Source organism: Chondromyces crocatus, assembly GCF_001189295.1.
GTDB classification, from domain to species: Bacteria; Myxococcota_A; Polyangia; order Polyangiales; family Polyangiaceae; genus Chondromyces; species Chondromyces crocatus.
Map to the genome: position 1 here is coordinate 9,907,161 of NZ_CP012159.1, position 115,343 is coordinate 10,022,503.

Consider the following 115,343-nt stretch of genomic DNA (forward strand, 5'->3'; position numbering starts at 1 on the left):
CGTCCCATCCGCGGTGTGACGTGATCTCTCCGGGCGTCACCGGCACCAGCGTGCACTGCGTCGGCCTGCAGGTCATCACGAGGTCGAGGAACTCTTCCCGCAGATCGCCCTCGAAGTTCGTCTCCACCGTCGTGATCTGCGCCGCCACCGCCCGCGCATCGTCGGGCGTGATGTGGCGCTGATCGGCGCGCGGATGCACGGTGATGCCGTGCGCACCCCACCCCACGATGCGCCGAGCGAAATCGAGCACATCGGGGGCGTTGCCTCCCCGGGAGTTGCGGATGAGGGCGAGCTTGTTGACGTTGACGCTGAGCTTCATCGGGACCGCTCGCCGCTCTACACCCGCGGAGGGCGCCCCGCCACTCTGGCGTCAGGGGACGCGCGTCACCCGGTTCAGCGCCGGCGGCGACACCGGCGAGTGCGACGCGAAGTATGCCTCCACGGCGTCGATGTCGAGCACGCCGCCGACCCGATCCGTACCCAGCGTCAGCACGGTCAAGCCATCTCCCCCGCTCCCGTTGTAGCTGTTCACGACCACCCGGTAGGGCTGCGCCGGGACGATCGGCACCCCGTCGAGCTGCATCGACGCCGCGTTCACGTGAGTGCCTTCCGGCGCGCCGATGCTGTACGTGTACGAGAACCCCTGCGACGGGTGCAGGATGTTGAGCGCGAGCGAGCCATTCTCGTGGATGAACTGCTGCTCGAGCAGGTCCTTGAGCTGCGCGCCCGTGAGCGTCACCACCACCAGGTTGTTTCCGAACGGCTGCACCAAGAACAGCTCGCCGAAGGTCACGATCCCGTTCGTCTGTTCCCCCGGAGCCGCAGCGAACGACAGGTTCGCTCGCACGCCGCCCGGGTTCATGAAGGCCACCTGGGCGCCACCGGCCATGGGATCCTGCGTCACCGCCAGCATCGCGTCGGCGACCACGAACCCCATCGTCGTCTGACCGGCCGAGTCGGCATTCCTCGTCAGGTTGGCGGTGATCATTCCCACCTGCCGGCTGGCAACGGGCGTGACCAGCTCCTGGTAGCCGCTCACGAAGTCGTCGAGGACCACGTCGGCCTGATCACGGGTGACGATGACGTTCTCCGCGTGCGCGGCGATCACATCGCCGGTGGCGCGGTCGATGGTCAGATCGATGTCGGTGATCAGGCGCCCGAAGGAGGCAGCGCTGGTCACGATCTTCCCGCCGATGATGCAGTTGTAGGCGTGATGCGTGTGACCGGAGACGATGACGTCCACCGCCGGAGACATCGCCTCGGCGATCTGCACGATGGGGCCGGAGATGCCAGGGCAGTTGTTGAACGAACCGGTGGGCTGACCGCCCTCGTGGAGGAGAACCACGATCGTCTCGACGCCCTGGGCTTGCAGTACGGGCACCAGTGCATTCACCGTCGCGGCCTCGTTCGTGAAGGTGAGCCCCTCGATGCCGAGCGGCGAGACGATGCTCGGGGTGTCCTCGAGGGTCATCCCGATGAAGGCCACCTTGACCCCCTCGAAGTCGCGGATGGCATACGGCGGGAACAAGGTCTCGCTCATGGGCACGTCGGTGAAGACGTTCGCCGAGAGGAACTGGAAGGTCGCGCCTGCGAAGGGCGTCCCGTCGGCGCAGCCATGGACGGGATGGCAGCCCCCCGCCTGCATGCGCATGAGCTCCAGGGCGCCCTTGTCGAACTCGTGGTTGCCGACACCGTTGAAATCCAGGCCGACCAGGTTCATCGCCTCGATCGTCGGCTCGTCATGGAAGAGTGCCGAGAGGAGTGGCGAACCGCCGATCAGATCGCCAGCGGACACCACCACGGTGTTCGGGTTCTGGGCCCGGAGCGCGTCGAGGTGCGTCGCGAGGAAGGCCACGCCGCCCGCGTTGACGTTGGTCCCGTCGGGTCGGGTGATCCTGCCGTTGCTGCCCGCGGGGGGTTCCATGTGACCGTGCAGATCGTTGAACGCGAGGATCTGGACCTGGACGCTTCCACCGGCGCCGCCCTGCCCCCCCTGTCCACCGTCTCCGCCGATCCCACCGCTGCCGCCGACGCCGCCGTGTCCCCCTTGACCCCCTTCGCCGCCCTGGTTGACCCCTCCGAGCCCACCTTGCCCATGCCCCCCGTCACCGCTCGCGCTGGTCGTGGTGCTCGTCGTGGTGCTCGTCGTCGCCGCGGCCCCGTCGTCGTCTCCGCCGCATCCAGGCTGTGCAAGCAGCGCAGCAGCCAGGAAAACGCCCAGGGAAGAGAGACCGAGGCAACGAGAACGGAGAGAGAAAGCGGGGCGAGGAGGCGTCAGGGTCATGGGTCGACTCTCTGCTGACCACAGGCAGGAGGCATGCCGCTGCTCATCACCCCGCCGTGGACCGTGGGGCACCATCGAGGAAAGCCCCTTCGGCGTCAAACGGTCAGCACGAGCTTCCCGACCGTCGTCCCCGACTCGATGGCGCGGTGCGCGTCAGCAACCTGCGCCAGCGGGTAGGTCTTCAAAGGCGGCGTCGTGAGCTTTCCTTCTTCGACCCAGCCGAGGAGCTGATCCATCGCCTCTTTCAGGAGATCGGCGCGCGGGAACAGGTACGACAGGTTGAAGGCGAGCACGCTCTTGTTGTCGTTGCACAGGTCGAGAGGACTGAAACGGGGCGTGCGCACGAAATCGACCGCGAGCTTCACGTAGTCGGGTCGACCCCCGCGGCGCGGCATCATGGTGTGGAAGCCGTAGACGATCAGCCTGCCGCCCGGCCCGAGGTGCTTGTAGCTGTGCCGGAGCGTCTCGGCGCCGTTCGCGTCGAGGACGATGTCGTAGCCATCCGGCGCGTGGCGTGCGGCCGTCTCCCAGAGCGGCTCGCTGCGCTTGTCGATCACCACGTCGGCGCCGAGCTGCCGTGCCGCTTCCACCTTGTGGCTGGCGCCGACGACACCGACCACGAAGCAACCCGCGAGGCGGGCGATCTGGATGAGCGCGCTCCCCACACCCCCCGCAGCGGAGTGGATGAGGATCTTCATCCCCGGCCGAAGGCGGACCAGCTCGTGGAGCGCGTACCACGCGGTGAGGTGGACGGCGGGGAAGGCGGCTGCCTCCTCGACCTTGAGGCGAGAAGGCCGCGCGAAGACCTGGTGCCGGGGAACGACGACCTGGCTCGCGTACCCCCCGAAGCGCGTGACGGCGAGGACGCGGGCGCCCGCCTTGAGATCCTTCACGCCCTCGCCCACCGCGGCGACCGTGCCAGCGACCTCGAAGCCCGGGGTGATGGGCCAGCCGACGTACTTCTTCGCCGACTCGTAGAGACCCATGCGGACGACGCAGTCTGCGTAGTTCACGCCCGCAGCTTCGACGGCGATCTGGACCTCGCCAGGACCAGGCGTCGGATCGGGGTGCTCTTCGAGACGGAGGACGTCGTAGCTGCCAGCGCTGGGGATGACGATCTTGCGCACGGCGTCTCTCTTACTCCATCCCGTGGCGCTTGGGCGGCTCGTCGTGTCGTTGCCTCTCGACCGTCTCCATCACCACGTCGAGCGAGTCGCCCACCACGCGGTTCACCAGGCGGATGACATCGTGGGTGCTGGAGACGACGAGATCATGCACCTCGTGGATGCCCTTCACGGGCACGGCGATGGCCGGGATCTGCTCCAGCACCGCGAAGGGGCGGCGAGCCAGCTCTTTCTGCACGCGCTCCACCCGCCGCGACCCGTGCTCGACGGCATCTTGCACCAGGGACTTCAGCCCCCTCCACCGTTCCATCCTGCCTCCCTCTCGCACCACGCGCGGATCTGCGCGTACACCTCGAGATCACGGGTCAACCGCAGGTGCCCCATGCCCGGCATGACGCGCACGTGCTCTTGCGGCAGCGGCTGACAGCGATCCGCCGTCCGGGCCCGCCCCGTCGCGCTGGGGACCGGCACCAGGGCGTCGCCGAACAGGAGCTGCATGCGCGGGTCGTCCGAGAGCGTCCCGGCGACGAGGTGATGGCGCATGTGCGGCAAAAGTGGCACCGGATGTCGTCCGTTGGTCAGCAGTGCGTCGGGGTCGGCGCCTTCCCAGTCTTCCTGGCGCAGGTAGCCGTAGCGCAGGTCCTTCACCCCGCTGCTGCGCAGGTTCACGAGATCTCCGAGCAAGACCGAGACTGGATCGGGGACCTTGCGAAGCGCCCAGGCGAGCGCGTTTCCTGCTCGTTCGAGCGGGGCGCCGAGATGAGGCGATCCGAGGTAGATGGCGCGGCGCGCGAGGGGCAACCAGCGGCTCCCGCCGCGCACGCTGGCAGCGTGGGTGGCACTCCGGAGGACGAGCCCGCCCATGCTGTGTCCGAGGAGGGTCAGCTCGTCGAGCGGCGCCGGATAGGCAGCGACGAGCTGCTCCAGCAGCGAATCGAGCGCCTCACCGTTCTCGGAGATGTGCCGGCCGGTGTTGTAACGGAGGGTGAAGGGCGTGTAGCCGAGGTCCCTCGCGAGGAAGGAGCCGTAGCTCTCGCCACCGGGCATGTCCCAGCAAGCCTCCGTATCCGTCAGGCCATGGACGAGCACGACGACCCGTGACGTGGGTGCGGGGACGATCGCCTCGAGCTGGAGGAGTTCGAGCGGCAGGGGCGAGCCACCGCGAATGATCTGCATGGGGATCGCGAGCCCGTTGCCGGTTCGCGCCAGGTGGTCCCCCACGACCCCGTTGAGCACCCCGAGCAACCGATCGACGACTTGGGTCCTCGTCATGCTTCGAGCATGGTGTCATGAAACGACGTAACCTCCGACCAGCGCGAGCACCCGTGAGAACGCTTGCTTCCCAGGGAGGAGCCGCGCAGGCTGCCCGGCGGAGGTCTGCGGTCCATGCATCGCGTCCGGTTCGAGCGTCATGAAGGGAGCGGCTTCCCGCTCCGCGTGGTCTTCCCCGATGGCTCCTGGCTGGGCGTGAACCGCGACCACCAGGGACTCCACAGCGGAGACGCTCACGGGCGCATCACCCAGATCCTCGAAGCCGGAAGATTCAAAGCCGCGAACCCGCGACAGTTCGCGAGGGCGTACAGACGCGTGTTCGGACAGTCGATCCGGGCTCACGCGACGACGGCCACCGTCCCGAGAGAGAGCAGCGTGCCCCTGGATTACGTCGACAGGGGCTCCGCAGGCGGCCATGGCGCGACCCCAGCGCCACCTCGGCTCCCTGCGAACGCTGTGGAGAAGACGCTCCCCAGCGCGTCACGCCACGCCGATCCGCGCGTGCGAGAGCCCAGCCCATCGCGCCACTCCGATCCGCACGTGCGGGAACCCAGCCCATCGCGCCATTCCGAGTCAGGCGCATCAGGCACCCGCGGGCTGCGTCCCTCCGAGCCGCTCTTGCAGGATCCCTTCGCCGAGCGGCCCCTCGCGTCACCGCCACGGACAGGCGGGATCCGCGCGCTCTTCTACCCCGATCCAGCGCGCACGGGCTCGCTCGGGCTGCTGATCGTCCGTGTCGCCGCAGGCCTCGTGCTGATGCCGCACGGCATTTACAAGGCGCTCGACGCCGCACAGAGCCTCGCTCGCGGGCTCGCCGCCAAGGGCCTCCCTGCGCCGCTCACGCTCGCATGGTGCGCGACGCTGGCCGAGCTGGTGGGAGGAGCGCTGGTGGCCCTCGGCCTGCTCACCCGGCCCGCAGCGGTGACGGCGTGCATCACCATGGTGGTCGCCTGGTCGACTTCTCACCTCGGGGATGCGCGGTTCATCGGCCTGGGGAAGGGCGCGGCGTTCGAGTACCCCCTGCTCTTGTCGCTGCTGTTCCTCGCAATCGCCATCAGTGGCCCAGGGCGGTATTCGCTGGATGCGATGCTCTTCGACCTCAGACCTCACCGAAATCGACGCTGAACGCCTTCACGCACGACGCGCGGTCCAGGTCGGTGCCGTGGCGGAGGGGCGTCAGCCTCGAGGTCGAGGTGGCAAGCTGTCGAGCCACATGCGCGCAGCCCCCTCGGTAGCGAAGATCCGGGCGGGGATGCTCTCGGCCTCACCGCGGTACAGGCGCGCCACGGTGGTGGCCATGGTCACCACGGCCCGCTGGACGGTGTTCCCACCGAAAATGCCGACGGCCCGTAGGTAGTGGTGCCGAGGCCGACGAACGGCGCCCTTCCGCGTGGTCATCGGGAGCTTGTCCAGGCGCGCGATGTCGACCAGGCAGAGCACGGGACCTGCCGTGACCGCGAGCTGCTCGCAGAGGGAACAGAGGTGCTCCAGTTCTTCGATCTGGAGATCGCCGTTGTTGCGGAGAAACAAAAAATTGGGACGCTCGACGCGGAAGACGTGAACCCCCAGAGATTGCCAGGCGCAGTCGATCCCTTCGCGCGCGACGTCGCCCCGATGAACCTCGCCCAGGTTGTCCACACCCACCTCCTAGGACGCTCCACGATCTCGTCGCGCGGGTAGACGAGATGCCAGCGCTGCTCCACATCCTAGACGGCTCCGCGGCGAAGGGAACAGCTCGCTGAGAGCAAATGCCGCTTCTTTGCCCTCGTCACGCAGCGCGCCGTACGCTCTTCGCGCACGATTCACTGCACGATGCGCACACCGACCGGCGGCTGGTCCGGTGTGCGCGGGAGCCCAGTCACTCATGAAAACAACGAGCCTGACGGCCAAGGTGGCCGCCCTGCTCTCGGCCGCGGTGTGCCTGCCGAGCTGCGCCGAGATGGGCGCCGTTCAAGAAGAGATCCTCAGCGAGCGCGGTGGGTTCACCGAGTCCGAGGTGCGATTGGCCAGCATCGACGAGGTGGATTATTGCGCCGCGGAGGTGCTGCGGCTCCGCTACGACGCAGCCTTCGACCTGCTGCGGGTGGCCGATGCCCGGGCGATGTTGAACTGCTGCGGGCGCCGCACCTTGAAGGCCGAGCGCCTCGGCGGCCCCATCGGAGGCTCCGTGGAGATCACGCTCCGCGACGAACCCGAGCCGGGAGTGGGTCGCTGCGAGACCGAGTGCGCGTTCGACGCGGCCGTCGGCGTGCTGGCTGCACCGAGCAGCCCGGTCTCGGTCCGCGTGGTGCGCGACGTCGTCGACGCGCCCGGAGGCCCGCGTGTGGTGTGGCAGGGCGAGATCGATCCCGCCGCTACCCCGCAAGCCGTGGTGGTGGACAACCGACGCGCTGCGGCAACGTGCGGCGCAACCTCGCCCTGAGGTTCTGGCGCGTGCACATCGCCTCCTCGTCCCCCCTCCTCCACGTCGTTTCGACGAGGCGCAGCCCTCTCGGCAGCCGTGGGGCGCTCGCGCTCGCCCTCGGGCTCGGCGTCTGGCTCGCGCCCTCAGGCGCGGAGGCCGACGTGCTGCCTCCCCTCCGACCGGAGTGCCCTGAAGGCTCCGTGGCTCGGCAAGACCACACGGGCACCCACTGCGAACCCACCACCTGCGATCCCGATCAGGGGTGCACGAAAGGCCAGAGCTGCCGCCGGGTCGCCCTCTGCATCGAGACGGAGCGCTACCATCCTCTGAAGGCCGGCGCCGGGGAGCAGCTCCGCCAGATCGCCCGCGGCCCCTGCGAGGCCGATGGGAGCTGCGCACGCCCCGCCACCTGCGAGACGACCCCTCGGTGCGTCCCTGGAGCCGAGACCACCGGGTGGCGCTCCCGGCTCGGCTGCGCGGCCGCGCCAGGGATGCCGGGTGGGCATGGCGTCGTGCTCCTGGGCGGCCTCGTGGCAGCCCTCGCCGTCGTGTTCAGGGGACGCGCCTCTGTTCAGGGAACAAGCTCGCCGCGTCGACCTCGATGACGCGCGCGACAAGCCAGGTGACGCGGTCGGCGAGGTATGTACCCTTCCGCCCATGACGATAGTTGAGCCGGGGGACCCTCACTGGCGTCCTCCTCGGTCGGGCCACGCAGCGCGGCTGCGTGCAGAGAGGCATTGCGAAGGTCACGACGGCTTAAGGGGGGCTCATGGACACGGTTGAACTCGACGCGCTCCGCGCGGAGAACCAGGAACTGCGCACGCGGGTCGCGGAACTCGAGCGCGAGTTCGTCGACGCGCGCAAGGCCCAGGAGGAGCACACCCACCTCGCGGCCACCCTGGAAGGCATCCTGCACGCCGTGCCGGATCTGTTCTTCCAGCTGCGCTCCGACGGGACGATCGTGCGCAGCATCTCGCGGTACGCCACCGACTTCTACGTGCCCCCCGAGGAGTTCCTCGGCAAGCGCATGCAAGAGGTCCTCCCCGAGCCTCTGAACGGCGCCATCACCGAGGTCCTCCACGACGTCGGCACCTCACGAGAGATGCGGAAGCTCGAGTACGCGCTCCCGAGGAAAGACGGCAGCGACGCCTGGTACGAGGCGCGGCTCATCCCGCTCGAACAGGAGGACGTCATCGTCGTGGTCCGGGACATGACCGCGCACCGGCACGACAAGGAAGAGCTGCGCCTGCTCAACGCCGAGCTCGAAGAGCGCGTGCGGGAGCGCACCGAGGAGCTGAAGGCGGAGACCGAGCACCGCCTCGCCCTCAAGCGGCAGATCATCGAGTCGCAACAGGCCGCCCTGCGCGCCATCTCCACCCCGCTCGTCCCCATCGCGCGGAACGTGGTCGCCGTGCCACTCATCGGCGAGATCGGCCCCGAGCGGTCGGCGCAGCTCCTGGAGACGATCCTCACCGGCATCCAGGCCCGTGGCGCTGCCATCGTCCTGCTCGACGTCACCGGCGTCCCCAGCATCGACGAGAGCGCTGCCGAAGCGATGGCGCGGGTGGCCCGGGCCGTGTCCCTGCTCGGCGCGGAGCTGATCCTCACGGGCATCGGCCCTCAAGTGGCGCAGGCCCTGGTGTCGGTCGGCGTCGATCTCAGCGGCATCCGCACCACCCGGAGCCTGGAGCAAGGCATCGCCCAGGCGATTTCGCGCGACCGGACGAGACTCTCCCCTCCACGCGCCTGAGCGCCACCGCGGCCCGCAACGCCTGGGCGACGCCCCCGAGAGGGCGACGTCGCCTACCAGCGCAGCGCCGTCGGCAACGTCCTCACCAGCTTGCTCCCGTCCCCGAGCTGACCGGAAGCGTTCGACCCCCAGCACCGCACCTCTCCCTCACCCGTGAGCAGGCAAGCGTGCCCCTCACCCGCCGCGATGCGGGCAGCGCCACCTTCCTCGACCACCTCGATCCCGTCACCTCGACGGCAGCTCACCGCGCCCTCGGTCCCGCGCGCGCAGCTCCCCGCGATCTCCGCCACGCTGCTCCCTCCGGGCAGCGGCTTCGGGACGGGACCGAACTCCTGCTCCGCCAGCCGCCCCCAGCACCTCACGCGCGCATCACGCAGAAGCGCACAGGTCGACGTCGTCCCGGCGTCGACGCGAGCGACGCCCGCGAGCTTCTTCACCGCGACCGGCTTCGCCTGAGACTCCACGGAGCCATCCCCGAGCTGCCCTGCCGCGTTGTCGCCCCAGCAGGACACCTTGCCGTCGCTGCCGAGCGCGCAAGCGTGCGCCCGCCCCACCGTGACCGCGACGATGTCCGACAGCCCGCTCACCGGCATGGCCGTGCGGCTCTGCGCAACGGGTGCCGCCGGAGGCACCGCGTTCTGCCCTGGAAGCCCACCCCAGCAGATCACCGACCCGCCCGTCAGCACCGCGCACGTGGCCGTCGACCCCGCCCCCAGGGCGATGGCATCCACCACCCCCTTCACCTGGACCGGCTCGTAGCGATCCTCCGCCGTTCCGTCACCGAGCTGCCCGTTTTCGTTGCTCCCCCAGCAGCGCACGGTGCCGTCCTTCGACCGTGCGCAGGCGTGCTGCTGACCGAGCGACAGCTCCTCCACCCCCGTGAGACCCCGCACCAGCGTCGGCAGCGTGCGCGTGGGCATGTTCAACGTCGGCGCCCCCCAACCGAGCTGCCCATGATCGTTCCGGCCCCAGCACCACACCGATCCCTCCACGAGCCGCGCACAGGTGTGGTGCCCTCCGGCCGCGATCAGATCCACCAGATGGTTCTCGGGTGGAGGCGGCGTGAGCTGGTCGGCGAGCCGCTGCCCGGGCGGCGCTCCCGACGCCATTGCGGAGGGCGAAGGCACCGTCCCTGGAGCTACCGCGCCATCACCACCCCCGCACGCGGCCGTCACCAGCACGAGACCCCCGACCCACGGCCACCGAGCGTTTGCCATCCACCTCACCGACGCTGATTGAGCCCGAACCACGCCGCGTTGCAAGGAGGAAGATTCCAGCCGAGTTGCGGCGCATTTTCCGCTCGTTCGAATCCGCAGAGCCATTGATGTCTTCCGTTCTGCACGATAGCGTCGCCGTCCATGACTGCTGCCGCCGCGTTGCGCAGGAGTGTGATCAAGCCGCCGTCCCTCGCCCGTCCCCGCAAGGTCGAGAAGGTCCCGTTCGTCGAGCTGTACGCAGGTCGACTGCAGGGCGTCGTCTCCAGCGGCTCGGACATCGAGCGCGTCTACGTCTCCTTCTTCGACGGGAGCAGCGGCAACTTCAACTGCAGCACCAACAACAACCGCCCCTGTGGCGGCCTGCGCAGCTCACCCTGCAAGCACCTCCAGGCGCTCATGGGGGAGGCCGTGCTCCAGTTCGGTGCCCCCCGCGTCATCGCGTACCTCGGCCTGGGCGCCGATCCCGCGAGCGCGAAGGGCCCTGGAGACCTGCTCCGCTTCATCAAAGGAGGCCCGCAGCGGGAGGAGGCCGGCATGGTCTTCAGCCGCTTCCTCACGTACCTGCACCACGTGAGCCTCCCCTCGACGACCGCGCCCATCCCCGAAATGAACTGGTTCGTCCGATAGCGCCATGCCCCTCGCCGACCTCGCCACCCCGCCGGCCGCCGTCCTCGACACCGAGGCCCTCCTCGACAGCCTCGACCAGTCCTTCTCCGGCGGCTTCGCGCGCCTGCACGGAGAGCACCTCGACGCGCTCGCCTCTCTCGGCCGCGCCTTCACCGGCACCCCGCTCGCCGGCGCGCTCACCGAGGCGCTCGAAGGCATCGGCCGCAGCGAGTTCGTCGACCGCCATTTCCTCGTGCTCGCCGCAGCCCGCGCCGCCCTGCAAGGCGCTCAGCACGACGCCCTCGCCGCGCAGGCGGGCAGCGCGCTCGGTCGCCCCGTCGCCAGGCCCGAAGAGATCCCGGCAGGCACCGCGCAGGCACCGGCGCCCAAGATCGAGGTCTGGCTGGAGAGCGTACGCCACTGGCTGATGGAGCTGGCCCTCGCCGGCTTCACCAACCTCGAAGTGAGCGCGATCCTGCCGTTCCAGGCAACGCTCGAGCAGCTCGAGTCCGAGCCGCACCTCGCCCGCCACGCCGCGCTCCTCGGCGGTTTCCTCAACGAACTGCTCACCGTCTTCCCGGCGCGGGGCACGCCGAACATCCCCCTCGCTCGCTGGGCCGATCTCTGGTCGCGCGCCATGATCCTCGCCGCACGCCCTCCCGAGCCCGCGCGCACCCGCCCGGCGACCGGCGAGCTGCGCGTCTTCGCCGCCGACCTGCGCCAGCACGAGAACTTCGCCACCCTCGTCGCCTTCGGATCGCTCCGGGAAGCGAAGCAACCACCGCGGCTCGTCCGCGCCACGGTGAGCGCCTTCAAGGTCGACGTCATCCAGGGTGAAGAGCTGGCCCCCCTGTTCGCCGACGCCGCCGAATTGCTCCTCGACGGCCTCGCCTCGTCGAAGGCCATCGCCATCTCCGACATGCGCCTCACCGCGACCGGCGACCTCCTCTGGAACTTCAAGGCAGCGAAGCTCGGCAAGGCCTTCGACCCGCTGGCCGAAGCCTCCGACGTGCTGAAGGACGCCCCGGCTGCGCGCCCCAGCCTCGATCCCGCAGACCGTCACCCGGCGCTCCTCGAAGAGCTCGTCTACCTCACCGGCCACCAGGTGACGATCAAGGACAACGCCCTGACGCTCACCCTCGATGGTGCCGCCCTCCCCCTCGATTCAGACCGCCTCCCGGAGACCGACGACCTCTCACTCGACGACGTGAAGGGCTCCGGCGCCGTCGTCGGACTGCTCCGCTTCGATGGCGGGCGCTGGTCACTCCAGCCGCTCCTCGCCGGCGGTGGCAAGAAGAAGCTCCGTTTCATCGGCGCGAGCCTCGGCGGCGGCAGAGGCAAGAAGTCCAAGCTCGGCGCCCTCGCCACCCTCAAAGAGCGCTCCAGCAAGCTGCTCCGCAAGAAGAGCTGACCGATGAGCGACGACGCCGGAGACCCGCTCGTCCTCAAGGCCCGTCAGGCGCTCTACTGGCGCCTCCTGGGCGGCATCTTCGACCAGGGCGAGGTCGCACCCAACCTGGAAGACCTCGCCCGCGGCCTCGCCGACCAGACCGACGTCCCCACCGCCATCCTCGATCCGGAGATGAGCGTCGACATGTTCGTCCAGCGCTTCCCTGCGCTGAAACCGGACTTCGAGCGCCCGCTCCCCGGCTTCGAGACCCCCACCGACGAGGACGACGACGGCAGCGATGGGGATGACGAGGACGACGCAAAGGAAGCGACGTCGACCGACGACGAGGACGGCGACGACAGCGACGACAGCGACGACGACAGCAGCGACGACGACAGCAGCGACGACGACGACAGCGACGCGCCTGACGACACCACCTCCGCAAAGCCCGCACGCCCCGGAGCGCCGCAGCCCTCCCCCGAGCCACGCGACCTCCACGGCACGGTGAAGCGCACGCTCGTCACCTCCAAGCTCCTCCTCAACGCCTTCGGCCCGAACACCCAGAATCCCAAGGTGTCGGCCACCCAGTACAACCAGTGGACGAAGGACGTCGGCTGGCTGGAACGCTGCCTCGGCCTCACCCCGGGCTCCTTGCGCGGCCAGGCTCGCAGCGCAGGGAGCGTCGGCGCCGGCGCTGGCGAAGCCACCCGGCCCCCCATCGGGGACGACGAGCTCCGCGCCGGCCTCCAGAGCATCGAGGCCGACATGATCCACCGCATGGATCTCCGCGAAGTCCTCGCGGATCGCGCCCTCGCCGAGAAGCTCACCCCCTCGATGGCGCTCGTCGAGCAGCTCCTCTGGGACAAGGACAACCTCTCCAAGGAAGCGCTCGCCAACGCCAAGCGCCTCATCAAGAAGTACGTCGACGAGCTGGCCCAGGTCCTCAAGCTCCAGGTCCGCAAGGCCATCACCAAGACCCGCGACGACTCGGTCCCCCCGCGCCGCATCTTCCGCAACCTCGACCTCAAGCGCACGGTCTGGAAGAACCTCACCAACTGGGATCCCGAGCGCCGCAAGCTCTACGTCGACCGCCTCTACTACGTCAGCACGGCGAAGAAGAGCCTTCCCACCAAGCTCATCATCCTCGTCGACCAGTCCGGCTCCATGACGGCCGCCATGGTCCAGACGACCATCCTCGCCTCCATCTTCGCGGGCCTCCCCAACGTCATCGTCCACCTCTTCGCGTACGACACCCGCGTCATCGATCTCACCCCCTGGGTGGACGACCCGGTGGAGACCTTGCTCCGCACCAAGCTCGGCGGAGGCACCACCATGCGCGTCGCCCTCGACGCCGCCGAGCCGCTGATCGATTCCCCCGCGAACACCGCGGTCGTGGTCATCAGCGACTACTACGACTGGAGCGACTTCTTCAGCGTCCTGCGCCGCTGGAAGGAGTCCGGGGTCCGGCTCATCCCCGTCGGCTCCCTCCAGTCGAGCGGTTACTTCTCCGTGGATGCTGGCTACCGCGAGCGGTTCAAGGAGCTCGGCACCCCGATCCTGAATGGCAGCCCCAAGAAGCTGATCGAGCAGATCAAGAAATTGTTGTAGCCCCGGCACGCACCGGGACGACTCGGGAGAGACGATGGCCACCAGCAAGGTAGCGGCGAGCAGCGACGAGAAGCTGAGACTTCCAGCCGAAGAGAAATACGCCGAAGAACTCGCCTATCTGGCGTCCGTGGACAAGGGCCAGAAGCCCTTCGCCTGGCGCCTCAGCCCGCGGATGATCCGCACCTTCATCCTCGGCGCCACCCCCGCCGACAAGCTCGACCGACCCGTCGCGCAGAAGTTCTTCGGCGACCCCTCGCTCGTCGAGCGGGCCATCGTCACCCTCGCCTCCGACCGCGGCCTCCTGCTCATCGGCGACCCCGGCACCGGCAAGAGCTGGCTCGCCGAGCTACTCGCCGCCGCCCTCTGCGGCAACTCCACCCACGTCGTCCAGGGCACCGCCGGCACCACCGAGGATCACCTCAAGTACTCCTGGAACGTGGCGATGGTCATCGCCTCGGGCCAGTCGCACGACTCGATGATCCCCTCGCCGATCATGACCGCCATGGTCCGCGGCGAGATCGGCCGCTTCGAGGAGCTGACCCGCTGCGGCTCCGACGTGCAGGACGCGCTCATCTCCATCCTCTCGGAGAAGTACATCTCCATCCCCGAGCTGCGCACCGGCAACAACGTCGTCTTCGCCAAGCCCGGCTTCAGCATGATCGCCACCGCGAACAGCCGCGACCGCGGCGTGAACGACCTCTCCACCGCCCTCAAGCGCCGCTTCAACTTCGTCACCATCCCCATCGTGACCAACAAGAAGTCGGAGAAGGAGATCGTCCTCTTCCGTACCCGCGAGCTGATGGCACGCAACCAGATCCAGCTCGACGTCCCCCCGACCCTGCTCGACATCCTCCTCCAGACCTTCGCCGACCTGCGCGAGACCTCGGCCAACTCGCAGAACGAAGATCAGAAGCTCGAGTCCTCGCTCTCCACCGCCGAGCAGATCGGCGTCCTCGAAGACGCCATCCTTCACAGCCGCTTCTTCGGCACCTCCGAGCTGGGCCCCGACACCCTGGCACGCTCGATCGTGGGCACCCTCGTGCGCCGCGTCCCCGAGGACGTCTCGATCATGAACAAGTTCTGGCACGCCGTCGTCGAGCCCTCGGCCAAGAAGAAGAAGGACAAGGCCTGGGAGGCCTTCACCGACGGCGGCAAGGCCGCCCTCACGAGCTTCAAGTAACGGCTGGCGGCGTCCGATGACCAAGCGGATCGAGCAGATCACGGCGGATCCGTCGCTCACGGCGCTGCGCGAGCAGCTCCTTGCGGCGGCGGCGGCGTTCACCGATGGCGCACAGTCGGTGGGCGATCTCCTGCGGGCGATGATGGACGACGTGGAGCGCGCGGCCGCAGAGCCGCTCGAAGTCTTCCCCGTCAAACACCACTCGCCCGCCTCGGCGCTGCACATGAGCCAGCGCCTCCGCGCGCGCCCCCCGCGGGTCATCTTCATGGAGGGCTGCGAGGACCTCACGGCTGCGCTCCAGGGCCTGGAGCACTGCCAGTTCCCCGTCGCCCTCCAGGCATTCGCCCCGGAGTCCACGGAGTTCCCCCCCGACTGGACCCCGCTCAACCTCGTCATGCCGCTGACGGAGTTCTCCGCCGAGTACCAGGCCATCGCCTTCTGCCGGCAGAACCCCTCCACCCAGCTCGTCTTCGTCGACCGCTCCGCCGACCACGTCTTCCAGTGGAGCCCCCGCGACAAGGCGCCCGGGACCGCCGCTGGCGAGACCGACGGTGACGCCGACACCAGCACCGAAGAAGGCGAAGGCGAGGAAGCCAAGGACACCCACAACCTCCACGGCGGCGCCGTCGGCCTGCGCATCGGCGCCATGGAGCCGACCTTCGACGACTTCCTCGAAGTGCTCCTCAGGAACGCGCGGGTGAAGCACTACAGCGAGTGGTGGTCCCAGTACGTCGAAGGGCCGACCCTCGGCGCCGACTACGCGACCTACCGCCACGTGCTCTTCCTCGTGGCGAGCTTGCTCCGCCGCGCTGGCACCCGCCGCAAGGACCAGGGCGAGAACGAGCAGCGCGAGCGCTACATGTGGGCCCTGATGCGGAAGTGGCTCCGCGACAACGAGGTCGACCCCAGGGACGCCATCCACGTCTGCGGCGCCATCCACGCCGTGAGCCCCATCCCGGAGTTCGGCGTCCACAGCAAGATCGAGTGGACCATCACGCCACGCACCTCGACGCCCTGGCTCTACGGCATCGTCCCCTCCAGCTATGCGGCCATCGAGCACCAGTTCGGCCTGCCCGCGGGCGAACTCGCCATCGCGCGCCAGTCCTGGGAGAAGGGCCACGCCGCCCTCGGCGTCGAAGCGTTCCGCATCCAGCCCCCCGGCAAGAAGGCCGCCGCCGCAGGCGCGCTCGCCAAGAAACCGACCGCTCCACCCAAGAAGGCAGCAGCAGCAGCGGCAGCAACACGCGCCGCGACCAGCGACGACGGCGCCGCGACCACCATCGACGCGAAGGCCGTGGCGAAGCTCCACGAGCTGCTCACCCGGCCCCCGGCCTTCGTCGAGGGCGACGACGAACAGCTCACCCACTGGTGCGTCGACGTCGTGCGGCTCGCCCGCAAGAACGGCTACCTCGCGTCCACCGCCGACACCATCGCCATCCACCACACCGCGCAGCTCCTCGCTCGCCTCCGCGATCGACCGCACCCCTCTCCCTACGACTTCCGCGACGCCGCCATCACCTGCCTGGAGAAGGATCGCGTCCCTGGAAAGCGCAACATCTCGCGCATCTGCGACATCCTCCTCGGCGGCGACCGGCTCGGCAAGGTCGGCTACGAGTCGCTCCCCCCGCTCGCGCAGGACGTCTACGACCGCCTCTCCGTCCTCGGGGTGAACCTCAAGGCCAGCACCATCCAGCGCGCCCTGCTCGACATCACCGCGCGCCCCCAGCTCCTCCCCGCCTCCGACCTGCTCTGGCGCCTCCACCACCTCGGCATCCCCGTGCGCCCCATCATGGGCGAGCGCACCCTGGGCCACAAACCCAAGCAAGAGTCGTGGGACATCAGCATCGGCAAGAGCCAGCACGCCCTCATCCAGCTCGGCTACGAGGGCGGCACCGTCGAGCAGGTGCTGGAGAAGCGCCTCAAAGCGAAGGCCTTCAAGGACGGCGCCCGCACCGTGAACGCCCTCGAAGCCGCCGAGGAGAGCATCCTCTACCTGAAGAGCGGCCGCCTCGCCCGCGAGCTGGGCCTCCGCGCCGTGGAGCTGCTCCGGAACGAGACCGGCGGCGCCGACGCCCCCGAGATCTTCCAGCGCGTCCGCCGGCTCGTGCACTACTACCGCACCCTCGGCCTGCCGGACTGGATCAAGGATTTCGTCGCCACCGGCTACCAGCACTACGCCACCCTGCTGCCCGAGGCCTTCACCGATCGCGGCGTCACCCCGCAGCAGCTCGCCGCGATGCTGGCGTTCATCTTCACCCAGGAGGCCCTCGCCTTCTCGGTCGGCTGCCAGCGCAGCCAGCTCCTCATCTCCGTCAAGCAAGCCGCGCCCACGGATCCCCCGAAGCTCGCCCTCCTCTGGGCCACCCAGTGGGTGCTCACCTTGAAGAGCGAAGACGAGCTGCGCGGCGAGTTCACCCACCTGCTCTCGCAGCCGCTGCTCCTCCCCGCCTTCCCCGACTACGTCGCCGGCTTCCTGCTCGCCCTGGAGTTCACGCCACGCATCACCCGCCTGTGCGTCGAACTCGTCACCCGCAGCTTCGCCGAGCTGCCGGAGAACGTACTCGTCCCCTGGCTCCCGAAGCTCGTCGTCGCCCTCCGACCGCTCGGCCCTGGCGTCATGGGCACGCTGGTCAAGGAAGCCGGTCTCGCGTTCCCGCGCGCCATGAACCAGCTCTCCGGCTGGCAGTTCCCCTGGGAGCGCCCGAGCAAAACGAGCGCCGCCGCTGCTGCTCCGACCACCGCTTCCACCCCCTCGGCGGGCAGCCCAGGAGTTCAGGCCGTCGCGCCCGCCGCCGCCCCTCCGGCGCCGAGCGGCCCTGTCTTGTCGCCCACCGAAACGGCGCTCGCAGGGCTCCTTCGCCAGCACCCCGAACCCCTCGACGGACTCGCCGCGCGTCTTGGCGTCGCAGGCGCCTGGCAGGCGCTGGGCGCCCCGGGCGCTGCCACCGACGTGAGCGCTGCCACTGCCGCGGGTCCGGAAGGCGCAATCGACACCTCCGACCCGAACGCTGAACCTGTCGCTTCTGTCGGTCCCCACACCGCTGCGGCACCTCCAGCCGGCGCGGAGACCGCCCGCATCCTCCAGCAACACCCGGAGCCCCTCCAGGCGCTGGCCACGTGGATCGGCGCCTCCTGAGGCCTCCGCAGCCCCGCCATCACGCGACACCGGCATCGATCCAGCGCGCCTGCGCTGGTAGCATGCGGGCGCGTTCGTCGCGCCCGAACGTCCAGATTTCCAGCGATCCTCCCGGGAGCAGCAACATGCGGCCTTGGCTCGGTCTCTCCCTGGGTGCCCTGGTGGCCCTGGGAGCCTGCATGAACGACTTCGATCAGTTCGACTCCGTGCCTTCCACCGGCACCACGTCCACCTCCACGGGCGACGGCGGGAGCGCCGGGGACGCGACCTCCACGGGTGGCGGCGGTGGCGCAGGCGGCTCGGGAGGCACGCCCGTGGTCGGAGAGACGGAGTGTGCCGACGGCATCGACAACGACCTCGACGGCCTGACCGACTGCGCCGATCCGGACTGTGCCAGCCCGGCCTGCCTCGAGGTCTGCAACGACGGCATCGACAACGATGGCGACGGCGAGGTCGACTGCTTCGATCTCACCTGCGCCAGAAGCAACTTCTGCCGGGAGATCTGCGACGACGGCATCGACAACGACGGCGACGGCCAGGTCGACTGCGCCGACCTGTATTGCTACCGCAACAACGACTGCCGCGAGACCTGCTGGGACGACACCGCCGACGACAACGACAACGGCCTCTCGGGCTGCTTCGACTTCCAGTGCACCGACTTCGGTGGCTGCTTCGAGATCTGCAACGACGGCATCGACAACGACGGCGACGGCGACACCGACTGCGAGGACATGCGCTGCTGGACCCACGCACGCTGCCAGGAAGACTGCACCGACGGCCGCGACGACAACAACAACGGCCACATCGACTGCCAGGACGTCTCCTGCTTCAACCACCCCGCCTGTCGGCCCTGAAGCTCCCCGAGGGCGGCCCGCCGACGCTTCGCAGCGGGTTCGAGCCCGAAGGCGCCCGTCGAGACGACACGGGGGCCCCCTCCCCGCTCCCTGGCCCCCCCATCTCACCGCGATAGATCCGCGCGATACGGCGCCGGGACGCCACCAGCGCGCTGTCGAACCGGCCGAGCGCCCTTCCCACGAGGCCGGGCTGCTTGTCGGCCAGCCCGGCGAGCACCGCACAGTCGCGCCGGACCTCCACATCCACCAGCGCCCGCGTGAGGCGCAGGTGCAGCGCCCCCAGACCGAGCCCACGCCAGGGCGGAACCGACGCATAGGCCAGCGACACGATCTCCGTCTCCTCCGGCCCCAGCGGGTTGAAGAAGACGGCGATGCGGAGCGCGTCACCTGCGCGCTCACCCGTCACCGGATCGAGCCAGTACTGGTCGTACACGCAATGGACCGGCGAGAAGCGCGTGATCCAGGAATCCACGAAGCGCGCCTCGTCCGGGATGCCGAACAGCGCCTGGATCACACGCGGCAGCTTGCGCTGAGGGCCCTCGTTGTGGACGTGGACCGCCTCGTCGGTCATCGCCACCCGCGTCTCGACCTCGGCCATCCTGCCCGCTGGATAGCCCAGCAACAGGTGGGTCGAGGGCGTGTGCTCCACCTCGGTGAAGTTGTCGAGCACCACCTCCAGGGGCGCCTGCGCCCGGTGGCTCAGACGACCGACCTCGAACCAGCCGTCCACCTCCAGGTAAGGGAACGAAGCCGTCACCCCTGCGCGCTTCACCCAGATCATCCCGTGGCGCTCCGCCACATCGTACCGTCGCGCGCACGGCCGCATCGCCGGCGTCCCCGGGCTCTCCCCCCGCCCCTCCGCCGACCAGCGCCACCCGTGGTACGAGCACACCAGGCGCGCCCCCTCCACCCGCCCCAGGCTGAGACGCATCCCGCGGTGGGGACAGCGATCCTCGAGCGCCCCCAGGGCACCATCCTCGGCGCGGAACAGCACGATCTCGTGCCCCGCGAGCCTCACCCCCACAGGCCGCGTGCGCAGCGCATCGCTACGGAGGACGGGGTGCCAGTGATCGATCTCGCCCATGCTCAGCGCCTCCCCTCTCTCACACCGCAGACACCCGCCCCCCCACCGCCTCGCCCCCCCGAGCGCGACGAGGTCCCGGCCTCCCCGCCCCCAGAAGCTCCGCGATGTGCTCCGCAACCTGCGGTGCCTCCCGCGCAATGTCGAGGAGCGTGCCGGCTCGTGGCTTGCAGTAGCCCACGAAGAACAGCCCTGGAGCCTCCGCCGGCGCGCTCTGCCAGCGTGGCCGCCCCCCGGCGTCCGTGTAGCGCTCGGCGCCGTCGAGAAACTCGGACAGCCCTGCGCGGTAGCCAGTCGCCAGCACGACCGCATCGAAACGCAGCGCCCGACCATCGGAGAACACCACCCCCGCCTCGGTGAAGGCCTGCGGCGCAGGCACCACCTCGATGTGGCGCTGCTTGATCATCGCCGCGGTGCCGACGTCGAGGAGCGGCGCACGACCGCCCTTCTGCACATGCGTGGCCAGCCCCTCCTCGGGCACCCTCAGACCATGGGGCGAGAGATCCCCCAGCGCCTTGCGCTGGATCATCGCGGCCAGGCGGTCCGAGAGGACCAGCGGGAGGTGGCGGAAGACATACGCCGCCTGCACCTGCGCCGGAACGCTCCGGTAATCCCGAGGCATCACGTGCACCGGACCGCGCACCGCGATCGTGGGTCGCGCTCCGTGCTCGAAAAGATCGAGCGCGATCTCGCTGCCCGAGTTGCCCATGCCCACCACGAGGACACGCTGACCACGAAAAGACGCGCCCGACCGATAGATCGCGCTGTGGAGGATCCGGCCCCCGAAGCGCACCTGCCCTGGCCACGAAGGCGCCACAGGGACACGGTTGAACCCCGTGGCGACGACCAGCGCCCGGCTCCGTCGCGTCTTCCCAGGGGTGCGCACCACCCAGCGCTCACCATCGCGCAGCGCGCGGATCACGCGCTCGGAGAGGCACGGACCGAGCTGAAACCGCTCGGCGTAGCGCTCCAGGTAGCTCACCATCTGGGCGCGCGACGGGTACAGCGGCGCGTTCTCTGGCCAGGGCATCCCGGGCAGCCCCGAGAGCTGCTTCACGGTGTGCAGGTGCAGGCGATCGTAGTGTCTCCGCCAGCTCGCGCCGACCGCCTCCGCCTGGTCGAGCAGGACGAACGGTATCCGCCGCTCACGCAGGCAAGCGCCCACGGCGAGACCGGAAGGACCGGCCCCCACCACGATCGCCCCCACCTCCTCGACCATCCATCACCGTAGCGCGGGGCGACACACGAGCCACCCGAGCCGTTCGACTACGGGATGTCGTACGTCAACAGCCGACACTCGATCGCTCCGTTCCACACGGAGAGCGAGCGCGGTTCAGGCACCGGAGGCTCAGGGAGCCGCTGCGCCATCGCGTACTCGATGCCCGGCGTCCCGGAGAGAATCGCCACGCGGTGACCCCGCAGCCGACGGAACACGCGGGCCATCTCGCGGTACAGCGCCTGTCCCCCCACGAGGCGCTCGCCATACGGTGGATTGACGAGCACGTGCCCTGGCGGCGTGCTGGGCTGCAAGTCCTCGACCTTCGCCTTCCGCGTGTCGATCTGCACGCCCGCCACCTCGGCATTCCCCCGCGCCAGCGCCACCACGAAGGCGTCGATGTCGCTCGCCAGCACCGGAGGTCCCTCCGCGCGCACGCGCGCACGCGCAGCCTCTCGCAGCTCCACCATGTACTTCGCCGCCGCCTCATCGTGGCAGCCCCACCGCTCGAAGCCGAACTGACGCGCGGCATCGTCCTCCGCCGCCAGCAACCCGGGCGCGATGTTGCGCGCCCAGAGCGCCCCCTCGATGGCGATCGTACCCGCACCGCACATGGGATCGATCAGCGGCCGCTCCCGATCCCACCCCGACAACCGGAGCAACGCCGCCGCCAGCGTCTCCTTCAACGGCGCCTGACCGGCCGCGCTGCGGAACCCCCGCCGGTGCAGCGAAGCGCCGCCCAGATCGGCGTAGACCGTCGCCCGATCGCGCACGAGGTGCACGAAGATCAGCACATCGGGGTCCTCCCGATCCACACTCGGCCGCGCGCCGTGGTGGCGCCGGAGCTGATCGACCACCGCATCCTTCGTCTTCTGCGCAATGAACTGGATGTGGGTCAGCGCGCTGGAGCGGCACGCCGCCCGCACCGCCAGGGTGCGCGAGGGATCGAGGAAGCGCGTCCAGTCGATGCCACCGACCCCTTCGTACAGCGCGTCCTCGTTCGGCGCGTCGAAGCTCCCCAACTCGGCCAGCACCCGCTGAGCGCAGCGCAGCTCGAAGCAAGCCCGGAACCCCTCCTCCATGGGCCCGACGAAGTGAACCCCCCCGCGGTCGGCCCGCACACCACGGAACCGCAGCTCCCGCAGCTCGTCCCGGATCGCAGGCTCCGTCCCCTTGGCGGCGGTGGCGAAGAAGTCCATGAGGACAGCCTTCTAGACCAGGTGACCGCAAACGTCGGCCCGATTCACCACCGACCCCGGAACGCCCGTCGAAACCTTCACGCCCGGAGCCCCTCCTGCAGCGCTCGTGCTCTCGCCGGAGGGCGCGACGCGGTCACCTTCGGCCGCGCGTCGACGACGGTCGTGGTACTCGTCTCGATTCTACCTCGCCCCTCGCCTTGCGGAGCCCACGCGCCGTGTTCTGCACGGAAGCGATTGCATGTCATGCGTCGTGACGAGTCGGGATACGTCCGTCGATCAGGATGCGGGGCCCGTCTCACCGCTTCATTTCCCTGCCAGAAGATGCGGAGGGTGAAGGCTGGCCGGCGGAGCGCGAGCCGAAGCGTCTGTGGGCGCATAGCAAGGCCGGGCTGACCTACGAATACGGCGGAGAATCGTCCGGTCGGGTTCTCGCGCAGGAGGACGTGGTGCGATCGTGGCTGCTGACGCGGGCCAGCGACCGGAAACGCTCCCCGCCTCGCGCACGGTGGAGTTCACGTATGGGCCGCTGGAGACGGCGGACGTGCTCGTGCTCTACGCCCGGGGCATGGAGCTGCGTCGCTCGCTGAGCTTGCGCTCGATCCATCGGTTCGGGCCGGGACGCTGATGACGATGGATGTCAGCGGCAATGGCCTCGACGACGTGGTGACGTCGGACATGGTGGTGGAGGCTGGCGCCGAGCAGCCGCTCACCCGCTGGTCCGTCGGGATACGGGGGTCCGGCGTCACTTCACACTGGGCATGACGCCAGCAGGCCTGCGCAGTCCGGATGCGTCGGCGCACCTCGTGGACGTCGATGGCGACGGGATGGTGGACCTGCTCCAGTGCCAGGTCAGCGCGCACGAGCAGCTCTGGCACCTGCACCGCTGAACGGCGGCGGCGGGCGGCTTCACCCCGCAAGGGGATCGGGTGCACGCGCTGACGCCCTCGGCCTCGTGAACAGGAAGGGCCGCATTGACGACCCCAGGCTCGGTCCGTTCCTGGCGGACAAGCACGGCCAGATGAACAACAGGTGACATGAGGTGGGCAACCCTCCTCCGGTGCTGACCGATGCCATGGCATCACCCCCGTGCCCGTCCCATCGCATGCGCCCCGGACACAGCCCGATCGAGAAGGTGCGAATCCGTGGGCCTTTCTTGCTGCCGCCGCGCGGTGTGTGATCGCGGACAGCGGTGGGTCCAGAGGTTCCCCGACACGCGTCTGAACCTCCCGGAGGTTCCCCGACACGCGTCTGAACCTCCCGGAGGTTCCCCGACACGCGTCTGAACCTCCCAGAGGTTCCCCGACACGCGTCTGAACCTCCCAGAGGTTCCCCGACACGCGTCTGAACCTCCCGGAGGTTCCCCGACACGCGTCTGAACCTCCCGGAGGTTCCCCGACACGCGTCTGAACCTCCCAGAGGTTCCCCGACACGCGTCTGAACCTCCCGGAGGTTCCCCGAACACGCGTCTGAACCTCCCGGAGGTTCCCTGACACGTTTCCTGTGCAACAGGTTACATATGACCCCGACGGCGTTCGATCGACCGAAACGGCTCGCGCTCCCGCTCGATCTCGCGCTGGTCGATGGTGGACGTCAGGGATAGATGGGCGTGGGGTGAAAAGGCAGACGCCAAGGCTGGGTCGCCTTGGCCTGCTGGGTCGAGAGGCAGCCTCCGCGCAGGCCCGCGCACGACGACCTCACTCGGGTCCTCGCGCGCCGACCTGCTCGACCGGCCTCGTTCAGCGCGGCTCCACCGGCTTCACGATGATCTCCACGCGCCGGTTGTTCGCGCGACCCTCCGGCGAGTTGTTGTCCGCGATCGGGCGCGTCTCGCCGATACCGCTCGCGGAGATCATCTCGCTGGGCACCCCGCGGGACACCAGGTAGTCGCGCACGCTCTGCGCGCGGTTCTGCGAGAGGGTCATGTTGGACTCGTCCGACCCTTGCGAGTCGGTGTGGCCCTCGACGACCATCTTCCGGTCGCTCTGGTTCTTGAGCGCCTCGGCCACCTGGTCGAGCTTCTGCTGCGCCGCCGGCAGCAGATTGAACTTCCCGGAGGTGAAGAGCACGCTGCCGGGGATGGTGATGACCGTGCCCCGCTGCTCGTCCTTCACCGCCAGGGCCGAGGCCACCGAGAGCTTGTCCATGGCGTCACGCGCCCGCCGCTCGGCCTCCTCGCGGGCCTTCTTCTCCGTGCTCAGCTCGGCCTGAGTCCGGTTCAGCTCGCCCTGCGCGGCGGCCAGGTTCTGCTGCGCCGCCTGCATCCCCGCCTGCGCCGTGGCCAGGTTCCGGGCCTGGATGTGGCCCTGGAGCTGGGCCAGCTCACGGTGCGCTTGCTCCCGCTGTGCGGTCGCCTGCGCGGTGTTGCCCTTCGACTCGGCGAGCATGGCCTTGCGCTCGGCGATGTAGGCGAGATCGCGCGTGCGTTGCGACTCGGCATCGTCGTTGAAGGCCACCTCCGCCGCGTCGAGCGCCTGCTTGGCCTCGTGCAGCGGCACGGGCGTCAGCTGCGGCGCACGGCTCGCCTGCGCACGCTCGTAAGCTGCCCTCGCGTTCACCAGCTCCTGCGGCGGCTGCGCAGCGGCGCAACCCCCTGCGAACATCCCCAGGATCCCCAGGACCAGCGCACCTCGGCTCCACATCATGGCAGTTTCCTCCCTCGATCCTTCCAAGCTATTTCATCTGGCCGCGAAGCTGGGACACCTGCCCCATCACCTGCGCAGCCTCGTTACGGGCCTTGGTTTCGCGCGCCATCGACAGCGCCAGCTCCGCGTCTGCCTGGGCACGCCGCAGCAAGCGCTCGGCCTTCTCGTTGTCGTCTTCGGCCATGGCGGCCTTTGCCTTGGCGATGCCTTCCTCGGCGAGACGAAGCTCCAGCGAAGCCTGAGGCACGCTGGCTGCCCCGACCTCACGCGCACCCCGGACGGCAGCTTCGGAAGAAGCCAGCTGTTCCGTGGGTGCCGGGAGGCTCGCGCATCCGGCCGCGAGTGGAATGAGCAGGGTGAGTACAGAAACTGATTTCATGCTTTCCTTCCCCTTGTTAGCCAGGGACCCAACGTTCGTTGCCGCTGCACACGACGCGCGGGGGGCTCGTGTCGGAAGCCGCAATCGCTGTTGGTTAGGATGTTCGAGGCGGGCCCCCGTTGCTCGTGTCCGTGGTCATTCGCTTCCGTTTCGGGCAAGAACAGGGGGTTCGGCAGATCGAGATCGGGCGGAGCCCGAGAGACGCCTCGGTATTCGCCAGTCTCCTCGTACTGGAAGGACACTGAGGCCCATGATCCTCGTGTCCCAGCCCCCCAAGTCGATTGCTTCGAGCAGCCTGGCATGAGCCGTCACGGGGCGCGACGGGGCGTGAGGCGTAATCAGAGGAGAATCGACGACGCACTGGAACGGCCGCGTCTTCGTCGAATTCATGATGTGCGCTCGGTCGCATGACGTGCGGCGATCCGCTGCACGCTCGTTTGCCGGGCCGAGCCCTCGGTGCACGCTCGTTTGCCGGGCCGAGCCCTCGATGCACGCTCGGCCGCCCCCCTGCGGAGAATCGTCACCCATGCCTCCGTAGGAGGGCTGGACTGGCCGTCGCAGCGCCCCTACACACCAGGGTTTCGACGCGATCCAGTGCCGTGTTGCGTCGGCTCTTACGCAGTCAGCGGAGCACGAAGAGGTACACGGCCACGACGATTCCGGTGATGACCATTCCCGCCATGAAGCCAATCAGCAGCCCGATGCGGCCACTGAGCAGGCCTCCAGCGGGGCCCTGCCGGTCAGGGGATTGCGGGAAGCCCTGGACCATGGGGGGCAATCCGGTGGCGTTCGGGGGCATGGGCAGGGTGCCACCTCCGACGCGCGGCAAGGGCGTCATCTGAGGGGTGCCGGCAAAGAGCGGCTCACGCGGAGGCGCGGGGTTCGGCCCCGCACCGGCGGGTTGGTTGATCCGGATCGTCTTCAAGGCCTGCGGAGGGAGCCCCGAGGGGGACTGGGCCTGGCTGGCGAAGGCCTCGGTGGGCGCCGACATGGGGCGGTCCGAGGGATAGGTCGGTGGCGGGGCGGAGATCTGGATCTGCACCTCGGGACGCCGCTCGGGTGGCTTGAGGCCGAACTCCTCGGCAGAGCGGAGGGTGGACTTGACCTCACGCACGGCCCGTTTGCCCACGGCGTCGGTGGGATCCAGCTCGGATGCGGAGTCCATGGGAGGACGGACCAGGGTGACGGCGCGGTCCTCCACGTCGTGCTCCTCGTCGTTGCCCGACGTCGGGACCCCCGGCAGCGCGGAGGCCGTGGGCCAGGAGAGCATCGGCGTCTGGGCCGCGTGGCTGTCGGGTCGGTCGTCGGACGGGGCGTGGAGGTGACTCGTCCGCTGGGGCGCCTCGGGGGGAGCGGCGTGGCGATCGTGCTCCATCGTCGGCAGATCCTCGCTGCCCGGGATCGAGGGCCGCGAGGCGCGCTGCAAGGGATCGTTCAGCAGGACCTGGGGCGGCGCGCCGCCCAGCTCGGCGGCGGTGGAGACCAGCGTCCTCGCCGACTCGATCGACTCTTCGTCTTCGGGGTAGGGCTCGAAGGAGGAAGCCTGCGTGTCCTGCAGCGATGGCGTCGCCAGGGTGGGGGGCGGTGCGAGGACGGCAGGCGAGATCGCGACGCGCGGCGTGGACGCCATCGGGGTCGCGGGGCTCGGCTCCAGGGACGGAGGCACGCTCACGCTGTCCCGCGCCCAGCGGGTGCTCACCTGGCGCATGGAGATCGGGCCGGCGACGATGGCGACCTCCGACAGCTCGGGGATCAACCTGCGCAGCGAGGCGCCCAGGTGGCGCGCCGTCTGGTGCCGCTCTGCGGGTCGCTTGGCGAGGGCCTTCTGGATGAGTGCGTCGAGTCGCGGGTCGATGCTGGGGTTCAGCGCACGCGGGGAAGGCACGGGCGCGTGGATGTGCATCGAGGCGGTGTGGAACGGGGTCTCGCCCTCGAAGGGAAGGCGCCCGGTGAGGAGCTGATAGAGCAGGACCCCGCACGTGTAGATGTCCGAGCGGGTGTCGAGCGGGAGGAGGCCACACTGCTCGGGTGACATGTACGCGGGCGTGCCCACGATCTGTCCGACGCGGGTGATGGCGGAGGGCGGGCCGTCGGCGGAGTCGACGGGGCCGGCGTCTTCCGTCTCGTCGACGTCGAGCAGCTTGGCGATGCCGAAGTCGAGGACCTTCACCCGCTCGCCGATGGGCACCCGGATGTCGGGCAGCACCATGATGTTCTCGGGCTTCAGGTCACGGTGAATGATGCCCAGGTCGTGGGCGACCTGGAGGACGTCACAGACCTCGGCCAGGATCCGGGCGGCACGCACCTGGGGCAGGACCCCGTGCCGCTCGAGGAGCTGGTAGAGGTCCTTGCCGACGAGCAGCTCCATCACGATGTAGCTGAGCCGGCCCTCGGTCCCGTACTCGTGGATGACGACCGAGCCAGGGTGCTTCACCAGGGCAGCGGCCTTGGCCTCACGCTGGAACCGGCGCACGAACGAGCGGTCCGCCGAGAGGTCCCCGTTCATGATCTTGACCGCGACCTCACCGGGCTCGCCCTCGCGCTCCGCGACGTACACGGCGGCCATGCCGCCCTCGCCCAGGAGCCGCTTGATGGTGAAGCGTCCAGCGATCGTTCGGCCGAGGATCTCCGCGTGGTTCATGCCTCGGTCCTCGCTCCCCACGGGGTCCGACCGGCAACGCCGACGCCCAGGGTGCGGGGCGAGGTGAAGGCAAGAAGATCCACGTCGCGACCATAGCAAAGAACAGGTCGCGGCACGACAAGGGCCGAGGTCACGCGCGCCGTGAGGACGCACGCGCGCATCGTGGCACGCCGCGGTTTCTTGCTAGCATCGGACGCATGCACGCCCAGGTTGCCCCGGCGCCCATCTTGCTTGCCCGGACGGAGGACGTGCGCCCCTATGCCGCCTTCACCCTGGAGCACGCCGCCGAGTCGGGTCGCGACGGCGGGGTGCCGCATGCATTGCATGGACCACGCTCCTCGGAGGAGGTGCAGCGGCTGGCACAGGAGCGCTGGGAGAAGTCGCTGACCACGCCGCGATGGGGCCGCGCCTGGCTGCTGTGGTCTGGACCGCCGCCGGTGCGAGGCCCCGGTGGATTTCACGATCCAGGGGCCCGGGTGGTGGGAAGCGTGGAGCTTCAAGGCGGTCGGCTGGAGGCGGAGCTGCACCGGTGCACGCTGGGGATCGGGATGCTGTCGGCCTACCGTGGGCAGGGACACGGTCGGCGGCTGATGGAGACGGCCATCGCCTGGGCACGGGACGAAGCCGGGCTGGATCACGTCGACCTCGGCGTCTTCGTGGGCAACGAGCAGGCGAAGCGGCTTTACGTCAGCCTGGGCTTCAAGGAACTCACGGTGCGCCCGGACGCCTTCCGGGTGGACGGGCGCTCGCTGGACGACATCGAGATGACGCTGGCGCTCCGGGGATGAACCGCAGACAGCCGGAGTGGCTCTGCACGCTGGGGGATGGCCGACGGCCGGAGTGACGCTGCGCGCTGAGGGGTAGCCGACGGCCGGAGTGACGCCAAACGCTGTCGAGACGCCCCGCATTCGCCGTGATCAACGGTACCCGCAGGCGGTGGGCTGTACTAGACCGGTGAGAACGCCCGCGCTCCGCTTCTCCTGCGCTCCGGGCCCAGCTCGACAGGCACGATGCGTTCCCCCCTCCTCCCGATATTTCTCACCATCTTCGTCGATGTTTTCGGGATGACCATGATCATCCCGGTGCTGCCGTTCTTCGCGCAGCACCTCGGCGCATCGGAGGTGGTGACGGGCGCGCTGCTGTCGACCTACGCCGCCTGTCAGCTCGTCTCCGGGCCGATCCTGGGCAGGATCTCCGATCGGGTGGGCCGCAAGCCGACGCTGCTCGCGAGCCAGTTCGGAACGATGATCGGCTTTCTGGTGCTCGGTTCGTCGACGTCGCTGTGGATGCTGTTCCTCGCCCGCGTCATCTCCGGCGCCACCGCGGGCAACCTGACGGTGGCGCAGGCGTACATCGCCGACGTGACCAGCCCCGAGAACCGCACGCGCGCGTTCGGCATGGTGGGGGTCGCGTTCGGGACCGGGTTCCTGGTCGGGCCTGCGCTCTCCGGAGAGCTGGCGGAGCGCTACGGGTACGGGGTTCCGGGGCTGGTGGCCGCCGGTCTCTCGTTGCTTTCGATCGTGCTGACGTCGACGCTGCTGCCCGCGCGCAAGCCCCTCGAGGTGCCCCCGCAGGAGGGCCGCCTGGGTGCATTCCAGCGCATGTTCCAGCGCGCGACGCCGCGACGCCGGCTCCTGGAGTTCTTCTTCTTCAGCCTGTCGTTCGCGACGTTGACGGGCGGGCTGTCGTTCTACCTGCAGCGGCGGTTCTCGTTCACGATGAAGAACGTGGGCCATCTGTACGCCTTCTCCGGGCTCGTGGGGGGCATGGTGCAGGGCGGGTTCATCGGCAGGATGGCGAAAAAGATGGGAGAACATCGGCTCGCCCTCGGGGGGTTCGTGCTGATGATGGTGGGCTACGCCTGCCTGGGGGCGCTGTTCACGCTGCCGGCGCTGCTGGCCGTGGTGGCGGTGTCGTCGATCGGGTCGGCCGTGGTGCGGCCGGCGTTGACGACGCTGCTCACGAAGAGCGTGGGGCCGCACGAGCAAGGGGCCGTGCTGGGGGTGAGCCAGTCGCTGTCGTGCATGGCGCTGATCACCGGGCCGCTGCTGGCGAACTCGCTGATCGGGCGCGGTGAGCTCGCGGCGTACGGGATCGCGGCGGCCGTGTTCGCCGCGGCCGGGGTGCTGCTCGGGGCGCAGCCGCCGCCGGCCGAGATCACGGGGAGCTGAAGCGCAGACGAGGGCGAGCAGGGCGACCGAGGGCGTCGCCCTGGTGCTGGATCACCGTCCGCGGAAGTCGCAGCTCCCGCCGGTGCAGGACGCCGGGAGGGTGATGCGCGGCTCGCCGGCGAAGACCGACTCGATGTACTGGAACATCTGCTGGCGGGCGGCTTCGCCGCCAGGGCCGCTCTCCGCGGCGAAGCCGTGGATGGCGTAGGCGTCGTCGCCAGGGACCCAGTACTGGGTGATGGCGCTCTGCCCGACGACCTCGTTGCCAGAAGCGGACTCGACGCCATCGATGGGGACCAGGGCGGCACCGAGCATCACCGCGCCAGCAGAGATGGCCACCATCTCCGAGCCCGCGTTCGGCAGGACGGGATCGCCGATGCTCTCCTGGATGAGGACATGCGGGTCCTTGGCGCGGAGCTGCTCGATCCAGGCGGCGCCGTCGATGTCGTCCCAGTTGCTCTGGCTCATGCTCAGGGCGTGCAGGAAGCCGAGGTTGCCGCCGTAGCTGCTCTTGAGCAGGCCCTCGACGATGCCATAGACGACCGAGAGGGGGACGAAGTGGGTCCAGCCCGCGCCAGGGACGTTGAGGACCCCGGCGCGCATGGTCGGGTCGGCGCTGGTGTAGACCATGCCGAGGGAGCCGCCGAGGGAGCCACCGGCCCACACGGTGGTGCTGCCATCGGGTCGGCGCCCTTCGAGGGGGTTCGGCTGGCCGCTGAGGGTGGCGGCAGCAAGGACGTCGCCGAGGGGGCCGACCATGGCTTCCTGGATGGCGGCGCCGTCGGCGAGGGCTTGCATGAGGCGCGCGGAGGAGAGGTGGGTGCCGCGGGCCATGTTCAGGAAGCCGGTGAAGGTGGGGATGAGGTCGTCGCCCGTCCAGCCATGGAACTGGATGCTGACCTTGGCCAGGCCGCTGTTCGTGACCTCGGGATCGAAGGAGTCGTCCCGGAAGGTGCCGCCCATGCCGTGGCCGAACATGATGAAGTGGTAGTCGTCGGTGCCCGCAGGGAGGGAGACGCGGAAGGGGGCTTCGCCGGTGTCGTGCGCGAGCGGCAGGCCGTCACTGCCGAGGGTGAGGCCGTCGTCGTTCACGAAGGCGGGGAGGCCGACGAGGCGGCCCTCGACCACGGCCGCGACGGTGCCGGCCTGGGGGAGGTCGACGCGATCGAGGACGACCTGGACCTGGCCATCGTTCACGGCCTTGCGGGCCTGATCCTGCATGGCGAGGAGGCGACGGGTGGCGTCGTCGGCCGAGCGGGTCGTGAAATCCCAGACGCGGAGGACACGCGCGGGGTCGATCCCGGCGCGGTCGAGCGTCGCTCGGGTGGGAGCGTGGTAACCGCGGAGATCGGCCTCTTGCTGTGAGGCAGGGGTCTCCTGCGCGAGGGCGACGCGAGCGACGCGGCTCGGCGCGACGGCGCCCCCACCGACGGCGCGAAGGGAATCCGTGACCGCGACCACGTAGTCCGCGTTCGGCTCGAGGGGCCGCTGCGGGTAGGCAAAGACCATCGACTCTCCCGGGATGTCCGGGTTTTTCTTGATGACGATGCGCAGGGGCACGGCCTGGCCGTACGCGGGGTGATCATGCTGTGCGAGGAGGAGGCGCACGGTCCCCTCCGCGGAGATGGCCCCGGGCGTCTCGTCGAGGTCGGCCGCGAAGCCGGCGACGATGGGGGTGAGGCGGGAGAAGCCATCGGCCCGGTTGAGGGAGGTGGGGTCGTCCTCGGGGTAGTAGAGCGAGCCCGCGTCGAGGTGGACCCGGAGGCCGGTGGTCGACGTGGTGTCGACCTCGCTGAAGGCGCTGGAGGGCCAGGGCAGGAGGCAGTGCAGCTCTTCTGCTTCGCCGCACGGCGCGGTCATGGGGACGCGCTCCCCGGCGCTGCGGTCGGGAGCGTCGAACGACGGAGGATCCTCGCCACCACAGGCCGGAAAGGCCGTCATGGCGAGCGCTGCGAGGAGGGCCCGGGAGTGGAGGGGAATGCGGGGGAGCATGGAGATGATCCCGTGTATCACCCCTCCGTGAGGACGCGAAGGGGGCGCGACCCGTGCGGGTCCTGCGCACCCCGCGCGTCGTCGATGGTCAGCGGGACGAGCTGCCAGCGCCTTCGGCCCACCGGCCGTCGCCCGCGGCGATCCAGCCGAACTCGCGCCGAACCTGGTCCTCCATGCGGCCGCCGTAGCTGTGCCCTGCGCCGTCGACTTCGAGCACGCGCACGCGCAAGCCCGCGTCGTTCAGGAGGACCGCGGCCTGGTTTGCTTTGTTCGCGCAGCCCGACCCGCCGCACGCGAAGAGGACGCGCTCGCCGCCATGTTGCTTGAAGAGCCGCGCGGCCTGCGCACTCCACTCGTTGTAGCCCCCGTTCCCACCTTCGATGAGGACGACCCGCGAGAAGCGCGGCTGGTTTTCGAGGAGCAGTGGAACGCCGTGAATCGCGCCCTGAGAGTAGCCCACGAAGATGGGCGACTCGGTGTCGACGTGGTCGGGGAACCTCGCTTGCAGGGCGTCGAGGGCCGCCTTGATCTCGCGGCCGAGCTCGATGTGGTTCCGGTAGAAGTAGCCGGTCTGCGGGCCAGGCTCGCCGTTGCTCATCGGGGTGCCACGGGGGCAGAGCACGAAGCCACGGTCCTGGATGGTGTTGCGCCAGATGGTGCAGTGGGGCTCCGCCCGATCACCAGCACCGTGGGTGGCGACGATGACCGGGCGCGGCCCCACGACCCCCTGTGGCACGGAGACGACGGCAGGCTGGTGGCCCGGGACCTGCAATTCCGTGAAGGGTCCCCCGTCGAGCGTCTCGGCCTCGGAGGGCGAGCGGGGGGAGTTCACATCCTCCACGCGCGACTCGAAGGTCGGCGTGGGTTTGCGCGACTTCCCCGTCCCCCTGCCCTCCTGTTCGAAGGGCAGGAAGCCAGGCGAAGTCGACCGCGCCTTCCGCTGTCCGGAGTCCGAATCGAGCGGTGCGCCAGCGCAATGGATGCCTCCGAATGCGACGCCAGCAAGCGCCATCATGCCGAGGATCCGCCCTCTGGGTGTATGCATTCTGTTCACTCCGTGAGCCTGGAGCAATGCTGATGCCGCGCCCGATCCGGCACGGTCGGGCCAGGGAACGGTCAGGCCTGCTCGCCCGAGCGGGCTTGCGCGGAACGAGCTGCACGTCGCAGGCTGGCGGCATGGAGTTCGACGACGCGGGCTGGGTGACGGGGCACATCACGGCGCTGCGAATTCCAGAAGCGTGGTCGCTGCTGTCCCCCACCCCCGAGGCGCGCGTCGACGCGGCGCGGTGGGCGCACGTGGCCGCGAGCTTCTTCCGGATGTCGCTCGCCGTGGTGCAGGCCAAGGCCTATCCATCGGGCACCCTGCCCCTGGTCGATGCCCTGGAGGTCGACCTGGGTCCGCGGGAAGGGGCGTCGACGCGGGTCCAGGTGCTCACCTTTCCGATCGAGCGGGCGCCCGAGGTGCGCGCGGCGGCGCTCCAGGGGGTGGCCGCCATCGGTGGCGCAGGGATGGACGCGCTCGTGGCCCGGGCGCGGCGCGTGTGGCAGGTGGCGAGCGCCGTGCCCGGGCAGGGGGATGCGCGGATGCCGCTGGCGATGGCGGCGGTGCTGGCTTCCACCTTCCAGGCCCCCATCGTGCCCCCGGACGAGGTGACGATCTTCGGGGTGAAAGGAGCGCGGACCCGGCTCGAAGCGAGGGGCTTCCGGACGTGAGCGCGTGAGAGGGCGGCTGAGAGCGAGTGACGGAAGGCCTGCAGGCATTCGAAGGACGAGGGCTGCGATGAAAGGTGACGAGCGCCCGAAGCGAGGAACTCATCAAACTTCTACCGCCATGACGCAATGGCAATGAGTGACGTTGTATTGAACAAATACCGCCGTAACACCCGTATCAGACATTAATAATTCGACACAAGGGTTGCTGTTGCAATCGCTTGGAGACAAGGGTAAGCGGACATCTCATGCGCAACCCGACTCTCCTGCTCCTCACCACATTGTCCGCTCTCCTCGCCTCCGCTTGTGCCGTCGATGTCGAGGACACCGGCGTGCTCGATGATGTCGAGGTGGAAGAGGACAACGACGCAATCGTCGGAGGATCCAATCAGAACATCACCGACCATCCCTGGCAGGTCTCGATCCAGTCCTCTTCTGGAAGCCATTTCTGCGGCGGCTCCGTGCTCAATGCGAACTGGATCGTCACGGCGCAGCATTGCATCGAGGGAGCGGCCAGCTACAACGTCGCCGCCCCAGGGTCGATGCGCGTCGCGGCGGGCGCCTCGAAGCTGAGCGGCATGAACAGCAGCGGGCAGATCCGGCAGATCGAGCAGGTCATTCCGTATCCCGGCTACTCGGACGCCTCTCTCGGCAAGGACATCGCCCTCATCAAGCTCTCGTCGCCGCTCACCCTGAACGGCACCACGGTGAAGGCGATCGCGCTGGCGACGCCGGCCGACGCCTCGGCGGGGCTGACGAACGCTGGCGTGAGCGCCAACGTGAGCGGCTGGGGGACGCTGCGGTCGGGCGGCTCGTCGCCGGACACGCTCCAGGCCGTGAACGTGCCGATCGTCTCCAATGCGACCGCGAGCAGCCTGTACGGGACGACCATCAGCGCCGATCAGATCGCCGCAGGAGACACGACGAACGGTGGCAAGGATGCCTGCCAGGGTGACAGCGGCGGCCCGTTCACGGTCGCGAAGGGCTCGGACCGGATCCTCGCCGGCGTGGTGAGCTGGGGGAATGGTTGCGCCGACAGGCGGTATCCCGGTCTGTATGCGCGGGTGTCGACGTTCGAGTCGTGGTTGAACTCGACCTCCAGCAGCACGTTCAACCAGGTGACGAACCAGACCGGCCTGTCCGGTGCGTCGAACTCCTGGAAGCACTACACGGTGACGGTGCCCGCCGGCGCGAAGGGACTCAGCGTCTACACGGGCCGCGCGTCGAGCAGCAGCGGGGACGCGGATCTCTTCGTGCGCAGGACGTCGCAGCCCACCACCAGCGCGTACAACTGCAGGTCGCAGGAGTCGGGGAACAACGAGGGCTGCGTCATCCCGTCGCCGGCCTCGGGCACCTGGTACGTCTCCGTGCGCGGATACTCCAGCTACTCCGGTGTGAACCTCACCGCCTACACGTACTGACAGGCGCTCTCAGGGAGCGTCTGCGGTCTCCTGCCTTGCAGACGCTCCTGACACTCTCGTCTGGCAGCGCATCGGCAGTCCATCGACGCTCAAAAAAGACACTCCGCTGGGCTATCATCAGCGGATGCCCCACTCCCTGCTACATCTGGAGGCGCGGGAGATCCTGGACGCGCTTCCAGAGCCAGTCGCGCTGGTCGACGACAGGCAGATCATTCAGTACCTCAACGCCGCATGGCAGCGCGTCTCCCTCCCGGAGGAGCAAGGCGCCGAGGCAGCCTATGCACCTGGGCGCGCCTTCACGGCCTGCATGAGCCAGTCGCTCGGCGCCGGGGCCGAGGACGAGGCGTTGCTCACGGCCGCGCTGCAGGGGGAGCGTGTCGAGCGGCGCGGGCGGGTGCTCGATGCGTCGCTCGATGCGTCGAAGGAGCGCTGGCTCCTCACCCAGGTCGTCCCCTGGGGGCCTCACAGCGCGCGGCGCGTGCTGGTCAGCAAGCGCGACATCACCACGGAGATGGTGAGCACGCGCTCCTCGGAGCGCTACCACGAGATCCTCAAGTCGGTGGGGTTCGCCGCGTCGCAGTTCCTGGGGAGCGGCTCCTGGTCGGAGCGGGTGGCGCGGGTCCTCGAGCGCTTCGGCCAGGTCACCGACGTGAGCCGCGTCTACGTGTTCGATGCGCGGCAGTCGCCAGCAGGAGACTGGGTCTGCAGCCAGCTGTACGAGTGGTGCGCCGACGGGGTGACCGTCGAGATCGACAACCCCGACTTGCAGAACATGCCGTTCGAGGAGCTGGGCCTCGGGCGCTGGATCGAGCACCTGTCACGCGACGAGCCGATCTTCGGGCAGGTGAACACGTTCCCGGCGGGAGAGCGGGCGATCCTCGAACCCCAGTCGATCGTCTCCATCGTGGTGGTGCCCATCTTCGTCAGCGGGACGTGGTGGGGGTTCCTGGGGTTCGACGAGTGCCGGTCGGCGCGCGCATGGTCGCTGGCGGAGATCGAGGCGCTCCGGGCCGGGGCGGGGTTGCTCGGCTCCGCGTTCCACAACGAGCAGTCGCGCTCCCTGGTCCAGGAGCGGCTGGCCCAGGAGGAGGTGATCCGGGTGCAGCAGGAAGCGCTGCGAGAGCTGGAGGCGCCCTTGATCCCGGTGCACGAGCACGTCGTGGTGATGCCGCTCGTGGGGTGGCTCGACGCGGCGAGGCTTTCGCGGGTGCAGGAGGCGCTTCTCGAAGGGGTCGCCGGCGCCCAGCCACGGGTGGCGATCCTGGACATGACGGGGGTGCGGCGGCTGGACGCGGCGGCCGCCGAGGGGCTCGCGCGGGTGACGCGCGCAGCGCGGCTGGTCGGCGTCGAGGTGATGCTCACCGGGGTCAGACCCGACGCGGCACGGGCGCTGGTGGAACTCGGCACGGAGCTGTCGGGAATCGCGACGAGCCTGCACCTGCAAGCAGGAATCAGCCGAGCCTTGCGCGAACGCAGACGGTGAGGCGCCGCTTCAGAAGACGCCGCGCACGATCAGAGCGTTCGGGCTCGCGGCCACGTTGACCTGCACGGCCTGGCCGCTGGTGGACGCTCTGGTCCCGCTCCCCGGGCGGAGCACGAGGAGGGTCACGCCAGCAGCTGCGAGGACGCCGCCGGCGACGAAGCCGATGGTGGACACGGTGCCGAGCGTGCGCGCCTCGTCCGCGATGGACTTCTCGGCAGGAGAGCAGCGCTTGCTCGGGCAGCTCTGGTCGAGGTCCCCGACGCGGGAGAGGGACATGGCGCCCGTGACGGTGCCCAGCCCGAGGCCGACGGCGCCGAGACCGATGGCGATGGCTCCCGGGATGACGCCCGCCGAGTAGCGCGCAGGCTGAAGCTCGACGAGGACGCGCTGGTCGGCCCCCTCGGCGACCTCGATGTCGCGCTCGACGGGGGCCATGGTCGGGGCGGTGACCCGCACCTGGTGCGAGCCGGGGTCGACCCGGGCGCGGCTCCCGCGAGGACCGGCGTCGAGGCGGGTGCCGTCGAGGAAGACCTCGGCGGTGGCGCCCTCGGGGATGCCGAGGACGTCGACGCTGACTTCGGGGATGCGGCTGCGCAAGGAGGCGAGCTCCTCGCGGGCCGAGTCCTGGGCCGCCGTGAATGCCTTGGGCGCGCTGCGGTCGAGTTCGTCGACGAGGACCAGTTTGTAGGATTTCTCGGCCTCGAGGAGGCGCCCGAGCTTGGCCTGGGAGCGAGCGATGAGGAGCCAGTGGGTGGGGGCGTGGAAGTTCTCCTCCGCCTGCTGGAACTGGCCGATCGCGCCCTCGTAGTCACCGGCCTCGAACAGCTCGAAGCCGCGCTTTCCGAAGGTGCGCGCGACCTCACGCGCCTGCTGCTCGGCCCCCTTCGGAGGAGGAGCCGCCATCACGAGAGACGCACCGAGCGTCAGCCCGAGCACGGCCGCGACGGCGAGGAGGCCGCGAGCCAGGGATCGATCGTTCGTCATCGCCAGAGGTCGATCAATACCCCAGGTCGAAACCGCCGGACGCCTTCTTCGTGCTTCCACTCGGCCGCTTCCACTCCGGACGCGTCGAGGGCGCAGGACGCGTGGTGGAGGGTGTGCCCGTCGTCCCTTGCTCGGGAACCTCAGGGGTCTCGGTCGGGGTCTGCTCAGGCGTGGCGTCCGGCGGCTGCGGTGTCTCTTCGACAGGAGCCTGGGGTTCCGCCGTGGACCTGGCGTCACGCACGGTGCCCGAGATCACGCTGGGGTGGGGGGACGCTGCCGGAGGGTCTCCCTTCGGTTGCTCCTTCGGCGGCGTGGCGCCGCCGTCCTGAGCGGCGTCCTCGGATCCTCCGACGAGGAGCACGACGACCACGAGGAGGGAAAAGAGGACCGCGGTGGCGACAGCGCCGAGCGCGACGATGCGCCGCGCGAGGGGCGGAGGGACCTGCAGGGTGCGGGCGATGGTCTGCCAGATGTCCTCGGGGCCGGCGGGGACCGGGAACGGTGCGCCAGGGCCTTGAGCTCCACCCGCCAGCGGCTCCGTGGACGGAGGCAGAGGCGCTCCAGCCACGGGGCCGCCAAGGCCTCCAGCCAGGTAGAGGGCGACCTCGGCGTCCGCTTGGAGGAAGGCAGGCGGGGCGATCTCACCAGGCGTCACGGGGAGCACTGGCGCGCTCTCGCGGGGATTCGAGACGGGCCCAGGGTGGGGATTCGAGGGGACGCTCGATCGGGGGCTGGAAGGAACGCCTGAGCGAGGCTCGGAAGGCGAAGGCTGCGGTGTGGGGGTGGTCAGCGCGGGTTTGCTGGATCTGGGGTTCGCCGAGAGGGGGAGCGAGGCGTCGGCCAGCGGAGGCGGCGCTTCGGGCAGGCCGAGGCCGCTCAACGAGGCCGTGCGGGACACGGCGGCTTCCAGGGCGACGCGCGCCTGAAGGAAGACCTCCGCGGGCATCGGGTCGCTGGGTGAAGACGGCTCGTCTTCCACGGTCGACGCCGCTGGCGGAGGCAAGGAGGGGACGCCGAGACCCCGAGGGCTCCGGCTGGATGCAGGCCGGGCGATGGCCGAGAACTCGGCCGCCATCTCCATCGCCCCCTGGAAACGCCGATCCGGATCTTGCTGGAAGGCGCGGACGAAGAAGGCGTCGAGCTCCGGCGGCAGGCCAGGGAGGAACTGCGAGGCGAGCGGCGCAGGCTCGATGCAGACCTTGATGATCAGCTCGGCGATGGAGTCGGCGGTGAAGGGCTTCGAGCCGGTGATGGCGCGGAAGATGATGACGCCGAGCGACCAGAGATCGCTGCGGTGATCGACGGTGCGATGCCCGCGGGCCTGCTCCGGGCTCATGTAGGTCGGGGAGCCGAGCAAGGTCCCCGTCTGGGTCTCGTGTCCGAGGGAACCCCAGCGCACCTTGGCCACGCCGAAGTCGAGCAGCTTGACGATCTCCTCGTCGTCGACGTGGGCGATGAAGATGTTGGTGGGCTTCAGGTCGCGGTGAACGATGCCGCTCTCGTGGGCACGCCGCAGCCCCTTCGCAGCCTGGGTGAGGATGGGCTCGAAGTCTTCGAGCGACATCCTGCCGACACGCCGCAGCCGCCCGCCGAGGTCTTCCCCTTCGAGCAGCTCCATCACGATGTACGGCGGCGAGTCGTCGTCGACGCCGTGATCGAGGACCTGGACGACGTGGGGGGAGCGGATCTGCGCCGCAGCGCGGGCCTCCCGCTCGAAGCGCTGGCGCGCATCCGGGGCCTCACCCGCGCCCGCTTCCATGAACTTGATGGCCACCGGCATGTCGAGCCGGAGGTGGCGCCCGCTCCAGACGGTACCCATGCCACCGCGACCCACGAGCCGCTCGAGCCGGAACTTGCCGGCGACGATATCTCCCGGTGCGGTCATCCTGCCGTTTGCGATCGGCGCTGGTCGGGGCTCTCCGCCACCGGCCTCAACGCGCAGGGATCAGTCAGTCGGCTGAGCGCGTTGTGGAAGAATGGCCGGAACGTCATCTCTCGGTAGCCCATGATCAGGTGGGAGGGACATCGTAACACGACGCACGCGATACCGGCAGCCGCCCTGGTGGATGGGCTGACCCCAGGCATGGCGTCGCCCGCCTCCTGGATGACCTCGCCCTCCTGACCGCGCCTTCGGCTCGCGACCTCTCCATTTTCGGCTAACGTGCGCGCCCGTGCGCTCCAGGTTCCCGCTCGTCGCGGCTCTGTTTCTGATCTCGGGCGCAACCGGCCTCCTTTACGAGGTCGCGTTCTCCAAGCTCCTCGCTTACGTCTTCGGCGCCACCGCTTACGCGGTGAGCACGGTTCTGGCGGCTTTCATGGGAGGGCTCGCGCTCGGCGCTCACTTCGGGGGTCGCCGAGCCTCCCGACTGCGCCACCCGCTCGTGGCGTACGGGAGCCTGGAGATCTTGGTGGGAGCGGTCTGCGCCCTGTCTCCTTTCGCCTTCGAGGCCTTGACCTCCGTCTACGTGCAGGTGGCCCGCGCAGCCCCTGGCTCGCTCGCCGTCCTGACGGTGGTCCGCGCAGGGCTGACGGGCCTGGTGGTGGTCATCCCCACGATGGGGATGGGCGCCACGTTGCCCGTGCTGTCCCGCATCGTCGCGGCCGCAGCAGGGGGGTCTTCGTCGACCGGCGAAGACCCCGGGGCGGCCCGGCGCCTCGCGACGCTCTACGCGATCAACACGGCGGGCGGCGCGCTGGGTGCCTTGTCGGGGGCTTACCTGGTGCTGCCTGCGCTGGGGATCCGGGGCACGATCTGGGTGGCCGCCGTGGCGAACTTGCTGGTCGGTGCGGTGGCCATCGCAGCGGGACGTCACGTCGAGGTGCCCGCCACGACGAGCGAGCTTCCGGCCCGGGAGACCGCGGACGAGTCCTCCGGCGCGTCGACGAGCGCTGCAATGGAAGCAGCCGCGCCCGCCGAGACAGCGGCCGTGCCCTCTGCGCCGTCGACGTCTTCCTTCGGGCTCACGCCACGCTTGCTCGTCGGGCTGGCGTTCTCCTCGGGCTTCCTGGTCTTCGCAGCAGAGGTCATCCAGACGCACCTGCTCGCGCTGCTCATCGGCAACAGCGCCTACGCCTTCGGGCTGATGCTCGCGGTGTTCCTCGTCTGTCTGGCGCTCGGAGCCGCACGCGCACCCGGGTTTGCGAGGCGCCACGGAGCCGGAGCGCTCTGGCGCGGGCTGGCGGTGACCGCGCTGGCGCTCGCCTTGACCTTGCCCCTCTGGGATCAGCTTCCTCACCTGTTCACGTTCGCGGGACGGCACGTACATTCCTGGACCGGTCGCGAACTGGTACGAGCGCTCGCGGCGTTCGCGATCCTGGCGCTCCCGACGCTGTACATGGGCACCACGTTCCCGCTCCTGCTCCAGCAGGTCGCGGGACGCGCCGATGTCGCCGCGCGCGTCGGTGTGCTCACGTCGGTGAACACGCTCGGCACCATCGCCGGCTCGATCGGAACGGGCTACGTCATCCTCCCGGTGCTCGGCTCTCAGCGCGCGCTCGGCGCGGTGGCTGCGGGCTTCGGGCTGGCGGCAGCCCTCGCGGCGATGGCACTCGGCCGCGACGCACGAGCCCAGCGAGAGCGCGCCCTCGCGTTCGTCACCACGGGAGCCGCGGCACTCCTCGCGCTGCTCATGCCCCGCTGGGATCTCGCGCGCCTCACCAGCGGGGCCAACGTTTACTTCGTGATGGGTCCCCCGCCCGATGGGATCGACTTCGTGCGCGAGGACGTGCACGGCGGCGTGACCACGGTGGTCCACCGTGCCGGGATCACCACGATGTACACGAACGGCAAGTTCCAGGGCGACGATGGGCCGGAGATGGTGGCGCAGCGGCGCTTCGCTCACTTCCCTTCCCTGTTCGTCCCGGAGACCCGTCGCGCGCTGGTGATCGGCCTCGGCACGGGCACCACCCTGGGCACGCTGGCCGCCTATCCCTGGCAGCGCCTGGACGTCGCCGAGATCTCTCCTGCCATCGTCGAAGCGGCGCGCGCGTACTTCGCTGGCCCGAGCCGCAGCGCACTCGACGATCCGCGCGTGCACCTGTCGCTCAACGATGGCCGCAACGAGCTGCTGGTCGCCACCGAACCCTACGATCTGGTCACGATGGAGGTGACCAGCATCTGGTTCGCTGGCGCCGCGACGCTCTACAGCCGGGAGTTCTACGAGCTGGTGCGCGCTCGCCTGTCGGAGCGAGGCATCCTTCAGCAGTGGGTTCAGCTCCATCACATCCGGCCCCGGGAGCTCGCCACCGTGATCCGCACCTTGCGGAGCGTCTTCCCTCACGTGGCGCTGTTCGCGGGGGGCGGGCAAGGAATCCTGGTCGCCAGCGCCAGGCCGCTCGTGGCCTCGGAGGCGCACCTCGAGGAGCTGGAAAAGCGGCCAGCGTTGCGCGAGACGCTGGAGGGGCGGCGGCTCGACGAGCTGCTCGGTGAGCTCCTGTCCTCGGGCGAGGACCTCGATCGCTTCGTCGCCGATGTGGCAGCCAACGACGGAGGCCCCATCGTCTCGACCGACGACAACCTCTACCTCGAGTACGCGACCCCCAAGGGCAACGTCCTCGACTACCCGACGTCCTTGCGCGCCACCCTCGATCTGCTGGAGCGGTACCGCACCCCCGATCCGAGGGCGCGGCACCTGGGCCCTTGAAGGCCCTGGAGTTGGGGTTCGTTCAGGGGGCGGGCGGAGGCGGCTCGGGGGCCAGGTTCTCGGGGGCCGCGCTCTTCTTGAGATCCTGCTCGCGCCTCTTGCGGTCGTACTCCTTCACCTGATCGCCGGTGGGCCGGTACTGCGGCGGCGGTGGCGGCAGGCGCTTCGCCATGGCGTCAGCGGCACGCTTCTTCCGCTCCTCGGTGCTCAGCACATCGAGGGCGAAGCCGCCCGCATAGGGATCTCTGCCGAGGAAGGGACGACCGTTCACCTCGGCGACGTGGAACTCCACGCGCCGGTTGTCGCTCCGACCCGAGGCGAGCGCGTTCGGAGCGAGCGGCTTGTCCTCTCCGAAGCCCACGGCGAGGAGGCGAATGGGATCCACGCCCTGGTCGACCATCCAGTGCGCCACCGCGAGCGCTCGCTGTGCGCTGAGTTCGAGGTTCTTGTCTTCGCTGTCCCGAGCGTCGGTGTGGCCCTCGATCCGCAGCCGGCTCACCTCGGGGTGATCGCTCATGAACTGGAGCAGCGTCTTCAGGACCTTCTCGCTGCCGGGCCGGATGATGGCCTTGCCCGTATCGAAGACGATCTTTCCTTCGATGAAGATCTGGGCCTCGCCGCTGTGCTCCGACCAGGGCTTCTCCGGGTACCAGCCCGGGAGCTGGGCCTGCGTCTGCTCCTTCGGCACCTCGCGCGGCGGGAGCCGGTTGTCCCAGCACCCGATCGAAGACGACACGCCGACGAGGAAGGACACGGCAATGCCGACCTTCCTCAGAGCCCACGGGGATGGCCGATCGTCCCCGTGGAGTCTCCGGGTCTCGACGCCATCCCGCATCTTGTTCCAGTCCATGTCACGCCCAGCGTGTCAGAACCCGGCCGGCGGACGCAAGGAAGTCGCCGGGGGGCCGCACCAGATGAGGTCCAGAAACCGAACCGTCGGGACCGCGACGGGCGCGTCAGGACCCCGTAGACCACCTCGAAGCGCCTTTCTCGCCTCCCCACCTGGCCCCACCCCATGAACCGGCACGCCCAGCATGGTAGGAAGAGGCCGAACATGGTCGCGACCCACCCCGACGCGAACGCCTCCGTCGAGCCCAAGCTGAGCCGCCTCCGGGCCCGCCTGCGCGAGCTCGGCTCGGTCCTCGTCTGCTACTCCGGCGGCGTTGACAGCGCCTTCGTGCTCGCGGTAGCGCACCAGGAGCTCGGTCCGCGCGCCGTGGGCATGACCGCCGTCTCGCCCAGCCTCGCGCCCGCCGAGAAAGAGGAAGCCGCTTCGATCGCGCGCCTCATCGGCGCCGAGCATCGCCTGGTCGAGTCACACGAGATCGACGACCCCAGCTACGTCGCCAACAACCCCGACCGGTGCTTCCACTGCAAGAGCGAGCTGTACCGCCTCGCCCTCCACAAGCAGCGCGAGTGGTCCCTCTCCGCCATCGTGAACGGCACGAACGTCGATGATCTCGGCGACTACCGCCCTGGGCTCGACGCTGCCCGCGAGGCCGGCGTGGTGAGTCCGCTCGTCGAGCTGGGCTTCACCAAGGCCGACGTCCGCGCCGGCGCGGCATCGATCGATCTTCCCATCTGGGACAAACCCGCCGCCGCGTGCCTGTCCAGCCGCATCCCCTACGGGACCCACGTCACCAGGGAGCGACTCGCGCAGATCGGCGGCTTCGAAGCCGATCTGCGAAGCCTGGGGTTCCGACAGGTGCGCGTCCGCTACCATGACGAACTCGCCCGCATCGAGATCGATCTCGCCGAGCTCACCCGCGCCGCCGAGCCGGAGACCCGCGCCGCCATCGTCGACGCCGGCAAGCGCCACGGCTTCCGGTACGTCACCCTGGATCTCGGTGGTTACCGCATGGGAAGCCACAACGAGGTGCTGGTCGGCCGTGCCCTCCGGGTCGTGAGCTGAGGCGACGGTGGGACGCTTCGATCACCTCGCCACACGGCCGGCCCGCGGTCCCGCCGACATCCTCCGTTGGAAGGTGCTCGACCCCCTCACCGGCAAGCACGGCAAACCGCGCCGTGACGCCGAGCCCTTCGTCACCCCGACCCGCCCTTGGTCGCGCGATCTGGTCCTCAGCGGTGCCCCCAGCCTCACCTGGATCGGCCACGCCTCGTTTCTGCTCTCGATGGGTGGCACGCGTGCCCTCCTCGATCCCGTCTGGCGCGACGCCCCTGGCCCCCTCCGCCGCCTCGTGCCGCCCGGCATCCCGCTCGCGGACCTGCCCTCCATCGACGCGGTGCTCCTCACGCACAACCACCGCGATCACTTCGACACGTGGACCCTGGAGCGCCTCGGCGCTACCCCCGTCTACGTCGCTCCCCTCGGCCATGCCGCCCTGCTCCGGAGCGTCGGCGCCACGAAGATCGTCGAACTCGACTGGTGGCAGAGCGCCACGGTCGGGAGCCTCGAGATCACCCTCGTCCCCGCGCGGCACTGGTCCATGCGGGCCCCCTGGGATCGTAACGACGCCCTGTGGGGTGGGTATCTCGTCCGTGGCCCCGAGGGCACGGCCTACCACTCCGGGGACACAGCGTTCTTCGACGACTTCGCCCGCATCGGAGAGCGCGCCGGGACCATCGACTGGGCCATGCTCCCCATCGGGGCTTACGAGCCACGGTGGTTCATGAAGCCGCAGCACATGAACCCGGACGACGCCGTGGAGGCCTACCATCTGCTCGGCGCCCGCAATTTCGTCGCCATGCACTGGGGAACGTACCAGCTCACCGACGAGCCACCGGGCGAGCCTCCCGCACGCACACGGGCGCTCTGGGCCGAGCGGAAGCTCCCTGAGGCGTCCCTGTGGCTCCTCGATGTCGGCGAGACCCGCGCGCTCGGTCGCTGAGCACGCCTGGCCCACGCCTCACAGCACCACCCCCCTCGCGCCCCCATTCTTCCATCCGCCCCTGATTCTCGGGGACTCCGGGCTCCCTTCGACCCCGTTGACGGCGCCCCCTCGCCAGAATACTTCGCATACAAAAGTTCTACACACGAGGGATGCGGATGGCGAACGAGCTGCGTTTCGACGGTAGGGTCGCAATCGTCACCGGCGCTGGAGGAGGGCTCGGGCGAGCACACGCCCTGCTCCTCGCGAGCCGCGGCGCCAAGGTCATCGTCAACGATCTGGGCGGGAGCATGCATGGGGGCGGCAAGAACTCCGCCGCCGCGGACAGCGTCGTCGAGGAGATCAAGGCGGCAGGTGGCGAGGCCGCAGCCAACTACGACTCGGTCGAGGAGGGTGGCCGTATCGTGCAGGCGGCGCTCGACCATTTCGGCCGCATCGACATCGTCATCAACAACGCCGGCATCCTGCGGGACGTCAGCTTCCACAAGATGACCGAGGAGGACTGGGACCTCATCTACCGCGTCCACGTCCTCGGCAGCTTCCGCGTGACCCACGCGGCCTGGCCTCACCTCAGGGACCAGGGGTACGGCCGGATCGTCATGACGGCCTCCGCCGCCGGCATCTACGGCAACTTTGGCCAGGCAAACTACAGCATGGCGAAGCTCGGCCTCGTCGGCTTCGCCAATACGCTCGCGCTCGAAGGCAAGAAGCGCAACGTCCTCGTCAACACCATCGCCCCCCTGGCGGGTTCGCGGCTCACCGAGACGGTGCTCCCCAAGGAGATCATCGACAACCTCAAGCCCGACTACGTGAGCCCGCTGTGCGCCTACCTCGTCCACGAGAGCTGCACCGACAATGGAGGGCTCTTCGAGGTCGGCGGCGGCTTCTTCGCCAAGCTGCGCTGGGAGCGCGCCGAGGGCGCCACGCTTCGCCTGGGCCGCCCCTTCACCGTGGAGCAGATCGCTGCGCGCTGGGGCGAGATCAGCGGGTTCGAGAAGGCGTCGCATCCCGCCAACATCGCGGAGTCGATGCAGCCGGTGATGACCAACCTGGAGGCGGGCCCCAGCAAGGGCGGCAACGATCTCATCGATGTCGATCTCGCCCTCGGCTACGAGTACCCCTCACTCCGATCGCGCTACGACGAACGAGATCTCTCGCTCTACGCGCTCGGCGTCGGTGCCGCCACCGATCCGCTCGACGACAAGGAGCTGCGCTTCGTCTACGAGATGCACAAGGATGGCTTCTTCGCGCTGCCCACCTTCGGGGTCATCCCCGCCATGGGCGCCCTGGTCGAGCAATACAAGCAGGGCACCAAGGCTCCTGGCCTCAACTACGGCTTCGAGCGGCTCCTCCACGGCGAGCAGTACACCGAGATCCGTCGCCCGCTCCCCCCGAACGCGAAGCTCACCCACCGCATCCGGATCAAGGACATCTGGGACAAGGGCAAGAACGCGGTGGTCGTCACCGAGGTGCGTAGCTCCGACGAGTCGGGCGAGGAGCTCTTGTACAACGAGTACACCTCCGTCATCCGCGGTGCCGGAGGCTGGGGCGGCGATCGTGGCCCGGGCGCCGAGGTCAACGCGCCGCCGGATCGCGCGCCCGATGCCACCATCACCGAGAAGATCGGCCCCAACCAGGCCCTCCTCTACCGGCTGTCGGGTGACGTGAACCCGCTGCACGCCGACCCCACCTTCGCCACCAGCTTCGGGTTCCCGAAGCCCATCCTGCATGGCCTCTGCACGTTCGGCTATGCCGGCCGGCACGTGCTGCGCGCGTTCGACATCGATCCGCGCCTCTTCAAGAGCATCAAGGTCCGCTTCTCCGAAAGCGTGTTCCCCGGAGAGACGCTCGTCACCGAGATGTGGAAAGAGTCCGATACCCGCATCGTGTTCCGCTGCAGGGTGCAGGAGCGCGACAAGCCCGTGCTCTCTGCCGCGGCGATCGAGCTGCACACCGAGATCCCGAAGCCCAAGGCGAAGGCGGTCTCTGCAGCCGCGGCGACACCTTCCACGGCGCAGGGAGGTGGAAGCGAGGACGTGTTCATCGCCATCCGCGACTACCTCGAGAAGAACCCCGATCACGTCGCCAAGATCGCCACCATCTTCCAGCTCAAGCTCGCCAACCCCGACAGCACCTGGACGCTCGACGTCAAGAACGGCAAGGGCGCCGTCCTTCAAGGCGCCACCGATCTCAAGCCCGACGTCACCCTGGAGCTCAGCGACGCCGACTTCATCGGCATGGCCACCGGCAAGGTCGACCCGATGAAGCTCTACTCCGGTGGGCAGCTCAAGATCTCGGGCAACATCATGGCCTCCCAGAAGCTCGGCTTCCTCAAGAAGATCGATCCCGAGCAGGCCAAGGCCGCCGTCGCTGCGTACCGCGCCAAGCAGGGAGGCGCTGCGACCGGCTCGCCCGCAGCACCGACCGCGGTGCAGGGAGGCGGGAGCGAGGACGTGTTCATCGCCATCCGCGACTACCTCGAGAAGAATCCCGATCACGTCGCCAAGATCGCCACGGTCTTTCAGCTCAAGCTCGCCAACCCCGACAGCACCTGGACGCTCGACGTCAAGAACGGCAAGGGCGCCGTCCTTCAAGGCGCCACCGATCTCAAGCCCGACGTCACCCTGGAACTCAGCGACGCCGACTTCATCGGCATGGCCACCGGCAAGGTCGACCCGATGAAGCTCTACTCCGGCGGACAGCTCAAGATCTCGGGCAACATCATGGCCTCCCAGAAGCTCGGCTTCCTCAAGAAGATCGATCCCGAGCAGGCCAAGGCCGCCGTCGCCGCGTACCGGAAGCAGCAAGGTCAGGGAGGCGGCGCGGCCCCCTCCGCAGCAGCGTCCGGAGGCCAGCAGAGAGCTTCGCAGCCTGCAGGTGCTGCGGTACAGGACGTCCTGGAGAAGCTTCCGGGAGCGCTCGGTGCGAAGGCCCAGGAAATCGGGGCGGTGGTACAGCTCCAGCTCACCGCGCCGGATCAGGCGTGGGTCCTCGACTACGCCGAGGGACGGTCGGAGCTACGGCCGGGAGAAGCGAAGGGCGCGGAGGCCACGGTGCGCATCGCCGGGGACGATCTGGTGGCGCTCACCCGAGGAGAAGCACGCCTGTCATCGCTGTTCCAGCATGGCAAGGTGAAGGTCGACGGTGATGTGCGCGTCGCGAAGAGGCTGGGCCTCCTCGAGGGGCTGCTCGCCGGGAGCGCAGGAAAGCAGAGCTGAGGAGGTTGCCATGAGTCGACGAGTCAACGTGATCGGCGTGGGGATGGTGAAGTTCCAGAAGCCCGGCGCCAGCGACGATTACAACGTGATGGCCGCGAAGGCGGCCCGGACCGCGCTCGAAGACGCGGGCGTTCCTTACGAGGACGTCGAGGAGGCCTACGCGGGCTACGTCTACGGCGACAGCACGTGTGGTCAGCGCGCGCTGTACGAGGTGGGCCTGAGCGGCATCCCCATCGTCAACGTGAACAACAACTGCGCGACCGGCTCCACCGCGCTCTACCTGGCGCGGCAGGCCATCGAGGGAGGGCTCGCCGAATGCGTGCTCGCCCTTGGTTTCGAGCAGATGGAGAAGGGCGCGCTCGCGTCGAAGTTCACCGATCGCACCAACCCGATGGACAAGCACGTCGGCCTGATGAGCGACGTGCAGGGCTTCGGCGATGCGCCGCCCACCGCGCAGATGTTCGGTGGGGCTGGCCGTGAGTACCGCTGGAAGTACGGCACCAAGCGGGAGACCTTCGGCAAGATCGCCGAGAAGGCACGCAAGCATGCGTCGAAGAACCCTTACGCCCTGTTCAACCAGGTCCTCTCCCTCGACGAGATCATGGCCTCTCCCGAGGTCTTCGATCCGCTGACCCGCTACCAGTGCTGCCCGCCCACCTGCGGGGCAGCCGCCGCGGTGCTCTGCTCCGAAGACTACGCGCGCCGCAAGGGCATCCAGAACCCGGTCTGGATCGCCGCGCAGGCCATGACCACCGACGTGCCCTCGGTCTTCGGCGAACAGAGCATGATCAAGATGATCGGCTACGACATGACCGCACTCGCCGCGAAGAAGGTCTACCAGAAGGCAGGCCTTGGTCCCGAGGACGTCAAGGTCGTCGAGCTGCACGACTGCTTCACCGCCAACGAGCTGCTCACGTACGAGGCACTCGGGCTGTGCAAGGAGGGCGAGGCCGAGAAGTTCATCTGGGACGAGGACAACACCTACGGCGGCAAGTACGTCACGAACCCTTCGGGCGGCCTGCTCTCCAAGGGCCATCCCCTTGGCGCCACGGGCCTCGCCCAGTGCACCGAGCTCGTGTGGCAGCTCCGCGGTAAGGCCGATCAGCGACAGGTCGAGGGCGCGAAGGTCGCGCTCCAGCACAACCTCGGCCTCGGTGGCGCTTGCGTCGTCACCATGTACCGACGCGACTGAGCTTCATACGTCCCGAGGGCCGGCCGCCCAGCACTTCGCACGCACGGCACGCCGGCCCCCGGGAACGCGATGTTCCTCGTCTGCGTCGGTGCAGGCGTTCCTTCACATCACCCACCGCAAATGAGTTCGCGACGAGCGCTCATCTACCAGCGAGCAGGTACGCCGCAATCCCTGCTGCGAGCATCACCCCCACACCACCAGCAGCGACCACCATGCGCCATCCGCGCAGCACGCCCCCCGTGGCATCCTCTTCGAGCTCTCGAATCGTCGCGTCCAGTGCAGCGATCACCGCGCGCGCGTTCGGGCTTCGCTCCTCCGGATCCTTCTCCAGAAGCTTCCTCGCCAGCGTCTCCAGGGTCTGCGGCACACGCACGCCTTGCGCGCGCTCTTTGATGGGGGGGACCGGCGCCTTCCGGTGCTTCGCGAACATCTCGCTCGGCGTCGCCGCATCGAACGGGTGAAGTCCAGAGAGCATCTCGTAGAGCACCACGCCCAGCGCGTAGAGATCGGAGCGTTTGTCGATGGAGCGCATCCCGAGGGCGGCCTCGGGTGCGAGGTAGGCCATCGTGCCCATCACCACCCCTGCCTGGGTCAGCTCGTGGTTCGCCTCGACACCGACGCGCAGCTCGTCCACCGGCACGCGGGCCAGGCCGAAATCGATGACCTTGACCACCTCGTCGCCGCCGTCAGGTCCTGCGCAGACCATCACGTTCAGCGGCTTCATGTCGCGGTGGATGATGCCCATGTCGTGCGCCGCGTTCAGCCCGACGGCGATCTGCCGCGCGATCTTCGCCGCGCGGAGCGGCTGCATCGGCCCGTGCTCGATGAGCGAGCGCAGCGTCACCCCACGCACGTACTCCATCACCATGCACCAGGTCCCGTCCTCGAGCTGGATGACCTCGTGCACTGCCGCGACGTTCGGGTGATAGATGTGCCGCCCGGCGATCGCCTCTCGCTTGAAGCGATCGACCAGCTCGGGGAGCTGTTCGGTATCCGGGTGAAGGATCTTGAGCGCGACCTCCTCGCCGTTACCGATCACCCTGGCGCGGAGCACCGCCGCCAGCCCGCCCATGGCGACGAGATCCTCCACCTTGTAACGATCGAGGATGGAGCGACCGAGAAAGGCCATCGCGCGCGCCCGCGCCACGTCGCTCACTGCGCCGCCCGCGAGCTGCCCGTCCACCGTCATCCTGGCCCGCCTCCGCCTCCAGCCATCGCGTTCAGGCGCCGGAGTCTCGCCTGGAAGGCCTCGGAGATCCAGGGCTTATCGGCGGAGAGCCCCGCCCCGAGCGAGCCGGGCTACTTCGCGACGAGCGCCCCACCCCGACCTTCCGAGAGCGACCCGGCGCGCCGCACCAGGTTGATGAACTCCTGCTGCTCTTGCGCCTGGCCAGCGGCCGACACCGCGATGCGCTCCACCTCCGCGAGCTTCCAGCTTCGCGCATGCGGGCTCTGCCTCAGGATCTCGGCGAACCCCGCGACCGCCGCACCGAACCGGAAGTTGGCCGGGGCAGCCTCGAAGCTCGATGCCATGGCGCTCGGATCCATCCGCACCAGCGTCTCGTCCGCTTTATCGGATCCCAGAGGCGTCTTGTGGCGCAGCCGAACGACGACCGGCGCCTTTGCCGCCACCTTCCCGCTCCGCAGCTCCAGCTCGTAGAACGCCGTGACGCTGTGCCCCGACCCGATCTCCCCAGCGTCCACCTTGTCGTTCCGGAAATCCTTGTCGGCCACGTCGCGATTCTCGTAGCCGATCAGCCGGTAGGTCTTCACCAGGTCGGGATCGATCTCCACCTGGATCTTCACGTCGCGCGCGATCACCTCCAGCGTCCCGTCGATCTGCTCCGAGAACACCCGCCGCGCCTGCGTCTCGCTGTCGATGTAGTAGTAGTTCCCGTTCCCCTCGTTCGCGAGCCGCTCCATCATCGTGTCCTGGTAGTTCCCCATCCCGAAGCCGATGGTCGACAGGGTGATGCCCTTGTCCCTGGCATGCTTGATGGTCTTCAGGATCTCCTGGTGTGACGTCGCCCCGACGTTCGCGTCCCCGTCCGACAGCACCATCACCCGGTTCACGTGACCTGGCACCAGGGTGCGCTGCGCGAGGTTGTAAGCGAGATCGATCCCGCTCGACATCGCCGTCGAACCACTCGCCGAGAGGTCGTCGATCGCCGCGAGGATCTTGCTCCGCTGCTCGATGCCCGTCGGCGCGAGCACCTCGCGGACGCTCCCCGCATAGGTGCAGAGCGCGACCGTGTCTCCCTTTCGCAGCGAGTCGGTGAGCAAGCGGAGGGACTTCTTCGCCAGCCCCATCTTGTCCGCCGACTCCATCGAGCCGCTGGTGTCGACGAGGTACACCAGGTGGACTGGCTTCCTCTCCGAGGACGAGATCCGCTTGCCCTGCACGGCGACTCGGAGCAGGTGGTGACCCTGGGTGTAGGGCGAGGGCGCGGCCGTGAGGTGGACGGCGAACGGCCCACTCTTCGGCGTCACGTAGCCGTACTGAAAGTAATTGAGGAACTCCTCTGCCCGCACCGCCTGAAAGGGAGGCAGCGTGCCTTCCATGATCTTGCGGCGCGAGATCGCATACGAAGCCGTGTCGACGTCGACCGCGAAGGTGGAGAAGCGATCCTTCAACGGGTCGGTGAACGGGTTCACGCCATAGTCCGTGTAGCCCTCGCGGCCCGGCGTCTCCGGAGGCGGCGCGGCGACGACACCAGGCTCCTGCACGGGCGCAGCAGCCAGTTTGGCCTCGGCTGCGCTCTTCTCCTGCGGTCCCTCCAGCCGGCGGGCATCCTCCTTGGCGACCTTCGAGGGAGCCTGCGCAGGAGGAGGCGGCGGCGGAGCAGGGGGCGCAGGCGCCGCTGCGACGCTGACCGAGCTCTCGTCCGCCATGGCCACCTGCTCTGGTGCAGCCAGCATGTCCGACGCCGAGACGGCTGCACCTGCCGTCGTGCGCCGGCCGCTCTCTGGCGAGGACGGGCTCGCGGAGAACGACTTCTCGGGCGCAGCGCCACAGCCGGCGAGCAGTGCAGGGATCATGGTCGAGACGACGAGCTTCACGGTGCGTGCGCGCATGGGATTCCTCCTGGGTGCGCGCAGAGAACGATGCCTTCGAGGAGACCTTACAGCTCCGCGCCGGAAACCTCTCAGCCCGGCCGTGACAGCCGATTCCAGCCGCCGAGAAGCCGCCGCGCCCTCGCCCGGAGAGCGTTTGGCTCGGAGGGCCCGAGAGGGCGCGTTGACAGACCAAGCGTCATCGTGAACCGTGGCCTTCCATGGGTGCTCTCTGGGATGCTCGCTTCGACTGGCTCGGGTGGGGTGGCACGCTGCTGGTAGGGGCGTTCCTCGCTGGAGCGTGCTCCGGGGATGAGGCGGCGCGAGGCCCCTCCAGCCATGGCGATGGAGGCCATGGGGGCGACGCGGGGAGCGGTGATGCTGGCGGCGGAGCCACAGGAGGCGGCGACGCAACAGGTGGCGCAGGCCCTGGGGGTGGTGGTCCTCAGGAACCGCTGTGTGGTTCGTCGGATGTGCAGCCGCCGACGCCACCGAGCTGCACCAGCGGCGCCCCGGGCACAGGGGCTCACTGTGGTCCCGAGGGGACGAGCTGCTGCGCGAGCCACCTCGTCCCTTGCGGCACCTACCGCCCCGGGTATGACGGCGTCACCTTCGACTACCCGTCACCTCCCGCCACGGTCGGCGACTTCCAGCTCGACGTGTACGAGATCACCGTCGGCCGCTTCCGTGCCTTCGTCGACGCTGGCCAGGGCACGCAGGAGGCCCCCCCGGCCATCACCGCAGGGAGGCACCCGCGCATCTCCAACAGTGGCTGGAGGACAGAGTGGAACATCGCCCTGCCGACCAGTACCTCCGTGTTGCGCACCCGCATCCGCTGCCACGATGTGCACACCACATGGACCGACGCCCCGGGTCCGAATGAAGCCCTGCCGATGAACTGCATCAGCTGGTTCGAGGCGTTCGCATTCTGCGCCTGGGATGGTGGTCGCCTGCCCACCGAGACGGAGTGGAACCACGCTGCGGCAGGGGGAGACCAGCAGCGAGAGTACCCTTGGGGTTCGGGCATCGACGACACCCGCGCCGTTTATGGCTGCCTCCAGGGCAACTGCTCCGCCGACTTCATTTCTGCCGTCGGCTCCCGCTCCCCCGGTGGAAACGGGCGCTGGGGCCACACCGATCTCGCCGGAAGCATGACCGAGTGGACGCTCGACTGGTTCGTCGCGAACTTCACGCCCGGTTGCGTCGACTGCGCCAGCGTCGACCTCGGAACGGAGCGCGTGCTTCGTGGCGGCGGCTTCATCAGCCCGGCCACCCCTCTCCTCGCTGCCTACCGGAACAAGGCGCCCCCCATCGTGGGTGATGTCGCGGGTCGTTATCGTCACGTGGGCGCTCGATGCGCCCGCGACCTCTGACGACCGCGAGCGATTACTTCGGACTCCCGCTCGCCGCCGCGGAGGGCTGAGACACCACGCTGCCTCGCGTCGACGCGAGGCGGTGTCCGATCCCGATCACCAGCGCCACGACCACCGCCACCGTGAGCGCGCTCCCCGCACCGACCAGCACGAGCACGGTCCACCGCGTCCGCGGAGCGACGTTCCGCGAGGAGGGCGTCATCGCCTGGAACTCGACACCGGACGAGGCGGTCATCCGGGAAGGCGCGGACGACGGCCCTTCGCCGGTCGAGAGGCTCGAGGCCGGGTAACGCGGCTGGAGGGGAGCCGAAAGCATCGCGGGGTGGCTCGGCAAGACCGCTCGCGCCCCGAACGCCGAAGCCGGCACCGGAAGGGGAGTCCCGACCGGCGCAGGCACCGGCGTGCTCGGGACGGGTGTCCCGACCGGCGTTGAGGGAGACAGCCTGGATTGGGGGGTCCCGACCGGTGCTGCCACAGGTGCCATCGGCGCGGGAGGCATCGGTGCGGGAGGCATCACCCCTCCCGGTGTCGATGAGGGCCTCGGAGCCGACGCTGGAGCGGCCCCCATCGCTGCTGGTCCCGACCCCATCGCTGCCGGTCCCGAAGCGGATGGCGCAGCCGGCAAGGATGCTGCGAGCGGCGTGCCCACCGCAGCGCCACTGCTGGGCTGGACGCGCGCCGCCGCAGCCACCGAGTCACGCCACAACTTCGAGGGTCCCGATGGATCCAGCAACGTCAGCGGTACGGGCCTGAAACTCGACGCTGGTACCGTCGCGGCGTCCTCCTCCCGCACCGCCGGCGCCTGGGCGACGGTCGCGATCTGGTCCTCATCCGCGGCTCCTGGCAGCACCATGATGGCGGTCCCGTTCCCGGAGACCGCCACGCCACTGGACGACGAGATCGGCGGACGGCGCCAGCTCTCCGAGCTTCCCCAGACATCCTCGGCGCCCGCGCAGGGCTTCAGTAGCCCCACCAGCTCCTCCGCGGACTGCACCCGCTGCGCTACCTCCCGCACCATGCAGCGCGAGACCACCTGCGCGAGCTGAGGATCCAGCTCCGGGAGCAGCGATGAAAGCTGCGGGATCGGCGCCGACACGATGTCGGCGATCACCGAGATGCTCTTGTTCGTGAAGGGCCTTCGCCCCGCGAGCATCTCGAACAGCACGATCCCCAGGGACCACACATCGGTCCGGTGATCGATTCCCCTGTCTGCTTTCGCCTGCTCCGGGCTCATGTAGGCCGGAGAGCCCACGATCTCTCCCGTTCGCGTCATCGGCGGGCCATCGCCAACCAGGAACTTTCCCACGCCGAAGTCGAGCACCTTCACCTGATCCAGCCCCGTCTCCGGGTCACGGTGCAGGAAGATGTTCGATGGCTTGAGGTCGCGGTGGATGACCCCCAGCGCATGCGCCGCGATCAACCCTCGGGCGACCTCCAGAGCGATCGCTGCGGCCTTCATCGGCGCGATCCGTCGCTCCCGCTTCAGCCGCTCGGCAAGCGTCTCGCCTGCAAGGCGCGGCATGACCAGGAAGGGCTCGCCGCGAGCCGCCTCTCCCGCATCGAGCACCTCGACCACATTGCGGTGGCTGACGCGCCCGAGGATCCTTGCCTCCAGGATCGAGCGCTCACGCAGCTCCGAGTCGCCGCCCGTGATGAGCTTGATCGCAACCTCGCGATCGGTGCGCTCGTTGAGCGCAGCCCATACCTCGCCAGCAGCGCCGTCGCCCAGCAGGTGTTGCAAGCGGTACTTGCCGGCGATGAGCGTGCCTTGACGCATCGCGCGACAGCGTATCGCGTGGTCGCCCGCGATACCATCGGGGACCCGGTGAACTGACGGGGGGCAGGGCAGACAATGCCCTACCCCGTCAATGTCCTATCTCAACCCCGCACGAGCCGCCTTGGCACGCTCATCGCGTTCCTTCATGTGCTCGAGGATGATCACCGCCGTCTCCTCGATCGCCCGCCCCGTGACGTCGACCACGGGCCATTCCGGGTGTGCGCGGAAGATCGAGTTCGCGTACTCCAGCTCCTGGCGCACGTGCTCTCGCATCGCGTAGTTGGTCTCCGGAGGCATCCCGAGCTGCCGCAGACGCGCCTGACGGATCTCGCAGAGCTGCTCCAGGCCGATGGTCAGCGCGACGACCCGGTCTTGGGGAGCATCGAGCAGCTCGATGGGCGGCGGCACCCCGAGCACCAGCGGCTGGTTGGCGATCTTCAGACCACGCTGCGCGAGCAGCGTCGACAGCGGGGTCTTCGAGGTGCGCGACACCCCGATGAGCACCACGTCGGCCTTCTTGAAGTTGCGCGGCTCCTTGCCGTCGTCACTCTTCACCGCGAACTCGACGGCCTCGATCCGACGGAAGTACTCCTCGGTCAGCGGCAGCATTGCGCTCGGCAGGTTGATCGGCTCGCGATCGAGGAACGTCCCCAACCGGCCGATGAGGGAGCCGATGATGTCGATGGCTTCGACCTGGAGGTCCGCCGTCAGGCCGTAGACGAACTCCCGAAGCTCGGGGCTCACCACGGTGAAGACCACCAGCGCGCCTTCCTTTGCCGCACGCTCCAGCACCGGACGTGCCACTTCCTGCGTGCGCACACGGGTGTGCAGCCGGATCTGCACACCCGCCTCGGGAAACTGGAGCAGCGCGGCACGGACGACCTTCTCGGCCGTCTCGCCCGTCGAGTCACTCAGAACGTCGATGTACTTGGGTTTGTCGCTCAGCAAGACAGCCACGAAGACCTCGATCTGGATGCAGGACTGCGGCCGACTGGAGCCTCTCGCTCCGCCTGCCACGCTCGTCAGGTCTTATCGTAGTCCCGCGGTGCGCGCACGAAGACATCAGCCAAACAGACCCTTCAACCGATCCATGAAGGACGCCTGTTGCGGATGCACACCTTCGCCCATCTCTCGCGCAAGCTGCGCGATCAGCTCTTTTTGCTGCGCCGTCAGCTTCGTGGGCACCTCCACGGTCACCTCGACGAGCTGATCTCCGCGACCGCCCATGACGCGACGCGGTATCCCCTTCCCCTTGACACGAAGTACCATCCCCGGCTGCGTCCCCGCTGGGATCTTCAGCTTTCCCTTCCCTTCGAGCGTCGGGATTTCCAGCTCGCCACCGAGCGCCGCCTGCGGGAACGAGATGGGCAACGAGCAGACGATGTCGTCACCCACCCGCCGAAACAGCTCGTGTGGCGAGACGCGCACCGTGAGTTCAAGATCCCCTGCTGCGCGATCGGGACGGGGTGCGTTTCCGGCGCGTTCGACGAGGCGCGTCGCCCCGTTCTCCACGCCTGCCGGCATGGTGACCTCGATGGTGCGCTCCTTGGTGACGAGCCCGGCGCCCCTGCACGTCTTGCAGGGATCGATCACGATCCGCCCTGTTCCCCTGCACCGCGCGCAGGCGCGCTCGAGCGCGATGGGCAGCACGCCTTGCTGTACGCGCACCCGCCCCCGACCGCTGCACGCCGAGCAGCGCTCTGGCGTCGACCCGGGCGCCGACCCCGAGCCGCTGCAATCCGAGCACGCCTCCACGCGCTCGTAGGTCACGTCCTTCGTGCAGCCGAACGCCGCCTCTTCGAACGTGATCTTCACCTCTTTCTGCAACGTCCCACGGTCGCCGTGCCGGAACCCGAGAGCGCCGAGCAGGTCGCCGAAGATGGCGTCCAGGTTGAGGTCGTTCACGTCGAAGGGGACCCCCTGGAACGGTCCCCCGGCCCCGCCGGCGACGGCCGGGCCGAAGCGATCGTAGGCCGCGCGCTTCTGAGGATCGCTCAGGATCTGGTACGCGGCGTTGACCTCCTTGAAGCGCTGCTGCGCTCCAGGGTCATCCGGGTTCCGATCCGGGTGATGCTGAGCGGCCAGCCGTCGGAACGCGCCCTTGATCTCGTCCTGCGTCGCCGACTTGTCGACGCTCAGTACATCGTACGGATCCCGCACGAGGCGGGAATAGCATGGGGGGCGCTCGCGGGACAGAAGCTCGGGCGCCAAACGACCCGGCGCCACCGCAGCCCCTCCGTCATGTCGCCTCCCAGCGGACGAGTTCCCGCTTCAGCACCTTGCCGGTCGGGTTCCGCGGCAGCTCGTCCAGAAACACCACTTCCCGAGGCACCTTGGGCCTGGCCACCCTGACGCGGCAGTGCTCCTTCAGCGACTCCTCGGTGACCTCGGTTCCGGGCCTCCGCACCACGAAGGCCCGCACCCGCTCGCCCCACTCGCGATCCGCCACCCCCACCACGGCCGCCTCCGCGACGTCTGGGTGCTCGTGCAGCGCCGCCTCCACCTCGGCGGGGTACACGTTCACGCCGCCGGAAATGATCATGTCCCGCTTGCGTCCCTCGATGAAATAGCGACCGTCCGCGTCACGTCGCGCCAGATCTCCGACCGTGAAGAACCCATCCAGCGTCGCCTCCCGCGTGGCCTCCGGATCACGGTGGTATCCCTCGATCAGCAGCAAGCTCCGCGCGTACAGCTCGCCCACTTCACCGATCGCACAGTCCCGTCCCGACTCGTGGATCAGCCGGATCTCCACGCCGGGGACGGCCTTCCCGATGGTCGCCGGCGCAGCATGCAGGTCGGCCGGCTTGGCGAGGGTCACCAGACCGACCTCGGTCGCTCCGTAGAAATTGTAGAGCTTGTCACCGAATGCTCCGAGCACCTCCGTCGCGAGCTGCGCTGGGAGCGGCGCCCCCCCGGCGACGATCATGCGCAGCGAGGAGGTGTCGTACTGGCGAAGACGCTCCTTCCCCAGCTCCATCACCCGGTGAAGCATGGTCGGCACCACCGCCGTCGAGGTCACCCGGTAACGCTGAAGTGCCTCCATGAACAGCTCCGGCTTGAACTCCCGGAGCACCACCACCTTCGCGCCGACCACGAAGTTCATGCTCGCAAATGCGAACGCCGTCGCGTGGTAGAGCGGGCAGACCACGAGGTGCGTATCCCCCACGTGCATTGGCGTCTCGCCGATGAACGCCAGCGTCGCCGCAGCAGCATCCTTCGGGAACGTGCGGACCGCGCCCTTCGGCTTCCCTGTCGTGCCGGAGGTGTACATCACCACCGACCCAGCCTCGCTCCGGTCCGGCGCCCCGCCCCCCTCCGCGCCAGCCACCACATCGTCCAGGGAACGGAACCCTGGCACAGCGCCTCCCACGGCGATCATCCGCTCGCGCGCAATGCCCGAGAGCTGTGGCGCCGCCTCCTCGATCAGACCCGCCAGCTCGGCATCGAAGAAGAGGGCCCCCGCCCCCGAATGACTCGCCAGGTAGACCAGCTCCGGCACCGTCGACCGCCAGGACGCCGAGACCGCCGCCGCGCCGATCCGCGACACGGCGGGCTGCACTACCAGGAACTCCGCCCGGTTCTTGAGCATCACCAGCGCGCCACGCCCCGGCCCGATCCCCCAGCCGTGCAGCACGGACCCCAGCCGATCGATGGCGTCGTCGAGCACTCGAAATGAGTACGTCCGGTCCTCGCCACCGGCCTCGCTGAAGCTGCGCGCATCGACGAGCGCCACCGCGTCTGGTGTGTTCTCCGCGTGGAACTTGAAGATCGACGACGGCCCCGACTTCCCTCGGAGCAGCTCGCTCACCAGGCACCGCGCGCCGCGCCAGTGCATCGCCGTGTGCAACCCCGTCTGCACGACCACCCGGCTTGCGGTCCGCGCCTTCCAGACAGCGAAACGCGCCCTCGCCTGCGCGCCCCCCAGCACTTCGCGCATCTTCATCCAGCGACTTTACTCCCGCCAGGGCGGGCCGTGGTAGTGTCGCCACGTGAGTAGCCCCGATCGACGCTCGGCCAACCGCTCGGCCATCGAGCTGAGCGTCGAATACAAGCGGCTCAACACCTTCTTCGCCGACTACACCCGCAACATCTCCAAGGGCGGCACCTTCATCCGGACCGACCGCCCCCTCGGCCTCGGCACGGAGTTCATCTTCGCCTTGCGCATCCGCGGCCTCGACGAACCGCTGCGCATCCGCGGCCGCGTGAAATGGGTGGTGCTCCCCGAGGAGGCCGGGGGCGATCGACAACCCGGCATGGGCATCGAGTTCCAGTGGAACAACGACACCGAGCGCCTCGACACCGAACGTGTCGTGGAACGCCTCATGACCTCCGAGCTGGGAGAGGTCCTGGCAGCGCGCCTGCTCGGCAAGAAAGTGGACGACCTGGCTCGGTAGCGGGCTCTCGAGGCGGCGTCGCCTTCGCCGCCTGCGACGCTCTCCAGGACACATCGACGACCAAGAGCATCACCTCCTGAACGCCGCGCATGTTCCAGAGCGCATCGCTCCCGGGAGGCGTCGCCGCCAGATCATGGGGTCTCTCGGGGCAGGCCTCGTCCGAAAGCGTCGCTCGTCAAGCATGCTTCCCAGGGCAGCAGCAGCGCTTTCCGGCCGGCCCAGCGCGTCCCGTGCGTGCATGAGCGCCCCGCCTGTGTACACTGGTGTACCCCGACATGCACCGCTCTCCCCTGCTCCGTTGCATTGCCCTCGCGCTCGCTTTTTCGGCCACGGCATGCGGCGCCTCCGGTGGCACGCCCGAGTCCAGGACACCGAACCTCGTCGAAGGTCGCGTCGTCCCCGTGGAAGTCCGGGACGAAGACTTCTCTGCAACCCTGTTCTCCTTGCTCCGCAACGGCGAGGCGAACGCGCAGCGCAGCGGCCTGCTCGTCGGCACCGTCCGCCGACAACTCGCCCATGCGGCCGCGCGCTTCGATTCAGGCCACCCCGAACGCGCGCTCCGCAGCGTGCTCGGCGCCATGTACCTCATCCGCTCTGGCGAAGGTCGCGCCGAGATGATCGACGCGACCGGGGCGCGCGCCCTCGCCGACGCCATCACCCAGGTGAGCCAGCGTGGCGACGAGGGCCGCGCCGCCGCCTTGCTGGAGATGCGGGCCGCGGCGCTCCCCCCTGGCAGCCCCGCCCGTGCCGAGGTCGAACAGAACATCGCCGTCATCGATCGGTGGATGAAAGAGACCCGCACCGGCAGCAACCTGGCCAAGCTCGGTGGCGAGCAACGGGCGCTGGTGAGCCGTGCCCTCGTCGACACCCGACCCGAGTCGGTCAACAGCGCAGCCGCAGCGCTCGCGGCGTGGATCGACGCCGCCATCCAGTTCAACATCGACTTCCGCCAGAGCGGCGAACGCCCCGAGCGCGACGAGGCCATGGAAGCCGAGCAGGCCCTCGAGAGTGGCGGCGCCATGCTCGCCGCCCTGTACCTCCGGCATGGAGACGCCCGCGGCGCCATCGATCGCATCGACCGCTCCGGAGCGCGACGGGTCATCCCCCCTGGCCTCTACGAGCGGCTCAAGGCCGCGGCGACCACCAAGGACGCGGAGCCCTGGCAGTCGATCGCGGGAGCCTTCGGCCGTTACGCCGACGGCGACGACGAGGAGGGCGGGCCGAGCCGCGGGGACGAGAGCGGCCTCGGACGCGATCTGCTCGAAGGCGCGCTCTGGGGCGCCTCGCTGGAAGCCTACCGGCGCGATCCGCAGAGCCTCCAGAGTGCGGCTCTCCTCGCGCGATCCCTCGTGCGACTCGGCATGAGCGAGGCGGTGCCTCTGGTGCTGGGCCAGGCCCTCGGCAAAGAGCCCCCTCTGCAAGCGCTCGGCGGGACCATGGGGCTCATCCTCCACGCCATGTCGGCAGACGCCGAGGCGGATGACATCGCCGCGGTGCGACGCACCTACACCGCAGCAGCGCCAATCTTCGCCCTCGCCGACAAAGCGGGGCGCGGGCCGCTCGTCTCACGCACCCGCTTCCTGATGGCGTCCGTCGAGCTGCGCGCTGGCAACCTGAACGCAGCGCTGCCCTTGCTCCGAATCGCCACCGAGGCCGAGCCCACCGTCAACGGCCTCTCGCTCGCCGCGCTCGCCGAGCGCCAGGCCGGGGACTCCACCCGCGCCCTCGCCACCGTGCGCCGCGCCCTCGCCGCGCCCGACGCCCGCGAGGCGCTCGACGACGTCGCCGAGGCCCACCTGCTCGCCTTCGACCTGCAGCGTGAGACCAACGATCCCGCCGCCGCCAAGACCTCGCTCGATGCGGCCCTCGACGCCGTCCTCGCCGCTCGCCAGAGCGCCCGCGGCGCCGGCATGATGTCCCGCGCCGAGCGTGTCCTCGCCCGCGTCCTCGATGGCTACGGTGACACCCGCGGTGCTGCCCGCGCCAACGAACGCGCCCTCGCCCTCGCCGCTCAGGAGCGACCCATCCTCGGCGCGACCATGCTGGACGCCGTCGGCCGTGCCCTCCTCCGAGGCGACCTCGGGTCCGCACGCGCTGCCCTCCGGCAAGGCATCGAGGAAAACGCGGGAGGCGACGATCTCGTGTATGGCGGCCTCTGGGTCACGCTCCTGGAGCGCCAGCAGCGCGCACCGACCGATGGCACCGCCGAGCGCGCCCTCAGCGGCGCCAGGTCCGGCTCCTGGACCGGCAGGCTCGCCGCCTGGGCCGCTGGAAAACTCAGCGACGCAGACCTCGGCACAGCGGCTCAGAGCGCAGCCCAGCGCGTCGAGGCCCAGTTCTACGCCGCCATGGCGAAGCGCGTGGCGGGCGACCCATCCGCAGCCGAGGGCCTCCGAGCCGTCTCCAGAAGCCCTGTCATCGACCTGCTCGAGGTCCACCTTGCGCGCGAGCTCGTCGCACCTCCCATGAAGGCAGAGCTACCGCGGAACGTGAAGCTCCCCTGATCCACCGAGAGGCAGCTCACAGGATGGATCGCTCAGCAGAGCGGAAAAATCCGCCTCACGCTCCGAAACCAGCGAGTGACGAGCTCCTCCGACCGTCGAATCGGCATGATCCTGTCTAGCCACCCGCCGACTGGATGGCACAATCACCCGCGATGACGGGTGTCGACGAGATCAAAAAGCGCATCCTGGTCGTCGAAGACGAGCAGGACGTCGCGTTCATGATCGCCCGCTTTCTGGGCACCGAGTACGACGTGGCCGTGGCCATGAACGGCCAGCAAGGCCTGGAGATGGCCTTCGACGAGCCCCGACCGGAGCTCATCATCACCGATGTGATGATGCCCAAGCTCGACGGCATCAGCATGGTGAAGCGCATCCGCGAGCGCGATCCCAACCGCAAGACCCCGGTCATCTTCCTGACCGCGAAATCGGCCCCCATGGACATCGTGGCCGGCATCCAGGCCGGAGCGAAGCACTACATCACCAAGCCCTTCCAGTTCGACGAGCTGCGCAAGAAGGTGCGGAAGGTGCTCACCGGCAGGTAGCCGTCCCTGCACCTCCAGCGCGTACCCTCCGCATGGGTGGGGGTGGACTTGCAGCGACGTCCTCGCGCACCGCTGCACGCCACGCATCGTGGCCATGGAGATCGGGAAGGTAGAGCATGTCGCAGCGAGATCCGTCGCCCCAGGGGCCCCCGCACGCCGTCGCAGCACGACAGAAGCAGCTCGACGAGGGCTGGGCTCACTTCTTCGAGGCCACGTCGGACCTCCTCATCTGCGCCGATCCTGCCGGTGTCTCCCTGGATCTCAGCGCGAGCTGGGAGCGCACGCTGGGCTTCACCCTCGACGAGATCCGCGCCCACCCACTCAGCCACTATGTGCATCCGGCGGATCGCGAGCACACGCTCGCAGAGTTCACCCGCCTCAATGCTGGTGGCACCTTCATCCCGTTCACCAACCGCTACCGCCGCAAGGACGGCACGTACGCCTCGATCGCCTGGAAGTCGTACGTACAGGTACAAGGCCTCGCTTACTGCCTCGCCCACGACGTCAGCGCCACCGAAGAGGCAGAGGCGGCACTACGCACCTCCCACGAACGCTTGCAGCACCTTCTCCACGCCAGTGGCGTCGTCCTCTACGCCTTCTCGCTCGACGAGGGCCGTCCCATGACCTTCATCAGCGAGAACGTGCGCGAGCAGTTCGGCTACGCCGCCGAGGATTTCATCCGCGACCCCCGCTTCTGGCACGACCGCATCCACCCCGACGACCGCGAAGGCACCCTCGCCGCGGGCGAGCAGCTCTCCAGAGGGGGCGCTTACCACCGCGAGTACCGGTGGCTGCACAAGGATGGCAGCTACCGCTGGATCCACGATGAAGCCAGGCTTGGACGCGCCGCCGAAGGGGGCCCACCCGAGGCCTACGGGAGCCTGCACGACATCACCGAGCGCAAGGAATCGGAGCGCACCATCCAGCAGCAGGCCACCACCCTGCTCGAGCTGTCCACGCCCCTCATCCCCATCAGCGACGAGATCCTGGTCATGCCCCTCATCGGCGTGGTCGACAGCCGGCGGGCGGAGCAGGTGATGACCACGCTCCTCGAAGGCATCGGCGAACGCAGGGTCCACTGGGTCATCCTCGACATCACGGGGGTCGGCGTCATCGACACCCTGGTCGCCGACGCCCTGCTCCGCACCGCCCGCGCGGCGCGGCTCCTCGGCGTCGACGTCGCGCTCACCGGCATCCGCCCCGACGTCGCCTCGACGCTGGTCACGCTGGACGTCGACATGAGCCACCTGCTGACCTTCGGAACCCTCCAGGCCGGGATCCAGCACGCCATGCGTTGCGCGGCGAGACCCCCGGCGCGCTGAGTCCGGGGCCTCGCCACGCCCGTGGCGTTCAGCGCTGCGGGCGCGCCTTCACCGGCGCAGAGCGGTAGACGGGCGCCCGGGTCGCCGGCGAAGGACGAGACGGCGTGCGCGCCGCTGGCGCCTGGTAACGAGGAGTCGGACGCGCCGGGGCCTGATAACGAGGAGTCGGACGCGCCGGGGCCTGATAACGAGGGGCCGGACGCGCTGGCGCGTGATACCCGACGCTGGACCCCCGATAGACATAGCCCGGGTGGTAATGTCCCCGGTGCGACGTCCCGTAGTACCGGCCGTAATAGCCCGGCGTCCCCACCCACGCGGTGCGCTGACGGTACAGCATCGGCGGCTCGTGCCGGTAGTACGCCCAGCGCCCCCCGTAGGGGTAGTACCAGTGGCCGTTCACCCAGTACACGTTGGTCCCGCCATAGACGACGGTCGGGGACGCATAGATGTCGGCCGGCACCGTGTCGACGTAGGCGACGTCCCCGTCGCTGTACACGTAGCCCCCGGTGCTCGCCACGTAGACCGGCTCTGGTCCCACCGTCGCCACACACCCCGTGCCCACGAGCGCAACGACGATGCCCACAGCCCCGACGAGGACCCCTCGAAGCCAGCGACCAGCATCGACGCCAGCGCGCGCGGGGGTGAGTTGGATGGTCTCCGACATGATGGCCTCTCTTTCAGTGGCAGCGCTGGACCAACGTAGTGACTCCACGACATTCATCCAGGGCGCCTTGCCTTCTGGGACAATGCAACTCCAGTGCCCACACGAAAAACCTGCGGAAACAGGAGGAGAAATCTCCGTTCTTCGGTCATTTCGGGCGCCGCCTCCTCCACACGCTGACGTGGTCGGCCGACCCGGCGTCATCCCTCGTTCACAGCTCTCCAGCAGCGGCTACTGTGCCGTGGTCGCCCGCGGAGCGCAGACCGCACCCTGATCGGGGCATTGCGCCCCGCAATGGCCGAAGAAACGCAAGGTTTCGGAGGATGACGTCGACGCGCGGGGCCACCAGGAAGCCCAGTGGCGTACCTCGCGCGTTCAGCTCTCCGCTCGAGCCGAGAGCTGCGCGATCAGTCGCCGCAGGAAGGCCTCGCCCGCATCGAGCTGCTCCAGGGTGATGTACTCGTTCGGCTGATGCGCCTGGTCGATCGAGCCAGGCCCGCAGACCACGGCAGGGATCCCGGCCTCCTGGAAGAGCCCCGCTTCCGTGGCGAAGGGAACGCGCCCCGTGGTGTTGCTCCCGGTCAAGGCCAGCGCCAGCGCGACGGCAGGACTCCCGGGTTCATCGCGCAGAGGAGGGGCGCCGAGCAGGGCCTCGGTGGTGATCGCCACCTCGGGAGCGACCCGTCGCATCTCCGGGAGCAGCGACACCTCGGCGTAGTCGGTGAGGGCCGAAGCGATGGCCGCGGCATCGTCTCCGGGGAGCGTGCGGACGTCCCACCACAGCTCGCAGTGCCGGGCGATGATGTTGATCGCGGTGCCACCGTGGACCTTCCCCACGTGGATGGTCGTGCAAGGGGGCTCGAAGCCAGAGTCCTTCGGTGCCGAGGCCATGCGCTCACGGGCGCGGTCGTCCAGCCAGGTGATCAGCCGGGCAGCGGTGCTGACGGCGCTGACACCGCGATGGGTCTGGCTGGAGTGGGCTTCGTGGCCCGTGACCACCGTGCGGTACACGGCGATGCCCTTGTGGGCCGTCGCCACCTGCATCCCGGTGGGTTCGCCGACGATGACCGCCGCGGGGCGCGGAACGCGCGCAGAAATCTCACGGATCATGCGCGGGGCCCCCTGACAGCCCACCTCCTCGTCGTAGGAGAACGCCAGATGGACGGGGCGCTTCAGCGCCTTCATCTCGGGGACGAGCGCGAGGGCGAGCGCGATGAACGCCTTCATGTCGACCGCGCCCCGCCCGTGCAAACGGCCGCCGCGCTCGACGAGCGTGAAGGGGTCGGTGTCCCAGGGTTGACCGTCGACGGGCACGACGTCGGTGTGGCCGGAGAGCACGATGCCGCCAGGAACCGCTGGCCCCACGGTCGCGTAGAGGTTGGCCTTGGTGCCGTCGTCGTTCGGGACCCGCACGCAGGAGATCCCGTGTCCGCGCAGCAGATCCTCGACGAAGTCGAGCAGAGGAAGGTTCGAGTCACGCGAGACGGTCGGGAAACGGACCAGGTGCGCCAGGATCTCGCGAGGGGTCATGGCTCTCCGTGCCACAGGCGCGCGGTCGATGCACGGAGCACGTGAACCTGCCGACGACGGGCTCTACGAGCCACACGCAGACGCCGTGGAGCGCCATCGACGGAGCCCCGAGCGCCTGAACCCCGGGGCCGAGCTCAGCGCGTCCTGCGAGCCACCCTACCCCGGTCGAGGCGCGCTGCCTCCAGCACCTCGGGATCGGGGTCGACCACCGCGACGCTCAGCTTGGGGGGTGCGGCCTTCCGCGCTCGCGCAGCGGCGTCGGAGGCGCGCTTGCCGTCCTCGGCTGCCTCCACCCACGGCTGGGTCACCCGGGCGGGCCGGATGAGCGGCATGGAAGGGCGTGGTCCCGCCGTGGCCTGCCGAGCTTCCAGATCCGCGATCTCCTGGAGGCTCTGTCGGCTGATGCTACCCAGCTCGAAACGGACGGCATCCGGCGCGGAGCCAGGTCGCGCAAGCTCACGGATCTCGGCCTCGATGGCGACCAGTGTCTCCCTGCCCACGGCCGCGCTCGACACACGGACATCCGGCAGCGAGTCCCGGACGATGCCCATCTCCCGCTCCACGGCCGCGAGGCTCTCGCGCCCGAGCGTGGCCTCACCGATGCGAATGTCGAGCATGGAGACCTCGGCGGGGAGGCGCGGCAGCGTCTGTCGCGGCCCTCGCGGCGACGTCACAGGGGATGCAGGCACGGGAAACGTCGGGATGCGCGGCAACGACGCGGCGCGCGCCCGCGATCGCGGCGGCGTCCCCGAGGCGAGCGAGGCCAGCCCGGCCACGGCGCTGCGCTTGCGGATGGGCGGCTTCGAGGGCGCCTCCAGCTGGCCGAGGCCTGCTTCGAGCGCAGCGAACACCCCCTCGCGGGCGGCCCAGGTGGGCATCACCACGCAGAGGACCCGATCGCCCGTCGCGAGCGCGAAGTAGACCTCGATGGGCGCCGCGCCACCGTACGGCACGAGGTCCTCCCGCGGCAGCTCCAGGTGTCCGATCCGGGCCTCCTGGCTCAGCGCGAGCGCAGCCTTCGTGATCCGGTCGCGTCCTTCGCGCGGCATGTCCCTGGGGGCATGGCGGGTGAGGAGGCGACCACTCCGGTTCAGAACGAAGGCAAAGTCAGCGCCCGCGGCCACGTAGGCCGCGTCCGAGATCGTGTCGAGGTCCGGCACAGTGGCACCTTATATCCTCTTCTGGGAAGGGGTGGGGACGGATCCTTGCGACGCGCCGTGGCGCTGTCCCGGCAGGCCTTTCGCCGGCTAGGATGCCCGAATCCGGGCATCTTTCTGGACTGGACGCCCTTGCGCCGAGGAGAAGTTTTCATGCGTCGACTGCGTTGGCTTGGCTCGGGGGTGACGGTGTTCTTGGCCCTGCCCGGGGTGGCGCTCGCCGCGCCGTCGGTGATGGGTGGCGCCCCCGAGCTGGGGAACTGGACGAACGGGGCCGGGCTCCCCCTGCACGATGACGGCCTCGCCGGCGATGCGGTGGCTGGGGACGGCATCTTCAGCGCCACGGTGACCTTCGCGGCCACGGGACAGGTCGAATACAAGATCTCCCGTAACGGCAACGATCTGAGCGATGGCGGCCTCGGAACCTCGGGCAACCAGAACCTGAAGTTCACGCTCGGGGGCGCAGGCCCGTACGTGGTGACGTTCCACTACGACACCCGGGACCTCGGCGCGCACGGCTTCGCGCCCGCCACGGAGTCGTCCTCGAACACCTGGCTGGGCACGAGGACGGCATCGGGAACGAACCAGGCCTGGGTGGCCGTCGGCCCCTGGCAAGCGATGCTGGGGGACACCGCCTGGAACCCGGCCTCGACGATCACCGTCGCCCGCGATGACGGCACGCACGGCGACCGGGTGGCCGGGGACGGGATCTACACGTACCGCTTCGTCGCCCCCGCGGCGCTGAACGGCGCGCTGTTCAAGTTCGCAGCGCAAGGACCATGGGGCACCAAGCTCGGCACGAACGGGTGGAGTTTCGATCCGGAAGACTCGTCGAACGGAGAGATCAACGCGGCGGCCGGGGAACTCGTCACCCTCGAGCTGGACGCGCTGCATGGTCGAGTGCGCGCGCGCGTGTCACGCCCTGCGAAGCTACTGCTGACGGAGGTGGTGACCGCTCCGACGCCAGGAGAGTTCATCGAGATCCACAACCCGAACAGCGCACCGGTGGACCTCGGGGACTACTACCTGGCGGATCACGCCGGGTACTACCAGGTGGTGCTCGCAAGCCCGCCGGCCCCGGACAGCTCCGATTTCGTCGTGCGCTTCCCGGCAGGCGCCATCATCCCGCCTGGCGCGGTGCAGACGATTGCGCTGAGCGGCGCCGAGTGTTTCCGCGTCGGCTGTGGCCACGCCTCATTCTCCGGCTGGGGCGTGGCGCCGACCTACGAGATCCCCACGAATGGAACGTACGGAGCCGGGCTCCCCATCTCCTTGCCTGGCGTCCCCGACATGGTGGCCCCCTTCTCTGGCGCCATCGGCGCGTCGCGCGGCCTGAGGGACGAGGGTGAACCCGTGGTGCTGTTCACGTGGAACGGCGTGAGCGACCTCGTGGAGGACGTGGACTACGTCTACGTCGGGGTGTCGTCTCCCCTGGACCCTCCGGTCAACAAGACGGGGGTGTCCATCGACGGGCCCGATGAAGGAATGACGGCCAGCACCTACCTGAACGACACCCCCGGGAACGACGCGCGAAATGCAGTCTTCGGAGCGGTGTTCAACACCTGCCGCGTCGAGCCCGACCAGGGACTGCAATCGACCCCGGGCAACGGCGTGACAGGCGAAGATGAGACGAGCGAGGACGCCACGATGTCGTGGGCAGCCTGCACCACGGCGTCGCCAGGCTCGCTGGACCAGGGCGGCTCGGGTGGAAGCGGCGGCATGGGCGGCGCTGGCGGCGCTGGCGGCTCTGGCGGCGGCATGGGCGGCTCGGGTGGAAGCGGCGGCATGGGCGGCTCGGGTGGAAGCGGCGGCATGGGCGGCGGCGCAGGAGGGAGCGGTGGTGCCGGAGGCGGGATGAGCGGCTCTGGCGGAGGCGGTGGCGCTGGCGCTGACGGTGGCATGGGCGGCTCTGGCGGTGGCATGGGCGGCTCTGGAGGAAGTGGAGGGATGGGCGGCGGCACCGGAGGAGCCGGTGGAGCCGGAGGCGCTGGAGGGAACGGCAGCGGAGCCGGAGGCTCGGGCGGCCAGGGCGGCGACGCCGGAGCCGGTGGAGCCGGCGGCATGAGCGGGACCACCACCTCCAGCAGCAGCTCGGGCGCATTCACCGGCTCGGGTGGCTCGGGAGGCGGCTTCGAGGACGACGGCTGCAGCTGCAGCGTCGCCGGCTCCACGTCCCAGGAGCCTGCCAAGGCGCCCTGGCTCGCGCTCCTCGCAGGCGTGGTCACGCTGGGCCGACGACGACGGCGCTGAAGCGACCCTTCGCAAAGGCCACGCTCGCGATGGACAGGGCGCGACAGGCGCCCAGCTCGTCAGAGCGTGGCGTGAGAGCGCGGAGATCAGGGCTTGTCGATCCAGCGCCCCAGCTCGGGCACCTCGACGCGGCTCATCTGCTCGAGGAGGTCGGCCGGATCCGACGAAGAGACGACGAGCCCCCGGTGGGCCTCCCGGATGAAGCCCTCGGTCACCGCGTGGTCCACGAACGCGAGCAGCTTGTCGTAGTACCCTCCCACGTTCAGCAGCCCCACCGGCTTCAGGTGGTAGTTGAGCTGCGCCCAGGTGGTGACCTCGAAGGTCTCTTCCAGCGTGCCCCACCCGCCCGGCATCGCGATGAAGCCGTCCGACAGATAGGCCATCATCGTCTTGCGCGCATGCATGCTGTCGACGACGAAGAGTTCGGTCAGGCCGAGGTGCGCGAGTTCCCGTGCGCGAAGCTTCTCGGGGATGATGCCGATCACCTCACCCCCCGCGGCGAGAGCCCCATCTGCGACCGCGCCCATCAGGCCGACGCGACCGCCGCCGTAGACGAGCCCGATGCCACGGCCCGCGAGAAAAGCCCCCAGCCCACGCGCGGCCTCCTCGTACTCGGGGCGCACCCCGACGCTGGAGCCACAGTAAACGCAGAGGCGACGAAATCGATGCAGCGCACGGCCGGGATCCTGGTTGCCAGTCATGGCGCGGACTCTAGCGAGGGCCTCGCCGTACGCAACGCTCCTGGTGCGTCGAGCCGCTCGACGCTCCCCACCGCCTCTCGAGCCGCTCGACGCTCCCCACCGCCTCTCGAGCCGCTCGACGCTCCCCACCGCCTCTCGAGCTGCGGGCTCACCTCGAGCAACCCTCCCCTGGACACGCCGCCGCACACGGCCGCCGCAACGCTAAGGCTCGCGGTTCACCTGTTCGAGGGAAGCCCGCAGGTAGTTCCGCGCCCGGATGGTGTACGGCCCATCGGCGTGGGCGTCGAGGTGGCGGCGGAACGCCTCGATGGCCGCCTCGTACTGCCCCAGGCGGTAGAGCACGACGCCTCGCGCCAGCTCTCTCGGGTAGGTGGAATCGAGCGCGGCGAGTTCGGTGATCTTCTTCAGCCGGTACTCATCGGCGCGGCGCTCGACGACGGCGCGCACGGACAGGGGAGCCGACGGCGTGAGGGCCGACGCGTCGTGGGCGGGATGGCGGAGCAAGAACTGGTAGAGGGCGCGCTCCTCGTCGAGCGTGGGCTCGAAGTCGGCGCCCTGCACGCCCACCACCCGGTTCCACCGCTTCTTGAACAGCACCGTCAGCGCGACGTCGTCGATCCGCAGGCGCCGCCCCTCCGGCTCCACCCAGCCACTCCTGCGCATCAGGCCCGGGAAATCGCCTGCCAGGCTCAGCAGCTCCTCGGTCACCTCCCCGGTCGTCTCCCAGTGACGCACCGCGCGCAAGAAGGCGCGCAGCTGCCAGGCACGGAGGGCGAGCACCTCGTCTTTTCCCCGGGCGAGCGCTGGTGGGAGCGCCACGACGAGATCGTTGCGGGCCGCCGCGAGCGCGCTGTCCTGGCGGGTGGGCTTCGCGTCGGCGAGACCGAAGACGCGGAAGGCGGAGCCGAGCGCGCGAACGTCGACGTCGAGGACGCGCGGCATGGAAGAGGATGGGTCGAGCGTTTCGGCCAAGGCGCTGTCTGCCGCCATGACCCGACCGAGTGCGCGCATGTCGGCGAGAGGGAGCGGCACCTCGTGGGGCGTGACGGACCGGGGAACAGCAAGGATTGCCGCGGAGCCCGCGATGAACACCGCCAGGACCGCGGGCTGCCAGCCTTCGATATGCCTGCGCCACCCACGCTCTCCCGGACGTGGTCCGCCGGATTGAAGAGACGAGGACTTGACAGGTGTGCTCCCCGATCGAGACGATTGCGGCAACGCTTCGACCTCAGCAGGCCGGTTCACGCCAAAGGTGGCGCCCGGCCCGACGCTCGGTATCACTAGGTCACGGTGAGGGGACGAGAAGACCCCTCACGCGAGCTAGTGTACCGCGGCGTGGCTGCCAAGGAGATCTGTGCGAGACCACCGACAGCACCCGCGCAAATTCGTTCAGTCCACCGTCGCTTTCGAGACCGCGGAAGGTGCCCGCATCGAGGCCACCTGCCGCGACATCAGCCTGGGGGGGATGTTCATCGAGACCACCACACCGACGCGCTTCGCCTCGAAGCTGACGCTGTACATGCCGCTCCCGGGCCTACCGAACACCGTGATCCACGCGACGGTGCGGTGGACGAAGCCCGACGGGATGGGCGTGCAATTCGGAGTGATGGGGGCGCGCGAGACGCACGCCCTGATGAAGCTCGTCAGCGACCTCTGACGCCTGCGCCCACGCCGAGCGCAGGAGACGGAGCGCGCGTGCCTCCGCGAAGGGGGCCTGCGCCCGCTGCCCCACGCGGCCAGCGTGGCGTGCCTGCGCTCAGTGCTCGATCACGATCGGGATGGCCATCTCGCCCTCTCGCTCGGCGAGACGCGCCGCAAAAAGGAAGTGCGCGCAGGTCTGGAGCTCTGGCTTGAGTGGAGGATCGAAGCGAACACCGGACACCGATCCATCGAGCCGCAGCGCGATGCGCAACGTGGATCGGATCGAGGTCTGCATGCTGGCGGAAGCCGCCGAGGTGCGCGACGCAAAGCAGGCAGCGAGTGTGGCCTGCACTTGCTGTCGAGACAGCGTGACACGCTCGGGCGTCGGGGCGGCGTCGCCTGTCGCGGCGCTGGCCTGCGCGAGCGGCTCGGTGCCCCCCGGGACCGCATGGCTGCGCGCAGGACCGGACGGCCGCTCTCCCACGCTCGCGAGCGCCGTGCTCGCGGCCCCTGCGCGATGGGATGCGCTGGCCGATGTCGACGACGCCGCGGATGAGGTGGAGAGCGCTGAACCGCTCGACGCCGGCGCGGCGAAGCGCGCCCCCTCCGAGAAGGACGGGTCGTGGCTCGCAGACGCCGAGGCATGCATCCGCAGAGGGCTCCCTTCGAACGAGAACGTGCCACGCGAGGGCGCGATGAGCTGGACCGGCGCGCTCTCGCCAGGCGATGTAGCTCCCACGTCGACCACGCCACGCGTCACGGACACCTCGATCCGATCGTCGGCGCGCACCACCTCGAAGATCGTGCCGCGCACCGTGACCCGGGCGCGCTCCACCTCCACCGCGAAGACCTCCTGAGGCGGCGAAGCCGGCCCCCTCGGTGTGACGTCCGCCCGCAGCGCCCCCCGCTCCAGCGCGACGACATACCGCACGGGATCCCCCGCAGCCTCCCGGACATGCGCGATCCCACCGCGCCCGAGCGTCCAGCGCACGACACCGGCATGCCTGAGCCCCAGGGGAGCATCCAGCGCCTCGACCCGAGTACCCGGAGCGAGCGTCGAGAGGTCCAGGTCCTCGGGGGACCCGTCACCCGTCTCCACGTGAGCAAGCGCGGGCTCATCGAAGGCAGCCTCCGTGACGGGAGGGCTCGCGCGCCGGGTGGCCACCTGGATGCCCAGCGCAGCCGCAGCAGCCACAGCGACCAGCGCAAGGACGCGGCTCGCTCGGCGCAGGCCATGCGGCTTCCCGGGCATGTGCTCCATGAGCGACCCGTCCTCCCCCTGACGCTCCCCGTTCACCCGGGCGAGAAGAGCCCGCTCCATCCTGTCCCAGTCCGGCTCCGGCACAGGCGCGGAGCGGAGCTCATCCTCCAGATGCTCGCGTGCACGCTCGAACCGTCGTCCGCCGGTCATGTGGCCTCCTTCTCCTCCCGAGCCCGCGCCTGCGGCTCGCCCCCCCGTGGTGCCTTCGCTTCGTCGGCCAGCTCCTCCGCGAGCTGCGCGAGCACTGGCTCCTCTCGCATCATCTGCTCGACCTCGCGCCGCGCGTAGAACAGGCGCGTCCTCACCGTGAGCAGCGGCGCGCCCACGATCGTCGCGATCTCCGCAGGAGGGAGCCCCTCCAGCTCATGGAGGATGTAGACGGTGCGCTTCTTCTCCGGGAGGCGATCCAGCAACCTGCGAAACGCCGCGATGCGTTGCTGCCTGACCACATCCTCATCGGGCATCGGGCGCTCGTCGAGCTGTCCCTCATCGATGGGACCTGCCGAGAGCGCAGGGCGGCTACGCGCCGCGCGGCGCGCCATCAGCACCACGTTCACGGTGACGCGATGGAGCCAGGTGCTGAACTTCGACTGCCCCCGAAACTCACCGAGGCTCCGGTGGACCTGGATGAACACTTCCTGGATCAGGTCCTCGCCGTCCGCCCCCGGGCCGACCATCTTGAAGACCAGACGCGCCACGTCGGCCCTGTGCCGGCGGAAGATCTCGGTGAACGCCGCCCGGTCCCCTCCCTGGAACCTGCGAACCAGCTCTCCGATGTCTTCGGACTCCGTCACGGGCGAGAGCGTACCGCCCAGCCTCGAGGGCGATGAGCAGGAGAGTGTGGCCCCCCCTGCAGCGTCCACGGCGACGAAGAGGAGAGCATCCACCAACCCCGTTGGTTGCACCCCGCCGGCGACACATTCACGACGCCACACACCGCCCCCTCACCGGCACCTCCCCGCGGCTCGATTCCCCCGAAATTTGGCCAGCAAGCGCGACTGGAGCGACCCTGCGACGCATGGTCTACATTGCCGTCTCGGTCGCAGTGGCCCTGGTGGCCGCTGATCTCCTCGATTTCACGTCCCGACGCCGACAGCTCCGCAAGAGCTGACGTCGACGCTGCGAGAGGGCAGCGCTCGCGCAGATCCGCCATCGGGAGCGCGCCACGTCATGACGTGGCGCCTCCCGAGGCATCTCGTCTCTCGACGCAGCCTCGATCCTGAAGGCCCCTCGTCGCTCGACGAAGCCTCGATCCCGAGAGGGCCTCGTCTCTCGACGCGGCCTCGGTCCCGAGCGCTGTCTCGCCTCACGACCACGACGACCACCCCCGGGCAGCCCGATGGGGGGCCGCCCGTGGAGCGGGAATCGTCTCAGCCCTCGGCGGCGGGCGACTCGTCCTTGCTCGTCGCGGCCTTCTTGTTCCCCTCGAAGAGGGCATGGAGCGTCACCGCCTCCTGCTTCTTCTGCTCCAGAAGGCGATTCACGGCCTTGAGCAGCCGGGTCTTCACCGGACCGCTGAGCGTGCCACCCTTCAGCGCCGTGTCGATCGACCGCTGGGTGACCGGACGCCCGCTGCGCGGCTTCTTCGCCGCGAGGCCTTCCTTCTTCTTGTCCTCGCTGCGGCGCGCCTTTCGCTGCGCGAGCTTGATCGCGCGGTCCTCCGGCGTGAACCGCTCGATCGAGGCCGAAGCGGCCAGGATCCTGCGGGGGTCGATCTTCTTCTCCTTCAGGAAATCTTCGAACTTCGTCGCCATTCTCTTCACCCAGCCAGCCCCGACGCGGGGGGGGCGCACCCTAACACGAGCGGGGGCGCTGCGCACTAGTACCTACTGGCTCCGTGCGATAGGTTCACGCGATGTCCGTGCTCCCCTTGCTGGAAGAGGCTGCCCGTGCCGTCCGGGCTCAGATCCAGGGCTCTGCCGCATCGTCCCCCCGGAGCGCGGGTGGACCCGAGGACGCGGCGACGCCCCGGGTGGGGGTGGTGCTCGGCTCCGGGCTCGGCGCCTGGGGCGACACGCTGGAAGGCCTGATCAAGGTCCCCTACGAGAACATCCCCAACATGCCCCGGCCCGCCGTGCTCGGTCACGCCGGCAACCTGTGCTTCGGGCGGGTGGACGGCGTACCCGTCGCGTGTCTCCAGGGACGTGTTCACCTCTACGAGGGGCACGCCACCGACAAGGCCGTGTTCGGCGTCCGCCTGCTGGCGAAGCTGGGATGTCGCGCCGTGCTGCTCACCAACGCGGCTGGCGGCATCAACGCCGCGTTCTCCCCCGGCGACCTGATGCTGATCACCGATCACCTGAACCTCATGGGCGTGAACCCCCTGGTCGGACCCAACGATCCCGCCCTCGGGACACGCTTCCCCGACATGACCTACGCTCATGATCCGCGCCTCCTGGAGCTGGCGCGCGCCGCATCGGCCGAGGCGCAGGTGGCGCTGCAGCAGGGCGTCTACGCCGCGCTGCTCGGCCCGACCTACGAGACGCCGGCGGAGATCAGGATGCTCCGGGTGCTGGGCGCCGACGCGGTGGGCATGAGCACCGTCCCCGAGATCATCGCGCTCCGCCACATGGGCGTCCCCGCGGCGGCGATCTCGTGCGTGACCAACCTCGCCGCCGGGCTCACCCCCGCGGAGCTGAACCACGCCGAGGTGGAAGAGACGGCGCGCCAGTCCCGGGCGCGGTTCGTCAAGCTGCTCTCGACCTGGGTCCGACAGGTGGGCGCCGCGTCGATGGACTGGAGCGTCAAGACATGAGCGAACCGGAGAGCCCACCGATCGACTGGCGTGCGCTGGAGGAAGCTGCGCTCACCGTGCGGACGCGGGCCCACGCGCCGTACTCTGGCTACCACGTCGGCGCTGCGATCCTCGTGCGCTCCGGGCGCGTCTTCTCGGGATGCAATGTCGAGAACGCCACCTTCGGCCTGACGATCTGCGCGGAGCGATCCGCACTGGTCCAGATGGTCGCGGCCGGTGAGCGCGATCCCGTCGCCGTGGTCGTCGCGACGCGCGGGCCGAGCGCAGCCGCTCCGTGCGGGATGTGCCGTCAGTCCCTCGCCGAGTTCGCGCTGGATCTCCCCATCCGCCTGATCGTCGCGCCGCCCCCTGGCGAAGCCGCGCAGGCCCCCAAGCTCACCTCACTGGCCGAGCTGCTCCCGGACGCTTTCCGGGGCGACGCGCTCTCACGGTAGGAAGACGCGACCAGGGCCCGCCGCGCCGCAAGGACGCACCGCGGGCCCTGTTCCCCCCACCCCGCGACGTCACTCGATGGGACGCGCCTCGGCTTCCTGGATCTGCTCCATCGCCGCCGCGAGCGCCTGCCGCGCGCGCTCCAGGGACGCCCTGTCGTCGCCCCACTTGATGCGCGCCTTCTCCAGCCGCCTGCGCTCGATCGCGAGCTCGCTGGCTTGCTGCTCGGTCTGCGCCTGGAGCGCCGTGCGCTCCTCGGTCCGCGTCGCGAGCTGCTCCCTGAGCTCCCTGCCCTGCTCCTCGCTGCGCTCGAGCTGACCCCGGGTGTGTTCGAGCTGAAGGGTACGCTCGTCGAGCGCCCCCTGCAGCCGATCCCGCTCCTCGGTGCGCTGCGTGAGATCCGCCGTGCGCACGGAGAGTTCGTCGCTGGTGGAGCGCAGCGTCGCCTCCAGCGTCTCCCGGGCCGACGCCCAGGCGGCCTCGCGCTGTCCGAGTTCGGCCTCGCTCGTGGCGCGCAGATCCGCGAGTTCCTGAGCCGCGCGCGCTTCCGCCTGCTGCAACCGATCGGCAGCCTGGGCTTCCACCTCCGCGAGCTTCGCCGCGTGGCCGTCTTCGAGGGCCCTCGTCGCGCGCTCCCGCTCTTCCCCGAGCTCGCGCTCACGCGCCGCATGCGCGCTCCGCTCCGCCTGGAGCGCACGCCCATGCTCGGCCCGGAGGGAGTCGAGTTCCGCGAGGTGCTCGGCCCGCAGCTCGTCGAGCTCCGCCTGATGCTCCGAGATCCGCGACGCCACCGACTCGGCGTGCTCTCCTCGCAGCCGGTCCAGCGCCGCCGCGTGCTCTCCTTCGAGCCGCGCGACCGTCGCTCCGTGCTCCTGCCGCTGCGCTTCCAGAGCGTTCGCGTGCTCGGTGCGGAGCGTATCCACCGTGAGCACCTGCTCGCTGCGGAGCTGCTCGATCTCTCCCGCATGCTCCCGGCGAAGACCGTCGAGTGCCGCAACGCTCTCGCTGCGAAGCCCTTCGAACGCCGTGGCATGCTCGCTCCGGAGGGCATCCAGCGCCGCGCCATGCTCGCTCCGGAGTGCCTCCAGCCCTGCAGCATGCTCGCCGCGAAGCCGCTCGGTCTCACCCGCATGCTCACGACGGAGGCCGTCGATCTCGCCAGCATGCTCGCCGCGAAGCCGCTCGACCTCACCCGTGTGCTCGCCGCGAAGCCGCTCGGTCTCACCCGCGTGCTCACGACGAAGACCATCGATCTCGCCAGCATGCTCGCCGCGGAGCCGCTCGATCTCGCCGGCATGTTCGCCGCGAAGCCCCTCCACCGCCGTGGCATGTTCTCCGCGGAGCTTCGCGAGATCCCCCGCGTGCTCTTCCCGGAGCGCTTCCACGGTGGCACCGTGCGCCGCCTTCTCCTGCTGGATCTGGCCCGCGTGCTCGGCGCTCAGCCGTTCGAGTTCCGCGCGATGGGCCTGGCTCGCCTCTTCCCGAGCTACTGCGGCGACCTGACGCTCCGTACCGACCGCCGCCTCGACCTCACGCCGCGCAGCCTCCTCGGCCGCAGCGAGTGCCTTCGACTGATCCTCTTGCGCGTCCCGCAGCGCTTGCGTGTGCGCTTGCTCGGCGTCCACCATCGCCTGGCGCGCCGCGGACAGCTCCCCGTCCCGCGCGGTGAGCTGCCCTTGCAGCTTCTCCCCTCGGGCCTTGAAGTCGTCGGCGCGCTTTGCGGCGAGTTCCTTGTCTGCTCGGAGTGCCCCGACCAGCGCGTCCAGCTCCTCGCGCGCACGCTCCAGTTCGAGGATGCGGTCGACCTGGTCCGCCTTCTCGCGCTCCAGCGCGAGCGACTGATCCCGGGCATCCAGCAGCTCCTTTTCCTTGCGCGACATCTGATCGCGCAGGCCGAGGATCTCCTTGTCCTTCTTGTTCAGCGCCTCGCGCAGATCGAGGAACTCACGGCTGGACGTGGCGCCCGGCTTCGCCGCACCGGCGGCCAGACGCGCCTTCAGCTCATCCACCTCGCGCCGGAGCCGGGACGACTCACCGCCCGCCTCACTGGCACGCGACAGCTCGCCTTCCAGACGCAGCGCGCTCGCCTGAGACGAAGCGACCTCTTTGCTCAGCCGGACGACATCCGCCTTGGATCGGTCCAGCTCACCGCGGAGCCGCTCGATCTCCACCAGCTCGACGCTCGGGCGCGGCGCTCCGCTCGGCTCTGATGAAGCCACTGACGGCGCGCCGGGCGACGACCCTGCAGCCGGCGGGGCGGCCGAGGGAGCGGCATTGCCGATCGGGGTCGCGGAAGGACGCTCGTCCTCGTCGGTCATGATCCGCTCGAACGCACCACCGATGAACTCGTCCAGCTCATCGCCTTGCATCGAGCGGAGCGGTGGCCGTCCATCGGATCCAGACGGCGGACCGCTGATGCTCCTCGGCCCACTTCCCGAGGGCGCGGACGACACCGGCGGTGGTGCCGACGCCACCACAGGCGGAGGCGGAGGCGCCACCACAGGCGGAGGCGGAGGCGCAGACACCGGCGGAGGCGCAGACACGGGCGGAGGCGGAGGCGCAGACACCGGCGGAGGCGGCGGCACGGGCGCCGACGTCGGCGAGGACTTCGGTGCGATCGGCGCCGACGCCACCGACGCCACACCATGCTCATCGAACTGGAGCTTGGTGATCATCGTCGGCTCGGCGCTGTCCTCTTCGTCGTCCTCGTCGGGCTCGAGCATGTCGGCTTCGAGCATCTCCGCCTCGTCGATCATGATCGGCTCGGCCTCGTCTTCCGACGCGCCGAGCGGGACCAGTGCGCGGATGTGCTCCAGCAGCTCACCGAACGCGATCGGCTTGCGCACGTAGTCGTCCGCGCGTGTCCGGAGCTTCCGGTGCTGCTCGAACGTCTCTTCGCTCGACTCACTCGACATGATGAGGAGCGGAATGTCCTTCAGCTGAGGGTCTTTCTTCAGCTTGTTGCATACCGAGAAGCCGTTCATGCGCGGCAGCTCGATCGACAGCAGGATGAGGTCCGGACGCTCCGTGGAGGCAGCTTGCAGGCCGACGTTGCCATCGTCGACGACCTGAACGCTGCAACCGAGGCGTCCGAGCTCCGTGCGGAGCTCTCCCGCGAAGGCGGGATCGCTCTCAAAAACGAGGACCTTGGTCATGTTTTGCAGGGCGCGCGGCGCAGGCTCACGGCGAGGAACGCTCAAGATATCGGCCTGGTTCCGCGAGTGTCAAACGAGACCGCCACCGAACGCGCCGCCACCAGACCGGAAACGAGGCACGACGCGACCCGACGTCGGCAGGCGCACCGCGTCGTGAGGGCATCAGGGCGCGAAATGCCCGGGAAGTTCGTCTCCAAAACAAATCCCGAGGTCACGCGCAGTCACGATCGTGTCCGAGTCGAGCGGCACCGTCTTGATCCGGCCCGCGACTTCGTCCAGGGGCACGAGCACGAGCCGACCATCCCGCAGCGCCACCATGCCGCTCTTCCCTTCTCCTTCGAGGAACCGCACCGCAGCGGCACCGAACCGAAGCGCCAGCAACCTGTCGCTCGTCGAAGGCCCGCCCCCACGCTGGAGATGCCCCAGCACCATCGCCCGCGCTTCCTTCCCCGTACGCGCTGCGAGCTCCTGCGCGATGCGCTCTGCCACGCCACCCAGCACCGCGACCCCGCGAAACGCGTCACCTGCATCCTTGATCGTGATCTGGCCCCCTTGGGGCACGGCGCCCTCGGCCACGACGATGATCGAGAAGCTCCGCCCGCGCGCCTCGCGCTGCATGATCTTCTCGACGATGGGCTCGTAGCTGAACGGGATCTCCGGGAGGAGGATGACGTCTGCGGTCCCGGCCACACCGGCGTGCAGCGCGATCCAGCCGGCGTGCCGGCCCATCACCTCCACCACCATGATCCGCTCGTGTGCCTCGGCGGTCGAGTGCAGCCGGTCGATCGACTCCGTCGCGATCCCCACGGCGGTGTCGAAGCCGAACGTCATGTCCGTGCTGACGACGTCGTTGTCGATCGTCTTCGGCACGCCGATGACCCGCGGCAGGCCACGCTCCAGGAGCTGGTGTGCAATGCGCATCGAGCCGTCGCCACCCGCCGCGATCAGCGCTTCGAAGCCCGCATCCCGGAAGCGCGCCACGAGCTCGTCGGCGCGGTCCACCGGCATCAGCGCCGGCTGCCCCTCCACCCGCGTCGGGTACTTGAACGGATCTCCCCGGTTCGCCGTGCCGAGGATCGTCCCACCGAGGTAGGTGATCCCCCGGACGCGATCCCGATCCAGCCGGACCAGCCCACCTTCGGAGGGTTCCAGCAGACCGCGGTATCCATGTCGGATGCCCCAGGTCTCCCAGCCGCGCCCCTCCGACGCCAGCGTGGCGGCGCGGATCACGGCGTTGAGTCCCGGGGCATCACCCCCGCCAGTGTTGATCGCGATCTTCTTCGGCGTCGCCATGGGCCAGCGAGCATCGCGACGACAGCATCGTGATGCAAGTGGCAAGGCGCGAAGCGGTCTACTTCGCCGGGATGGGGACAGCAGCGTAGCGGCTCGCGTTGCCACGTCGCACCCGGAGCAACGCCGTCGATCCGGGTTTCACCTTCGCCATCGCCGCGTTCAAGCTCGCTGCGTCCTTGATCGGAGCCCCGTTCAGCTCGGTGATCACGTCCCCGGTCGACAGCTCATCGGCCTGGTTGCCGGTGATGCGTGTGATCCGTGCACCACCACCAGGTGCATCGGCGATCGCCACGCCGAGCTGCGAAGAACTCTGCTGAGACTCCGCCTGCGCGCCCCGCTGCCGCGGCGCCGGTGCGGCGTCACTCTCGTCGGCCAGCAGATCGAGCTTCGCCTTCACCTGACGCTGCTCCTTGCCACGTTGCAGCTTCACCTCGATCTCGGTCCCTGGCGCGTTCCTCGCCACGTTGCGGGGCACCTCGTCCGAGTGGTTGATCGCGGTCCCGTTCACCCCGACGATCACATCGCCGGACTTGATCCCGGCACGATCGGCAGGACCTCCGGGCTCCACCTGCGCCACCAGCGCACCGCGCTCCTGGTCGAGGCCGAGGGCCGACGCCAGCTCGCGCGTCATCGGCTGGATCACGACACCGAGCTTGCCGCGCTGCACCGTGCCCGTCTCCCGGAGCTGCGGCAGGATGTCCTTCAAGGCGTCGATGGGCACCGCGAAGCCGATGCTGTTCGCGCCAGCCCGGATCGCCGTGTTGATCCCGACCACCTCACCGCGCCAGTTGAACAGCGGGCCACCGCTGTTGCCCGGGTTGATGGCCGCGTCGGTCTGGATGAAATCATCGTAGGGACCTGCGCCGATCGTGCGCGCCTTCGCGCTCACGATCCCGAGCGTCACCGTGTGACCGAGACCGAAGGGATTCCCCACCGCGAGGACGTGCTCGCCGACCCGAAGCTGCTCGCTCGAGCCGAGCGGCGCCACCGGCAAATCGCTCGCCCCCTTCAACCGGAGCAGCGCCAGGTCGAGCTTCGGATCGCGCCCCACGACGTCGGCCACCATCTCGCGCTCGTCGGAGAGCCGCACCCGCACCTCGTCGGCGTCGCGCACGACGTGCTCGTTCGTCACCACGTAGCCGTTCGCGTCGATGATGAAGCCGGTCCCCAGCGCGCTCTGCTTCGGCATCTGGCGACCCCCTTGCCCGTTCGGCCCGAGGTTCGGACCATTCGGCCCGAGGTTCGGACCATTGGGCCCGAAGTTCGGGCCGCCGGGACCGAAGAAGAACTCGAAGGGGTTCATCGGGGCCCCTTCCTTTGCCGCCTGCGTCGTCGTGATGTTCACGACCATCGGCTGCACACGCTCCGCCAGCGCGGCCACATCGAACGTGGCGGGGACTGGCGCGGGCGGCAGGGTCGTGGTCACCACGGGCGGCGGGAGCGCTTGTGCCTCGGGGCTGGCGACCTGCTGGAGGACGGGCGTCGCGCGCGCCTGCTGGCTGCACCCGGCGAAGCCGAGCGAAGCCACGGACAGCCATGCGAACAATGCGAAACGGGTGCGCGTGGAAACCAGACCGTTCATGGACTCTCCTGCTGTCGAGCGTGCACACGCGGTGAGGTCGGCGCTCCGACGCACCACCACGCGAGGACCAGAACTCCTCCTGGAGGAACAGCCATCACCTTGAAGAGATCAGGTCCCGGACATCCGAACCGTGACCCGGACGTCTCCATTCCCGGCCCAGCACGGCATCCGACCTCGAGCACGCCCCCCCTCCCCTTCGCCCACTTCTGACCAGGGAACCTGCTAGGTTCCCGCCCCGGAGCCGCCTTTCGGCCCCCGCGACGGCCTTCGCCGCCGCGCTTTCAGGAGACACGGCGATGGCGGAGACGGCAGAGACGGCGGTGAGCGACGAGGCGCGGCTGCGAGGACGCAAGATCGGATTCCTGGGGGGCGGCAACATGGCCGAGGCCCTCATCCGCGGCCTCCTGCACTCTCACTCCGTTCAGCCCGACCAGCTCCAGGCGAGTGATCTCAAGGCCGAGCGCCTCGCCGAGCTGCACGCGCGCTACGGGATCGAGACCACCACCGACAACGAAGCCCTCGCTCGGTGGGCCGACGTGCTCGTCATCGCCGTCAAACCCCAGATCGTCGACCGCATCCTCGCTCCCCTCGCGACCGGCCTCGCCCCCACCGACCTGGTCGTCTCCATCGCCGCCGGGGTCCCCATCGAGGCCCTGGAGGCTCGCCTTCCCGCCGGCACCCGCTTGCTGCGCGCCATGCCGAACACGGCCGCCATCGTCCTCGCGGGCGCCACCGCCGTCTCGGCGGGCACCCACGCCACCAGCGACGACATCGAGGTCGGCCGCGCCATGTTCCACGCCGTCGGCCGCGCCGTCGTCCTCGACGAGTCCCTGCTCGACGCCGTCACCGGCCTCTCCGGCAGCGGCCCCGCGTACATCATGCTCATGATCGAAGCCCTGGCCGACGGCGGCGTGAAGGTCGGCCTCGGTCGCGACGCCGCCCTCATGCTCGCCGCCCAGACCGTCTACGGCGCCGCCAAGCTCCAGCTCGAAACCGGCGAACACCCCGGTCGCCTCAAGGACATGGTCACCAGCCCGGGCGGCACCGCCATCGCAGGGCTCCACACCCTCGAATCCGGCGGCCTCCGGCGCACCCTCATCGACGCCGTCGAGGCCGCAGCGAACCGCTCCGCCGAGCTGGGGATCCAGATGTCCGCGAAGCTCCGCCGCACCTGATCCCCTCGAAGGGCGGGCTCGTCCATGGGGGCGCTCGCCGCGTCGAGGCGATCAGAAAGCCCCCCCGCCCTCGCCCCCGAGGGACAAAAGCACAGAGCCCCGCAAGCGGGGCTCCATGGTCGCAGGAGACATAAGCCGAGTTCTGTTGCCCGGAGAGGTCTCCCTCCTCGGGCCGACGATCATTCCTCTAGGACGCGCGTCACCGCGCGCCTCCAGCAGCCAACCCGGAAGCGTCGGGGCGGGCCACCCCTGCCTCTCGGCCGGAGCCGAGAAGCGCTTCCCTACACGGCCTTGCTCCAGGTGGGGTTTACCGTGCCATCCCTGTTACCAGGGACGCGGTGGGCTCTTACCCCACCGTTTCACCCTTACCTCGTGATGGGTTTCCCCACGGCGAGGCGGTCTGTTCTCTGTGGCACTCTCCTCGAGATCACTCCCACCGGGCGTTACCCGGCACCCTGCCCTGCGGAGCTCGGACTTTCCTCCCGCGTCCGGGTTTCCCCGTCCGCCGGCGACCGCCTGTCCCGCTGCGACGGCGCCACTCTAACCGACCGTCCACACAACGACCAGTCGTTCTGCCTGCGCATCGCGCCCCCCCGCGCCTCGCTCACCGACGCTGCCTGCCGATGTCGATTCGATCATGAAGACGAGGCCATTCCGCCCGCCTCCCTTCCTTGATGATGAAAGCATCTCCGCAGGTGAAATGACGAATGTCGCAATGCTGAGCCATTGACCATCGCGTCACACCTCGACCCGACGGGAGGTCATTCGTCTGCCGTCGGAGAGGTCGCGCCTCTGGATCGGTAGCTCGGGTCGCACCGGCTATCCCACCATCTCCTCCCTATTTTCGCCCCGCACAGGAACTTTCCTGGTTTTACCGTCAGTCAGTGCTTCAACTTTTCACGCCGACGTACGGACCCAGCCGGGTCGGGCGGCGGCGGAAACCACGAAACCAACCAGGAGATGACCATGCAGTTACCGACGATGAAAACGCCGGTCTCCAGGTGCGACGAGCTTGCCGCGTACACCAGCCGGATGATGAGCAAGTTCACCCAGAACCTCGTCTTCGCCCAGCTCGTCACCCGCCTCGACGAGGCGAGCGCCGCCCTTCTCGCCAGCCAGGGCGCCTACGAGGACGCGAGGCGCGCGACCCTCCCCACCCGCGTCGACGTGAAGTACGCGGACATCACGGCCGATCGCTGCATCCGGCGCCTTCAGAAGAAGGCCGAGTACCGGGACACCAAGAGACGCGGGCCGACGGTCGCCAAGATCATGCCCAGGGGCAGCAACGCCATCACCAAGCTGCGCGGCGAGTCGCAGGTGAAGGCGATGATCACCCTCGAAGCCGACGTCGGCGCGCTGGCGCCGAGCTGGCCCGAGGTCTCGACCCTCTTGCCGGAGCTGGTCCAGCATCGCCAGGCGTACCAGACCGCCATCAGAGGTCGGACCACTGCGCGCCAGGCGGTCCGCGCTCGGCGTGCCCTCCGCGACGCCGAGAAGCAGCGCTTCCTCGAGAGCTACGAGGTGGTCGCGAGGACGGTGCAGGCGCAGTACCCGCGCGATCGGGAGATGCAGGACCTCTTCTTCGACAAGGTGAACCGCCGCTCGGTCGCGCAGATCGCCGACTCCGACGAGGAGATCGACAGCGACGACGACGAGCAGACGGCCCCGCCCTCCCTGCCTGCGCCGCGCTGATCCGCTTCGTGCCGGGTGCTGCGAGCAGCGCTGACGTAGTCCAATTCACACAACGAATGCTGGGGAGGGTGTTCCTCCGAGGGAACGCACGCCCCTGAGTTTCGGGGGGCGTGTTTCCTCCGAGGGAACGCAGGCCCCGAAGTTTTGGGGGGCGTGTTTCCTCCGAGGGAACGCAGGCCCCGAAGTTTTGGGGAGCGTGTTTCCTCCGAGGGAACGCAGGCCCCGAAGTTTTGGGGAGCGTGTTTCCTCCGAGGGAACGCAGGCCCCGAAGTTTCGGGAAGGGTGTTCCTTCGAGGGAACGCAGGCCCCGACGTGCTGGCGGGGCGAGTTCCTTCGAGGGAACGCAGGCCCCGAGGTCAGGTGCGCATTGGCGAGACAAGGCGGAGGCGCATGTCGACCTTCGGATGCGCCTTCGCGTGAGCGAGTCCCCTTTCGAGAGGCGGGCTCATCATTGCAGCGCATCGACCCGCGTCAGGAATTCCCCGTAGTTCATTGACAGGACATCCCGAAGAAACGGCCTCACTATAACCAGCCGTCCACACGGATATCAGCTCACTGCTTATCGATATCGACTTTCAGCTAACCAGCAATGAGGATTTGTCCATTCTGCTCGGACCCAATCATCAAGAAAACGCATCTGCGCAGGCAAAAATGCGAATGAGAGGGTTACGATCCGTCGACTGTTACGTATATACCCGTCCCGACAGGAGGTTATCCATGCGTACGACTATTTGGCTTGCGGTGTGTGTTGCAGTGGGCTCGCTCGGCTTGGCCGCCGGTTGCGGTGGCGATGACGACGGCGGCAGCGGCGGCAGCGGCGGCGGTACGACCACCACCACCACGACCACCACCACGACCACCACCACGGACACGAATACGGGCGGCGGCGGCCAGGGTGGCCAGGGTGGCGAGGGCGGCAGCGCGGCCGAGCAGTTCAGTGTCCGCCTCGCCGGCACGGATTTCGGCCCGCACAATGGTCAGACCATTTACCTGCGCGCCCAGTCGCAGGAGGACAGCATGGTCGTCGAGCTCGGCAATGCCGTGGTGGCGAATGACGAGTTCTCCATCGACGGGGATCTCGAAGGCGGGAAGTCCTACACGCTGCTCTACTTCGCCGACCAGAATGCGAACGGCGCCTGCGACGAGGCACCGACGGATCACGTCTGGCAGATCGACATCGGCGCGCTGACCGCCGACCACGTCGAAGACGTCGTGCACAACACCAACTTCGCGGCTTGCATCAATCCCTGATCGCGAGCCGAGAGCACGAATCCACACCGCCCTGGTGGTGAGGATCTGAAAACGACGAGGGCGTCAGCGACATGTGCGCTGCGCCCTCGTTTTTTTGCGCTTTCGTCTCGTCTGGAGCGGGCGGCGAGCGACGCTCCTGGAGGCGGCGAGCGACATGGCTCCACGCCACCGCACCGAGCCTCTCCCGCGCGCCCCCCGGGGACCGCCTCGCCCCCCCCTGTCTCGCCCTCTCGGAGGCGAGCTCCAGGGAGCTTCAAGCCGCAAGGGGCTGCAACCGATCCCGCAGCTTCTTCTTCGCCCGCGCTTCGAGCTGCCGTGCGCGCTCGCGGGACACACCCAGCCTGCGCCCGATCTCCGCGAGGCTCAGCTCCTCCTCGGGGTCGGCCATCATGCGCGTCTCCACGATGTAGCGCTCGCGCGGGTCGAGGTTCTCCACGGCCTGGCTGAGCTGCTCGCGCATGAGCGCGTCCTCCTCGGCCCGCGAGAAGCGCTCTTCCTGGTCCTGTTCGTCGGCGGGCAAGGTGTCGACCAGCGAGCGGGCGCCGTCCTCGAACACCTTGGTGTCGAGCGAGACGTCACGGGATTCGAGGCGCCGGGCCATCTCGAGGACCTTCTCCGCGGGCGCGCCGAAGCGTTCGGCGAGCATGCGGTCTCCCTCTTCGCCCTCACCCACCAGGCCAGCAATGCGCGCCCGCTCGCGCCGGAGGCGGAAGAACATCTTCGAGCGCAATGGTCCCGAGCCCACCCCGACCAGGCTCCACGAATGGATGACGTGGTTGAGGATGTACGCTCGAATCCAGTAGGCTGCGTATGTCACGAATCGATTTCCGCGGTCCGGATCATACTTGCGGATCGCGTGCACGATACCGAAGTTTCCCTCGGCAATGAGGTCCGCCAGAGGGATCCCATAGCGACGGTAGCTGATCGCGATCGAGACGACGTGCCTCAGGTTGGCCAGCGCGAGGCGTGCGGCTGAGGCTTTGTCACCTTGGTCGCGCCAGCGCCGGGCCAGCTCGCCCTCCTCCTCCCGTGACAGCTCCGGGACATGTCGGACCTGAGCGATGTACTTGGAAACGGCGTTGTGTTCTCGGTCTCGCGAGGTCTGCACGGTGATCCCTTCGAGGGCGCAAGGCCCCGTTCGGCCCCGGATCCGTCGGCGAACCGCCGTGGATTCGGAAAACCAGTCATCGTTCGGGGGGCCGCGCCCCTGGACCCACACGGGCCTGAAATCACTGCGGGTTCGTCAGGGATTCCAGGTGCTTACGCGACCTGACTGACCATCAATGCACCCAGCATGCCGCCCCGGGCGGGCAGCTTATGCACCTCGATCGCGGTCAGGGAGCCCTGCAATGCGAAGTGGTCGCGCACGGAAGCCTGCCCGCGCAGTGTCACCGTCAACCCGTCTGGAGTACCGGGAAGACGGGTGCTCCCCTTGGTTGCGGCTCATCCGTGGAGGGCATATCCCGCTCACGGAATGCCTTGACGGCCAGGGGCTCGACCCCAACGTACGCGGGAGAGATACCGCGCCGTCAGGCGGATGGGGGGAGAGGAGCGCGCTGGGGGGGAGAGAGACGATTCGTTACAGATCGCCTGGTGACGACCGGGCACAGCTGCACGGTCTGGCGCCACGCGCCTGCCACCAGGTGAGGCCTGGCGATGACCGACGGCCGCTCGTCGGTGGGAGCGAGCGGCCGAGAGCGGTCAGACGGAGAAGGACGAGCCGCAGCCGCAGGTGCTCTTCACGCCGGGGTTGTTGAACTTGAACCCGGAGCCGTGGAGCCCCTCCACGTAATCGATCTCGGTGTTCTCGAGGTACTGGTAGCTCAGCGGGTCGACGTAGAGCTTGACTCCACGATCCTCGAACTGCTCGTCCAAGTCGGTCGGCTTGTCCTCGAAGTAGAGGTCGTAAGAGAAGCCAGCGCAGCCCCCACCGACCACCCGCAGACGCAGACCTTGCCCCAGGAGATCTTCCGCGACGGCGATCTCCTTCACTTTCTCGGCGGCCTTATCCGTGATCGTAACCATGACTCGTATATTCCTCCGTCCTCGGCGCGTCGGTCCGGCCGTCACATCGCCAGGCGTGACTAGGATACGCATCCCCAAGGTTCTTCGCCAGTCCCCGCCCTGTCTGGGGTAGATCCTGGAGTTCTCCGCGGCCGACCGCCAGACGTCACGGCCCGGCGCACCAGAGGTATTGCCATGACAGATGCAGGGCGCTCCGCGCTCCTGAACGAGCTCCTCGCCAAGCGCATCCTCATCCTGGATGGGGCGATGGGGACCATGCTCCAGCGCTATCGGCTCGGAGAGGGTGATTACCGCGGGGAGCGGTTCCGCGAGCACGCGCACGACCTCCGCGGGAACAGCGATCTGCTGTCGCTCACCCGGCCCGATGTGGTGCGCGCCATCCATGACGAGTACCTCGAGGCGGGCGCCGACATCATCGAGACGAACAGCTTCACGGCGACGTCCGTGGCTCAGGCCGACTACCGGCTGGAGCACCTGGCGCTGGAGCTGAACGTCCGCTCGGCGGAGATCGCTCGCGCGGCGGCGGACGCCTGGACGGCGAAGACGCCGGATCGGCCCCGTTTCGTGGCCGGCTCGATCGGGCCGATGAACCGCAGCCTGTCCATCTCGCCCGACGTGAACAACCCGGCCCTCCGGTCGGTGACGTTCGACGAGGTGCGCGAGGCCTACGCGACGCAGGTGCGCGGGCTCCTGGACGGCGGGGCGGACATCCTCCTCGTGGAGACCATCTTCGACACGCTCAACGCGAAGGCGGCGCTGTACGCCGTCGAGGAGGTCTTCGCCGCCCGAGGGCACCGCGCGCCGGTGATCATCAGCGTCACCATCACCGATCAGAGCGGCCGTACTCTCTCCGGGCAGACCATCGAGGCCTTCTGGGCCAGCGTGGAGCATGCGCGCCCCCTCGCCGTCGGTCTGAACTGCGCGCTCGGGGCGGCCCAGCTCCGCCCGTACCTCGTCGATCTCGCCAAGGCCGCGCCCACGGCGCTGAGCTGCTACCCCAACGCCGGCCTGCCGAACGCGTTCGGCGAGTACGACGAGGAGCCGCCCACCACCGCCGCGCTGCTCCGTGAGTTCGGGGAGGCCGGGCTGCTCAACGTGGTCGGTGGCTGCTGCGGGACCACGCCCGACCACATCCGCGCGATCGCCAAGGCCGTCGCCGATGTGCCGCCGCGCCCCGTGCCCAGGCCGAGCGCGGAGATCCGCAACACGCGCTACAGCGGCCTGGAGCTGCTCACGCTGACGCCCGAGACCAACTTCAGCATGATCGGCGAGCGGACCAACGTCACGGGTTCCGCCAAGTTCATGGAGCTGATCAAGAAGGAGGATTACTCCTCCGCGCTGAGCGTGGCGCTCGATCAGGTGCGGGGCGGGGCGAACATCCTCGACGTCAACATGGACGAGGGGATGCTCGAGTCCGAGAAGGCGATGACCACCTTCCTGAACCTGATCGCCACCGAGCCCGAGATCGCGCGCATCCCGATCATGGTCGACAGCTCGAAGTGGACGGTCCTCGAGGCAGGCCTCAAGTGCGTGCAGGGCAAGGGGATCGTCAACTCGATCAGCCTCAAGGAGGGTCCCGAGGACTTCCTCCGCAAAGCGCGCACGATCCGTCATTACGGCGCCGGTGTGGTGGTGATGGCGTTCGACGAGGTCGGTCAGGCCGAGACCGTGGAGCGCAAGGTGTCCATTTGCCAGCGGGCCTACAAGCTGCTGACGGAGGAGGTGGAGTTCCCGCCCGAGGACATCATCTTCGATCCCAACGTGCTCGCGATCGCCACGGGCATCGAGGAGCACAACGAGTTCGCGAAGAACTTCATCGAGGCGGCGCGGCTCATCAAGAAGACCTGCCCCGGCGCCCGCATCTCGGGCGGCATCTCGAACCTGTCGTTCTCGTTCCGCGGCAACAACGTGGTGCGCGAGGCGATGCACTCGGCGTTCCTCTTCCACGCCATCCGCGCCGGGCTCGACATGGGCATCGTCAACGCGGGCCAGCTCGCGGTCTACGAGGACATCCCGAAGGAGCTGCTGGAGCGGGTCGAGGATGTGCTCTTCAACCGGCGCGCCGACGCGACCGAGCGGCTCGTCGAGCTCGCCGAGCAGGTGAAGGGCAAGGGGAAGAAGAAGGAACTCGACCTGAGCTGGCGCCAGGGCACGGTCGAGGAGCGCCTGAGCCACGCCCTGGTGCAGGGCATGGTCGACTACATCGAACAGGATACGGAGGAGGCGCGGATCAAGTACGGCCGGCCGATCCTGGTGATCGAGGGGCCGCTCATGGACGGCATGAAGGTCGTCGGGGAGCTGTTCGGGGCGGGGAAGATGTTCCTGCCGCAGGTGGTGAAGAGCGCGCGCGCCATGAAGCGGGCGGTCGCCCACCTGATGCCGTTCATGGAAGCCGAGAAGCAGGCCGGGGGCGCGTCGAGCCAGGGGAAGGTGCTGCTCGCCACGGTGAAGGGCGACGTGCACGACATCGGCAAGAACATCGTGGGCGTGGTGCTCGGCTGCAACAACTACGAGATCATCGACCTCGGGGTCATGGTGCCGGGGGACAAGATCCTCCAGGCCGCCATCGACCAGAAGGTGGACATCATCGGGTTGTCTGGCCTGATCACGCCCTCGCTCGACGAGATGGTGAGCGTCGCTCAGGAGATGACCCGTCGCGGGATCGATCTGCCGTTGCTCATCGGTGGTGCCACGACGAGCCGCCAGCACACGGCGGTGAAGATCGCGCCTGCGTACACGGGGACCACCGTCCACGTGCTCGACGCCTCTCGGGCCGTCGGGGTGGTGTCGGCGCTGCGCGATCCGGTGAAGCGCGTGGCGCACGACGCGACGAACCGCGAGGAGCAGGCGCGGCTGCGCGATCTCTTCGCGCAGAAGCGCGTGCGGCCCGTCGTGTCGCTCGCACAGGCGGAAGCGGGGCGGCCGAATTTCGCCTGGCGCGAGGAAGACATCCCCACGCCGTCGTTCCTCGGGCGGCGTGAGATCGAGGTACCGATCCAGGAGATCGTCCCCTACATCGACTGGACGTTCTTCTTCACCGCGTGGGAGCTGCGGGGCACGTTCCCCGCGATCCTGCAGCACCCCGAGTACGGCCCTACGGCGCGCGATCTCTACAAGAACGCGCAGAGCATGCTCCAGCAGATCGTGGACGGGCGACAGCTGACGGCGCGAGGGGCCTACGGGTTCTGGCGCGCCAACGCCGAGGGTCGGGACATCGTGCTCTACGACGACGACGCGCGTGAACGCGAGCAGCTGCGCTTCAACATGCTCCGCCAGCAGCAGCAGAAGGTCGGCGCCGAGACGGGCAAGCCGTTCGCTTGCCTGAGCGACTTCGTCGCGCCCCGGGAGAGCGGTCTCCACGATCACATCGGCGCCTTCGCCGTCACGGCCGGCCTCGGGCTCGACGCGCTGGTGCGCCACTACGAGGCGCAGCACGACGACTTCCAGGCCATCATCGCGAAGGCGCTGGCGGACCGTCTCGCGGAGGCCTTCGCCGAGCTGCTCCACCAGCGCGTGCGCAAGGAGTGGGGCTACGGGCGGGAGGAAAAACTCACGAACGACGAGCTGATCGACGAGAAGTACCGCGGCATCCGCCCTGCGTTCGGCTACCCGGCGTGCCCCGATCACACCGAGAAGCGCAAGCTCTTCGGGCTCCTCGATGCGGGCGCCGTGGGCATCGAGCTGACGGAGAACTTCGCCATGCTGCCCGCCGCCAGCGTCAGCGGGATCTACCTGGCCCACCCGCAGGCCCGCTACTTCAACGTGGGCCGCCTCGCCGAGGATCAGGTGACCGATTACGCAGCGCGCAAGGGCATGAGCGTCGCAGAAGTCGAGCGCTGGCTGGGCCCGAACCTGGGCTACGAGCCGAAAACCACCAGCCCCCAGGCCACAGCGGGCAGCGTGCCGGAGCGGGTCTCCGAGGTCGCCTGAGGCACAAAAGCCTCGGGCCGCCCCCTCTGGATTCTCACACCCCGCCTTCGCCTGTTCTCGTAAGCTGTTCGTGTGCAGCTCAAGGTCAACCTCGCCCTCGCGCTATCCAGCGTGGTCCTCGCCGCCTCTGCGGCCTCCTGCTCCGTCTATGACGACAAACTCGTAGGCCCGGGGGGTTCGGGCCAGGGAGGCGACACACCAGGGAACACGGGCGGTGGTGGCTCGGGCGGCGACGGCGGCGCTGGCGGCAGCACCGGCGGAGGAGGACCGGGCGGCAACGGTGGCGCCGGCGGGGACCCGCAGTGCAGCACGCCGGCGCAGTGTCCGGGTGAGGACACCACCTGCGCGACGCGTACCTGCGTCGGGGGTGTGTGCGGCGTCGACGCCGCCCCCGAAGGGACCGTCGTGGATCCCCAGGTAGCGGGTGATTGCCAGGTGCTCCGCTGTGATGGCGCTGGCGCGGCTGTCGCCACGCCCGACGATACGGACCTGCCCGACGACGGCAACGAGTGCACGACCGATACGTGCAGTCAGGGGACGCCGGTCCACACGCCGCAGGTCGACGCGGCCTGTACCCAGGGTGGGAACTACTGCAACGCGGCGGGGGATTGCGTCGCTTGCACGCTGGGCGCTCACTGCCCGAGCGGCGTCTGCGGGGCGCAGTTCACGTGCGCGGCGCCCGCCTGCGACGACATGGTGCGGAACGGGATGGAGACGGACGTCGACTGTGGCGGCCCCGACTGCGGTCCTTGTGCGACCGGCCAGGTCTGCGGCGCAAATGCGGACTGCGTGGGCGGCCTCTGCGCCGGGACGTGCCAGGCCACCTGCTCCGATACGATGCAGAACAACGGCGAGACCGATGTCGACTGCGGTGGCGCGAACTGCAGCGCCTGCGCCATCGGCAAGCGCTGCGCGAGCGCTTCGGACTGTGTGTCCGGCGTCTGCGGCTCCGACGGCGTGTGTCAGCCCCGGGTGGTCATCAGCGAGGCGCGCAGCCGTGGTCTCGGCGGCGCGAACGATGACTTCCTCGAGATCTACAACCCGATGAGCGTGCCGGTGGTGCTCGACAACCAGTGGAAGATCGAGGCCCGCGGCTCGGACGCCCAGAACTACACGACGCGCTGGACGGGAAGCGGAGCGACGCTCCCTCCCCATGGGCACTTCCTGATCGGCGGCTCTGCCTACACCCAGATGCCCACCCGCGACGCCGCCCTGAGCAGCGGCCTCGCCGACGCGGGCAGCGTGCGTCTGGTCCACGCGAACCAGGTGCTCGATGCGCTCTGCTACTACACCACCCCCGCCACGCTCACCCAGCTCCAGAACGGCGTGAACTTCAGCTGCGAACAGACGCCCATCCAGAACCCGACGGGCACCAGCAACGTCGATCGGAGCCTGGAGCGCATGCCCGGGGGCGCGGCCGGCAACGGGACGGACACCAACAACAACAGCGCCGACTTCGCCCCGCGCGAACCCGCCTTCCCGCAGAACCTCGCCAGCGCGCCCACGCCCTGACCCGCGCTGCCACGCCGTGGTAGAGTCGCTGCGGACGCCAGGCGGGGAGAGCAGGATGAACGGGATTTCCACGCGAGCGAGGCCAGCGTTGCTGGTCGTGATGACCACGGTGCTCGGCCTCGGGTGCGACTTCGAGGTCGCAGACTACCCCTCGCAGGCCGAGCTCTACGACAAGCCCACGCCCGAGTACAAAGTCGAGCACCGTCAGTACGAAGGGTTCGTCCTGGCCACGCCGAGCGGCGACTCGTTCATGGCCAAGGTCGGCGACGAGGGCATCATCGGCTACGACATGTTCCTCGGCCGCAAGGTCAACGTCGGCCGTTACCGCGACGGCACGGATCGCGCCCTCCGTGGGCACGCTTTCGGCCAGTGGCTCGATCTCAAGGTGGAGAAGGGCCGCGTCCACGGGATCTTCAACGGGATGAGCCCCCTCGACATCACCACCACCCGCGAAGGCGACGCGCTGCGGGTGAAAGGCCTCGTGCGGGGATACGACGCGGACTTCGTGGTGGCCGACAAGCGGATGGTCGGCTCCTTCGGGCGCTGCACGTACGACGTGGCCGGTGAGGGAGGCGCCATCTACGAGGGCGTCACGTCGTGCCTCGGCCGCAAGCAGAAGGTCCTGATCAAGCTCCCGAAGGAGCTGTCCCGCTGGAGCGATGCCGAGCAAGGCGCCGCGCTCGGGCTGCTGCTCGGCGGACGCTGATCACGGCGCGCCCGCGACCAGCCCGCGTGACGGACGCTGATCGCAGCACACCCGCAACCAGCCTCGTCGCTCAGCGCCCTGGCGGGCCGTTCTTCATCACGAACTCCACCTGCATCTCCGGGACGGGTGGCCCTCCAGGGGTCATCAGCGGCGGCACCACGCGCCCGTAGGCCGTCAGGGTGTCACCCCGCTGGGCCTTGACCTCCATGCCGTGGACCAGCCGCGCGGAGCACTCGGTCCCGCCTTTGCAGCCCGAGGTCGCCGGCGCTGACAGAAGCAGCACGGTCGAGGCTCCCTGGCGCCGCATCTCGAGCACCTCGCCCGTGAGCACCACCGCCTTGCCCACCTGGCCTTGCACGTCCGAGAACAGTTCGGCCCAGCCCACCGGGTTCTGCTCGAAGAACTCCTTGGCGGCCGTCTCCAGGCGGTCCACCCGGCGCACCGAGATCTTCACGATGCGCGGGGCCATCCCTTCCAGCTTCGCGCGCACGGCGAACTGCGTCGAGCCCACCGAGGACACGTTCATCTCGTGCCGGAAGGTCCCGTCGTCCTGCACGGGGATGGGGTGCGTGCCGGCGAAGATCTTCGCGCCCTTCGCGGTGCGGCCTTCGAGCACGAAGCTCTCTTTCTCGATCACGACGCTCGGGCCAGGGGCGTCGATGCGGAGCTGGACGATGCCCACGGAGACGCTCACCACGCCCTGCTCCCGCGGGCCGTCGACCGGCTTGACGGTGTAAGGGATCTGTCGCGCCAGTGTGCGCGGTTCGTCGGCAGGGCCGTTGATCGCGTCGGACACGTCGATGACTTCCACCGCACGGCCGTCGCTGAGCGGGATGACATTGCCCCCGAGGGTCACTTCGGTGCCCGCAGCAGCCTCGATCGCCACCTGGATCGCAGGCCGCTCGCCTTGCAGGGTGCCCAGGTCGGGCGAGATCCGGTAGGCGACGTTCACCGTGACGCCGAGGGTCTCGTCCCGCCCACTGCCGGGCCGGTCGAGGGCGATCTTCAGGCGGTTCGGGCCCACGGGGAGGGCGGTCGGTAGCGGGACCTGCGCCGTCCCGTCGGCGGCCGTCGCTTGCGCCGTTCCCACGGAGACGACCGTCCCATCCGGGCAGGTCGGGCACCGCACCTCCAGCACCTCGTTGCCGTTCGCGTCTTCGCGGGCCTGCGCCGTCACGGGGGGCGGGTCGGGCCAGAGGACCACGAACAGGACCGAGGCCACGGCAATCACGGCGCCCGCGAGGATCAGCCACAGCGCCTGGCGCGAAGCCTTCCCCCCCTTCGCCGGCTTCGCTCCCGGGATGAGCCGCGCTCGCCGCGGATCGAACCGCAGCTTTCTCGGCACCTTGACGGTGGGCGAGTGGCGGGGGGCCAGCGTCGCGCCCAGCTCCTGGAACGTGTCGTCCACGGTCGGCTCCACCCCGTCCCAGGTCGGAGCCAGTGATTCCTGCTCCAGGTCGCTCTCCCCGGCCAGGCCAGGCGCGGTCGGCGCGATGCCGGGGCGCGCGACGCCGAGCAAGGTGCCCGAGCCGTTTCCTTCCGCGGGGAGATCGGGGAGCAGGCCCGCGCCGGCCCCACTCGCTCTGGGCGGTGGCACCACGTCCTGCGCGGCTTCGCCTTGCGACGAGGGCGACGCATTCGACGACACGAACATGCCCGCCGGCGCCACGTTCCTCGGCTGGGAGGGCGACGCTGGAGGAGGGGGGGGCTGCGCCGCTCCGCCCGCTGGAGCCGGCTGACCGAGCAGGGTGCCATCCTGCGATCGCTGAGGGATGACTTCTCCGCCGAGTCGCGCAGGGGTCCCGGCCGTCATCGTGGTGACCAGGGGACGTTCCGCGGAAGGCGTTTGCGCCACGAGCGACCCCGCAGGCGGCGTGGGTCGACGGGCGGCAGCCGGGAGAGGGGGGGGCCCGCCAGCCCGTGAAGCGGCGCCTCCCACCGCGGGCATCCCGGGCGTGGATGCCGAGCTGGGACGCGAGGTCGCGCCGCCCACCGCAGGCATTCCGGGCGTGGATGCGGACCGCCGCGCCGGGAGTGCGCCGCCCACCGCGGGCATCCCGGGCGTGGATGTCGACCCGGAGCGCGAGGTCGCGCCGCCCACCGCAGGCATCCCGGGCGTGGATGCGGACCGCCGCGCCGGGGGTGCGTGTACGGCTTGCGAGCCGGCCGCGGGGGTGGGGTGTCGACCCGGGGGAGATGCCGCTGGCGACGGGGCTGACGCCTCCTTGGCGGCGTCCTCGGGGGAACGCGCCGGAGGCATTCCGAGCATCGTGCGTTGCCCGGCACGACCTGGCGCGATGGGGGCGTCGACCGGCGAAAGTCCCTTCGGCAGCACCTCGGCCGCCGCGAGCCCCATCATCGTCCGCGAGTTCGCGCGGGTGGGCGGAGGTGTGACGGCGCGGCGCGCTGGGAGGCCTTGCAGGTTCTCTCCGCACAAAGGGCAAGCGGCGGCGCCATCTGGAATCGCCTTGCCGCACTGCGGGCAGTACATGACCGCGCATGCTAGCGAGGAACTGTCGCGAGGTCAGCAGAGCGCGGCGCACTCTCGACGGTGCACCGCGCAGAAGGGGGCCGATCGCGTGCTCACGCCGCGCGCGATGCGAGAGCCCCCCTCGCCATCGGGAGACGTTCGCCCGGCTCTCCAGAGCCAGGGCGACCGGGACGGCTCACTGGACGGTGTAGGCCACCGTGCCGCCGCAGCTCCCCTGGGAGTAGCAGCCAGCCCGGATCACGAACGAGCCGCCAGCGCCCGGGGGCACCGTGTACGAGAAGTACGATGCGAGGCCACAAGCGTCGTCATTGCCGGCGACCGCGATCCCATTGCCATCGTACAGCCGGAGGAACGTGTCGCCGCTCGATACCGACGCGCCGGGCACGCTGCACGTCCCGACGTTGATCGTCTGACCTGCCGCGATCGTGACGGCGTGATTCACCGTGTTCACGGTGGCCGAGCTGGTATTCGAGGCGGAATACGAGAACGAGCCGCCGCTCTGGCCGTTGCAGGGCTCGCACTGAGAGCCACCGCAATCGATGCCGGTCTCCTCGCCATTCTGCACGCCGTCGTCGCAGGTCGTGTAACAGAGCGCGAGCAGCGGCCGCTCGCTGGTCGTCAGGTTCTCGCTGCTGCGGAACTCCGAGCGCGAGCTGTCCGAGGGCGCATCGATCGCGACGCCGTAGTTCGACACCGTCCCGCTCACCCAGTCCTGCGCCAAAGCGCGGACGTCGACCGTCCTGCTGCCGCTGCCACCCCCGCCCACCGCGGTGAAGCTCGCCACGGGGCTTCCATCGATGGCGCCGCCAAAGTTGTTCCAGGTCACCGTGGAGTCCGACCAGGCGCCGGTCACGCGGAGCACGTCCACCGTCGCGCTCGCGCCGTTCTTGAAGAGCTGGTGGAGCGTGAGATCGGCCGACGTCACCGTCGCACCGGCAGGAACCCCGCTCAGATCGAAGCGCAGCAGCGAGCGGCTGTACCCCCCGGCAACCGACGTCCCCGTGCTGACACGCTCATTGACGCCATCGTTCCAGGTCGGCGCGGATTGCCAGAGCGTCGCGTCCTGTACGCTCCCCGAGACGCCTTGCTGCACCTGAATGCAAACTTGTCCGTCTGTGGAGAGCGCTTGATCGTCGGTCGCCACCAGCTCCTTCTCGTCTTCCAACCCCTCTTCCGTGTCCCCCACACACCCCACGCCCCCGACCATCGCCATGGATACACAAGCACCGGCCGCGAAACGAAGCATCCGGATCGACATCGCCCGTCTCCCTCTTCAAGGATTCGATTGCCGCATTGCGCTCAATTGAAAGTCGCAATGAGTTGAACCGAATGAGTACCCCACCAGGGCCGACAAAGTACAGGACATTGGCCGGGCGCCATTCCGCACTCAAGACATCATCGAAATCGCTTCGACGATCAAACCGAAAAAGGTAACGCGCGCGCGGCTGGGGAGTCCAGGACAATGGGGGCGTAACATGCCGCGATCGGGCCGTGAGCGCGCACGCACCACGATAGCGATGATCATGCTCGCGGGGCTCCGTCGCAATCGGGAGAGGCGGAGCGATCATGATTCCAGCACACCGTTCGAGTTCGGACCGAGGGGGCCAGGTCGTGTAGAGTCCGCGCCGAGCCCGACCCCCACGATCGGAACGAGGAAAGGAAGCCTGAACGACATGCCCGAGGTTCACCTGGAGCGAGAAGGCGCGGTGGTCACCGTCGTGCTCGATGACGCGCGGCGCAAGAATGCGATGACGCCCGAGCTCGGCGACGCTCTCGCCGCACGCGTGCTGGAGCTGAAGCGAGACCCGGACCTGCGCGCCGTCGTGCTCACGGGCGCCGGCGACGCGTTCTCGGCCGGTGGCGACCTGGGGATGCTGGAGCGGCTGCGCAAGTCCAGCTTCGCCGAGGCGCGCGCTTTCATGATGGGCTTCTACCAGCGCTATCTGTCCATCACCGAGCTGCAGGTCCCGGTCATCGCGGCCATCCGTGGGCCCGCCATCGGCGCCGGCCTCTGTGTCGCTCTGGCGAGCGATCTGCTGGTCATCGACGAGGAAGCCAAGCTCGGCCTCAATTTCGTGCAGCTCGGCCTGCACCCGGGGATGGGTGCGACGTACCTGGTACCGCGGCGCGTCGGCCCTCAGCGCGCAGCAGAGCTGCTGCTCACCGGGCGCCGGTTCGGCGGGCGCGACGCGGTGGCCTGGGGCATGGCCCTGGAGGCCCTGCCAGGCGCAGAGGTGCTGCCGCGGGCCCAGGCGCTGGCGGCGCAGATCGCCGGGAATGCGCCGCTCGCCGTGCGCGCCCTCAAGATGGAGCTCGGGGTCGACCGGGCTGCGCTGCTCGCCGCGCTGGATCAGGAGGCCCACGAGCAGGCCGTCAGCTACGGGAGCGCCGATCTCGAAGAGGGGCTGCGCGCGGTCGTCGAGAAGCGGAAGCCGTCGTTCTCGGGGGTCTGAACGTCGCCGCCGTCGGGGTGCGCTCCGCCTGCGCCACGCTCATTCGGAAGAGGTCACGGACGCGCAGCAGCGGAAGCCCAGGTGGTAGTTCCCGTGGCTGTTGTGGTCCTTGATCTTGGTGGCGTGCCAGTCCGGGGCGCGCCAGCGGCAGTCGTCGGGGTGCGCCTCGAAGCCGGAGAAGATGAACCAGCTCCCCTTCATCTCTGTGTAGCCCATGCCGCCGGCGCTGGTCAGCTCCTGGGGGCGGGTGGGGAGGTTCATGTGCTCGGCGACGTTGCCGTGCTGATCGTAGACGCCGAGGGGGCTCACGCAGCCCGGGAACGCGCCTGACGGGTAGGCGTTGGTGCCGCAGCGGCGCCAGCCTCCCGAGGTGCAGCCCTTGGTCTTCCGGCTGGCCGTCGCGCAGCGAGCGTGGTTCTTCTCGGAGCCATAAGCCCAGGTGATCTCGCGCTTGTCGTTGTGGCGATGGCGCGAGATCTTGCGCTCCTTGCCGAAGGCGTACTCGTCTTCGGGGGCGTGGAGCGCGCCGGCACAGCCGCCTTCCCACTCGTGCGCGTCACAGAGGCGCTTGCCCACGGCGGTGCACAGCTCGGCGGCCTCGCGGGCCGTCGCCCACACGACGGGGTGCTCGCAGGGGATGTTGGGGAACTCGTAGCGGTCGATGCAAGCGCGGGCGTCGGCTTCGGTCTGGCCCGCGGCAGGATCGTAGAGAGGGACCATGTTCGGGGCGCCGCACACGGGTTTGTCGGCGTCGACGACGCCGGCGCGTTCGCGGGCTTCACGGCACTCGCGTCGGGTCATGGCGTACTTCGCGAGCGCCGGGTTGCCCTGCCCGAGGACCTTGGAGCGCGCGAAGATGGCGCGCACCGCGGAGAGCTTCTGGTCGTCGAGCCGCAGGACGGCGGTCATGCGTCGGTAGAGGGCCTCGCGCTGGGCCTCCAGGGTGGTCGGGTAGAGCTCTTCTTCGGGAAGAGGGGGAGGTGGCGTGGCGGCGGCGGCAGCGTCCGTCCCCGGATCGGCGACGGCCGAGGACGCGGGAGGGGTGGCGCTGCTCGCAGGCACCGTCGACGGTGAGGACCCTCCCAGGACCGAGGCGAGCGAGGCGCTGGCGGCTCCTGGAGCGTCAGGGGTGCCAGCGTCACCAGGGGCCTCGCGGCAGCCCGCGAGGGCGAGGGCGACGAGCGAGGCGAGAGCAGGGACGGCGCGAGGAAAAAACCGAGGCAAGTGCATGGGATACGAGGGGGGCGAGGGCACCATGGAGCGGGGTCGACGGGGGCGTCAAGGGCAGCGCCACGCGGCGTCCGTCCGGCAGCAGGCCGCCTCCCGAGGTCGCGTTGCAGAGGACTTGGCCCGGGTGCGAGACCCGCGCTAGCTCCGAGCGGAGCATGCTTGCGAAGCGCATTCCTTCGAGGCCCACCGTGCGAGGCGGCACATGACCGACGCCTGCGTCACCTTGGAGGAAGTCCTGGCCGCCGCTGCGGGGCGCTGCGCCTCGCTGGTGCCAGAGACGGCGGGCTACCTGACTCTGGCCATCGCGGATGCGACCTCCAGGCTCCCGCTCTCGATCGAGGACGCGGGGGTGCTGCTGACCACCGAGGGGACGGTGACCATGGCGCGGCGAGGTTCGCCGGTTGCCGGGCCGGAGTCGGCACGCGCGCTGAGGGGCGTGCTGGCGCGGTTGCTCGCCGTGTCGTCGGGGATGACGATGGCCGGCCTCGGCGTCGCGGCGCGGCCTCGGCAGGAGTCGGAGCGTGGCGCCGACGCGGTGGTCGAGGAGCTGGAAGCCGCGTTGATCCCGGTGAACCGCAGCGCCGCACGGCGGTCCCTGGCCAGGCTCGCCCGCGAGACCGCCCGCGCCCGTGAGTCGGGTCGACTCCAGCGCGCGCTCCGCACCATGCGGCCCGTTGCCCCGGTGGCCCAGGTGCCGTCGGCCGTACAGCCGGCTGTGCAGGTGCTGGTTGCGCCGATGCCGGCTCAGCAGGCCGTCGGCGGTGGGGTGGCGGTGGGTGAGGCAGCGGTCGTGGCGGCGCTCTCGCTCCAGGCCGCTGCGCCTCAAGGAGCGCCTGATGCAGCGCCCGTCGCGCCCGTCGTATTCCAGGCCCCTCCTGCTGCGGCACCCGTCGCGTTCCAGACCGCTCCTGCAGCCGTCCCCGCCGCGCCCGTCGCGTTCCAGGCCCCTCCTGCTGCGGCACCCGTCGCGCCCGTCGCGTTCCAGGCCCCTCCTGCTGCCGTCCCCGCCGCGCCTGTCACTTTCCAGGAGGCGCCCGCCGCGGCCGAGATTCCGCCCCTCGACGTTCAAGGAGCTTCTGTCATCCCACAGCCGTCGCCTCGGCTGGTGCCGACGCTCGTACAACCGGCGTCGTGGAAGGCAGGTCCCGAGGACGACGTACCGACCGAACTGCCCGCGGAAGCTGCCGTCGTGGTCCCCACGAGGGTGGGAGAGGCGGCATCCAGCGAGGAGACGGCATCGCCAGTCGTCCTGAAGCACTCGGTCGAAGACGAGATCCCGACGGAGCTTCCGTCACAGGTGATCCCCGTCTTTACGGACGAGGTCTCCGCGGCGACGACGTCAGCCTTCGAGCAGCGTTCTTCGGCGCCCGACACGGAGCCCGAGCACGACGTGTCGGTTCTCGACGTCGAGCTGGGGGCTGAGCAGGTCGGTCTCGCGGACGAGGCGGCTCTGTTCGAGGCCCTGGAGGAACCTCCCGCCCTCACCGACGCCGCGCCCTCCGTGGTCGAGATCGCCACGGACTCGGTCGAGATGGCTCCCTTTGCGTTCGAGGCAGCTCCGGAAGATGTCTGGGTAGAACCGGAACCGTCCGCCGTCCCGGCGTCGGCAGCGCTCGATGCAGCGCAGTCAGCCGTTCCGTGGATCCAGGGGACACCTGCGCCGCGGCCGGCCGTCATGACGCCTGCGCCCGAGAGTGCAGAGCCCGGACGAGAGGAGCTGACGCCATTTCTCGGCTCGGTCGTGCGGCCCCTGGAGGTGATGCCTCGCATGCGCATCGAGGCGACGCCGTTGCCGTCGTCGGGCCTCGTGGGTCGCGACGCGCCGCAGGTGACGCCCGAACCGACGCCCACGGCGCTGGGAATGCCCTGGGTGGAGATCGGTGTCCGCGCCGAGGAGGAGCCGGCCGCTCCCACCTTCCTCGACGTTGTCACCGCCTTCGAACCGCCAGCTCGACTCACGCCCCTTCCCGACGTCGTCACGCCGTCCCCCGGCTCGCTCACGGTCATCCCGACAGGAGGGGTGACGCCCGCTCCGATGACGGTCACAGAGGCGCGCAGCGTCACGCCGGCGCCGGTGACGACAGGCCAGGCGAGGCAGGCCACGCCCGCCCCCGCGATGGCCGAGCCGACACCAGCTCCCTGCTCGGCGACCCTCCCGACCTCGCCGAGCGACGACCCGCAGGCGGTGTCCAGTCGAGCGCAGGGAGCCGAGACGGACACTTCGCGAGGGACACTGCCCACGCTGGACGGGGAGTACGCGCGGAACGAGGCGGGCGCACGCGAGGCGATGGCGCACGAAGCCCATGAGGCGATGGCGCACGAAACCCACGAGGCGGTGACCTGCGTCCCCGGCGACGTGGAGGTGTCCGAAGCCTACGACCGGGAGGACCTCCAGAGAGGCTCACGCTTCGACGCCGGCACCAGCGAGGAGATGGGGACGGGACCAGAGCCGGTGCTGACACCGACGGCTGCGCTCCTCCAGGTTGCGGTCGCGTCGGCCGACCGGAGCCCGGTGGCGCCCGAAACGCCCACGCGGGCCGACGAGCTGCTCGCGCACTTCGGTCGAGGCGACGAGGACCCGATGCGTCGCACCGCGGCGCGCACGCTGAAGGCGCTCGCAGGGCTCGATCTCACGGCGACACCGCCCCCGCTCGCAGGGTTCACGCTCGTCGAGCCGGCCCGGAGGAGCGCTGCGGGGCAGGATCTCTCGGTCGAGGAGGTCCCCCATGAGACGGCCTCGCTCGCGCCTCCGTCCCCGCTCGTGCCGACGGCGGTGCTGGCTTCGACGACGCGGCCCAAGCGGTCCCTCTGGCGGGCGCTCCTGGCCCTGATGCTGGTCGGCGCCGGGCTGGCGTTCCTGGTCCGGCCAGGGCTCCTCGACGTTCTCGTCGACTCCGCCACGGCGGCGTCTCCGTGACCGCTGGGCTGCGGGGAGCGCGCCGCAGGCCCGCTGGCGCGGTCCCGAGCGAGAGCGATTGACGCTCGCCCCTCGGACCGAGGACACTCCCCTCCATGAAGACGCAGGACCTGGCGATCGTGAAGTCCCTGGTGAGCGTCGCCTGGGCGGATGGCGAGTTCCACGACACCGAGCGAGAAATGGTGGAGGCACTCATCTCCGCGTTCGAGGCGAACGACACGGAGGCTCGGTTCATCCGCGAGTACGCGGCCGAGCAGAAGTCGATCGATGACATCCCGCTCGGCGATCTCTCGCCTGCGGATCGTCGGTTGCTGTTGCAGCACGCGGTCTACCTGACCTTCGTCGACAAGGTGCAGCACGAGTCGGAGAAGAAGTTCCTCGACGCGCTGTGGCAGCACCTGGAGATCCCCGAGGAGGAGGCGCGGCAGATCCGTGAAGGGGCCGAGGCACGCGCGCAGGCGCACATGACCATGCTCTGAGGCGTGCGGCCGGGGGCTCCGCCTGCCTCCGGGTCCGGCACGGTGCGCTGGGTGGGTGGGAAGCTCGGAGGGGCACGGGTGATGCGTGTCCCTCCGCGCTGCGCTTTCTCAGGTCAGGTCGGAGCGCCCAGGTCGCGCAGGAAGCCGCGGACGACCATCCTCGCGCAGTGGATGCGGTACTCCCGGGTGGAGCGGACGTCAGCGATGGGGGAGACGTCGGCGTCGACGGCAGCATCGACCTCCGATCCCTGGATTTCCTTCAACGGTCGCGAGAGTGCGAGGGCGCGGACGCTGGGCAGAAGCGCCGTGACGGGGGCGACGGAGGCCATGCCGAGGCCGAGGCGGACGAGGCGATCGCCGTCGAGCGCCGCGACGCCGGCCAGGGCGACCTTGGAGATGGACTGAGCGCGGCGGGTGCCGACCTTGCGCCAGATCCAGGGAGATCCCTCGGGCGGGAGGTCGATCTCGATGGCGACGATGACCTCGTCGGCCGCGCGCGTGGAGCGCTTGTAGGCGGTCTGGAGCTCCGCGAAGGGGATGCGGCGCTCGCCGCGGACGCTGCGGACGACGAGGGTGGCGTCGTACGCTGCGAGCGCGGTGACGCCGTCAGCGGCCGGAGAGGCGGTGGCGAGGTTGCCGCCCAGGGTGCCTCGGGCCTGGATCTGGAGGGCGCCGATGTCGCGGCTCATCCGCTCGAGCAAGGGTGCGCGCGTCACGACCTGGGGGTGTCGACGCAGGTCGAGGTAGGTCGCCGCGGCGCCGATGCGCAGGCGGTCGCCGTCGAACGTGATGCCCCGGAGTGCAGGGAGCCGAGAGACGTCGACGACGAGCGGGGATACTTCACCATCACGGCGCGCGGGGCGCGTCTCCTGTTCGACGAGCCAGTCGGTCCCACCGGCGAGCAGGATGGTGGCCTCGCCACGCGCGACACGCTCGGCGACGAGCGCACAGACGTCGGCGAGCTCGGCTGGACGCCGCATCTCGAAGAGGCGGAGATCCGAGACGCTCACGAGGCCCCCTTGACGCCCTGGGAGGCGTCTGCCGCTTCGCGTCGAAGCACCGCGGCGATGCGCACGCTCTCGACGATGCGCTGGTAGCCGGTACACCGGCAGAGGTTGCCAGCGAGGGCCTCACGGATGGCGGCCTCGCTGGGGTCGGGATCGCGGCGGAGGAGGTGCTCGGCGGAGATGAGCACGCCAGGGGTGCAGATGCCGCACTGCGCTCCGCCGTGATCGACGAAGCAACGCTGGAGCGGGCTGAGGTGCTCCGCAGCGCCGAGCCCTTCCACCGTGGTGATCTCGCGGCCTTCACACTGGCCCACGGCGACGAGACAGGCGTTGACCGGCTCGCCGTCGAGGAGGACGGTGCAAGCGCCGCACTCGCCTTCGGCGCAGCCTTCCTTGGTGCCGGTGAGGCCGAGCTGGTGGCGGAGGGCGTCGAGCAAACGCGCGAGCGGCGGGGACTCGATCTCGCGCCGCGTGCCGTTGACGGAGAGGGAGATCTTCATGGCGTCCCCTGGAGCGCGGCGATGCGGTGGAGTCGCTCTGGGGTCATGGGCAGGCTGTCGGCGATGAGGCCGACGGCGTGCTCGATGGCCGCGGCGAGGGCCGGAGCGCCACCATCCATCGGCAGCTCGCCGATGCCCTTGGCGCCACCGCCTGGTCCGTAAGGCCAGGGCTCTTCCACGAGCAGGGTGTGAAAGGGAGGCGCGTCGAGAGAGGTGGGGATGATGTAGTTCGTCATGCGGGGGTTCTTGATGAGGCCATCCTTCCAGACGACCTCTTCGCAGAGGGCCCAGCCGATGGCTTGCAGGGTGCCGCCTTCGATCTGGCCTTTGCACATCACGGGGTGGATGGCCTTGCCGACGTCGGTGGCCGACCAGAAGTTGGTGACGGAGACCTCGAAGGTGTCGAGGTCGACCTCGACCTCGGCGATGTCGCAGGCCCAGGCGAAGCAGGGATAAGCGTCACCTTTGTAGGTGGTGTCGTCCCACTGCACGAAGGCGGGGGGCTCGTACTGCTTGAGGCAGCCCACCGCTTCGCCCCGAGCGAGCAGCCTGTCGCCCGCCTCGGCGAACGTCCCCCCAGCGGCGGCCTGTTCGGCGGTGACGCGTGCGGCGACCTCGCGGGACGCGGACTCGACGATGGAGCCGACGACCATGACCGTGCGCGAGGCGACGGTGGGCCCGGAGTCGGGGACGACCGTGGTGCTCGGAACGGCGAAGTCGACATGGTCGAGCGCGATGCCCGCGGCGTCGGCAGCGATCTGGCGGAACACGGTCTCGGTGCCTTGACCGATGTCGGTGGAGCCGGTGCGGATCTGGAGCTTGCCGCCCGGCAGAAGGTCGATGGCGACCTTGCCCTTGAGCATGCGCTCTCCGGAGCCGGTGAAGCCCGCGCCATGCATGAAGACGGCCGCGCCGATGCCTCGCGCGGTGCGGCCCTGGCGCACAGGCCCTGCGGCGCGCTTCTCCTTGTAGCCACTCTCGGCCAGGGCGGCTTCGAGGCAAGCGGCGCCGCCGACGGAGAGCCCGAGCGTCTGGCCCGTGGCCGTCGTGTCGCCGGAATGAAGGAGGTTCTGCGCGCGGAGCGCCACGGGGTCGACACCCAGGGCGCGCGCGATGCGATCCATGTGCCGCTCGATGGCCCAGATGGTCTGGGGCGCGCCGAAGCCACGGAAGGCGCCGTTCGGGGGTGTGTTGGTCGCGACGGCGACGGAGTCGATCCAGACGTCTCGCCAGCGGTAAGCGCCAGCGGCGTGGAGCGTGCCGCGCGAGAGGACGACGGGGGTGAGGGTCATGTAGGCGCCGCCGTCCATGCGGATGCGCGCCTTGAGGGCGCGTAGCGTGCCATCGCGGTCACAGCCGCTGGTGATCTCGATCGTCGCGGGGTGGCGCTTGGTGGTCGCTTCGATGTCCTCGGTGCGGTCGTAGATCATCCGCACGGGCCGGCCGCTCTTCTTCGCGAGCAGCGCGGCATGGAGGGCGATGATGGAGGGGTACTCTTCCTTGCCGCCGAACCCGCCGCCTGTGACGGCCTGGGTCACGTGGACGCGCTCCGACGCGAGATCGAGGGCGCGCTTCAGCACCTTGTGGATGTAGTAGGGACACTGGAGCGAGCCGGTGACGTGGACGCCATCGTCGTCCCACCAGGTCACGAAGCCCTGCGGCTCGATGTAGAGCTGCTCCTGGTGGTGGGTGTCGTAGTGGCCGGAGACGACGACGTCGCAGGCCTCGATGACCGCGTCGATGGCGGCCTCGCTGGCGTCGCGCTCGGGAAGCTCGGCGCAGCCCTTGGTGATGAGGTAGCGCTTGAAGACGTTGTCCTCGCCCCAGATCACCTGCTTGGCCGCGAGCGCGTCGGCGATCTCGAGAACCGGGGGGAGCGGCTCGACGTCGAGGGTGATGGCGCGGGCCGCGCGATCGAGCTTGAGGCGATCGGGGCACGCGATCAGCGCGACGGGCTCGTACGCATGGAGGATCTTGTCGGCGGCGAGGACCGGCTGGTCTTCGGCGATGACGTACACGACATTCACCGGGACGTCGGCCGCCGTGACCACGGTGACATCGCTCCAGTCGAAGTCGGGGTCGAGACGGATGCCACGGAGGATGCCGTGAGGAAGCGTGCTGCGGATGGTGCGACCGAAGATCTCTCCCGGCATCGGGGGGAGATCATCGACGTACCGTGCAGCACCTGTGACTTTTGCAGCGCCGTCGGTCCGGGGAACACTGACGCCGACGGTGGGGGTCGGGGTGGGGCTCGTCGCCATGGGCTAGTCTCTGCGACGATATCCTGGCGAGCGTGTGGGCGTCGACTGCTTACGCCGCGTCGTCGAGGTCGGATTGACAGTCTCCATGGTGAGGCAGACCATCATGTTCATGCGCCAGCACAGGCCCAGTTTCTCTTGGATCGCGGCGGTGGCGGCGCTCTCGACCGCGGGTCTGGGAGCTTGTGTGCTTTCGACCGAGGGACGCTTCATGGAAGGAAACGCCGGTGCCGGCGGTCCTGGCATGGAGGAGGAGCTTGCTGGCACAGGCGGTCATGCGGGGAGCGGGGATGGCACCGGCGGTCAAGGGGGGAGCGGGGGCAACGGCGCGGGAGCGACGTGCAACGAACTCGGCTGGAGTCAGCGCGTAGCGCGCACCCGAGCCGCCCGGCAACCGGCAGGACTCGTGACGGACGCGGCGGGGAACATCATTTTGGCGAGCGCCTTCAGAGGCACGCTCACCACGCCAGAGGGATCGTTCGAAGCAGGCGCCGAAGGGGACGTTCTCATCGCGAAGTTCGACACGGAAGGCGCTCCGCTCTGGGCAAAGCCGCTCGGAGCCGCCAATCCGAGCGACAATGGGAGGGAAGCTGCCCACAGCATCGCTCTCGACGGTGAAGACATCGTGGTCACCGGACTGGCCGATGTGAACATCGACTTTGGCGGGGGCACCTCGGTGCTCGATGGTGGGCGCGACAATGGCTTCGTGCTGAAGCTGAATGCCGCCGGAGAACACCTCTGGAGCAAGGGCTACAATGACGTCACCGGCCGTGCCATCGCGGCGCGGGGTGGGGCGGTGGCGATGGCGGGCGTCATGAAGGCCGCATTCACGCCAGGCGATGGTGTCTCGACGCTCCCGTTCGGCGGCGGTGAGGATGCCGTGGTGCTCCTGTTCGACAGCGTCGGCCAGGCCCGGTGGGGACGAAGCTTTGGTGACAGCAGCAATCAGCGAGGGTTCGCCGTTGCCATCGACAGCACGGGCGCCGTCATCGCGGGAGGCGAGATGCAAGGGACGACCGCCTTCTCCCAGGACACGACGTTGTCCGCGATCAACCGCGCCGGGTTCCTTGTAAAGCTCACATCGACGGGAGAGACGGCCTGGGCCGAGCTGCACGATGGCCCCAACGACCAGGGTCTCCGCGCCGTCGCCGTAGACCGAAACGACGACATCATCGTCGCCGGCGAATTCCGCGATTCCGTGGACATTGATGGGATGCGTCTGCAAGCGTCGGGAGGGTGGGACATCTACCTCGCCAAGCTCTCCAGCGGCGGAGAACTCCTCTGGGCGAAGCGACTCGGTGAATCCAACGACCAGTACGTCCATGCCGTCGCCCTCGATGAAATGGGCAACATCTACCTCTCTGGACGATTCCGTGGACAGCTCACCTTGAACGACACCTTCACGCTGAATGCGGGCTCCAGGGACAGCCCTTTCGTGGCGGTCTTCGGTGCGAACGGCGAGGCGCTCCGGGGATGGTGTCATCCAAGCAATGACAGGGATCAAGCCGTGACGGCCATCGCGGTGGACCGCTGCGACAAGGTGGTCATTGCTGGCACCTTCGATGGCCATCTCGATCTCGGACAGGGAGCGCTTCCGGAGGGCACCGGCGACGAGCTGTTCCTGGCCAAGCTCCGGTCCATCGAACCGTCCCTCTCCCCCTGACCTTCACCCTGGTCTGGGGAGGCTATTCCCCTGCTCCTCCTTGAAGGCCTTCTGCGTCCGAAGCAGGCGCATGCAGGTCGGGGCGGATGTCTCGACCCGTGGTGCCGGTGGTCGGATGCCCCGCGGCGTCATCTGCCCTCGACTCAATGAAATGCAGCGCGGCGTCGCCATGGAATTCCCTGGAGCCATTCAATAGATCGCTGGCATGCGTCACGATACGCTCGGTGCATTCGAGCAGCGCCCGCGACCGACTCAGGACATCGTGGGCGCTCGAAACGAGGCCCGAAGAGCTACCGACCCGGCGTCGCGACTCGTTCACGAGGGATCGAGCATCCGACAGCAGCCGCTGAGATCCGTCCGCCAAGGCGCGAGAGCGCCGTAGAAGTCCATCCGACCGTCTCACCAGGAGCCATTATCCCCGCATTACCGCCCTGACGCTCGCCGATCGCTGCGTCGAGCTTACGCGTGGCTCAGGGGGATTACCGACGAATACGTCGTATTTTTCTCGGCTGGCACCCCTTTAACTTTCGGCTAATCTCGGATTCTGTCTGGTGCCTCGCCGGACCGTGCCCTGCACATCGAGCGCGATGGAGGCAGGTACCCCCTCGTCAAGGAGGTATTCCCATGGGATCCATCGATTACAGTCGGTTTTCCCGGGTGCTGGAGCGCTGCGAGGAGGTCGCCTCCGAGCCGGGCATGAAAATGAGCGTCGTCCGGGTCTACGAGGGAGCGCTCCGCGAAGCGGCGACGGCTTTCCTGGCCGCGCACGAGGCAGTCAAGAAGAGCGAAGCTTCGTACCGAAGGGAGCAACGTGAGCCCGCCGGGGCCCTGCTGACCCTGGATCGGCCATACCGTGAGGTCCGGGCTCGGGTGCTCGCATTCGCGCCGGAGTCGGTGCTTCCCGATTCGTTGCGGGTGCAGCAGAGCGACATGGAGCGGCTCGACGCCATCGAGAAGATGATCGACACGCTCGATGATCACGCGGGCGAGACCTGGGCCGACGAGCTGGCGCAGGGCACCTTCGGACAGCTCGCAGCGAGGACGGTGAAGGTGCTGAACGAGGCGTCCTCCACGGATTGGCGCCTCGCCGCGGCGCAGGAGGCGCGGGCGGCAGGGTACGGACCAGCATTCGAACGCTACCTGCGCTTCAAGCGCGCCGTCCGAGAGGCGCTCGGTCCGAAGTCGCGGCAATTTCAACGCATTCACCTGCGCACGCCGAACAGCGCCGATACAGGTCCGGAGACGCAGCCCGAGCCGCGGGGGGAGCCACCTCCCTCCCTGCCTCTGGGTTCGGTCGAGGCGATCCCGCCCACCGAGCGGGTGGGACGCGCCGCGCCCCCCGCCCAGTTCGGTATCCTCAAGCGCTCCGAGGTCCCCCCTCCGGGCTAGCGCGGCGTTTCCCCTGGAACGGCACCGCTTCAGCCGAGGAACCGAGGCGGGGCGCCCGTCAGCCGAAGCAAGTCGACGGGTTTGTCGAGATCAGCGAGCACGCTGGCGTCTTCGACGTCCTCGTCGACCACCCCTTCGCCCAGCTCGCGCAGGTGGTCACGCAGTGGCGGAGGCGTCGGCTCTCGGTAGCGTGCGAGGGCTTCGACGCGGATGACGATCGGATGTCCTCCGCGCCCCTCGTGCCGCGGACGCACCGCACGCGGCGGGGGCTCGCCCTGCTCGAGACGCGCGAGGAGCCGGGACACGGTGGCCGCGCTGGCCGGCGGGACATCCACTGGCGAGACGATGGCGATGTCGGTATCGGCGAGACGGCTGACGGCGACCGCGAGAGATCCTGCGGGGCCGAGCTCGTCGTCGGCGTGGGAGACCAGGAGGTCGAGCCCGGGGCGCACATAGCCGATCAAGGTGGTGATCACCTGCTGGCGCGCGACGATGAGGACGCGCCCGCTCTCCGCAGCGAGCCGCGCCTCGGCGTGTGCGATGACCAGGGGGCGCTCCGGAGCTCCCTTGGTGGCACCGGGCCACGCGAGGAGCGCCTTGGGCCCCCCGATGCGCGTTCCACGGCCCGCTGCGAGAAGGATTGCGACAGGACGGCTCATGCTTCTACCTCTGCGTGGGGATCGGGGGCTTCGACCAGGGCCTCGTTGACGGCGGACCAGCGGGCGCGCTGACGGCCAGCACGCCAGGCGATGAGCTCGGCGGCGATGGAGACGCCAATCTCGGCGGGGGTGCGGGCTCCGATGTCGATGCCGATGGGGATGCGCACGCGGCCCATGTCGGTCTCGCTGATCCCCTTCGCCTCCAGGCGCGCACGGGTGCGAGCCGCCTTGGCGCGACTACCGACCGCGCCCACGAAGCCGAAGCCACGCTGGATGGCCCACTCGACCGCTGCCTGGTCGAGCTGGTGGTCGTGGGTCATCACCACCACGGCCGCCTCGGCGAAAGCGCCCTGGAAGAGCGCGGCCACCTCCGGATCATCGTGCTCGGCATGAACGAGACGCACGGCGTGCGCGGCTCGCGGCTCGTCGACGCGCAACCCCGGGGGGAGGTTCGCGCCTGCAGGAGGGGCCGCCAGGGGGACGAGGCGTGAGAGATCCGCGGCCGACTCGCGCGCGTCGCAGAGGGTGACGCGGAAACCGAGCGCTGCGAGGAGCGGTGCCGTGAAGGTGCCGACGTGGCCCGCTCCCACCACGAGCACGTGGACGGCCGGGTGCATGGGCTCGATGAGAATCTCGACGGACCCGCCGCAGCACATGCCGAGGGAGGCGCCGAGCCGGAAGGTGTCGAGCCGGGGTGCACTGGTCGGGTCCTCGAGGGCGTGTCCCATGGCGGAGAGGACGGCCTTCTCCACGGCGCCACCACCAACGGTGCCCACCGCGGTGAGATCTTCGAGGAGACAGAGCTTCTGCCCAGGGGTCGAGGGAGCCGAGCCATGACGCGCCACCACCGAGGCAAGGACGACCCGCCGTCCTCGCTCGAGCGCATCGAGGGCCACGCGCAGGACCTCGTGCGGCAAGGCAGTGCGCGGGATGAGCTGGCTCAGATCGGGCATAGGTGAAATCCTAGCGGGCCCTCGCCGGGACGAAAGGATCAGATGATTGCCCCCGCCACTGCCCCCGCGCTCGCCAGCGCACTCACCGACCCTGGCTTCACGCCCGGGCGGCGTCACTTTTCGGAGTTGCTCGATCTCGTCGCGAGAGGTGACGAGAGCCTCGGTGAGCTCGCCGAGAAGGCGCTGCGCCGCGTGGGCTCCGCTGCTTTGCCTGCTGCGCTCGCCCGAGCGGCCGATGCGCTGCCTCGAGAGCGCGCGCTGCTGATCCGGTTGATCGGTCGAATCGCGATGACCCTGATCGAGGCGCCTCCGAACGCTGCCCCCCCCAGCAGCGCAGCGACCCCATCGACGCCCGTGGCGCCTGCAGGTGAAGCTCAGGAAGGCCAGGCCAACGACATGCACACGACATCCACGGAGGCGGCGCCGCTTGCTGCGGTCCGGGCGTTCCTGCTCGCACAGCTCCGCGACGAGGACGCGCGGACGCGGCGGCTCTCTGCGGTGGCCCTCGGAAAGCTCGGCGAGGGACCCACACCTGGCGAGATGGAGGAGGCGCTGCTGGCGGCGGCGCGCCAGGAGACCTCGCTGGATGCGCGGCGCGCGATGCTCTCGGCACTGGGTCGCGTGGGCGGGCGCGAGGCGCTCGCGCTGCTCGAAGGGCTGTCGCTGGACCAAGAGGTCGACACGGCGCGCTCGCGGGCCGCGCTGATGGTGAAGCGGACGCTGTCGCGCGAGCGCGCATCGTCGATCCGCGCCGAGGTGAAGCCGGAGCGTCCGATGAAGATTGCGGCGCGCTGTCGACCAGGACTGGAGCGAATCCTCCAGGAAGAGCTCGCCACCGTCGGCGAGAAGATGCCGAAGGTCGCACACGACCCGCCCGGCGGCGTACGCGTGGAGCTGTCGCTGACGAAGCCACTGTCGGCACTGTTCCAGGCCCGGACGATGCTGTCGTTCGCGCTGGCCTTGCCGGCGCGTGCGCTGCGGGCCGGCGAGGACGTGGCCGACGCGGTGGCAGAGCGGTTGCTCTCGCGCGAGGCAGGCGCGGCACTCCGCGGACTCACCTCGGGGCCGGTTCGTTACCGGGTGGCATGGGCGGCTGGTGGCAAGCGGCGGGCGATGACATGGAAGGTCGCGCAGGCAGTGCAAGCGCGCGCGCCCGATCTGGTGAACGATCCGCGCGACAGCGTCTGGGAGGTCCATGTTCACGAGTCGCACGATCGGGTGCGCGTGGAGCTGTCGCCGAGCGTGCCGGATCCGCGCTTCGCTTACCGGCAAGGTGACGTGCCGGCAGCATCGCATCCGACCCTCGCGGCAGCGCTGGCGCGGATCGCCGGGGCTCGACCCGACGACGTGGTGTGGGATCCGTTCGTCGGCTCGGGGCTCGAGCTCTGCGAGCGAGCGAAGCTCGGCCCCTATCGCCGCCTGATCGGCTCGGACATCGATCCGGACGCGCTCACGGTGGCGCGGAAAAACCTGAACGCGGCGAGCGCGCAAGGGTTCGAGCTGTTCGAGTACGACGCGCTCTCGTTCGGGTTGCCCTGGGGTCGCGCAGGAAAGGGACGGGGGGATGGTGAGGCACCCACGCTGATCATCACCAACCCGCCCATGGGACGCCGCGTGCATCGACGAGCCGACCTCGGCGACATGCTGGAACGCTTCATTCGCTGCGTGGCGGGGGTACTCGCCCCTGGGGGCAGGCTCGTGTGGATCTCGCCAATGCCGGCGCGAACCGAGTCGGCCGCAGAGCGATCAGGTCTTCAGGCCGGGCTGCTCACATCGATCGACATGGGCGGGTTCGAGGCGCAGATCCAGGTCTTCTCCAGAGAGATCGACGACGCCCGCGAGACGCGAAGCGCCCCCAGGCAGAGCGCCAACCGCTCGCCTGTTCAGGGCGAGAGCCGCCACCGCCGCCCCGACCACGACGGCGACGAGCATCAGGATCAACACGCTGCGCCAGGGCGCCCGCGCGGGCGGTTGGTCGGGAAGAACGAACCCACCCCCGGGCGCAGCGAACGGAGACGCGGCG

89 protein-coding genes and 1 other RNA gene (2 of these 90 cut by a window edge) are annotated in these 115,343 nt (G+C 69.3%); 44 read left to right on the forward strand and 46 right to left on the reverse strand.

The annotated features are described in order from the left end of the window. The 5 genes from CMC5_RS35815 to CMC5_RS35835 all read right to left on the reverse strand — a co-directional run. Positions 1 to 319: the beginning of a pyridoxine 5'-phosphate synthase gene (locus tag CMC5_RS35815; RefSeq protein ID WP_050434606.1), read on the reverse strand. The gene continues 413 nt to the left of window position 1, outside the view; the window shows 319 of its 732 coding nt (coding positions 1-319); the start codon lies at positions 317 to 319; its stop codon lies off the left edge, out of view. A 51-nt stretch (positions 320 to 370) separates the two neighbouring features. Then, on the reverse strand, positions 371 to 2,284 hold the full coding sequence (locus tag CMC5_RS35820; RefSeq protein ID WP_082363102.1) for a bifunctional metallophosphatase/5'-nucleotidase: 1,914 nt from the start codon (positions 2,282 to 2,284) through the stop codon (positions 371 to 373). A gap of 95 nt (positions 2,285 to 2,379) precedes the next feature. Next, the gene (locus CMC5_RS35825) at positions 2,380 to 3,411 is read right to left on the reverse strand and encodes a synaptic vesicle VAT-1 family membrane protein (RefSeq protein ID WP_050434607.1); all 1,032 of its coding nucleotides are present in this window, start codon (positions 3,409 to 3,411) and stop codon (positions 2,380 to 2,382) included. A gap of 10 nt (positions 3,412 to 3,421) precedes the next feature. Then, on the reverse strand, positions 3,422 to 3,718 hold the full coding sequence (locus CMC5_RS35830; RefSeq protein ID WP_050434608.1) for a hypothetical protein: 297 nt from the start codon (positions 3,716 to 3,718) through the stop codon (positions 3,422 to 3,424). Next, positions 3,697 to 4,680: a lipase family alpha/beta hydrolase gene (locus CMC5_RS35835; RefSeq protein ID WP_050434609.1), complete on the reverse strand. Its 984-nt coding sequence runs from the start codon at positions 4,678 to 4,680 to the stop codon at positions 3,697 to 3,699. The genes CMC5_RS35830 and CMC5_RS35835 overlap by 22 nt, the downstream gene beginning before the upstream one ends. Positions 4,681 to 4,794: 114 nt before the next feature. Between CMC5_RS35835 and CMC5_RS47090 the strand changes: the two genes are divergently transcribed. Further along, positions 4,795 to 5,805, forward strand: a complete 1,011-nt coding sequence (locus tag CMC5_RS47090) for a DoxX family protein (protein WP_050434610.1) — start codon at positions 4,795 to 4,797, stop codon at positions 5,803 to 5,805. 51 nt (positions 5,806 to 5,856) lie between these two features. Here the strand turns inward: CMC5_RS47090 and CMC5_RS35845 are convergent, their stop codons facing one another. Beyond that, entirely contained in the window at positions 5,857 to 6,318 is a 462-nt protein-coding gene (locus CMC5_RS35845) for a hypothetical protein (RefSeq protein WP_050434611.1), read from the reverse strand. Between the two features lie 226 nt (positions 6,319 to 6,544). On the opposite strand from CMC5_RS35845, the gene CMC5_RS35850 reads away from it, so the two are divergent. From CMC5_RS35850 to CMC5_RS35860, 3 genes are all read left to right on the forward strand, one after another. Then, positions 6,545 to 7,102 (forward strand): hypothetical protein, encoded by a 558-nt coding sequence (locus CMC5_RS35850; protein ID WP_050434612.1) that lies wholly within the window; start codon positions 6,545 to 6,547, stop codon positions 7,100 to 7,102. 11 nt (positions 7,103 to 7,113) lie between these two features. After that, entirely contained in the window at positions 7,114 to 7,689 is a 576-nt protein-coding gene (locus CMC5_RS35855) for a hypothetical protein (RefSeq protein WP_156339114.1), read from the forward strand. 164 nt (positions 7,690 to 7,853) lie between these two features. Continuing rightward, positions 7,854 to 8,834 carry an STAS domain-containing protein gene (locus CMC5_RS35860; RefSeq protein ID WP_050434614.1) on the forward strand — a complete coding sequence of 327 codons (981 nt, stop codon included), beginning with the start codon at positions 7,854 to 7,856 and terminating at the stop codon, positions 8,832 to 8,834. A gap of 53 nt (positions 8,835 to 8,887) precedes the next feature. On the opposite strand, the gene CMC5_RS35865 is transcribed toward CMC5_RS35860, so the two are convergent. Further along, a complete protein-coding gene (locus CMC5_RS35865) occupies positions 8,888 to 10,051 on the reverse strand; it encodes an RCC1 domain-containing protein (protein ID WP_169796764.1) in 1,164 nt (387 codons plus the stop codon). Between the two features lie 171 nt (positions 10,052 to 10,222). Between CMC5_RS35865 and CMC5_RS35870 the strand changes: the two genes are divergently transcribed. The 6 genes from CMC5_RS35870 (at position 10,223) to CMC5_RS35895 (ending at position 18,825) form a co-directional block, all read left to right on the forward strand. Beyond that, positions 10,223 to 10,678, forward strand: coding sequence for a hypothetical protein (locus tag CMC5_RS35870; RefSeq protein WP_179955546.1), 456 nt, complete (start codon positions 10,223 to 10,225; stop codon positions 10,676 to 10,678). A gap of 4 nt (positions 10,679 to 10,682) precedes the next feature. Next, positions 10,683 to 12,068, forward strand: coding sequence for a hypothetical protein (locus tag CMC5_RS35875; RefSeq protein WP_050434617.1), 1,386 nt, complete (start codon positions 10,683 to 10,685; stop codon positions 12,066 to 12,068). 3 nt (positions 12,069 to 12,071) lie between these two features. After that, a complete protein-coding gene (locus CMC5_RS35880) occupies positions 12,072 to 13,655 on the forward strand; it encodes a vWA domain-containing protein (protein WP_050434618.1) in 1,584 nt (527 codons plus the stop codon). A gap of 34 nt (positions 13,656 to 13,689) precedes the next feature. Then, positions 13,690 to 14,835 (forward strand): ATP-binding protein, encoded by a 1,146-nt coding sequence (locus CMC5_RS35885; protein WP_050434619.1) that lies wholly within the window; start codon positions 13,690 to 13,692, stop codon positions 14,833 to 14,835. A gap of 16 nt (positions 14,836 to 14,851) precedes the next feature. Beyond that, positions 14,852 to 17,971, forward strand: a complete 3,120-nt coding sequence (locus CMC5_RS35890) for a DUF5682 family protein (protein WP_050434620.1) — start codon at positions 14,852 to 14,854, stop codon at positions 17,969 to 17,971. 125 nt (positions 17,972 to 18,096) lie between these two features. Then, on the forward strand, positions 18,097 to 18,825 hold the full coding sequence (locus CMC5_RS35895; RefSeq protein WP_169796765.1) for a hypothetical protein: 729 nt from the start codon (positions 18,097 to 18,099) through the stop codon (positions 18,823 to 18,825). Here the strand turns inward: CMC5_RS35895 and CMC5_RS35900 are convergent. The 3 genes from CMC5_RS35900 to CMC5_RS35910 are packed head-to-tail and all read right to left on the reverse strand — an operon-like array spanning position 18,800 to position 22,321. Then, positions 18,800 to 19,909 (reverse strand): Rieske 2Fe-2S domain-containing protein, encoded by a 1,110-nt coding sequence (locus tag CMC5_RS35900; RefSeq protein ID WP_050434622.1) that lies wholly within the window; start codon positions 19,907 to 19,909, stop codon positions 18,800 to 18,802. The two genes, CMC5_RS35895 and CMC5_RS35900, sit on opposite strands and share 26 nt — an antisense overlap. Before the next feature lie 19 nt (positions 19,910 to 19,928). Continuing rightward, entirely contained in the window at positions 19,929 to 21,125 is a 1,197-nt protein-coding gene (locus tag CMC5_RS35905; protein WP_050434623.1) for a flavin-containing monooxygenase, read from the reverse strand. Between the two features lie 47 nt (positions 21,126 to 21,172). Beyond that, complete coding sequence (locus CMC5_RS35910) at positions 21,173 to 22,321, reverse strand: THUMP domain-containing class I SAM-dependent RNA methyltransferase (protein WP_050434624.1); 1,149 nt, start codon at positions 22,319 to 22,321, stop codon at positions 21,173 to 21,175. A gap of 454 nt (positions 22,322 to 22,775) precedes the next feature. Between CMC5_RS35910 and CMC5_RS45350 the strand changes: the two genes are divergently transcribed. Genes CMC5_RS45350 through CMC5_RS48795 form a run of 3 tightly spaced genes read left to right on the forward strand, consistent with a single transcriptional unit; the run spans position 22,776 to position 23,208 of the window. Next, positions 22,776 to 22,946 carry a hypothetical protein gene (locus tag CMC5_RS45350; protein ID WP_156339115.1) on the forward strand — a complete coding sequence of 57 codons (171 nt, stop codon included), beginning with the start codon at positions 22,776 to 22,778 and terminating at the stop codon, positions 22,944 to 22,946. Positions 22,947 to 22,951: 5 nt separating this feature from the next. Further along, entirely contained in the window at positions 22,952 to 23,083 is a 132-nt protein-coding gene (locus CMC5_RS48790; RefSeq protein WP_281180770.1) for a hypothetical protein, read from the forward strand. Then, entirely contained in the window at positions 23,080 to 23,208 is a 129-nt protein-coding gene (locus CMC5_RS48795) for a hypothetical protein (RefSeq protein WP_281180771.1), read from the forward strand. The genes CMC5_RS48790 and CMC5_RS48795 overlap by 4 nt, the downstream gene beginning before the upstream one ends. A gap of 849 nt (positions 23,209 to 24,057) precedes the next feature. On the opposite strand, the gene CMC5_RS35915 is transcribed toward CMC5_RS48795, so the two are convergent. The 3 genes from CMC5_RS35915 to CMC5_RS35925 all read right to left on the reverse strand — a co-directional run bounded on the left by CMC5_RS35915 (position 24,058) and on the right by CMC5_RS35925 (position 27,983). Continuing rightward, positions 24,058 to 24,963, reverse strand: a complete 906-nt coding sequence (locus CMC5_RS35915) for an OmpA family protein (RefSeq protein ID WP_050434625.1) — start codon at positions 24,961 to 24,963, stop codon at positions 24,058 to 24,060. A gap of 28 nt (positions 24,964 to 24,991) precedes the next feature. Then, the gene (locus tag CMC5_RS35920; RefSeq protein WP_050434626.1) at positions 24,992 to 25,342 is read right to left on the reverse strand and encodes a DUF4398 domain-containing protein; all 351 of its coding nucleotides are present in this window, start codon (positions 25,340 to 25,342) and stop codon (positions 24,992 to 24,994) included. Positions 25,343 to 25,964: 622 nt separating this feature from the next. Next, complete coding sequence (locus tag CMC5_RS35925; RefSeq protein ID WP_050434627.1) at positions 25,965 to 27,983, reverse strand: serine/threonine-protein kinase; 2,019 nt, start codon at positions 27,981 to 27,983, stop codon at positions 25,965 to 25,967. Between the two features lie 197 nt (positions 27,984 to 28,180). Here CMC5_RS35925 and CMC5_RS35930 point away from each other — a divergent pair, with 197 nt between their 5' ends. Together CMC5_RS35930 and CMC5_RS35935 are read left to right on the forward strand one after the other, a co-directional pair. Beyond that, positions 28,181 to 28,771, forward strand: coding sequence for a GNAT family N-acetyltransferase (locus tag CMC5_RS35930; RefSeq protein ID WP_050434628.1), 591 nt, complete (start codon positions 28,181 to 28,183; stop codon positions 28,769 to 28,771). A gap of 222 nt (positions 28,772 to 28,993) precedes the next feature. Then, on the forward strand, positions 28,994 to 30,154 hold the full coding sequence (locus tag CMC5_RS35935) for an MFS transporter (protein WP_050434629.1): 1,161 nt from the start codon (positions 28,994 to 28,996) through the stop codon (positions 30,152 to 30,154). A 51-nt stretch (positions 30,155 to 30,205) separates the two neighbouring features. Here CMC5_RS35935 and CMC5_RS35940 read toward each other — a convergent pair whose 3' ends face one another. Both CMC5_RS35940 and CMC5_RS35945 read right to left on the reverse strand, forming a co-directional pair. Further along, a complete protein-coding gene (locus tag CMC5_RS35940; RefSeq protein ID WP_050434630.1) occupies positions 30,206 to 32,146 on the reverse strand; it encodes a hypothetical protein in 1,941 nt (646 codons plus the stop codon). 88 nt (positions 32,147 to 32,234) lie between these two features. Beyond that, positions 32,235 to 33,191, reverse strand: a complete 957-nt coding sequence (locus CMC5_RS35945) for an alpha/beta hydrolase (protein ID WP_156339116.1) — start codon at positions 33,189 to 33,191, stop codon at positions 32,235 to 32,237. A gap of 131 nt (positions 33,192 to 33,322) precedes the next feature. On the opposite strand from CMC5_RS35945, the gene CMC5_RS35950 reads away from it, so the two are divergent. The 3 genes from CMC5_RS35950 (at position 33,323) to CMC5_RS35960 (ending at position 36,760) form a co-directional block, all read left to right on the forward strand. Further along, positions 33,323 to 33,859 (forward strand): hypothetical protein, encoded by a 537-nt coding sequence (locus CMC5_RS35950; RefSeq protein WP_050434632.1) that lies wholly within the window; start codon positions 33,323 to 33,325, stop codon positions 33,857 to 33,859. A 245-nt stretch (positions 33,860 to 34,104) separates the two neighbouring features. Beyond that, positions 34,105 to 35,277, forward strand: coding sequence for a trypsin-like serine protease (locus tag CMC5_RS35955; protein WP_050434633.1), 1,173 nt, complete (start codon positions 34,105 to 34,107; stop codon positions 35,275 to 35,277). 124 nt (positions 35,278 to 35,401) lie between these two features. Beyond that, positions 35,402 to 36,760: an STAS domain-containing protein gene (locus CMC5_RS35960; protein WP_050434634.1), complete on the forward strand. Its 1,359-nt coding sequence runs from the start codon at positions 35,402 to 35,404 to the stop codon at positions 36,758 to 36,760. 9 nt (positions 36,761 to 36,769) lie between these two features. Here CMC5_RS35960 and CMC5_RS35965 read toward each other — a convergent pair whose 3' ends face one another. Together CMC5_RS35965 and CMC5_RS35970 are read right to left on the reverse strand one after the other, a co-directional pair. Continuing rightward, complete coding sequence (locus CMC5_RS35965) at positions 36,770 to 37,744, reverse strand: peptidase associated/transthyretin-like domain-containing protein (protein WP_050434635.1); 975 nt, start codon at positions 37,742 to 37,744, stop codon at positions 36,770 to 36,772. A 13-nt stretch (positions 37,745 to 37,757) separates the two neighbouring features. Then, entirely contained in the window at positions 37,758 to 39,629 is a 1,872-nt protein-coding gene (locus CMC5_RS35970) for a serine/threonine-protein kinase (RefSeq protein WP_050434636.1), read from the reverse strand. Positions 39,630 to 39,915: 286 nt separating this feature from the next. Here CMC5_RS35970 and CMC5_RS35975 point away from each other — a divergent pair, with 286 nt between their 5' ends. Then, positions 39,916 to 42,387 carry a fused MFS/spermidine synthase gene (locus CMC5_RS35975; protein WP_050434637.1) on the forward strand — a complete coding sequence of 824 codons (2,472 nt, stop codon included), beginning with the start codon at positions 39,916 to 39,918 and terminating at the stop codon, positions 42,385 to 42,387. 22 nt (positions 42,388 to 42,409) lie between these two features. On the opposite strand, the gene CMC5_RS35980 is transcribed toward CMC5_RS35975, so the two are convergent. Beyond that, positions 42,410 to 43,141: an OmpA family protein gene (locus tag CMC5_RS35980; protein WP_245678020.1), complete on the reverse strand. Its 732-nt coding sequence runs from the start codon at positions 43,139 to 43,141 to the stop codon at positions 42,410 to 42,412. A 300-nt stretch (positions 43,142 to 43,441) separates the two neighbouring features. Between CMC5_RS35980 and larE the strand changes: the two genes are divergently transcribed. The 4 genes from larE to CMC5_RS36000 all read left to right on the forward strand — a co-directional run bounded on the left by larE (position 43,442) and on the right by CMC5_RS36000 (position 49,646). Then, positions 43,442 to 44,299 carry an ATP-dependent sacrificial sulfur transferase LarE gene (gene larE / locus CMC5_RS35985; protein WP_050434639.1) on the forward strand — a complete coding sequence of 286 codons (858 nt, stop codon included), beginning with the start codon at positions 43,442 to 43,444 and terminating at the stop codon, positions 44,297 to 44,299. Positions 44,300 to 44,306: 7 nt separating this feature from the next. Further along, positions 44,307 to 45,236, forward strand: a complete 930-nt coding sequence (locus CMC5_RS35990; protein ID WP_050434640.1) for an MBL fold metallo-hydrolase — start codon at positions 44,307 to 44,309, stop codon at positions 45,234 to 45,236. Between the two features lie 158 nt (positions 45,237 to 45,394). Continuing rightward, positions 45,395 to 48,454, forward strand: coding sequence for a peroxisomal multifunctional enzyme type 2 (locus CMC5_RS35995; protein ID WP_050434641.1), 3,060 nt, complete (start codon positions 45,395 to 45,397; stop codon positions 48,452 to 48,454). Between the two features lie 10 nt (positions 48,455 to 48,464). After that, positions 48,465 to 49,646, forward strand: a complete 1,182-nt coding sequence (locus CMC5_RS36000; protein ID WP_050434642.1) for a lipid-transfer protein — start codon at positions 48,465 to 48,467, stop codon at positions 49,644 to 49,646. Positions 49,647 to 49,785: 139 nt separating this feature from the next. Here CMC5_RS36000 and CMC5_RS36005 read toward each other — a convergent pair whose 3' ends face one another. Then, complete coding sequence (locus CMC5_RS36005) at positions 49,786 to 50,835, reverse strand: serine/threonine-protein kinase (RefSeq protein WP_050434643.1); 1,050 nt, start codon at positions 50,833 to 50,835, stop codon at positions 49,786 to 49,788. 110 nt (positions 50,836 to 50,945) lie between these two features. Beyond that, positions 50,946 to 52,721: a vWA domain-containing protein gene (locus tag CMC5_RS36010; RefSeq protein WP_050434644.1), complete on the reverse strand. Its 1,776-nt coding sequence runs from the start codon at positions 52,719 to 52,721 to the stop codon at positions 50,946 to 50,948. A gap of 200 nt (positions 52,722 to 52,921) precedes the next feature. On the opposite strand from CMC5_RS36010, the gene CMC5_RS36015 reads away from it, so the two are divergent. Next, positions 52,922 to 54,073, forward strand: a complete 1,152-nt coding sequence (locus tag CMC5_RS36015) for a formylglycine-generating enzyme family protein (RefSeq protein WP_050434645.1) — start codon at positions 52,922 to 52,924, stop codon at positions 54,071 to 54,073. 13 nt (positions 54,074 to 54,086) lie between these two features. On the opposite strand, the gene CMC5_RS36020 is transcribed toward CMC5_RS36015, so the two are convergent. From CMC5_RS36020 to CMC5_RS36035, 4 genes are all read right to left on the reverse strand, one after another. After that, entirely contained in the window at positions 54,087 to 55,850 is a 1,764-nt protein-coding gene (locus CMC5_RS36020) for a serine/threonine-protein kinase (protein ID WP_050434646.1), read from the reverse strand. Positions 55,851 to 55,946: 96 nt separating this feature from the next. Continuing rightward, entirely contained in the window at positions 55,947 to 56,807 is an 861-nt protein-coding gene (locus CMC5_RS36025) for a pyruvate, water dikinase regulatory protein (protein ID WP_245678022.1), read from the reverse strand. A gap of 105 nt (positions 56,808 to 56,912) precedes the next feature. Beyond that, entirely contained in the window at positions 56,913 to 58,010 is a 1,098-nt protein-coding gene (gene dnaJ / locus CMC5_RS36030) for a molecular chaperone DnaJ (protein ID WP_050434647.1), read from the reverse strand. 79 nt (positions 58,011 to 58,089) lie between these two features. Further along, a complete protein-coding gene (locus CMC5_RS36035) occupies positions 58,090 to 59,793 on the reverse strand; it encodes a class I adenylate-forming enzyme family protein (RefSeq protein ID WP_050434648.1) in 1,704 nt (567 codons plus the stop codon). A 46-nt stretch (positions 59,794 to 59,839) separates the two neighbouring features. On the opposite strand from CMC5_RS36035, the gene CMC5_RS36040 reads away from it, so the two are divergent. From CMC5_RS36040 to CMC5_RS36055, 4 genes are all read left to right on the forward strand, one after another. Then, positions 59,840 to 60,244, forward strand: coding sequence for a PilZ domain-containing protein (locus CMC5_RS36040; protein ID WP_050434649.1), 405 nt, complete (start codon positions 59,840 to 59,842; stop codon positions 60,242 to 60,244). 275 nt (positions 60,245 to 60,519) lie between these two features. After that, a complete protein-coding gene (locus CMC5_RS36045; protein ID WP_050434650.1) occupies positions 60,520 to 62,748 on the forward strand; it encodes a hypothetical protein in 2,229 nt (742 codons plus the stop codon). A gap of 134 nt (positions 62,749 to 62,882) precedes the next feature. After that, on the forward strand, positions 62,883 to 63,290 hold the full coding sequence (locus CMC5_RS36050) for a response regulator transcription factor (protein ID WP_082363108.1): 408 nt from the start codon (positions 62,883 to 62,885) through the stop codon (positions 63,288 to 63,290). Between the two features lie 116 nt (positions 63,291 to 63,406). Then, positions 63,407 to 64,612 carry a PAS domain-containing protein gene (locus CMC5_RS36055; protein ID WP_050434652.1) on the forward strand — a complete coding sequence of 402 codons (1,206 nt, stop codon included), beginning with the start codon at positions 63,407 to 63,409 and terminating at the stop codon, positions 64,610 to 64,612. 28 nt (positions 64,613 to 64,640) lie between these two features. On the opposite strand, the gene CMC5_RS36060 is transcribed toward CMC5_RS36055, so the two are convergent. The 3 genes from CMC5_RS36060 to CMC5_RS36070 form a co-directional block, all read right to left on the reverse strand. After that, entirely contained in the window at positions 64,641 to 65,276 is a 636-nt protein-coding gene (locus CMC5_RS36060; protein WP_050434653.1) for a hypothetical protein, read from the reverse strand. Between the two features lie 372 nt (positions 65,277 to 65,648). Then, positions 65,649 to 66,803 carry an acetylornithine deacetylase gene (gene argE, locus CMC5_RS36065; protein WP_050434654.1) on the reverse strand — a complete coding sequence of 385 codons (1,155 nt, stop codon included), beginning with the start codon at positions 66,801 to 66,803 and terminating at the stop codon, positions 65,649 to 65,651. A gap of 134 nt (positions 66,804 to 66,937) precedes the next feature. Continuing rightward, positions 66,938 to 67,963 (reverse strand): hypothetical protein, encoded by a 1,026-nt coding sequence (locus CMC5_RS36070; RefSeq protein ID WP_050434655.1) that lies wholly within the window; start codon positions 67,961 to 67,963, stop codon positions 66,938 to 66,940. Between the two features lie 150 nt (positions 67,964 to 68,113). On the opposite strand from CMC5_RS36070, the gene CMC5_RS48800 reads away from it, so the two are divergent. Then, a complete protein-coding gene (locus tag CMC5_RS48800) occupies positions 68,114 to 70,210 on the forward strand; it encodes a choice-of-anchor X domain-containing protein (protein ID WP_050434656.1) in 2,097 nt (698 codons plus the stop codon). A gap of 86 nt (positions 70,211 to 70,296) precedes the next feature. On the opposite strand, the gene CMC5_RS36080 is transcribed toward CMC5_RS48800, so the two are convergent. Beyond that, positions 70,297 to 70,911 carry an LOG family protein gene (locus CMC5_RS36080; RefSeq protein ID WP_050434657.1) on the reverse strand — a complete coding sequence of 205 codons (615 nt, stop codon included), beginning with the start codon at positions 70,909 to 70,911 and terminating at the stop codon, positions 70,297 to 70,299. Between the two features lie 201 nt (positions 70,912 to 71,112). Then, positions 71,113 to 71,853 carry a tetratricopeptide repeat protein gene (locus tag CMC5_RS36085; RefSeq protein ID WP_156339117.1) on the reverse strand — a complete coding sequence of 247 codons (741 nt, stop codon included), beginning with the start codon at positions 71,851 to 71,853 and terminating at the stop codon, positions 71,113 to 71,115. Positions 71,854 to 72,265: 412 nt separating this feature from the next. Here CMC5_RS36085 and CMC5_RS36090 point away from each other — a divergent pair, with 412 nt between their 5' ends. Continuing rightward, entirely contained in the window at positions 72,266 to 72,568 is a 303-nt protein-coding gene (locus CMC5_RS36090) for a PilZ domain-containing protein (RefSeq protein WP_050434659.1), read from the forward strand. 99 nt (positions 72,569 to 72,667) lie between these two features. Here the strand turns inward: CMC5_RS36090 and CMC5_RS36095 are convergent, their stop codons facing one another. The 3 genes from CMC5_RS36095 to CMC5_RS36105 form a co-directional block, all read right to left on the reverse strand. Continuing rightward, complete coding sequence (locus CMC5_RS36095) at positions 72,668 to 73,963, reverse strand: FecR family protein (protein WP_050434660.1); 1,296 nt, start codon at positions 73,961 to 73,963, stop codon at positions 72,668 to 72,670. Continuing rightward, a complete protein-coding gene (locus CMC5_RS36100; RefSeq protein WP_050434661.1) occupies positions 73,960 to 74,607 on the reverse strand; it encodes an RNA polymerase sigma factor in 648 nt (215 codons plus the stop codon). Before CMC5_RS36100 ends, CMC5_RS36095 begins: the two co-directional genes overlap by 4 nt. A gap of 576 nt (positions 74,608 to 75,183) precedes the next feature. Continuing rightward, a complete protein-coding gene (locus CMC5_RS36105; RefSeq protein ID WP_050434662.1) occupies positions 75,184 to 75,567 on the reverse strand; it encodes a hypothetical protein in 384 nt (127 codons plus the stop codon). Positions 75,568 to 75,668: 101 nt separating this feature from the next. Here CMC5_RS36105 and CMC5_RS36110 point away from each other — a divergent pair, with 101 nt between their 5' ends. Together CMC5_RS36110 and CMC5_RS36115 are read left to right on the forward strand one after the other, a co-directional pair. Then, positions 75,669 to 76,568, forward strand: coding sequence for a purine-nucleoside phosphorylase (locus tag CMC5_RS36110; RefSeq protein ID WP_082363113.1), 900 nt, complete (start codon positions 75,669 to 75,671; stop codon positions 76,566 to 76,568). Beyond that, positions 76,565 to 77,002: a cytidine deaminase gene (locus CMC5_RS36115; RefSeq protein ID WP_050434663.1), complete on the forward strand. Its 438-nt coding sequence runs from the start codon at positions 76,565 to 76,567 to the stop codon at positions 77,000 to 77,002. The genes CMC5_RS36110 and CMC5_RS36115 overlap by 4 nt, the downstream gene beginning before the upstream one ends. A 69-nt stretch (positions 77,003 to 77,071) precedes the next feature. Here CMC5_RS36115 and CMC5_RS36120 read toward each other — a convergent pair whose 3' ends face one another. The 3 genes from CMC5_RS36120 to CMC5_RS36130 all read right to left on the reverse strand — a co-directional run bounded on the left by CMC5_RS36120 (position 77,072) and on the right by CMC5_RS36130 (position 83,030). After that, positions 77,072 to 80,200 (reverse strand): response regulator, encoded by a 3,129-nt coding sequence (locus CMC5_RS36120; RefSeq protein WP_156339118.1) that lies wholly within the window; start codon positions 80,198 to 80,200, stop codon positions 77,072 to 77,074. A gap of 117 nt (positions 80,201 to 80,317) precedes the next feature. Continuing rightward, positions 80,318 to 81,448 (reverse strand): 6-phosphofructokinase, encoded by a 1,131-nt coding sequence (locus CMC5_RS36125; protein ID WP_050434665.1) that lies wholly within the window; start codon positions 81,446 to 81,448, stop codon positions 80,318 to 80,320. A 58-nt stretch (positions 81,449 to 81,506) separates the two neighbouring features. Next, entirely contained in the window at positions 81,507 to 83,030 is a 1,524-nt protein-coding gene (locus CMC5_RS36130) for a Do family serine endopeptidase (protein WP_082363115.1), read from the reverse strand. 296 nt (positions 83,031 to 83,326) lie between these two features. Between CMC5_RS36130 and proC the strand changes: the two genes are divergently transcribed. After that, positions 83,327 to 84,205, forward strand: coding sequence for a pyrroline-5-carboxylate reductase (gene proC / locus CMC5_RS36135; RefSeq protein WP_050434666.1), 879 nt, complete (start codon positions 83,327 to 83,329; stop codon positions 84,203 to 84,205). Positions 84,206 to 84,322: 117 nt separating this feature from the next. Here the strand turns inward: proC and rnpB are convergent. Further along, positions 84,323 to 84,733: RNase P RNA component class A (gene rnpB / locus CMC5_RS41485), an RNA gene on the reverse strand. 438 nt (positions 84,734 to 85,171) lie between these two features. Here rnpB and CMC5_RS36140 point away from each other — a divergent pair. After that, on the forward strand, positions 85,172 to 85,897 hold the full coding sequence (locus CMC5_RS36140) for a hypothetical protein (protein ID WP_156339119.1): 726 nt from the start codon (positions 85,172 to 85,174) through the stop codon (positions 85,895 to 85,897). A gap of 717 nt (positions 85,898 to 86,614) precedes the next feature. Next, on the forward strand, positions 86,615 to 87,148 hold the full coding sequence (locus CMC5_RS36145) for a hypothetical protein (RefSeq protein WP_156339120.1): 534 nt from the start codon (positions 86,615 to 86,617) through the stop codon (positions 87,146 to 87,148). Positions 87,149 to 87,401: 253 nt separating this feature from the next. On the opposite strand, the gene CMC5_RS36150 is transcribed toward CMC5_RS36145, so the two are convergent. Continuing rightward, entirely contained in the window at positions 87,402 to 88,256 is an 855-nt protein-coding gene (locus tag CMC5_RS36150) for a sigma-70 family RNA polymerase sigma factor (protein WP_050434669.1), read from the reverse strand. A gap of 593 nt (positions 88,257 to 88,849) precedes the next feature. After that, entirely contained in the window at positions 88,850 to 89,173 is a 324-nt protein-coding gene (erpA, locus tag CMC5_RS36155; RefSeq protein ID WP_050434670.1) for an iron-sulfur cluster insertion protein ErpA, read from the reverse strand. Positions 89,174 to 89,347: 174 nt separating this feature from the next. Here erpA and metH point away from each other — a divergent pair, with 174 nt between their 5' ends. From metH to CMC5_RS36170, 3 genes are all read left to right on the forward strand, one after another. Then, positions 89,348 to 93,103 carry a methionine synthase gene (metH, locus tag CMC5_RS36160; RefSeq protein WP_050434671.1) on the forward strand — a complete coding sequence of 1,252 codons (3,756 nt, stop codon included), beginning with the start codon at positions 89,348 to 89,350 and terminating at the stop codon, positions 93,101 to 93,103. 72 nt (positions 93,104 to 93,175) lie between these two features. After that, complete coding sequence (locus CMC5_RS36165) at positions 93,176 to 94,615, forward strand: lamin tail domain-containing protein (RefSeq protein ID WP_050434672.1); 1,440 nt, start codon at positions 93,176 to 93,178, stop codon at positions 94,613 to 94,615. A gap of 55 nt (positions 94,616 to 94,670) precedes the next feature. Further along, positions 94,671 to 95,321, forward strand: coding sequence for a hypothetical protein (locus CMC5_RS36170; protein ID WP_156339121.1), 651 nt, complete (start codon positions 94,671 to 94,673; stop codon positions 95,319 to 95,321). A gap of 70 nt (positions 95,322 to 95,391) precedes the next feature. Here CMC5_RS36170 and CMC5_RS36175 read toward each other — a convergent pair whose 3' ends face one another. Together CMC5_RS36175 and CMC5_RS36180 are read right to left on the reverse strand one after the other, a co-directional pair. Further along, positions 95,392 to 97,812 carry a zinc ribbon domain-containing protein gene (locus CMC5_RS36175; RefSeq protein WP_156339122.1) on the reverse strand — a complete coding sequence of 807 codons (2,421 nt, stop codon included), beginning with the start codon at positions 97,810 to 97,812 and terminating at the stop codon, positions 95,392 to 95,394. A 175-nt stretch (positions 97,813 to 97,987) separates the two neighbouring features. Next, on the reverse strand, positions 97,988 to 99,070 hold the full coding sequence (locus tag CMC5_RS36180) for a DNRLRE domain-containing protein (protein WP_156339123.1): 1,083 nt from the start codon (positions 99,068 to 99,070) through the stop codon (positions 97,988 to 97,990). Positions 99,071 to 99,485: 415 nt separating this feature from the next. On the opposite strand from CMC5_RS36180, the gene CMC5_RS36185 reads away from it, so the two are divergent. Further along, positions 99,486 to 100,265: an enoyl-CoA hydratase/isomerase family protein gene (locus CMC5_RS36185; protein WP_050436339.1), complete on the forward strand. Its 780-nt coding sequence runs from the start codon at positions 99,486 to 99,488 to the stop codon at positions 100,263 to 100,265. 39 nt (positions 100,266 to 100,304) lie between these two features. Here CMC5_RS36185 and CMC5_RS36190 read toward each other — a convergent pair whose 3' ends face one another. Beyond that, the gene (locus tag CMC5_RS36190; RefSeq protein WP_156339124.1) at positions 100,305 to 101,495 is read right to left on the reverse strand and encodes an SUMF1/EgtB/PvdO family nonheme iron enzyme; all 1,191 of its coding nucleotides are present in this window, start codon (positions 101,493 to 101,495) and stop codon (positions 100,305 to 100,307) included. Between the two features lie 202 nt (positions 101,496 to 101,697). On the opposite strand from CMC5_RS36190, the gene CMC5_RS36195 reads away from it, so the two are divergent. Together CMC5_RS36195 and CMC5_RS36200 are read left to right on the forward strand one after the other, a co-directional pair. Continuing rightward, positions 101,698 to 104,412, forward strand: coding sequence for a hypothetical protein (locus CMC5_RS36195; RefSeq protein ID WP_050434677.1), 2,715 nt, complete (start codon positions 101,698 to 101,700; stop codon positions 104,410 to 104,412). A gap of 95 nt (positions 104,413 to 104,507) precedes the next feature. After that, the gene (locus tag CMC5_RS36200; protein WP_050434678.1) at positions 104,508 to 104,891 is read left to right on the forward strand and encodes a DUF533 domain-containing protein; all 384 of its coding nucleotides are present in this window, start codon (positions 104,508 to 104,510) and stop codon (positions 104,889 to 104,891) included. Positions 104,892 to 105,004: 113 nt separating this feature from the next. Here the strand turns inward: CMC5_RS36200 and CMC5_RS36205 are convergent, their stop codons facing one another. From CMC5_RS36205 to CMC5_RS36215, 3 genes are read right to left on the reverse strand one after another with little or no spacing between them, the layout of a single operon-like run. Then, on the reverse strand, positions 105,005 to 105,901 hold the full coding sequence (locus CMC5_RS36205) for an FAD binding domain-containing protein (RefSeq protein WP_050434679.1): 897 nt from the start codon (positions 105,899 to 105,901) through the stop codon (positions 105,005 to 105,007). Next, a complete protein-coding gene (locus tag CMC5_RS36210) occupies positions 105,898 to 106,398 on the reverse strand; it encodes a (2Fe-2S)-binding protein (RefSeq protein WP_050434680.1) in 501 nt (166 codons plus the stop codon). The genes CMC5_RS36205 and CMC5_RS36210 overlap by 4 nt, the downstream gene beginning before the upstream one ends. Then, positions 106,395 to 108,659, reverse strand: coding sequence for a xanthine dehydrogenase family protein molybdopterin-binding subunit (locus CMC5_RS36215; protein WP_050434681.1), 2,265 nt, complete (start codon positions 108,657 to 108,659; stop codon positions 106,395 to 106,397). The genes CMC5_RS36210 and CMC5_RS36215 overlap by 4 nt, the downstream gene beginning before the upstream one ends. Positions 108,660 to 108,867: 208 nt before the next feature. Here CMC5_RS36215 and CMC5_RS36220 point away from each other — a divergent pair, with 208 nt between their 5' ends. Both CMC5_RS36220 and CMC5_RS36225 read left to right on the forward strand, forming a co-directional pair. Further along, complete coding sequence (locus CMC5_RS36220) at positions 108,868 to 110,319, forward strand: hypothetical protein (protein ID WP_156339125.1); 1,452 nt, start codon at positions 108,868 to 108,870, stop codon at positions 110,317 to 110,319. A 624-nt stretch (positions 110,320 to 110,943) separates the two neighbouring features. Then, entirely contained in the window at positions 110,944 to 111,708 is a 765-nt protein-coding gene (locus CMC5_RS36225) for a hypothetical protein (RefSeq protein ID WP_050434683.1), read from the forward strand. Positions 111,709 to 111,737: 29 nt separating this feature from the next. On the opposite strand, the gene CMC5_RS36230 is transcribed toward CMC5_RS36225, so the two are convergent. Together CMC5_RS36230 and CMC5_RS36235 are read right to left on the reverse strand one after the other, a co-directional pair. Further along, positions 111,738 to 112,367: a nucleotidyltransferase family protein gene (locus tag CMC5_RS36230; RefSeq protein ID WP_050434684.1), complete on the reverse strand. Its 630-nt coding sequence runs from the start codon at positions 112,365 to 112,367 to the stop codon at positions 111,738 to 111,740. Beyond that, positions 112,364 to 113,320 (reverse strand): XdhC family protein, encoded by a 957-nt coding sequence (locus tag CMC5_RS36235; protein ID WP_050434685.1) that lies wholly within the window; start codon positions 113,318 to 113,320, stop codon positions 112,364 to 112,366. Before CMC5_RS36235 ends, CMC5_RS36230 begins: the two co-directional genes overlap by 4 nt. Positions 113,321 to 113,362: 42 nt before the next feature. On the opposite strand from CMC5_RS36235, the gene CMC5_RS36240 reads away from it, so the two are divergent. Continuing rightward, positions 113,363 to 115,343, forward strand: the 5' portion of a protein-coding gene (locus CMC5_RS36240) for a HEAT repeat domain-containing protein (RefSeq protein ID WP_050434686.1). Its footprint extends 11 nt past the window's final position; the window shows 1,981 of its 1,992 coding nt (coding positions 1-1,981); the start codon lies at positions 113,363 to 113,365; its stop codon lies off the right edge, out of view.

Coding starts and splice junctions, on each gene's coding strand:
- CMC5_RS35820 (WP_082363102.1), bottom strand. CDS start 2,284: ATGACCCTGACGCCTCCTCGCCCCGCTTTCTCTCTCCGTTCTCGTTGC.
- CMC5_RS35830 (WP_050434608.1), bottom strand. CDS start 3,718: ATGGAACGGTGGAGGGGGCTGAAGTCCCTGGTGCAAGATGCCGTCGAG.
- CMC5_RS35835 (WP_050434609.1), bottom strand. CDS start 4,680: ATGACGAGGACCCAAGTCGTCGATCGGTTGCTCGGGGTGCTCAACGGG.
- CMC5_RS47090 (WP_050434610.1), top strand. CDS start 4,795: ATGCATCGCGTCCGGTTCGAGCGTCATGAAGGGAGCGGCTTCCCGCTC.
- CMC5_RS35850 (WP_050434612.1), top strand. CDS start 6,545: ATGAAAACAACGAGCCTGACGGCCAAGGTGGCCGCCCTGCTCTCGGCC.
- CMC5_RS35860 (WP_050434614.1), top strand. CDS start 7,854: ATGGACACGGTTGAACTCGACGCGCTCCGCGCGGAGAACCAGGAACTG.
- CMC5_RS35865 (WP_169796764.1), bottom strand. CDS start 10,051: ATGGCAAACGCTCGGTGGCCGTGGGTCGGGGGTCTCGTGCTGGTGACG.
- CMC5_RS35875 (WP_050434617.1), top strand. CDS start 10,683: ATGCCCCTCGCCGACCTCGCCACCCCGCCGGCCGCCGTCCTCGACACC.
- CMC5_RS35880 (WP_050434618.1), top strand. CDS start 12,072: ATGAGCGACGACGCCGGAGACCCGCTCGTCCTCAAGGCCCGTCAGGCG.
- CMC5_RS35885 (WP_050434619.1), top strand. CDS start 13,690: ATGGCCACCAGCAAGGTAGCGGCGAGCAGCGACGAGAAGCTGAGACTT.
- CMC5_RS35890 (WP_050434620.1), top strand. CDS start 14,852: ATGACCAAGCGGATCGAGCAGATCACGGCGGATCCGTCGCTCACGGCG.
- CMC5_RS35895 (WP_169796765.1), top strand. CDS start 18,097: ATGCGGCCTTGGCTCGGTCTCTCCCTGGGTGCCCTGGTGGCCCTGGGA.
- CMC5_RS35900 (WP_050434622.1), bottom strand. CDS start 19,909: ATGGGCGAGATCGATCACTGGCACCCCGTCCTCCGTAGCGATGCGCTG.
- CMC5_RS35905 (WP_050434623.1), bottom strand. CDS start 21,125: ATGGTCGAGGAGGTGGGGGCGATCGTGGTGGGGGCCGGTCCTTCCGGT.
- CMC5_RS35910 (WP_050434624.1), bottom strand. CDS start 22,321: ATGGACTTCTTCGCCACCGCCGCCAAGGGGACGGAGCCTGCGATCCGG.
- CMC5_RS48790 (WP_281180770.1), top strand. CDS start 22,952: ATGGATGTCAGCGGCAATGGCCTCGACGACGTGGTGACGTCGGACATG.
- CMC5_RS48795 (WP_281180771.1), top strand. CDS start 23,080: ATGACGCCAGCAGGCCTGCGCAGTCCGGATGCGTCGGCGCACCTCGTG.
- CMC5_RS35915 (WP_050434625.1), bottom strand. CDS start 24,963: ATGATGTGGAGCCGAGGTGCGCTGGTCCTGGGGATCCTGGGGATGTTC.
- CMC5_RS35920 (WP_050434626.1), bottom strand. CDS start 25,342: ATGAAATCAGTTTCTGTACTCACCCTGCTCATTCCACTCGCGGCCGGA.
- CMC5_RS35925 (WP_050434627.1), bottom strand. CDS start 27,983: ATGAACCACGCGGAGATCCTCGGCCGAACGATCGCTGGACGCTTCACC.
- CMC5_RS35930 (WP_050434628.1), top strand. CDS start 28,181: ATGCACGCCCAGGTTGCCCCGGCGCCCATCTTGCTTGCCCGGACGGAG.
- CMC5_RS35935 (WP_050434629.1), top strand. CDS start 28,994: ATGCGTTCCCCCCTCCTCCCGATATTTCTCACCATCTTCGTCGATGTT.
- CMC5_RS35940 (WP_050434630.1), bottom strand. CDS start 32,146: ATGCTCCCCCGCATTCCCCTCCACTCCCGGGCCCTCCTCGCAGCGCTC.
- CMC5_RS35945 (WP_156339116.1), bottom strand. CDS start 33,191: ATGCATACACCCAGAGGGCGGATCCTCGGCATGATGGCGCTTGCTGGC.
- CMC5_RS35950 (WP_050434632.1), top strand. CDS start 33,323: ATGGAGTTCGACGACGCGGGCTGGGTGACGGGGCACATCACGGCGCTG.
- CMC5_RS35955 (WP_050434633.1), top strand. CDS start 34,105: ATGCGCAACCCGACTCTCCTGCTCCTCACCACATTGTCCGCTCTCCTC.
- CMC5_RS35960 (WP_050434634.1), top strand. CDS start 35,402: ATGCCCCACTCCCTGCTACATCTGGAGGCGCGGGAGATCCTGGACGCG.
- CMC5_RS35965 (WP_050434635.1), bottom strand. CDS start 37,744: ATGACGAACGATCGATCCCTGGCTCGCGGCCTCCTCGCCGTCGCGGCC.
- CMC5_RS35970 (WP_050434636.1), bottom strand. CDS start 39,629: ATGACCGCACCGGGAGATATCGTCGCCGGCAAGTTCCGGCTCGAGCGG.
- larE (WP_050434639.1), top strand. CDS start 43,442: ATGGTCGCGACCCACCCCGACGCGAACGCCTCCGTCGAGCCCAAGCTG.
- CMC5_RS35995 (WP_050434641.1), top strand. CDS start 45,395: ATGGCGAACGAGCTGCGTTTCGACGGTAGGGTCGCAATCGTCACCGGC.
- CMC5_RS36000 (WP_050434642.1), top strand. CDS start 48,465: ATGAGTCGACGAGTCAACGTGATCGGCGTGGGGATGGTGAAGTTCCAG.
- CMC5_RS36005 (WP_050434643.1), bottom strand. CDS start 50,835: ATGACGGTGGACGGGCAGCTCGCGGGCGGCGCAGTGAGCGACGTGGCG.
- CMC5_RS36010 (WP_050434644.1), bottom strand. CDS start 52,721: ATGCGCGCACGCACCGTGAAGCTCGTCGTCTCGACCATGATCCCTGCA.
- CMC5_RS36015 (WP_050434645.1), top strand. CDS start 52,922: ATGGGTGCTCTCTGGGATGCTCGCTTCGACTGGCTCGGGTGGGGTGGC.
- CMC5_RS36020 (WP_050434646.1), bottom strand. CDS start 55,850: ATGCGTCAAGGCACGCTCATCGCCGGCAAGTACCGCTTGCAACACCTG.
- CMC5_RS36035 (WP_050434648.1), bottom strand. CDS start 59,793: ATGAAGATGCGCGAAGTGCTGGGGGGCGCGCAGGCGAGGGCGCGTTTC.
- CMC5_RS36045 (WP_050434650.1), top strand. CDS start 60,520: ATGCACCGCTCTCCCCTGCTCCGTTGCATTGCCCTCGCGCTCGCTTTT.
- CMC5_RS36050 (WP_082363108.1), top strand. CDS start 62,883: ATGGCACAATCACCCGCGATGACGGGTGTCGACGAGATCAAAAAGCGC.
- CMC5_RS36055 (WP_050434652.1), top strand. CDS start 63,407: ATGTCGCAGCGAGATCCGTCGCCCCAGGGGCCCCCGCACGCCGTCGCA.
- CMC5_RS36060 (WP_050434653.1), bottom strand. CDS start 65,276: ATGTCGGAGACCATCCAACTCACCCCCGCGCGCGCTGGCGTCGATGCT.
- argE (WP_050434654.1), bottom strand. CDS start 66,803: ATGACCCCTCGCGAGATCCTGGCGCACCTGGTCCGTTTCCCGACCGTC.
- CMC5_RS48800 (WP_050434656.1), top strand. CDS start 68,114: ATGCGTCGACTGCGTTGGCTTGGCTCGGGGGTGACGGTGTTCTTGGCC.
- CMC5_RS36080 (WP_050434657.1), bottom strand. CDS start 70,911: ATGACTGGCAACCAGGATCCCGGCCGTGCGCTGCATCGATTTCGTCGC.
- CMC5_RS36085 (WP_156339117.1), bottom strand. CDS start 71,853: ATGCCGCGCGTCCTCGACGTCGACGTTCGCGCGCTCGGCTCCGCCTTC.
- CMC5_RS36095 (WP_050434660.1), bottom strand. CDS start 73,963: ATGACCGGCGGACGACGGTTCGAGCGTGCACGCGAGCATCTGGAGGAT.
- CMC5_RS36105 (WP_050434662.1), bottom strand. CDS start 75,567: ATGGCGACGAAGTTCGAAGATTTCCTGAAGGAGAAGAAGATCGACCCC.
- CMC5_RS36110 (WP_082363113.1), top strand. CDS start 75,669: ATGTCCGTGCTCCCCTTGCTGGAAGAGGCTGCCCGTGCCGTCCGGGCT.
- CMC5_RS36115 (WP_050434663.1), top strand. CDS start 76,565: ATGAGCGAACCGGAGAGCCCACCGATCGACTGGCGTGCGCTGGAGGAA.
- CMC5_RS36125 (WP_050434665.1), bottom strand. CDS start 81,448: ATGGCGACGCCGAAGAAGATCGCGATCAACACTGGCGGGGGTGATGCC.
- CMC5_RS36130 (WP_082363115.1), bottom strand. CDS start 83,030: ATGAACGGTCTGGTTTCCACGCGCACCCGTTTCGCATTGTTCGCATGG.
- proC (WP_050434666.1), top strand. CDS start 83,327: ATGGCGGAGACGGCAGAGACGGCGGTGAGCGACGAGGCGCGGCTGCGA.
- CMC5_RS36140 (WP_156339119.1), top strand. CDS start 85,172: ATGCAGTTACCGACGATGAAAACGCCGGTCTCCAGGTGCGACGAGCTT.
- CMC5_RS36145 (WP_156339120.1), top strand. CDS start 86,615: ATGCGTACGACTATTTGGCTTGCGGTGTGTGTTGCAGTGGGCTCGCTC.
- erpA (WP_050434670.1), bottom strand. CDS start 89,173: ATGGTTACGATCACGGATAAGGCCGCCGAGAAAGTGAAGGAGATCGCC.
- metH (WP_050434671.1), top strand. CDS start 89,348: ATGACAGATGCAGGGCGCTCCGCGCTCCTGAACGAGCTCCTCGCCAAG.
- CMC5_RS36170 (WP_156339121.1), top strand. CDS start 94,671: ATGAACGGGATTTCCACGCGAGCGAGGCCAGCGTTGCTGGTCGTGATG.
- CMC5_RS36175 (WP_156339122.1), bottom strand. CDS start 97,812: ATGTACTGCCCGCAGTGCGGCAAGGCGATTCCAGATGGCGCCGCCGCT.
- CMC5_RS36180 (WP_156339123.1), bottom strand. CDS start 99,070: ATGTCGATCCGGATGCTTCGTTTCGCGGCCGGTGCTTGTGTATCCATG.
- CMC5_RS36185 (WP_050436339.1), top strand. CDS start 99,486: ATGCCCGAGGTTCACCTGGAGCGAGAAGGCGCGGTGGTCACCGTCGTG.
- CMC5_RS36190 (WP_156339124.1), bottom strand. CDS start 101,495: ATGCACTTGCCTCGGTTTTTTCCTCGCGCCGTCCCTGCTCTCGCCTCG.
- CMC5_RS36195 (WP_050434677.1), top strand. CDS start 101,698: ATGACCGACGCCTGCGTCACCTTGGAGGAAGTCCTGGCCGCCGCTGCG.
- CMC5_RS36200 (WP_050434678.1), top strand. CDS start 104,508: ATGAAGACGCAGGACCTGGCGATCGTGAAGTCCCTGGTGAGCGTCGCC.
- CMC5_RS36210 (WP_050434680.1), bottom strand. CDS start 106,398: ATGAAGATCTCCCTCTCCGTCAACGGCACGCGGCGCGAGATCGAGTCC.
- CMC5_RS36215 (WP_050434681.1), bottom strand. CDS start 108,659: ATGGCGACGAGCCCCACCCCGACCCCCACCGTCGGCGTCAGTGTTCCC.
- CMC5_RS36220 (WP_156339125.1), top strand. CDS start 108,868: ATGGAAGGAAACGCCGGTGCCGGCGGTCCTGGCATGGAGGAGGAGCTT.
- CMC5_RS36225 (WP_050434683.1), top strand. CDS start 110,944: ATGGGATCCATCGATTACAGTCGGTTTTCCCGGGTGCTGGAGCGCTGC.
- CMC5_RS36230 (WP_050434684.1), bottom strand. CDS start 112,367: ATGAGCCGTCCTGTCGCAATCCTTCTCGCAGCGGGCCGTGGAACGCGC.
- CMC5_RS36235 (WP_050434685.1), bottom strand. CDS start 113,320: ATGCCCGATCTGAGCCAGCTCATCCCGCGCACTGCCTTGCCGCACGAG.